The sequence below is a fragment of the Saccharopolyspora sp. NPDC050642 genome, assembly GCF_040654735.1.
Lineage (GTDB): Bacteria > Actinomycetota > Actinomycetes > Mycobacteriales > Pseudonocardiaceae > Saccharopolyspora > Saccharopolyspora elongata.
In genome coordinates, this window is record NZ_JBFAIN010000003.1 from 341828 (window position 1) to 433597 (window position 91770).

General features: G+C 65.4%; 57 protein-coding genes, 1 tRNA gene and 2 pseudogenes (1 of these 60 running past the window's edge). 28 read left to right on the top strand and 32 right to left on the bottom strand.

Annotation, left to right across the window (positions count from 1 at the left end; all coding sequences use genetic code 11):
* The 3 genes from AB0H93_RS08215 to AB0H93_RS08225 all read left to right on the top strand — a co-directional run.
* Window positions 1–1040: the 3' portion of an AMP-binding protein gene (locus AB0H93_RS08215; RefSeq protein WP_358569337.1), read on the top strand. The gene continues 484 nt to the left of window position 1, outside the view; the window shows 1040 of its 1524 coding nt (coding positions 485–1524); its start codon lies off the left edge, out of view; its stop codon occupies window positions 1038–1040.
* Between the two features lie 181 nt (window positions 1041–1221).
* Entirely contained in the window at window positions 1222–2787 is a 1566-nt protein-coding gene (lnt, locus tag AB0H93_RS08220) for an apolipoprotein N-acyltransferase (protein WP_358569340.1), read from the top strand.
* A gap of 53 nt (window positions 2788–2840) precedes the next feature.
* Window positions 2841–3626, top strand: a complete 786-nt coding sequence (locus AB0H93_RS08225) for a polyprenol monophosphomannose synthase (protein WP_358569343.1) — start codon at window positions 2841–2843, stop codon at window positions 3624–3626.
* A gap of 72 nt (window positions 3627–3698) precedes the next feature.
* On the opposite strand, the gene AB0H93_RS08230 is transcribed toward AB0H93_RS08225, so the two are convergent.
* From AB0H93_RS08230 to AB0H93_RS08240, 3 genes are all read right to left on the bottom strand, one after another.
* Window positions 3699–4037 (bottom strand): RNA polymerase-binding protein RbpA, encoded by a 339-nt coding sequence (locus tag AB0H93_RS08230; protein ID WP_358569346.1) that lies wholly within the window; start codon window positions 4035–4037, stop codon window positions 3699–3701.
* Window positions 4038–4533: 496 nt separating this feature from the next.
* Window positions 4534–5943, bottom strand: a complete 1410-nt coding sequence (locus tag AB0H93_RS08235; protein ID WP_358569349.1) for an MFS transporter — start codon at window positions 5941–5943, stop codon at window positions 4534–4536.
* A 102-nt stretch (window positions 5944–6045) separates the two neighbouring features.
* Window positions 6046–6834 (bottom strand): glycerophosphodiester phosphodiesterase, encoded by a 789-nt coding sequence (locus tag AB0H93_RS08240; RefSeq protein WP_358569352.1) that lies wholly within the window; start codon window positions 6832–6834, stop codon window positions 6046–6048.
* 68 nt (window positions 6835–6902) lie between these two features.
* Here AB0H93_RS08240 and AB0H93_RS08245 point away from each other — a divergent pair, with 68 nt between their 5' ends.
* Together AB0H93_RS08245 and AB0H93_RS08250 are read left to right on the top strand one after the other, a co-directional pair.
* Window positions 6903–7256 carry a hypothetical protein gene (locus tag AB0H93_RS08245; protein ID WP_358569355.1) on the top strand — a complete coding sequence of 118 codons (354 nt, stop codon included), beginning with the start codon at window positions 6903–6905 and terminating at the stop codon, window positions 7254–7256.
* Between the two features lie 75 nt (window positions 7257–7331).
* Entirely contained in the window at window positions 7332–7970 is a 639-nt protein-coding gene (locus AB0H93_RS08250; RefSeq protein WP_358569358.1) for a VOC family protein, read from the top strand.
* Between the two features lie 6 nt (window positions 7971–7976).
* Here the strand turns inward: AB0H93_RS08250 and AB0H93_RS08255 are convergent, their stop codons facing one another.
* Together AB0H93_RS08255 and AB0H93_RS08260 are read right to left on the bottom strand one after the other, a co-directional pair.
* Entirely contained in the window at window positions 7977–8942 is a 966-nt protein-coding gene (locus AB0H93_RS08255) for a tyrosine-type recombinase/integrase (protein WP_358569361.1), read from the bottom strand.
* A gap of 54 nt (window positions 8943–8996) precedes the next feature.
* Window positions 8997–10352, bottom strand: coding sequence for a M20/M25/M40 family metallo-hydrolase (locus AB0H93_RS08260; RefSeq protein WP_132490077.1), 1356 nt, complete (start codon window positions 10350–10352; stop codon window positions 8997–8999).
* Window positions 10353–10474: 122 nt separating this feature from the next.
* On the opposite strand from AB0H93_RS08260, the gene AB0H93_RS08265 reads away from it, so the two are divergent.
* Window positions 10475–10560 (top strand) — tRNA-Leu (locus AB0H93_RS08265).
* A gap of 32 nt (window positions 10561–10592) precedes the next feature.
* Here AB0H93_RS08265 and AB0H93_RS08270 read toward each other — a convergent pair.
* The gene (locus tag AB0H93_RS08270) at window positions 10593–12203 is read right to left on the bottom strand and encodes a recombinase family protein (protein ID WP_358569364.1); all 1611 of its coding nucleotides are present in this window, start codon (window positions 12201–12203) and stop codon (window positions 10593–10595) included.
* Between the two features lie 100 nt (window positions 12204–12303).
* Here AB0H93_RS08270 and AB0H93_RS08275 point away from each other — a divergent pair, with 100 nt between their 5' ends.
* The gene (locus AB0H93_RS08275) at window positions 12304–13257 is read left to right on the top strand and encodes a hypothetical protein (RefSeq protein ID WP_358569367.1); all 954 of its coding nucleotides are present in this window, start codon (window positions 12304–12306) and stop codon (window positions 13255–13257) included.
* An 809-nt stretch (window positions 13258–14066) separates the two neighbouring features.
* Here AB0H93_RS08275 and AB0H93_RS08280 read toward each other — a convergent pair.
* The 3 genes from AB0H93_RS08280 to AB0H93_RS08290 all read right to left on the bottom strand — a co-directional run bounded on the left by AB0H93_RS08280 (window position 14067) and on the right by AB0H93_RS08290 (window position 16725).
* Complete coding sequence (locus AB0H93_RS08280) at window positions 14067–14564, bottom strand: hypothetical protein (RefSeq protein ID WP_358569370.1); 498 nt, start codon at window positions 14562–14564, stop codon at window positions 14067–14069.
* A gap of 116 nt (window positions 14565–14680) precedes the next feature.
* Entirely contained in the window at window positions 14681–15103 is a 423-nt protein-coding gene (locus AB0H93_RS08285) for a hypothetical protein (protein WP_358569373.1), read from the bottom strand.
* Window positions 15104–16533: 1430 nt separating this feature from the next.
* The gene (locus AB0H93_RS08290) at window positions 16534–16725 is read right to left on the bottom strand and encodes a recombinase family protein (protein ID WP_358569376.1); all 192 of its coding nucleotides are present in this window, start codon (window positions 16723–16725) and stop codon (window positions 16534–16536) included.
* A gap of 279 nt (window positions 16726–17004) precedes the next feature.
* Between AB0H93_RS08290 and AB0H93_RS08295 the strand changes: the two genes are divergently transcribed.
* The 5 genes from AB0H93_RS08295 to AB0H93_RS08315 all read left to right on the top strand — a co-directional run bounded on the left by AB0H93_RS08295 (window position 17005) and on the right by AB0H93_RS08315 (window position 24128).
* Window positions 17005–17667 carry a hypothetical protein gene (locus AB0H93_RS08295; protein ID WP_358569379.1) on the top strand — a complete coding sequence of 221 codons (663 nt, stop codon included), beginning with the start codon at window positions 17005–17007 and terminating at the stop codon, window positions 17665–17667.
* Complete coding sequence (locus AB0H93_RS08300) at window positions 17664–19661, top strand: hypothetical protein (protein WP_358569382.1); 1998 nt, start codon at window positions 17664–17666, stop codon at window positions 19659–19661. Before AB0H93_RS08295 ends, AB0H93_RS08300 begins: the two co-directional genes overlap by 4 nt.
* A 64-nt stretch (window positions 19662–19725) precedes the next feature.
* Complete coding sequence (locus AB0H93_RS08305) at window positions 19726–21849, top strand: hypothetical protein (RefSeq protein WP_358569385.1); 2124 nt, start codon at window positions 19726–19728, stop codon at window positions 21847–21849.
* 99 nt (window positions 21850–21948) lie between these two features.
* Window positions 21949–22344, top strand: coding sequence for a hypothetical protein (locus AB0H93_RS08310; RefSeq protein ID WP_358569388.1), 396 nt, complete (start codon window positions 21949–21951; stop codon window positions 22342–22344).
* A gap of 116 nt (window positions 22345–22460) precedes the next feature.
* Window positions 22461–24128 (top strand): wax ester/triacylglycerol synthase domain-containing protein, encoded by a 1668-nt coding sequence (locus AB0H93_RS08315; protein WP_358569391.1) that lies wholly within the window; start codon window positions 22461–22463, stop codon window positions 24126–24128.
* Between the two features lie 34 nt (window positions 24129–24162).
* Here AB0H93_RS08315 and AB0H93_RS08320 read toward each other — a convergent pair whose 3' ends face one another.
* Entirely contained in the window at window positions 24163–24357 is a 195-nt protein-coding gene (locus tag AB0H93_RS08320; RefSeq protein ID WP_358569394.1) for a hypothetical protein, read from the bottom strand.
* Between the two features lie 204 nt (window positions 24358–24561).
* Here AB0H93_RS08320 and AB0H93_RS08325 point away from each other — a divergent pair, with 204 nt between their 5' ends.
* Window positions 24562–26580, top strand: a complete 2019-nt coding sequence (locus tag AB0H93_RS08325) for a Z1 domain-containing protein (RefSeq protein WP_358569397.1) — start codon at window positions 24562–24564, stop codon at window positions 26578–26580.
* 457 nt (window positions 26581–27037) lie between these two features.
* Here AB0H93_RS08325 and AB0H93_RS08330 read toward each other — a convergent pair whose 3' ends face one another.
* From AB0H93_RS08330 to AB0H93_RS08365, 8 genes are all read right to left on the bottom strand, one after another.
* On the bottom strand, window positions 27038–27805 hold the full coding sequence (locus tag AB0H93_RS08330) for a hypothetical protein (protein WP_358569400.1): 768 nt from the start codon (window positions 27803–27805) through the stop codon (window positions 27038–27040).
* Window positions 27802–29385: a hypothetical protein gene (locus AB0H93_RS08335; protein WP_358569403.1), complete on the bottom strand. Its 1584-nt coding sequence runs from the start codon at window positions 29383–29385 to the stop codon at window positions 27802–27804. Before AB0H93_RS08335 ends, AB0H93_RS08330 begins: the two co-directional genes overlap by 4 nt.
* On the bottom strand, window positions 29382–30428 hold the full coding sequence (locus AB0H93_RS08340; RefSeq protein WP_358569405.1) for a hypothetical protein: 1047 nt from the start codon (window positions 30426–30428) through the stop codon (window positions 29382–29384). The genes AB0H93_RS08335 and AB0H93_RS08340 overlap by 4 nt, the downstream gene beginning before the upstream one ends.
* On the bottom strand, window positions 30368–31915 hold the full coding sequence (locus tag AB0H93_RS08345; protein ID WP_358569408.1) for a hypothetical protein: 1548 nt from the start codon (window positions 31913–31915) through the stop codon (window positions 30368–30370). Before AB0H93_RS08345 ends, AB0H93_RS08340 begins: the two co-directional genes overlap by 61 nt.
* Window positions 31916–32307: 392 nt before the next feature.
* Window positions 32308–32778, bottom strand: coding sequence for a hypothetical protein (locus tag AB0H93_RS08350; RefSeq protein WP_358569411.1), 471 nt, complete (start codon window positions 32776–32778; stop codon window positions 32308–32310).
* A 401-nt stretch (window positions 32779–33179) separates the two neighbouring features.
* The gene (locus AB0H93_RS08355; protein WP_358569414.1) at window positions 33180–35828 is read right to left on the bottom strand and encodes a hypothetical protein; all 2649 of its coding nucleotides are present in this window, start codon (window positions 35826–35828) and stop codon (window positions 33180–33182) included.
* Window positions 35825–36403 carry a hypothetical protein gene (locus AB0H93_RS08360; RefSeq protein WP_358569417.1) on the bottom strand — a complete coding sequence of 193 codons (579 nt, stop codon included), beginning with the start codon at window positions 36401–36403 and terminating at the stop codon, window positions 35825–35827. Before AB0H93_RS08360 ends, AB0H93_RS08355 begins: the two co-directional genes overlap by 4 nt.
* A gap of 524 nt (window positions 36404–36927) precedes the next feature.
* Entirely contained in the window at window positions 36928–38211 is a 1284-nt protein-coding gene (locus AB0H93_RS08365; protein ID WP_358569419.1) for a recombinase family protein, read from the bottom strand.
* A gap of 1089 nt (window positions 38212–39300) precedes the next feature.
* On the opposite strand from AB0H93_RS08365, the gene AB0H93_RS08370 reads away from it, so the two are divergent.
* On the top strand, window positions 39301–40017 hold the full coding sequence (locus AB0H93_RS08370; protein ID WP_358569422.1) for a hypothetical protein: 717 nt from the start codon (window positions 39301–39303) through the stop codon (window positions 40015–40017).
* 279 nt (window positions 40018–40296) lie between these two features.
* Here the strand turns inward: AB0H93_RS08370 and AB0H93_RS08375 are convergent, their stop codons facing one another.
* From AB0H93_RS08375 to AB0H93_RS08390, 4 genes are all read right to left on the bottom strand, one after another.
* Window positions 40297–42210: a tetratricopeptide repeat protein gene (locus AB0H93_RS08375; protein WP_358569425.1), complete on the bottom strand. Its 1914-nt coding sequence runs from the start codon at window positions 42208–42210 to the stop codon at window positions 40297–40299.
* A 385-nt stretch (window positions 42211–42595) separates the two neighbouring features.
* Window positions 42596–44401: an IS481 family transposase gene (locus AB0H93_RS08380; RefSeq protein WP_358569518.1), complete on the bottom strand. Its 1806-nt coding sequence runs from the start codon at window positions 44399–44401 to the stop codon at window positions 42596–42598.
* Between the two features lie 352 nt (window positions 44402–44753).
* Window positions 44754–47258 carry a tetratricopeptide repeat protein gene (locus AB0H93_RS08385; protein WP_358569521.1) on the bottom strand — a complete coding sequence of 835 codons (2505 nt, stop codon included), beginning with the start codon at window positions 47256–47258 and terminating at the stop codon, window positions 44754–44756.
* Between the two features lie 585 nt (window positions 47259–47843).
* Window positions 47844–48335 (bottom strand): very short patch repair endonuclease, encoded by a 492-nt coding sequence (locus AB0H93_RS08390; RefSeq protein ID WP_358569428.1) that lies wholly within the window; start codon window positions 48333–48335, stop codon window positions 47844–47846.
* A gap of 551 nt (window positions 48336–48886) precedes the next feature.
* Here AB0H93_RS08390 and AB0H93_RS08395 point away from each other — a divergent pair.
* A pseudogene (locus AB0H93_RS08395) lies at window positions 48887–49660 on the top strand (hypothetical protein); the annotation flags it as partial.
* A gap of 40 nt (window positions 49661–49700) precedes the next feature.
* Window positions 49701–49919, top strand: coding sequence for a hypothetical protein (locus tag AB0H93_RS08400; protein WP_358569524.1), 219 nt, complete (start codon window positions 49701–49703; stop codon window positions 49917–49919).
* Window positions 49920–50036: 117 nt separating this feature from the next.
* On the opposite strand, the gene AB0H93_RS08405 is transcribed toward AB0H93_RS08400, so the two are convergent.
* Window positions 50037–50309 carry a hypothetical protein gene (locus AB0H93_RS08405; protein ID WP_358569431.1) on the bottom strand — a complete coding sequence of 91 codons (273 nt, stop codon included), beginning with the start codon at window positions 50307–50309 and terminating at the stop codon, window positions 50037–50039.
* Between the two features lie 651 nt (window positions 50310–50960).
* Here AB0H93_RS08405 and AB0H93_RS08410 point away from each other — a divergent pair.
* Together AB0H93_RS08410 and AB0H93_RS08415 are read left to right on the top strand one after the other, a co-directional pair.
* Window positions 50961–52000 (top strand): annotated as a pseudogene (locus AB0H93_RS08410) (DNA/RNA helicase domain-containing protein).
* A 136-nt stretch (window positions 52001–52136) separates the two neighbouring features.
* A complete protein-coding gene (locus tag AB0H93_RS08415) occupies window positions 52137–53057 on the top strand; it encodes a hypothetical protein (RefSeq protein WP_358569434.1) in 921 nt (306 codons plus the stop codon).
* A gap of 6 nt (window positions 53058–53063) precedes the next feature.
* Here the strand turns inward: AB0H93_RS08415 and AB0H93_RS08420 are convergent, their stop codons facing one another.
* The 7 genes from AB0H93_RS08420 to pglW form a co-directional block, all read right to left on the bottom strand.
* Window positions 53064–53384, bottom strand: a complete 321-nt coding sequence (locus AB0H93_RS08420; RefSeq protein ID WP_358569437.1) for a nucleotide pyrophosphohydrolase — start codon at window positions 53382–53384, stop codon at window positions 53064–53066.
* A 195-nt stretch (window positions 53385–53579) separates the two neighbouring features.
* Window positions 53580–55688 (bottom strand): DEAD/DEAH box helicase, encoded by a 2109-nt coding sequence (locus tag AB0H93_RS08425; protein ID WP_358569440.1) that lies wholly within the window; start codon window positions 55686–55688, stop codon window positions 53580–53582.
* Window positions 55685–57007 carry a BREX system ATP-binding protein BrxD gene (brxD, locus tag AB0H93_RS08430; protein WP_358569443.1) on the bottom strand — a complete coding sequence of 441 codons (1323 nt, stop codon included), beginning with the start codon at window positions 57005–57007 and terminating at the stop codon, window positions 55685–55687. Before brxD ends, AB0H93_RS08425 begins: the two co-directional genes overlap by 4 nt.
* On the bottom strand, window positions 57004–59691 hold the full coding sequence (gene pglZ, locus AB0H93_RS08435) for a BREX-2 system phosphatase PglZ (RefSeq protein WP_358569446.1): 2688 nt from the start codon (window positions 59689–59691) through the stop codon (window positions 57004–57006). Before pglZ ends, brxD begins: the two co-directional genes overlap by 4 nt.
* Window positions 59688–63467 carry a PglY protein gene (locus tag AB0H93_RS08440; RefSeq protein ID WP_358569449.1) on the bottom strand — a complete coding sequence of 1260 codons (3780 nt, stop codon included), beginning with the start codon at window positions 63465–63467 and terminating at the stop codon, window positions 59688–59690. Before AB0H93_RS08440 ends, pglZ begins: the two co-directional genes overlap by 4 nt.
* Entirely contained in the window at window positions 63464–67081 is a 3618-nt protein-coding gene (gene pglX / locus AB0H93_RS08445; RefSeq protein WP_358569452.1) for a BREX-2 system adenine-specific DNA-methyltransferase PglX, read from the bottom strand. Before pglX ends, AB0H93_RS08440 begins: the two co-directional genes overlap by 4 nt.
* Window positions 67082–67115: 34 nt before the next feature.
* Window positions 67116–71438 carry a BREX system serine/threonine kinase PglW gene (pglW, locus tag AB0H93_RS08450; protein WP_358569455.1) on the bottom strand — a complete coding sequence of 1441 codons (4323 nt, stop codon included), beginning with the start codon at window positions 71436–71438 and terminating at the stop codon, window positions 67116–67118.
* A gap of 1142 nt (window positions 71439–72580) precedes the next feature.
* Here pglW and AB0H93_RS08455 point away from each other — a divergent pair.
* The 8 genes from AB0H93_RS08455 (at window position 72581) to AB0H93_RS08490 (ending at window position 85920) form a co-directional block, all read left to right on the top strand.
* Window positions 72581–73636 carry an FHA domain-containing protein gene (locus AB0H93_RS08455; protein WP_358569458.1) on the top strand — a complete coding sequence of 352 codons (1056 nt, stop codon included), beginning with the start codon at window positions 72581–72583 and terminating at the stop codon, window positions 73634–73636.
* A gap of 8 nt (window positions 73637–73644) precedes the next feature.
* Window positions 73645–74325, top strand: coding sequence for a VWA domain-containing protein (locus tag AB0H93_RS08460; protein ID WP_358569461.1), 681 nt, complete (start codon window positions 73645–73647; stop codon window positions 74323–74325).
* Window positions 74315–75628: a hypothetical protein gene (locus AB0H93_RS08465; RefSeq protein ID WP_358569464.1), complete on the top strand. Its 1314-nt coding sequence runs from the start codon at window positions 74315–74317 to the stop codon at window positions 75626–75628. Before AB0H93_RS08460 ends, AB0H93_RS08465 begins: the two co-directional genes overlap by 11 nt.
* Complete coding sequence (locus tag AB0H93_RS08470) at window positions 75625–78825, top strand: AAA domain-containing protein (protein WP_358569467.1); 3201 nt, start codon at window positions 75625–75627, stop codon at window positions 78823–78825. The genes AB0H93_RS08465 and AB0H93_RS08470 overlap by 4 nt, the downstream gene beginning before the upstream one ends.
* A 79-nt stretch (window positions 78826–78904) precedes the next feature.
* Window positions 78905–80008, top strand: a complete 1104-nt coding sequence (locus tag AB0H93_RS08475; protein ID WP_358569470.1) for a hypothetical protein — start codon at window positions 78905–78907, stop codon at window positions 80006–80008.
* Window positions 80009–82264 carry an AAA family ATPase gene (locus AB0H93_RS08480; RefSeq protein WP_358569473.1) on the top strand — a complete coding sequence of 752 codons (2256 nt, stop codon included), beginning with the start codon at window positions 80009–80011 and terminating at the stop codon, window positions 82262–82264.
* The gene (locus AB0H93_RS08485) at window positions 82261–84324 is read left to right on the top strand and encodes a hypothetical protein (RefSeq protein WP_358569476.1); all 2064 of its coding nucleotides are present in this window, start codon (window positions 82261–82263) and stop codon (window positions 84322–84324) included. Before AB0H93_RS08480 ends, AB0H93_RS08485 begins: the two co-directional genes overlap by 4 nt.
* 1116 nt (window positions 84325–85440) lie before the next feature.
* Window positions 85441–85920, top strand: coding sequence for a hypothetical protein (locus tag AB0H93_RS08490; RefSeq protein WP_358569479.1), 480 nt, complete (start codon window positions 85441–85443; stop codon window positions 85918–85920).
* 522 nt (window positions 85921–86442) lie between these two features.
* Here the strand turns inward: AB0H93_RS08490 and AB0H93_RS08495 are convergent.
* Both AB0H93_RS08495 and AB0H93_RS08500 read right to left on the bottom strand, forming a co-directional pair.
* On the bottom strand, window positions 86443–87564 hold the full coding sequence (locus AB0H93_RS08495) for a carbon-nitrogen hydrolase family protein (RefSeq protein ID WP_358569482.1): 1122 nt from the start codon (window positions 87562–87564) through the stop codon (window positions 86443–86445).
* A gap of 279 nt (window positions 87565–87843) precedes the next feature.
* Window positions 87844–88101: a hypothetical protein gene (locus tag AB0H93_RS08500; RefSeq protein ID WP_358569485.1), complete on the bottom strand. Its 258-nt coding sequence runs from the start codon at window positions 88099–88101 to the stop codon at window positions 87844–87846.
* A 1455-nt stretch (window positions 88102–89556) separates the two neighbouring features.
* On the opposite strand from AB0H93_RS08500, the gene AB0H93_RS08505 reads away from it, so the two are divergent.
* Together AB0H93_RS08505 and AB0H93_RS08510 are read left to right on the top strand one after the other, a co-directional pair.
* The gene (locus tag AB0H93_RS08505) at window positions 89557–89895 is read left to right on the top strand and encodes an AbrB/MazE/SpoVT family DNA-binding domain-containing protein (RefSeq protein ID WP_358569488.1); all 339 of its coding nucleotides are present in this window, start codon (window positions 89557–89559) and stop codon (window positions 89893–89895) included.
* Window positions 89892–90968: a site-specific integrase gene (locus AB0H93_RS08510; RefSeq protein ID WP_358569491.1), complete on the top strand. Its 1077-nt coding sequence runs from the start codon at window positions 89892–89894 to the stop codon at window positions 90966–90968. Before AB0H93_RS08505 ends, AB0H93_RS08510 begins: the two co-directional genes overlap by 4 nt.
* The last annotated feature ends 802 nt before the right edge of the window (window positions 90969–91770 follow it).

The following is a 91770-nucleotide window of genomic DNA, read 5'->3' on the forward strand; positions in this document are numbered from 1 at the left end:
CCACCGGCGCCCCCAAGGGCTGCGCGCTCCCCCACCGCTACTGGAGCACGCTCGCGTCCGGCCTGGTCGACGGCTTCCCCGGCATCGACGACCGCGACACGATCCTCACCGCCCAGCCGTTCCACTACATCGATCCGCAGTGGAACGTCGCGCTCGGCCTCGCCGCCGGGGCGCGGCTGGTGGTGCTGGACCGGTTCCACCCCACCACGTTCTGGGCGAAGGTCCGCGAGCACGGCGTCACGTGGTTCTACTGCCTGGGCCTGATGCCGAAGCTGCTGCTCGACCAGGCTCCGTCGCCTGCCGACCGGGAACACCGGGTGCGCGCGATCAGCGCCTCGGCGATCCCGCCGAACCTGCACGCCGCGCTCGAACGGCGGTGGGGCGTCCCGTGGTTCGAGGCGTTCGGCATGACCGAAACCGGCAGCGACATCCGGATGACCCCGCGGGACCACGACGCCGCGGTGGGCACGGGCTGCCTCGGCCGGGCGGCGCCGGGCCGCGAGGTCATGATCGTCGATGGCGACGGCGTCCCGGTGCCGCGCGGCGAGGTCGGCGAGCTGACCATCCGCGGCATCGGCCTGATGCACGGCTACTTCCGCGATCCCGAGGCCACCGAACGCGCCTTCCGGGCGGGCTGGTTCCACACCGGCGATCTGGCCCGGATGGACGATGAGGGCCGCGTCTACTACGCGGGCCGCACCAAGGACATGATCCGCCGCAGCGGCGAGAACATCGCCGCCGCCGAGGTCGAGCGCGTGCTGCAGCTGCACCCGGCGGTCGAGGTGGCCGCGGTCCTGCCGGAGCCGGACGAGTTGCGCGGCGAGGAGGTGCACGCGGTGGTCGTCCTCCGCGGCCAGCCGTGCGATCCGCGCGAGCTGGCGGACTTCTGCGCCACCCAGCTCGCCTACTTCAAGGTCCCGCGCTACTGGACCTTCCGCGACCGGCTGCCGATGACGGCCTCGGAACGCGTCGCCAAGGCCGTCCTGCGCGCCGAGCTCCGCGACGAGGAGGCGGCCACCCACGACAGCCGCACCTGGTGATCTCCGCGGGTCGGCACTGCCCGCGGCCCCGTTGAGCGTTCTGTCCCCTTTGCCCACTGCGGCTCCGGGTCCACCGTCCGGCGTACATTTGTTTGGTGCGCGCCGGCCTGCCCGCGCACGAACCGACAGAACGTTTCCGTCCTGGCCTGGCCGGGACCGCGGCACCGAGAAGGTTGATCGGGTGGTTGTCCCAACGGCTCGTCCGCAGCGCGCTGAGCGGCCGGGCCGCAGCAAGGCCGCAGGTCGATCGGTCGGCGCGGTCTGGCTGCGCATGCTCGCGGTCGTCGCCGCCGGCTTCACGCTCTACGCGGGCTCTCCCCCGCGCGAGCTGTGGTGGCTGGCGCCGATCGCGTTCGCGGTGTTCGCGGCGGTGCTCCGCGGCCGCAAGGCCCGCGCCGGATTCGGCTACGGCCTGCTGTTCGGCTTCGCGTTCCTGCTGCCGCTGCTGGGCTGGCTGCAGGACTTCCTGGGCGCCGACTTCGGCCCGTGGCCGTGGCTGGGCGTGGCGGGCGTGCAGGCGCTGTTCGTCGCGCTCGGCGGCGCCGGGATGGCACGCGTCAGCCGCCTGCCGGGAGCACCGGTGTGGATGGCCGCGGTGTTCGTCGCCGCCGAGGCGCTGCGCTCGGCCGTGCCCTTCGGCGGCTTCCCGTGGGGCAAGCTGGCGTTCACCCAGGACACCGGCCTGTTCCTGCCGCTGGCCGCGCTCGGCGGCACCGCGGTGGTGTCCTTCGCCGTCGCGGTGGTCGGCGGCGGCCTGGCCGAGCTCGCCCGCCGCGTGCGCACCCCGCGCCGGTGGGCCGCGCCGCTGGCCGCCGTGCTCGTGCCGGTCGTGGCGGGCCTGGCCATGCTGCCCTTCATCGGCACCGACCCCAACGCCGGAACCGCCCGGGTCGCGATCGTGCAGGGCAACGCGCCCAACCTGGGGCTGGGCCTGCTGTACGAGGACGACGTCCTGCACGCCAACCACATCGCGGCCGCGCAGCAGCTCGCCGCCGACCAGGCGAAGGGCCCCCTCGACTTCGTCGTGCTGCCCGAGCAGGTCGGCAGCTGGGGGCCGAGCCAGACCGACCCGGACCTCTCCGGCGTCGCCGCGCAGTTCGGCGTCCCGCTCGTGGTCGGCGGCCTCGGCAAAGACCCCGACGGCTCACTGCGCAACCAGGTCGTCCGGTGGGATCCGGCGACGGGCGCGGGCGACCGCTACGTCAAGCAGCACCTGGTGCCCTTCGCCGAGACGATCCCGATGCGGCCGGTGGCGCGGCTGGTGAGCCCGTTCGTGGACCGCTTCCGCTCGGACATGGTGCCCGACGACAAGCCGGGCGTACTCGACGTCGGAGGCGTCCGGCTGGGCGTCGGGATCTGCTACGACGTCGCCTACGACGACGTGTTCACCGGCGCGGCCCGGGAAGGCGCGACGCTGCTCGCGGTGCCGACCAACAACGCCTGGTACGGCCACTCCGAGATGAGCTACCAGCAGCTGGCGATGTCCCGGCTGCGCGCGGTGGAGCACGGGCGGGCGGTCCTGGTGGCGGCGACCAGCGGCGTGAGCGCCGTGGTTCAGCCGGACGGCACCGTGACCCAGCAGACCGAGCTGTTCACCGCGCAGAATCTCATCGCCGAGGTGCCGCTGCGCTCGACGCAGACGCTCGCCACCCGGCTGGGCAGCGTTCCGATGTGGACACTGGTCGTGCTGGGCGTCGGCGCGGTGGCGCTGTCCTGGTGGCGGCCCCGGCGGACCGCGGACGCCTGACCCGACCGATACGAGTGCACGGCCGGCCGAGCGGGCCGGCTAGGAGGACATGGATGGCGAACCGGCAAGCCCCCGGAGCCGGTGACGACTCGGCCCTGGTGGTGATCCCCACCTACAACGAGCGGGACAACCTGGAGCCGATCGTGCGGCGGCTGTTCGCCGCGCTGCCCTCGGCGCACGTGCTGGTCGTCGACGACGGCAGCCCGGACGGCACCGGCGAGGTGGCCGACGGGCTCGCCGCCGACGACGAGCGGGTGCACGTGCTGCACCGGAGCGAGAAGGCCGGGCTCGGCGCGGCGTACGTGGCGGGCTTCGAGTGGGCGCTGGCGCGGGACTACGGCGCGATCATCGAGATGGACGCCGACGGCTCCCACTCACCCGAGGACCTGCCCCGGCTGATCGGCATGCTCGGCCCGGACGGCACCGGCGCGGACGTGGTGCTGGGCTCGCGCTACGTGCCCGGCGGGCGGACGGTGAACTGGCCCTGGTACCGGGCGCTGCTGTCCCGCGGCGCCAACGTGTACTCCAAGCTGGCGCTCGGCGTGTCGATCAACGACATCACCTCCGGCTACCGCGTGTACCGGCGGGAGGTCCTGGAGACGCTGCAGCTGCACAACGTCGCCTCGCAGGGTTACTGCTTCCAGGTGGACCTGGCGTGGCGCGCGGTGGAGGCCGGGTTCGTCGTCGTGGAGGTGCCGATCACGTTCGTGGAACGCGAGCTCGGCAGCTCGAAGATGGACGCCGAAGTGGTGCGCGAAGCCCTCGTCAGGGTGACGAAGTGGGGCCTGCGCCGCCGCGGCAACCAGGCCGCGAGCGTCCTGCGCTCGATCCGCCGCTGACGACCGCGGGATCCGAGCACGTCGAAGCGCCCGGGACGGGGTGTCCCAGGCGCTTCGTCGGATCCTGGTCGCTCAGTGACCGCGGCGTGCCCGCAGCAGGTCGAGGCGCTCGTTGAGCAGCTCCTCGAGCTCCGGGATGGTGCGCCGCTCCAGCAGCATGTCCCAGTGGGTGCGCGGCGGCTTGGCCTTCTTCTGCTCCGGCTCGCTGCCGTCGATGATCTTCGACTCGGTGCCGTGCAGGCGGCACTCCCAAGTCGGCGGCACCTCGGCGTCGTCGGAGAACGGCACCTCGAACTCGTGGCTCTTGGGGCAGGCGTAGCGCACCGTCCGGCGCGGTGCGAGGTCGTGGTTACGGTCGGTCTCGTAGCTCACCGCTCCGAGCCGGCTGCCACGCAGAACGCGGTCGGCCATGACGGTTCCTTTCACTTCGGCCCGGGACCTGGCCCGAGCGGTTGTGCTCACCGTGTGCAACGACGGGGGACCCGCCGTATGTTCCCGGTGTAGTGCTTCTGGTTGCCGTCGGTGACGTTGTTCACCCATCAACGACGGCTTTCTCCCTAGAGATGCAGTCGGTCGGCGTTCGTGACGCGTTATCCCACTCGCAATCTATAGGTGCGTTCGAACGGGTGATAGTGCCAGATGATGAGTCACTATGGCCAAGCTGGATCTCGGGAAAGTGACCATAGTGGGACGGAGATCACGACACGGACGGGGGACTAGACGCGAAAATTGGTAACTGAATGTAGCTATACTTGGTTCCCTGTTGTCACAACGCTGCGTACCGGCATATTCCGATCACACCGAAAATCCCGGCCACGCCTGTCACCAGCATGGAGCAACGCCGCCGCCTTGGCGAGGCGGACGCGCATCGTCACCCGTCGCGCACGCTGCGTGTTCACCGAACGAGTCAGAGAACCTTCGGCGCCGGGTTGCCGACCGCCTCGATCGCCCGCCGCACCGGCACCAGCGAGACCAGCACCAACCCGACCGCGAAGAACACCACCAGCGACACGATGGCCAGCCGGAACGACCCGGTCGCCTGCCCGACCCCGGCGAACACCAGCGGGCCCAGCCACGACGTGGAGCGCTCCCCCACCTCGTACAGCGAGAAGTACTCGGCCTCCCGGCCAGGCGGCACCATCTGGCTGAACAGCGACCGGGACAGCGCGTTGGTGCCGCCGAGCACCAGCCCGATGCCCACCGCCAGGCCGTAGAACTGCATCTGCTGGCCGGCCTGCACGAAGTACGCGGCGACCAGCACCACCAGCCAGGTGGCGAGGCTGATCAGGATCGTCTTCTTCGCGCCGATGCGCCGCGCCACCACCCCGTGCAGCACCCCGCCGACGAAGGCGATGAACTGCACGATCAGCAGCGTGATGATCAGCGAGTCCTGCGGGAGCTTGAGCTCCAGGTTGCCGTACTGCGCCGAGACCTGGGTGACCGTCGAGATGCCGTCGGTGTAGATCCAGTACGCCCCGAGGAACGCCAGCGTCAGCGGGAAGTGCTTCGCCTCCCGGAACGTGACCATCAACTGCTTGAAGCCCGCGGTGACCGCGGACGGGCCGCGCACGGCCCCCTCCGGGGCGCGGTGTTCACGCAGCGCCGCCAGCGGCAGCAGCGTGAACACGGCCCACCAGACGCCCGAGGACAGGAAGATCAGCCGGACCGCGGTCTCCGTGCTCATGCCGACCGCGTCGTGGCCGAGGTAGATCACCAGGTGCATGGCCAGCGCCGCACCGCTGCCCAGGTAGCCGACGGCCCAGCCGCGGGTGGAGACGTCGTCCCGCTCGTCGACGGAGGCGATCTCCGGCAGGAACGAGTAGTAGACCACCACCGAGGCGCCGAAGCAGATGTTGGCGATGATGAACAGCACCACGCCGAGCTGCCAGTTCTGCCCGCCGACCAGCGCCAGCAGCGCCGTCATCGCCGCGCCGCCGAACGCGAAGATCCCCAGCATCAGCCGCTTGCTCTGCGTCCGGTCCGCGATCGCGCCGGTGATCGGCAGCACGACCACCTGCACGACGGTGGCCACCGACAGCAGGTAGCCCCACAGCGACCCGGCCGGGAACACCAGCCCGAACGCCGAGATGTCGCACTGCACCAGCGCGTTGTTCTGCGGGCAGGCGTTCAGGCCGTTGCGCGCGACGTCCGCCTTCGCTGCCTCGGTCGCCACCGAGGTCAGGTAGAGCGAGAGGAAGACCGTGGTCACCGAGGTCGGGAACACCGAGTTGGCCCAGTCGTACCAGCACCAACCCCGCTGTTCCCGGCGCCGCCGCCGCGCGGCGTCCGGTGCCAGGTCGCTGTCCATCACGCTCATCCGTTCGGTCCTCCGGCCAAGATCACTCGATTGGGGGTAACCGGACCTTACTGGCTCAACGAACGCGGTGGAGGTCCGTGCGGCGACAATGCGTAGTTCTGCTCATCCGCCGACCTCCGGCTGCGGCTCGCCGAACCGCTCCCGCAACACCTCCTGCAACACGTCCGGCCGGTCGGTGACCAGCCCGTCCACGCCGAGATCCAGCAGCTCCCGCATCTCCACGGCGTCGTCGACGGTCCACACGTGGACCTCCATGCCCCAGCGATGAGCCTGGCGCACGAAGCGGGAGTCGATCAAACGCAGCCGGCCGAAGCCCGTCGGCACCTGCGTCACGCCACCGACCACCGCCGACCGCAGCGGCCAGCCGCCCCACCGCGAGCTCAACCACAGCAACCCGGCCGAACGACGCCCGGTCGAGGTGAGCAGCCGCGGCCCGACGGCCCGCCGCATCGCGGCCAGCCGGTGCTCGGCGAACGACGCCAGGCACACCCGGTCCCAGGCGTTGTGCCTGCGCAGCGTCCGCAACACCGGCCCCACCGCCGAGTCCGCCTTGACGTCGATGTTGAAGAACATCTCCGGCAGCTCCTCCAGCGCGGCATCCAGCCGGCACACCGGCTCCCGGCCACCGATGAGCGCCGAGCCGACGGCCGACCAGGGCAGCCGCTCGATGAGGCCGCGGCCGTCCGTGGTGCGGTCCAGCGTCGCGTCGTGGTTCACCACCACGACGCCGTCGGCGGTCGCGTGGACGTCGGTCTCGATGTAGCGGTAACCCTTGTCGGCGGCGCGGCGGAACGCGGCCAGCGAGTTCTCCAGATCGTGCAGTTCCCCGAGGTGCCACCCGCGGTGGGCGAACGCGCGGGGCCGGGGCCCGGACAGGAAAGGATGCGTCACGCCCGCAACTCTGCCCGATCGGCGTGCCTGCACCGCGCAGGCGGGGCCCTTGGCTAACGTGATCGATCGTGGAAACCTCCGACCTGCCGTCCCGCCGCCAACGCCAAGCCAGGCACTGCGCGTGGTGCGGACGACGCGTCCCGGAGTCGGGCAGGCAAGGACGTCCCCGCCTGTACTGCGCGCAGTCCTGCCGCCAACGCGCCTACGAGCGCCGCACCGCGGTGCAACGCGGCGGCCTCCCGGAAGACGCGGTGGTGCTCTCCGCCGCCGAGCTCGCGGATCTGCAGGACCGGCTGTTCCAGCTGCGCTGCGCGGCCGAAGACGTGGTCACGGCCATCGAGGACGCCGCCGACCACGCCGAGCTGCGCAAGCTCGCGACCCAGGTGGTGGCCGTGGCCGGGGAGCTCGAACGGCTGCGGTGAGACGAACGGAGCATTGTGCGGACCGGCCGGGGTGGCCAGGATGAGTTGGTCCCCAGCGGTGGCGAGGAATCGACGGTGCCCGCACGTCCCGTAGTCCGCGGCTTGCGCCGCGCCGACCTGATCAGCCAGGACCCGATAGCTTCGGCGGTCTTCTACCGGGCCCTGCTCGACTGGACCCCGGCGCCGACCGGCGCCGGCTTCGACTGCTGGGTGGGCAACCGCCGCTGCGCCGCGATGCGCTCCCCGCGCGGCCGCGAACTGCCCGGCTGGCGCCCCATGTTCGCCGGCACCACCCAGGACGGCTCGCTGACCGGCCCCGACGACGCGGTCGCGCTCATCGCCAAGGGGCGGGCCCAGCACGGGCCGTGGGCGCCGAGCCCGCGGCCTGGCGAGCCCTGCTGGATCGAGCTGTGCACGGCGGTCCCGGACCGCGCCGACGCGTTCTGGGCGGACATCCTGAGCTGGTCCGTGCACGCGGACCAGTACCTCGCCCACGGCCGGCCGCTGGCGTCCCGCACGATGCGGCGAACGGTCGGCTGGGGCTGGCTGTGCTACTTCGCGGTGGAGGACGTCGAGGCGATCAGCGCCCGGGTGGTGGAGCTGGGCGGCGAAACCGTCGACCGCGCCGATCACCCGCTGCTGGGCGCGACGGCGGTGGTGTCCGACCCGTCCGGAGCGACGATCGGCCTGGCCGCGGCCGACAAGTGGGGCTGACGGCGGCTAGCCGCCGGAGAGCTCGCCGAGCACCTGCAACGTCCGGTTGGCGCGCACGGACAACCGCTGCTCGCGCGCGGTCACGTCGATGTAGGTCTGGCTGGAGTTGATCGACGAGTGCCCGAGCAGCTTGGCGATCTCGGCGGCGCTCGCCCCGTCCTCGGCGAGCCGCGTCGCGAAGGTGTGCCGCAGCGCGTGCACCATCGCGCCCGGCTGCACCCGGTCGGAGACGCCCGCCGCCCGCAGGGACTGCCGCACCAGGTACTGCAGGCCGCCCCGGCGCAGCGCCTCGCCGTGGTGATCGACGAACAGCGGCTCGCCGCCAGGCAGCCGGTCGCCGAACCGCACCCGCCGCGACTCCAGGTAGCTCTGGATCAGCGAGTCCAGGGTGTCCTCGATGGGGATGGACCGGTTCTTGCCGCCCTTGCCGTGCACGTGCAGCCGGCGATCCCCCGCCCGGCCGGCCAGCGACCCGACGGTCAGCTCCAACAGCTCAGCCGAGCGCACCCCGGTGCACAGCAGCGTGGCGAGCACGGCGAGATCGCGCTCCGGCCACGGATTCCGCGCCCGCCGGGCCCCGGCGGCCACCGTGCGCAGCAGCCGCTCGGGGGTGTCCTCGCCCTGTAGCGGCTTCGGCGTGGAGGGAGCGTTGCGCGGCTTCGGCACCACCTGCATCGGATTGCCGGACACCGCGCCCTCGACCACCAGGAACCCGAAGAACCCGTTCCAGGTCGACCAGGCCCGGGTCACCGACGAGGCCGACCGCGACGCGGCGAACCGCGCGAACGCCGACCGCAGCACCGAGGCGGTGACCAGGTCCACGGCCAGCCGGTCGGCGCCGGTGCCGGTGAGCTCGACCAGCTCACCGGCCACCGACTCCAGGTCGCGGCGGTAGGCACGCAGCGAATTGGCCGCGAGCTTCCTGGCCTGCAGGTGCTCCAGGTAGATCTCGATCAACCGCGCCACGTCCACGCCGCACCTCCCCGGTGATCAACTCGGGTAGATGAAACCAGACGGCACCGACAATCAGCTGTTGCGGATGAACCGGTCGAGCACGCGGGTGCCGAACTTCAGCGAGTCCACCGGGACCCGCTCGTCGACGCCGTGGAACAGGGCCGCGAAGTCGAGGTCCGCAGGCAGCTTCAACGGCGCGAAGCCGAAGCAGTTCATGCCCAGCCGGCTGAACGACTTCGCGTCGGTGCCGCCGGACATCATGTAGGGCAGCGCCTTCGCCCCCGGGTCCTCGGCGAGCAGCGACGCGGTCATCACGTCGACGATGCGCCCCTCGAACTTGGTCTCCACCGGCGGCAACCCGACCCACTCGCGCTCCACGTCGGGCCCGAGGAGCTCGGCCAGCTCGCGGTCGAAGGCCTCCTCCCGACCGGGCAGGATCCGGCAGTCCACGGCGGCCTCGGCCACCGACGGGATCACGTTGTGCTTGTACCCGGCGGTGAGCATCGTCGGGTTCGCGGTGTCGCGCAGCGTGGCGCCGACGATCCGCGACAGGTTCCCGAGCTTGGCGACGGCGCCCTCGATGTCGTTCTCCGGGAAGTCCCAGCCGGTGATCTCGGTGACGCCGGCGAGGAACTCGCGAACAGAGTCGGTCAGCACCAGCGGAAACCGGTGGTTGCCGAGCTTCGCCACGGCCTCGGAAAGCTTGGTGACGGCGTTGTCGTCGTGCACCATCGAGCCGTGCCCGGCGCGGGCCCGCACCCGCAGCTTCAGCCAGCGGATGCCCTTCTCCGCGGACTGCACGAGGTAGGCGCGAACGCCGTCCTTGAGCGTGACCGAGAAGCCGCCGACCTCGCTGATCGCCTCGGTGCAGCCCTCGAAGAGCTCGGGCCGGTGGTCTACCAGCCACTGAGCCCCGTGGAAGCTCCCTGCCTCCTCGTCGGCCAGGAACGCGAATACGACGTCCCGCGGCGGGGTGATGCCGTCGCGCTTGAGCCGCCGCGCGACGGCGAGGCTCATGGCCAGCATGTCCTTCATGTCGACGGCGCCGCGCCCCCACACGTAGCCGTCCTGCACGGCCCCGGAGAACGGGTGGACGGACCACTCGGCGGGATCGGCGGGAACGACGTCCAAGTGCCCGTGCACGAGCAGCCCGCCCCGCGTGGAGTCGGCGCCGGGCAAGCGGGCGATGACGTTGCCGCGCCCGGGGTGGTCCCCGGACTCGACGTAGGTGACGTCGTAACCGACCTCGCTGAGCTTGGCCGCCACGAACTCGGCGGCGGCACGCTCGCCGACGAGAGTCTCGGGGTCGCCCGTGTTGGTGGTGTCGATGCGGATCAGGTCGCTCGCCAGGCCGACGACCTCGTCCTCGGCCCGCAGCAACCCAGCGTCGTGATCAGTGCCGGAGATACCCTCGTTGTGTGCGCTCACCAGGCATTTCTATCACCCGGCCACGGAAGAGGGGGGTGCCGTTGGAGCGTGTTTGACCATGGGCTAATCTATGTACACAACACAGCGGGGAGGCCCGAAAGAAAGAGGGCCGAGCCGAAGATGTCCGAGTGGCGGAATGGCAGACGCGCTAGCTTGAGGTGCTAGTGCCCTACTAATGGGCGTGGGGGTTCAAGTCCCCCCTCGGACACTCTCTTACCCCACAGGTTTTTGACTCGACAGCTAGCACTCCTCGTTGCTGGCGGCGGGGTTTTTCTTCTGGCGCTCGATGGTGGAGTCCGTCTCGGGCGCGGAGCGTATTTGGCCAGGTGAGGCCGTCAGATCTGGAGTTGGACAGCGCGGAATCGGCCTGAGATGCCAGCCCGCGTGGCTACACACGACCTCCAGCCCTGCTCGGCGAAGATGGTCACCCACCCCTATCCCGACATCATCCTCGGGTGGTTCCCCACCTCGCTGACTGAGCAGGCCCGGTAAGGCTTCGCGGAGGTGATCCTCCCGGACGTACACCTGACGGGGCGTCTGTCTCGACCGTGGTAGAGCGGCCTTGGAGCCATGACGGCAGCGATAACCGGCGCGGCCGTGCACCCAATGCGCGTCCATCCGACGGCCGCACTCCCCGCACTCCACCAGATCAGCCAGCTCGTACTTCCGAGCCTCACCACCCTTGGCCGGCGGCCGGACAGCACGGATCCGTTGAACGGCGAGGAACGTGGACTCATCGACCAACGCCGGATGAGACAGCTGCTTGGAAACTTCCCACTCCTCCACCGAACTCCGGCGCACCGTCCCCGAACCCCGGCCACCAGCGCGTCCCCCGGCGCCGTGGCCCTTCGTGGAGTGCCGGTTCCAGACCTGCCGGCCGGTGTACCGCGGATTCTCCAGAATCAGCGCAATAGTGCGGGCGATCCACCCCTTCCCCGAGCGAGGGGTGTTCCGGGCCTGATCCGCATCGGCCGGACAGGGCACACCACGCGCGTTGAGCTCCCGTGCCAACGACGCCACCGACCGACCACGCGCCCGCTCGGCGAACATCCACCGCACCCACGGCGCAGTCTCCGGATCCGGCTCCAACGCGTGAACACGCCGCCCCCACTGCGCATGCGTGGCATTGGGATGCGGACCCGCATCCACCAGGCGATATCCATACGGTGGGCGACCGCCGAGGAAACGTCCCTCGCGTCGTGTCTGGTATCCCATCGCGGCTTTCACCCGATGTCGAGCCCGCACCACCTCACGCTGCGCCTGCGCACCCAGCAACACCATCAACGCTTCGTGCACCGGGCTGTCCAGTTCCACCGGCCCACCGGCCTCGGGCAGCCACAGCTGCACCCCGAGTGCGTTCAGTCGTGCCACGACCTCCCGAAACTGATCACCGTGGAAAGCGCGCTCGTACTCGCCCACCACCACGGCATCGAACCCACGGTCCGGGTCCTCCGCCGCTGTCAACAGTGCCGAGGCTGCCGGGCGTTCCCACCACGACCACCGCCGCGACCGTCCCTCGTCGAAGAAATCGACCACGATCTCACCGACGCCCTCGACCAGCTCTTCCGACAGCGCCCGCTGCCACGCGCGCGAGGTCTCCGGGTCCTGGAAACCACTGGTCGACATCCGCCCGTAGAACGCGAACCGCACACCACCAGTCGGTCTTGCCGACGGTCGCGGCGAACCACGACGTGCCGCCACCGCGTCGACAAAGCCGGAACTGGTCAACCCACCCATCTCGGCCCTTCCTGCTTCGAAGCCGAGACACATGGTGGCCCATGGCAGCGAAGGACTTGATCTACACCCGAACAGAGCAGTCCGATACGCGCCCGGGCTGAACGTCGTCTCCATCGCTGTCGCCGCCCGCAACTGGCGCTGCTGCGGTCGGCCGAAGAACCCAAGCGGTTGGCCATGCCCTGAACCGCTCTGGCTGCGTGTCTGAACAGGCACCGTGGCTAAGATCGACCGTATGCCTGGGGATGAGAAGCCCGTACGGCGGGTGAAAGTCACAGCTGAAGCGATCTTCGACGTCACCGACGCGACTGCGGTCAAGCAAGCGGCGCTGGAGGACATCGCGCAGACCTCGTTCGCTGGCGACAAGGCAGAGGTCGCGGAGATCGTCGCTGAGGAGCAGGACGCTGTCCGGGGCGACCTCACCAAAGCGGTCTCCTGGCTCGCCGATCCAGGGCAGATGATCTCCTTCGATGTACCGGGGATCCAGTGCGACCTGACGACGTACCGCGTTGATGACCTCGACAATCCTGAGCCAGCCCGGTACCCGGATTTCGCATCGCTGTTTCACACGTGCGGCTGTCGGCTCGATTCGTGTGACAGTTGCGAGGGCTTCGAGCTGGCGCCCCGAACGGCTGCCGTCTTGTCGTCCATGAGCCAGATGCTCGCTGATCAGGCCTACGACGACGTGATCGAGCATGGCGACGAACCGGTGGACAACGAGTCCGCTTGGAATATCTTCGACGAGTATCCACGCATCACCTGGCGGCAGGACGCCGTCTGGCGGCGACAAGCGGCACGCGCATTCGACGATCTCGCCGCGGACCTCGCCACCGGCGACTGGCCACTCCCCCGCTGCCCCGCCGAAGAGATGGCACTCCACCTGAGCATCCGCTACGCCCAGTCGGCCGTCGAAGACGGTTGGGCCGGCTTCGACGGTCCGCTCAAGCACATCCCCGAACATCCAGACGACTTCGAGTGGACCGCCCTGTACGACGTCCTCTTCCAGGACCTCGACATTCTGTCCCTATTCGACGCGGAACTCGACGGCATCGAGGATCCCGAGAGCGAGACCAACCAAAGCTTCGGCATCGGCGACTACCGACCGCAGGCATGGTTCCAGACCTTCAACAACATGGAGCCACGCGACGGACGACGCCCGTTCCGGCGCTAACCCGAAGCCCCGCACCGGCAGCGGTCGTCAGAAACCTCCGCCAGCTGCCACAGCTGCCGCGCCCCATACCCCGGCGTTACCCGCCAAGGCACAGACCCGCACCAACGAGCCGACTACCGGTGGGGCGACCCGGTCTCCGACAACTTCATGACCGCCACCGAGACCAGACCCCAAACGTTCACTGCGACCGAATCTGCAGGTCTACGTCACCGCCTCCGCAGTCGGTTCCCGCACGTTCGACCTCAAGCTCTACACAGGGTCGAACCTGTGATCATGGCTGTGTCGTCGGTGGCCTGCTTGTCCAAGCATCGAAGGAAGCCGCCGTACTCGCCGCTAGCGATCATCACCGGTGAGATCGTCTCTTCCGCGCCCCTATCCCAGCTCTCGTTGACGGCCGCCTCTAGCTGCCCGTTTTCGTCCCCACAGCACTACAGCGAGGGCTGGCTATGTCCTGCACATCAACCTCAGCTCCGGCGTAGAGTCTGGCCGAATGGCCCATCTCACTGCAGCTTCCGAAGTCCTAGACCGACAACCTCCTTCTACTTCACAGCCTTTGGGGCCTAGGAGGCGCTTAGCTGACGTATAGGTCAATGGCCGCGGCGCGCGGTCCCGTACCCACCTCGGGCTTGAACGATGTCGACGAAAGTTGATCACGCCGGTATGGACTCTGGCGTTGATCGCGAGAACCCCGACAGCAGTGGTGTCCAGTCCATTGTCAACTCTTCCGAGTGAGTCCTGTCGTCCAGGAGGAAGAACTCGTGGTGGCCGACATGGCCCGTTCCTAACATCCAGTGCAGCCGACTGCTTGCTCACGAGCGCAGGAACCGCGCCATGCTGTCAGGGCCGTGGACGACCGCGGGGTCATGCCGCTCAGGCTCGGGCCAGAGTTCGAGAAGATGGTTCTCAACCGCGACGTCCAGAGGTTCTGTTACTTCCTGCGCGACCTGCCGGCCGCGCACCGATAGCCGGAGTCTGCCCCATCCCGGGGGCACATCGATGGCGTGGGGCGGATTGCCGCCGTAGAGGTTCTGGGTGTTGAGGATGCCGTCGGTGCAGTCCAGTGACCACTCAGCCGCCATGTCCCAGTCCTGGTCGACGCCACCGGGAGGAGCGTCGTGCTTGCGAACTCGGAGGTCTAGCGGCCCCCACTGGGTCCCGCACAAGACCGCAACCCAGTTGTCCTCTCCCACGAACAAGCCGTCGCGGGAACCGGGCCACATGTCATCAATTCCAGGTAGTGAACGAATGTGGTACTGACCATCGCGAACCGTGACGGCCAGTACCACATCGTCGTGCTTATCAGGCACTAACACGTTCTCCTCTACGACCAGGCAACCGAACCGTCCTTCAAGATAGCTTGGACATAGAAGGGGTCCTGGTCAAGAACCCGGTAGTAGTCGTAGTACGCGCTGGTGATCCCGCCTTAGCTGTTGTTGGCGCTGATCAGCACGTCACGGGTGGAACGGTCGTTGGGTGCTGCCCCGTCTCCGCCTTGGTACGTCGATGCCATCGGGTACTCATCGCAGGAGTAGCCAACTGGGGGCTGAGCATTCCCGCAAGCAACGTTTCGGTTGGCGTCGATGCGCTCCTCGCTGGTGAGTCTGGTCAATGGATTGCCGCCGACTGCCCCACTTCCCCAATGACTCGGAAGCGTCCGGATCGCGTCGAACACATGCTTTGCAACATCCTCCACGAGGGGATTATCGCGCACGTCGTACAAAACGTACGCCATTCCTTCTTGATCGACACATCCGGCACCGAACCTGTTATTGACATTGTCACATCGACCAAAAAGCGCGTTCTCCGCGTGATCAATAATGAGAACCGGGTTCGCCGGAGCGTTCACCTGGATCGCCGCACCGAGATGACCAGTAAGGTCTCGAACCCCGTTTACCGGCAACGTTGCGGAGTACTGAGTGTACCACTTTGAGATTTTGGATTGGTACGCAAGATTCAGAGATTCCCCTTCAGCATTCGAATCCCCCAATTGCGAGGTCGTGCATACCGCGTTGTTATTGTAGTAACCCGTCCACGCTATTCCACTTGCTGTCTCGAGCGTCCCCCAAGTGCGTGTAACTTCAATGTCAGTGTCGAGGTCCCAGCTGGATGTCGCTCCATTCCCCCGGAGAAACTCGACCGACGAAGAGACCCGAACGTCCATTTCACCACGGACAGTAACCTGCCCTGTAGACGACGTTTGAGTATGCCGAACCGTCCAAACCGCAGCCGAGCATGACGTGAAGCGATTCGGATTGTAAAACCCATAATTGCATGCTGGCGCCAGACCACTTGCTCCAACGCCAGCCGGGGCCGCATACTCATCGACAGATGCCAGCGATTCGGCAACACTAGGCGCCGATTTAGCTGGCAATCCGGCGTTGCTTTTGACGACGACAGTGCACTCATAGCAATCTTGCGCACCGCGAGCACCAGCTCGATCCCGGCACGCTTGCTGCTGCCAAACAGGGTCCATGCCTGCACTACTCAAAGCAAGCGACGAGGGACTCGGCACTTCTTCGACGGGGGCAGCTACCGCAGGCGCAGACGCAGCAATGGACGAAACAGCGAAAATGGCCACAGCAAGAACTGGCCATCTTTTCAGCGAAAACAAAAAGGATGCTTCCTTTCTGCGAGACCCGGAACACCACTAGAAGGGAGGCAGAACATCCAGGCAAGGAAAAAACTAGCCAGCCTTCGCAAAACGGCCTATTCGCCAAGCAAGTGAAAGAGACATCACAAATTTTTCTGTAACATTCTTGAGGTGGCCAGGGATACCGGGACTTCCCCACGGCTTGTCGATCAACCCAACTAGGCCAACCTGATGACCGGACCTACCGTCGCCCGCTCAACAACGCGAAGAAACACACCGACATCCGCAGCCAGAGCGCTCTCCGAGGGGTTCGTCGACTGGATCACCGCCTCGTACGTCTGCTGCCGTCAGTCAACGACGTCGTTGGCGGCATTTCTTCGGTGGTCCAGTCCAGCATCAGCCCGTTCATACGGAGGCAGTCGACCAGGTCCGTGTCGCCGTCGCCGGTTAGGTCGGCCCAGGCGGCCCCGCAGGGGGGTCGAGCAGGTGGCCTTCCCGACGTAGGTGTTCCTCGAACCCGGGGCTGGAGTACGGGCCCCGGTGCGTCCGTGACGCCAACGGTAACCAGGCCGGCGGTGTACCCAGTACGAATCGAATCGCTGGCCATATGCCCCGCACATGATCAGCTCCGCCAGCAGATACGTCCGGGTACCTTCGTTCTAGGACTTCCTCGCGGCCCGGATGCCCTAGACAGAACGAAACATTGCTTCGTCGACCAATTCGGGATGTGCAGGCTTGTTCGACACCGCCCACTTTTCAGCGTTCGTGCGACCTCCGGTACCGCCAGCGGGGCGGCCGCCGCGGTGATTGCCGACTGCGCTGCGCCGGTTCCGCACCTGACGTCCCATGTAGCGCGGATTCTCCAAGATCATGCCCATGCCAAGCCGTGCTGATCACGGTCTTCAGCTCCGTCATCGCGTGGGAATGTTGCACCGCGCTGGACCTGGTCAACGAGGTTGCGCTCTATGAAACGTTTCGACACGCTGAGTCGATCTCTTGAGCGGCGCATTAAGACGGGTCCTTGGATGTGTCGCGCGCGTAGTCCGGGTGCAGCGACCTACACGGACTGGCGCCCGCTGACACCGTCATCGACGTCGATGAGTACAGGGGGATGGGTGACGGACGGCGTACGGAAGGCTTCGCGATGGCAGAGCGCGGTGAGATTGCTGCTGCTCATCGCTGCAGCAAGTGATACTCCCTCCGATGAGGACGGGGATGTGGCGGGCGAGGCCGTGGGGGTCGTGCGGGGTCAGCTGCGGCTCCAGAAGCTGGACTTCTGGGTGCGGTACCCGGACTACCTGGCAAATGAGCTGATGAACGAGTATGAGAAGGCGCCCGACGAGCCTTACCTGCTGGTTCTGGCTGGCGACATCCTTGACTCGGAGGAACCCGACCTGCGGCGTCTTCCGATGCTTCGACATCGATTCGGCGCATTCGAACGCTTGGACGACGTTCTGGCGCCGCTGGTCGAGAAGGGACTCGTCCGCAAGTCGCAACTCGTCAACCACGAGAGGGTGACGGAGCACCGCTACTGGCTCACTGTCCGGGGCCGGGAAGTGGCCGACACGATGTTGGACGAGGCACCCGCCGTGAAGTGGTACCGCGAGCGCACCCAACTGGTGGTGCGGTTGTCAGACGGACTGGGTGGCGAACAGCTCAAGCGCCGCCAGTACCTGGTTCGCGACTACGCCGACACGCCCTGGAACTCCCACATCCCGCCGATCACGGAGAAGGCGCGGGCACGCTTGGCCCAACTCCGTGAGCGCCTCACCTGCACACCGAACACTGCGTCCCACCGCGCTGGAGATGACCTCTTATGAGCACCCCGACATCCGACACTCTAACTGTCAGCGCAGCGGATCTCATGGCAAAGGTCGGCGATGAGCTCAAGATCTCCCGCGATGCCGTGGAGACTGCCTTGGCCACGGTGAACATCGGCGTGCGCACCCCGGCCGTGTCGGACCGGCGCTTGCAGCTGGCGCGCCTGGTCGTTGTCGGGGAGAAAAAGTCCGGCGAGTCGTTCACCGTGGATCGACGGTTCGGCAGCGGGGTGTGGGCGATCGTGCACCCCGAGAACAGCGCAGGCAAGACCAGCTTGTTGGAGCTCCTCGTACTGCCCTTGCGGGGTGCCTCGCGTGACCTGCCCAAGGATGTCCGCTCGTGGGTGCGGCATCTACGCCTCGACGCGGTCGTAGCCGGCCGGCCTGTACGGATCTCGATCGACGCCAGCGGCGGCTGGGAACGTCGGGCTCGTGCCACCATCCGCACAGCGGACAGCGAGGACGAGTTGATCAACGCCCCCGACGAAGGGCTGCGTTCGCTGGCCGAGGCGGTTGGACTGGGAGAGATCGAGCAGGTAATCGGCCAGTTCATGCTCGACACACTGCGGATGAACCGCACTCAGCTGTGGTCGAGCAGTGGCGGCGCCGACGGTGATGGAGCCCCGTCTATCCACGGCTGGACCTCATACTTCGGTGCCTGTTACCTCAATCACGGTGGCGATCAGTTGTTGCTCGGCGACGTGAACGCGCCCGGTCTTCCAGGCAAGCTCATGGAGCTGTTCGTCGACCTGCCATACAGCTCGACATTGGCTGAGGTGACAGTGGCGGAGAAGCGGGAAGCGCGGACAGCGAAGCAGCACAAGCGGCGAGCTGAGGGCGACGCGGCGGCCCGTGCCTCGGAACGCGCGGTCTGGTGGGAGGAGTTGGACCAGGTCGAATCGGAGATCACGGAACTCCGTTCCAGCGACACGCCTAGAGTCTCGGGCCTATTGCACGATCTGGACCGCGCCGCTGACACCCTGCGCGAGGCCAGGGAGACCTTCGAGCGGACCGACACGGCGTTCCACGAGGCGCGCGACACACGGTTGCGCGCCGAGCAGGCCAAGCTCGACGCCACCGAGACGTGGCAGGCGCGCCGGGTTCTGGGCCGCCTAGATCCGACCTGCTGCCCGCGGTGCGAGGAACCGCTGACGCCGGAACGCCGTTCGCAAGAGCGGTCCAACGCCAACTGTGCCGTGTGCACACGTACGTTGCCACAGGTCGAACCAGAGCTTGCGGAAGCGATCCTGGCCGAGCTCGACCAGGTGATCTCCATCGCCACGGCTGCTGAGGCCGAGATCAGCAGCCGGCACCAGGAGCAGAGGACGGAGGTCAAGCTGCGTCGGGACGAGCACGAGGCAGCCCGCCGCGCCTTGGACGATGTGATGGCCGGCGAGCACCCGGTGGCCCGGTTGCAGACGCTGGAGATCAAAGCCGCTGAGCTCCGCGGCCGCCTGAGCGCGACAGCGCCGTCTGAGGACTCGCCGCCCAGTAATGGCACGTCCATCACCTCGGTGTTGGCCGCGACACGAAAGCAGCTGCTGAAGGTCGTGGACAAGGCTGCCAAGACGTTGCTGCCGGAGATGGACGCCGAGATCGTCGCGCTCTGCAAGCGGTTTGGCGTCCAGAACCTGGACTCGGTCAAGCTTGATCGCGCAGCCCATGTCAACGCGGTGAAGGACGGGGAGCCGCACGCGTACAAGGACCTCTCCCGGGGCGACCGGCTGCGCATGCGCATCGCGACGGTCATCGCTCTGCTGCGGATCGGGAAGGCGCGGGGAGTGACCTCCCACCCCGGCCTGCTGATCATCGACTCCATCGCGGCCGAAGAGCTCAACGAGGCCGCTGCACGCAGCTTGATCACCGAGCTGCAGAAGATCACGCAGGAGCTGCCGACCTTACAGGTCGTGTTCACGACCGCCCATCCCGAGTTCGTCGACGGGCTGCTTCCGGAGGACCACATCATCACAGCTGAGCGAACACACCTGTTCTGAGTGACGTCCTCTAGTTTTCTAGGGGAGTGAGGCCTTGGCGAACCGAGCGGGGACGGGAAGGGCTTTGAGGACGAACACCGAGCAGGCGTTGCAGGAATGGGCGGCGGTCGCGACCGAGGCGCAGCTGGAAGCGGGTCCCACCCTGGACGACCTGCGGGGCGTCGAGTCCGTGCTCGCTGACGCCGAGGTCGTGTGTCGCGGCCCCCAGCTGCCGTATGTGATGCAAGCTGTGGCGATCGGCCTATCCGACCTGGCCGAAGACCAGGCTTCCGGGCTGCTGCAGGCCATCAGCGCGGGCATGCGCGACCCCGACAGCGGATGGGTGCTCACCGACGCGATCGATGTCCTCTGTGAACACAACCTGTTGCTCGACCGCTTGGCCCGCGACGCTGCACGTGTCTTCTATAACCACGCCGATGCCGCGCTGCACAGCGAGAGCCGCACCGAGCTTGCCCACCCCTCCCTAACGGGCCTGCTGCGTCTGGCGCTGTCGAAACACGTTCCGCAGCACCGACTACTCAGCCTGCTGAGTGAGGTGACCGGGGACGAGCCGCCGGACGCGCTGGAGCGGTTGCCCGTCGTCATCGGCCTGGCACACGACCACTTCGGCGACTCTGACTTGCTGGACGTCCTTGCTCGGCTGGCCGACAACCGGTGCCTTGACCCCGCCACACGCGCGGACGCGGTCTTCGAACTCGGCCTGGCGCACGTCCACACCGCCCTCGCCCAGCACGATGGATCCGCAGCCATGCTGGATTTGGAGCGGGCGCTCATGCGGCTTAATGACGTCGCCGACCACCATGAGGCACGCTTCGACGCCCGTGCTTATGCCGCGTCCGTCGAGGCGATCCTCGCCTTCAGTGACCTGGCTGAACACGGCGCCGCTGCTGTCGACCGCCTTCGGACAGCCGTCGAACTCCTCGAGACCAGCGTCGCGACGCTCCGCGCTTGGAATTCCGGTCACCACGAGATGCCGTGGCTGGCCGCCCGCGGCCATGCCCTGACCGCTTGGGCGCGACTGGCCACGACCCTCCAAGCCGCCGCGCAGCACCTCATCCAGCCGAGCTGGTACGACGCAGCGGCCGCGCTGGAGGAACTGATGGACGTCTACCTCGCCAGCCGGGCCGTCAGGGTGTATCCGGCCCACGCCGACGAACTCGGCTCACTTGTCTACCCCACCATCGAAGCCAGCTTCGCCAAGCGCGCGGGCTTGCTCCACCACCTCGAGCAAGCACTCGCCCACGACCCCCGCTTCGCCGACCACCCCGACGCAACAGCCCTACGCGACGCCGTCCGCCAGCGCGTCGCCACCGCCACAACAGGAAAGCAGGAACCCCTGGGAAAAGCCGTGGCGAACCGCCCCGCCCTCGCGGCGCTGTTCGCTGACAACGGCCCAGCCCTGCGCGACGACCTCGACCCCGCCCTTCTCGACGCAGTCGAGGCCAACCTGCAACAACACCAACACGGATTTGCGCAAACGGGCAACCCCCGCTACGACCGGTTGGTCGTGACGCTGCTGGAACAGCTGTCACAAAGCCCAGAATGGGCGCCTCCGGTCTCCACCTACTTCACCGCACTCCTCGACCAGGTGCTGCGCTTCCTGCACGTGAGGTTCGACGCCCAAGCAGACCTGTACGGCGACATCACCAGATACCTAGGTCCTTGCCCACCTAACGACGACGGCAAGACTCGACTATGGCTCGAGAAGACCATCCAGGACGACCTCCACCAGCACCTCTCTATCGCACTCACCCCTGGCACCGTCCAACGCGAGGTCATCGACATCGCCAGCGGCCGCACCGACATCACCTACACCCCGCAACCAGGCAACCGCTTTGTCACGGAGATCAAGCGGCGATCTAGCAAAGCCACCAAGATCGCGGTGGAACGTGACTACCTGCCGCAAGCCACGAACTACACCGCTACCGGCCCACCCTTCGGCATCCTCATCGTCGGAGACCACGGCCCCCACACAGCTGGATACACCAGCCTCGACGACAGCGTCTGGATCACGTCCGTCACCCGCAGCCCCACCGAAACACCAAGACTCATGGTCATCGGCGTCCTCCCGATCGGGCGTCCAACGCCCAGCGACGTCACCACGCCGGAAAGCGACCGCAAGTATGACCGCGCACCAAGACGAAAGGCGCAAAAGAGGGGGTCCGGTAAAGGATCGCCAGTGCACTGACATGCGCCTCTCTGGCTGTCCACAGTATTCCAACCTGCCACAGGCGGAGACGGCGTCCGGCTGGCCAGTCTTGCCCTCAGTCTCGGTCTGATGGGGGTGATGAGTAACCTGATCGCGGGTCTGATGGTCAACCGGTTCGGTGGCCGGGCCGTAGTTGGCGGTGCTCTGGCACTGCTGGTTGTACTATTCGCCATCCTGCCAGCGCTGGCAACGTGCTATCGCACGGCCATCGCCGCCGTCGTCCTCTATGGAATGATCGGCTTCTCCGTCACCACACCGCAAACGCACCAGCTGGTCAACACCGAGCCGGCCAACGCTGCACTGGTGGTGGCGCTTGGCGGAGCGGTTCTGTATCTGTCGATTGCGTTATCCGGTGTGCTGGGCGGTGTCGCGATCGATATGTTGGGCCAGGTGAACTTCGTCTACGTGGCCGCTGCGGTCATGGTCGTGGTCGTGCTGCTATCGGAGCTTGCCTATCGCCTCGGCCGGGTCTGACGGCACGCGTCGGCGGGGCACCCTTGCCGGTTTTGCGAGGATCGGATCCGGCGAACCAGCTACGACCGACTGCACACCACGTCACCGAATCAATCGTCGAGAAAGTTGTGAGGCTAATGCCACGCATCGCGTTCCGACGCAAGATGAGCGCGGCGGACCTGAACTACCTGACCGTCGGTCGCAAGCACGACGTCAACATCTCGATGGTCTTCCTGCTGGTCCTCGACACCGAGCTGAACCCGCACGAAGTCCGCGAGCAGCTGCGGCGGTTGACCGCGACCGTCCCCCGGTTCCGCCAACGCATCGTGAGACAGAACCCGTGGACCACGAACTGGTCGGTCTCCGACGACGTACGCATCGACGACCACCTCACCGAAATCACAGTCGCCGACAGAGGACTCGATGCGGCGTTCGCCCAGCTGCCGTCACTGCTGGGCCGGCCCTTCGACGCGGGCAAACCTCCGTGGCAGGCACTGTACTTCCGCGGCATGCCCGACGGGCGTGCCTTGCTGGCGATCCGGTTGCACCACTGCATGGGAGACGGCCTGACCTACATGGCCGCCTTCCAGCAGGCCTTCGGCAGCCCGCAGACCGAGCTCACCGCGATCGAGGAACGCCACGCAGGCGCCAGCCACAACCTGCGGGTACTGGCCAATGAGGTGCGCACGACCGCAGCAGCCGCCGGCCGCGCAGTCCGCGCCGCGCTCACCCGGCACGGACGTACCGCGCAGAAAAACGAACTGCAGATCTGGGCCACCCCACCACCACCTGGGCGAATCGGCCACACCCGCAGCGGACAGCAGATTTCCATGTGGACAGTCCCAGCCGAGACCTGGGCGCGAGTCGCGCGCGAACACGGCGGGCGACGAAACGCTCTCTTCCTACTGATCACCTCCTACACCGAATCCGACTACCAGGGGTGGCCGGACGAACCAGCGGCGCTGATCATGCCGATCAACCTGCGGCCCAGCCCGGGCACAGACATCGAGCAGGACGGGTCGATCAACCTCGCCAGCGGCGTTGTCATCCTCGACCGCAACGACATCCGCAACGGCCGCCTGCCCCGCGTCGACCAGGCCGCACGCAACGCTCGGGACAACGCCATGCAGTCGTCCTCCCGGCCCGTCATCCCCGATCTGATGCAGCTGCTGCCCGCAACTGCTCGCCGCATGCTCAACCTGCGCTTGTTCGCCAGATCCGACCTGGTCGCCAGCAACCTCGGCAGCGGCGGGCGGCTCCACCTCGGCCGCGCCGGAGTTTCCATCTTCACCGTGGTCTCCCCCGCGGTCGGGTGCCCAGTCGCCTTCACCGCATTCACCTACGACGACGAGGTCGTCCTCGTCTCATCCATCGATCCCGGCCTCGTCACCAACCCCAGCAAACTCGAAGCCGCGACACCGCGATCGCACAGTTCGTCCCGGAGGCAGTCCGCCGCATCTAGACCGAACCGACTCCAGCTCCAGCCGTTACCTTTTTCATGGCTCTGCCCAAGAGCTTTGGCCGCCAGGCCTGGCATGACTTCCCCTAGTCGAACGGATCACCGAGGGGAGGTGGCGTCGCCAGGCCTGACGGCATCGGTGGACCGCCCCCGCGGCGCGCTGCTGGAAGATCCACCGCACCCACGGCGCCGTCGCCGAATCCGGCTCCAACCAGTGTTCGGCATCGAGCCGGTAGGCCTTCTCGAGCAGCGGGGTATCAACCTCGTCGTGCGGCGCTTCCGGAGTCGTGTCCGTGCTACTGGGGCTGTGACCGGGCGCGATTTTCACAAGCGTGCTTTGCGATGACGCAGCGCAAGTCCGACACCTGTTGTTCAGTGTGTCATCGGATCATCCAGTGAAAGAACTTGGTCGCGCCTGCGGCTGCACCTACGCCGACCAGTGTTGCTTCGTAGGACGAGTGTCCGGCCAGGGCTGTCAGGACACTTGCTCCGATGCCTGAAACGAGCGCACACAGGAAAATTAGGGCGCTGCGCATGGTCAGGAGCGAACTCGGCTTCTCGTCATCGTTAGCCACGATGGCTACTCCTTCAAGGACTCACGTCAATGGGGCGTCGCAGCTCGTGCGGTACGCCGACGAGCAGACTTGGGGCCGGCGTGCGTCCATGCCGGCATCGCTGATCAGCCTGCCACTCAGCGTGATGATGCATCGAACGCAACGCGTTGCAGAAGTCGATGCAACGCCTGCCGAGGACCTGTCTGACGCGATATGACTAGGCAGGTGCAGCACACCGCAGGCCAATTTGCGCCGCTAAGCCCAGACCTGCCCGACCAACGCCGCGCGCTCGCCGTCGCGCTGCGCGAGCAATTCGCCCTGCTCGGTGGTATCTCGGCGAGCGGATACGCCAGGAAGCAGGCGCTACAACCGAGCACAGTGACCCGTTACTTCAGCGGTGCAGTGCTGCCCTCCGAGGAATTCATCAACGACCTCATTGATGAGGTTCAGCTGTGTCTAGGGACTCCGCAGGCTGGTCAACCTGAACAGCTCTTGGAGCTGCTGTACGCCGCCCAGGACGCGCACAGCGGGACGTGGGGCCACGCCAAGCGCTTGCAGAAGCAGGCCACCGCGCTCCGAGAGCGTCTCAAGGTCTCCGAGCTCCAGTACCAGGAGTTACTCGAAGAGAACCACGTCCTCCGGAATCGCCGGCCCGCAGTGGTGGAAGCCTTGCAACACCAACTGAGCTCAGCGAAGGAGCGGATCATCGAGCTTGAGCGTGAACGTGACGCGCTCCTGGTGCGCCTCGATGGCTCAGCGGCCAGCGCGCAGCATCCGGTCACGGACCGAGCTAGCAACTCCTATTGGCACTTCTACCGGAGTGCCCTCGCACTGCGCGGCTGGTCACCTCGGGCCATCACTTACACCGAATCCGTGGCAAACGACGTTCTCGCCGAACTTGCCGCCCCCTGTACTGCAAAGCCTGAGCATCACCGCGGCTTGGTCTTGTATGAAGCCGGGGGCGGTCGAACGACTGCTGCGATCGGACTAATTGCCAAGGCGATCGACGCGGGCTACCGGCTCGTGATCGTACTAGCCGGAAACCGGAACGTGGTCCGCCGACAGGTCCAGCAACGACTGGACAACGAGCTTCCGTCGATACCTGAAGCGCCCGGCATCATAAGTCTCACTGGGCAGGATCTTGACTACGGCAGGCTCGGTCCCCTGCTACGTGATCTCACTTTCGAGAAGCAGCAGCCGGACCTTCCCCTGAACTCGCCAGAAAATCTGCCTGGTGCAGCGACGCGTTTGCTAGTCATCAAGAAGAACAGCGCAGTACTACGGAAGCTGACAGCGGACCTGCATGCCAATCGGACCCAGCGTGCCGAGATCCCCGCTCTCGTGGTCGACTTCGACACAGATACCACTCAGCCTGGTTCTACTGTCGATCAGCAGGTCAAGTCGTTGCTCGACGCTCTGCCCCGAGCCCAGTACGTCGCCTACACAAGCAGTTCCTACCTCGACCAAGCCACCGTCGACCGAGCGAATTTCATGGTGCGCGCGCCGAGGTTTCCAGGCTTTCTGGGACCGGACACCTTCTACGATGCCGACGATGTGCCTGATGGGTCGAGGGATATGGCTACATCCGGGGAGAAAGCTTTTGTCCGCCGGGTCGATTGCGACGACAGCGGCTTGCTCGCTGCGATGGATGCGTTTGTGCTGACAGGCGCGATGAAGATCCACCGTTCTCAGCAGGTAAGAGACTCGTTCTCACGGCACACACTCTTCGTGCATGCATCTCCCCGGATCGACGAGCAGGATGCGCTTCGCGCGCAACTCGCGTCCTGCTGGCAGGCAGCCGATTACACCGGGCCGCAGGGCCAGGACCGGCTTCGTAAGCTCTTCATGACCGACGTTCTGCCTGTCTCACGTGCTCGTGCGGCAGACATGGACCTGCCCTCATCCTTCGACGAACTCGCCCCTGCGCTCACCGCCGCATTGGACCAGGTCGGCGACGAACCGATCACCCGAGACCTTGGCACAGGGATGGAGCCCTTGTGGAAGATCGTCGTATCCAGCGCCAGCAAGGAGAGCGAGCTAGCAGGCGACGGACTGACCATCCTCCATCTCCACCACACCCCCGGACCGAACACCATGCTCCGGATATTCGACATCTGGTTCGGATTCCGCCCCAGCTACGCGGATCTCGTCCGGCTCTACATCCCACACCAGTCGCCATCCGGTACTGACCTGTATGCACAGCTCGTCAAATTCTGGCGCGACAATGAGTTTCACACCGAATAGGACGAATGAAGCAGAAACGACCACGCCGATCAGAGTCGCCAGATCGAGGCCACCACGGCCTGTCGCGTCCTGACACGCCGAGCAACACAGGTACAGGACTTCAGTGAAAAGGCACTTCCCCAGCATTGCTAGTTGACAAGTCGTGGCTGCCTTGCCTGCCATGTCGGCTACTCGGAGTAGGGGGTGAGGCGAGTGTCTCCGGCTACGACGAGAGCGTCGACGGTGCGCTGCCAGTCGCTGGACAGGCCTGCTTCGTCGGCGGCCGTTCTGATTTCTACGAGCCAGTTGGTCAGGCTGTAGCACCGATCGGCGACCGCCCCGGGGTCTGTGAGCACTGCGCGCGCAACCCACGGCACACCGATGCAGGCCTGCTCGGCAATGGGGAGCGATGACGCGACGAATCGGACGAGGGCATCAGCGCAGGTGGATTTCCCGCCCGCGACGTGAAGCCACCGTTCTACTGTGGCCTCCCAGGCGATCGGGTCCCACCAGACGATGGGTTTTCCGTTGACTCCGAGTGCAGGTATGTCATTTCCCCGGCAGGAGTGGGTAGCAGCGCGGCGAGGGTGTAGTCCCTTCCCTGGAACCTCGTGAACGGTGTGTGCCCCGCGTCGTGGGCGTCGATGACATTCGCGACGAGGTGCGGCCAGACGCGGCGGGCGGTGTCCGCGCGCTGTTCGTCTTCTTCAGCGGCTACGCTGAACGCCCGCAGCGTCTGATCGAGCAACGGAGAGCTGTCCACGTAGGCGTCGATGTGGCTGAAGATCGCGTCGTCGTCTTTGAGGGTGAGCAGAGCGCGAGCAGCGACAAGGGAGTGGGTGCCGCGATGGTCGATGTCGCGTTCGTGAGCGAGCAGCGCGCGCCGCTGTGCGCCGAGCAGCACGTCGAGCAGGGCGCGGGCGTCGTCGGACACACAAATGCCCGCGGCAGCAGCAGGTCCGAGGCCCCGGATCGCCGCGTCGAGCCGTGATACGTAGACGCTGTCGTCGGATACAGCTTGCAGAGTGTCGACGGCCGGGTCGTTGAGCGTTTCCATGGCGTGCTTTTGCAGCTCCATGTTCCAGGGGCCGAGGACGCAGTCCCGCATCATGTCGATCGTGATGCGCAGCGCGGCACGGTGCGGGCACGCGGCATCGTGTCTGCACGGCGTCGCCCACAGGTTGTCAAGCCCGCGTGCGAGGAACAGCCTCGTTTGCAACACGTTCGCGTGTGCGAGACCAGTCACGGCCGTTCTGCTCGCGCGTAGACGGCTGCTCCGTCTGCCCCGTCGAGGAGGCGGCGCACGTCGTCGGCTTTCGGGGTGAGCAACAACGGCAGGACGCGGGCCGCACTACGTTCCGCGCCTTGGGAGAAGTACGGCGCCTCAATGTCGTGGTCTCGTTGTGGCATGTCGCCTTCGCCAACTCGCAGCACGATGTTAGCGGCGATCTTGAGGCTGTCGTCGGGTAGCGGCAGCCCATGCACGAAGTGCTGAGTCAGCGCGTAGGCCGCAACCGCGGCGGACGCGTCCCAGCCCGACGCGTCCAGCTCCGGCTGGGCGTCGAGCAGCGTGACCGCGGAGCTGAGGTCGGCGACCAGATCCTCGGTTGTGATCGGTTCGGCCGTCCCGTTCTCCTGCTTCACGTGGTACCGGACGATCAGCCGCATCGATTCCTGACTCCGCAGAACCCCGCTCATCCCGGCCGACAGGACCGCCGTCACCTCGGCTGGCGGGTGGCTCTCGATCACAAACCCGTCGTCGGTCTCCTGCACCGAATAGGTTGACCTGTCGAAGCAGGTTGCCCACGCTCGTGCCGTGCTCAACTCCAGTTCCGCGGCGGCCGCCGGGACGCCGTCTCCGAGCTGCTCAAGGTGACCACGAACCTTCTCTACAAGCTGCTGTCCCACGAGTCGCAGCTCCTCAGCTCGCTCGGGGCCAGCAGCGAACACCAACGACGTCGCTACTTCGCGCAACGACCATCCCCGCCGGTCCGCGCCCACAATTCCTTCCGACGACGCCCGCAGCCCACCGTACTCATGCACGACACGCCCGAATTCGAAGTGCCACACGTCGGGTTCGGCGAGGAACCGATCGAGCAAAGTCCCGGCCTTGTCCAGGTGCCGGACAAGAACGCCGACGACGAACCCGACCATGGCGACGTTGTCGCAGCCGTCCAGCAGCATCGGGATCACGACGTCGAGCGGCACGCCCAACTCGACGATGTCGTCGCACACCCGCTCCAACGCCTGCAATGCGCTCATGCACGGATACGGCCCAACACCGGTTCGCCGGTACCAGTTCCACGTTCCGGCGTCCCCGACGTACACGTGCGGCGCACCCGTGATGCCCAGCTCGATGCGGTACTGGTCAAGGTCGGAGTCCTGCACCGGCCCGTCGTACCAGTCATTCCCCGTCAGGGTCCGGGCCCGCACGGTCGCGGCGTGGTTCAAGATCTGGTTCAGTATCGAGACGCCGTTACGGAAGTCAGTCTGGAACAGCGGCATGAACGGCCCCCGGTACCAAGCCGCCATCTGCGCTCCAAGACTAAATCCTTGATGCCCACGCACACCTTCGTCATAGCTGTGACTATGGATTCCGTCTTCTTCCTCGTCCAGGTAGTACGCCAACACCATGTCGGCGAGGAACTCCTGCCGGTACCCCGCCAGTGCCCGCCCACAGAAGATGCCTTCCAATGCCGGGGCCAGGCGCTCCGGTGCAGCGTCCGCGATACGTCGCAGAATCGCTTCGCCGTCCTCCCTCAGGTCCGGGCCGAGCAACGCGACCAGTTCTACCACCGTCTCGTCAGTGATCTCGGCAGAGATCACCGGTCGCTGGCGACGACGCCGGCTCCGCGGGTGCCCCCCATCTCACCGAAGATCGGAACGTTCTTACGGGCCTCCCACATCGCCGCCCGCTGTTCATCGGTAATCGCTGCGCGCGCTTTCTCCTCGGCGCGAAGTCGCTCGTCAGCGGCAGCGCAGAACTCCATCAGCCGGGCACGCAGCTGCTCCCGCAGTGCATACCCCGCTGGCGCATCGGACCCGACCAGTGACCGCAGCCATTCCAGCAACAGGGTGCGCTCACCCTTGCTGGACTGCCACGGCGTCTCGTCCTCCAGCAGCAGCTCCACCAGCGGCTCCACCGCCGGAACCCGCACGAACGTGTTCTCACCGCGCAGTCGCTGGTCCACCAACCGGATCAACCGCTGCACCCCGGCCTGGCCGGCCGCTTGGAGCTGCGGCCATGCCTCCCGCAAAACCGGCCGTGGGTCTCCGAGGGTCAGCAGCGCCTCTCCCGGCACATCCGTCCACCGCTCCCCGTGCCCGGCAGCGACCAGCTCGTCAAACTTGTCCTGCCACCGCACAAACCGACCCGTCGTCGGATTTGAGGCGCTGCCCGGGGCGACAAACAGCGCCTGACACGCCAATAGCGCCGCCCCCAACGCCCACCGCGGCACCCCGGTATCCACCAGACCCTTCACCGGGTCGCCGTTGGCGAGCAATAGCCGTGCCACGGCATACCGACGCACCTCGTCATGCGCGAACTCCGGCACTGGGCAGAACGGGTTGTCCTGCGACGTGCGCAGCAGCCGTCCTTCCTCAACCCCGCCAGTGCATCCGGGTCGATCGACGCAGCAACGTCGAGCTGATCGCCGCCCTGCAACTCCTGGCGGCAAGCAGCTGCATGGCCAGGTCACGCGCATCCGGATGCCCTGGTCCGTGGCACCGTTCCGTCGAACAAGGCCAGTCCAGACCTGCTGCATCGCGTCAAAGTCGCTGAACGGCACGCCCTGCACTCCGCCACGAATCAGCAGATCCACGACCACCGGACGCCGCAGCAGCTCCCGCGACCGCAGGTTCGCCGCCATCGGCTCAGCTCCCCGAACTCGCCCACCACGACATCGACCTGTGAATCCGTCAACGGCGGCACCGCCACCTCGACCGTGCCCTGGCCATCAATCCGGCCCACCATGGTGTCGGCCACCAGCTGGTTCGCGTCACTCGCCGTTACCGCCACCACCGTCACGTCCGCTACGACCGCTGCGTCCACAATGTACGTCAGCAGGTCCTGGGCTCCCTCAGCGACCGCATCCGCCCCGTCTACGACCAGCACCCGGGTCGGCGCGGACATCTCCGCCAACAGATCCCGCAGCGGCACCCCCAAACTGCCCTCGAACTCCAGCACCGTCCGCTGCAGATGGCGCAGATTCATACACACGATCTGCGACTCACCTTCGGCCCCATCAGCACCAGCGGCGTCCGCCCGATCATCGGCGGTCCCCGGCTCGTCAGCTGCCTTCGCTACCGTGTTCATCGTTGTCAGCAAACCGAGCGTTGCCGCTGACTTCCCAACGCCCGACTGGCCGTGCACAACAACCCCGTCCGCCGACCCGACCGCCGCCGTCAAGCTGGCCGTCACATCGTCTCGGTCCACCCGAACCCGACGTGCACCATCCGCCGACACGATCTCGTCACCGACCGCCGCCTGCGCCTGCTCACCCAGCAGCTCAAGCGCCCGCCACCCGGCCCGGTGACGGCGAACCGACGAATCCAGCAGGTCGTGGACAGCCCGCCGCAACATCGACGCGTTCACCAACGCGGCCGACGGGGCCCAGTCATCTGCCAGCACCAACAGCCGGTCCCTCAGCGATATCCCCCCGTTCAAGTCGCGGCGACGGGACGCAGGGATCAGCAAGTTCGCCAACGCCGACCAGTCCGGATCGTCCGCGCTCTCCACCCGCGGCATCAACACCACCAGCCGGGACAACAGTTCCCACGCATGCTGCTCAACGACAGCCGTCGACGGTTCCAACACCTCAAGATCAACCAGTGCCCGGCGAACCAGCCTCTCAACCTGCACCAGCCGGTCACGCACCTGCTTTTCGAACTTCTTCGGCGTCCGCACCAACCCGAAGAACCCCTCAGCATCCGACTGATCAGCTGCAAGCCGAGCCAGAACCGCCAACTGCTCCGCATGGTCCTGCGGACCCGCGACAGCCAACCCGAGCCGTAACTCCGGCCCGTCCGCCGGCATGTTGCACAACTGCTTCACAAACGACCGGAACAGCCCCTGCGACTTCTCATCGCTGTCCACCACGTTCGGCGTGCGCCGCGCCGCCACCGCCAGCACGAGCGATGGCTCGTCCTCGCCGTCTGCGGCCGCCCCGACCACCAGGTCGTCCACGGTGAACTCAGGGGCCTGCTGAAAGGCCACCGACACAACCACCCGGCTTGGCCCTAACCCGTCCGCCCCGTGCCCGAGCAGCAGGCGTGCCAAGTAGTCGCTTGCGACTTTCCGCTCGAACGTCACACCCCCGCCGCCGGTCGACACCGGACTCGCCCCAGCCTCTGCCACCGCCGCACTCCTCCCGCATCGCTGCTCTCACGCAGCCATGCACGAATTACAACGCTGTCCGTGTTCAATAGCCAGCACATCACCATCGAGCCGCCGATGAGCTGGGTTCGCATTTCCAAAGTCATCACGACGCCCCAGTGCGCAACAACGCAACCAAGATTAGAAGCGGCCCACGACACAGGCTACGGGTGGCCGATGCGCCCAGTTCAAGTGCCGGTCAACGGCATGTTCAAGCTCATTGACTCACTTGGCGACGTAAAGGAGTCCATCAACTCGGCGCCTGCGAGCGGCGCAGAAACGACTAGCCGCTGCCTTGACCAGCCATCTGGGTCAAGGCAGCGGCCATCCAAGTGACGTGAAAGACGTGCACCTTCTCGGTGCTGGCCGGGAGGTCAGTGGGGTTGAGTAGCACCGAAGGAATGTCCGTTGGCCTCAGCCGAGTCAGTTGCAGGCGAGCGGAGGTCATTCAGCTCGTCGGCTTGGCTGGGGTGGCCAGTGGTGCGCAGCATCACCGACAGCAGCCGTAGGAGTTCGTCGGTCTGGCCCGGGGTCAATGAGGCCAGTGCGGTCTGCAGTGTCCGGGCTACTTGGACCCATAACGTGTCCGGATGCCACTTGTTGACTTCGGTGACGACGTCCTCTGCCTGGTCTGCGTTGGGAAAAACACCTAGCCGTGAGGAAGCGTTGAGCATCAGGAACAGGCGCGCTGAGGCAGGGTTGTCGAAACACTCCTGCCGCAGGAAGCGCATGGTGGCGGCAGCCTGCCTGCGTGCGAGTTCGTCCAGCTGTGCTTCTCGCCGCTGTTGTTGCAGATCGAGGGCGGCCTGATGGGACTCGGGCGGCACGGACAAGGCTGCGGTCACTGCAACCACGATGTACCCATCGTTGTCACAAGGGAGACGCCGGGAAAGGCGATCGTTGAGGTCGTGCTGCGCGGCCTGTCGCCGAAGCACACTCCACTCTCCTGCCACGGATTTGACCTGGTATCGCACCCAGGCCGCGGCCTGCCAAATCGCCGCCGCTTCCGGATCCCCGACCCGGTCCGTGGAATCGTCCCCGCCATTGTCGTAGGTGTGACTACCCGGCGGAGCCGTGCTCCACCGGGAAGCACCGGTCAGTCCACGTGAACGACCTCCGTCAGCTGCATCCGCACGGACAGTTATGTGGATCCGTACTGCGAATTCGACGTCCGGTTCGTTGCTGTCCACACGGTCGGTCCAACTGTGCTGGAGCACGAGCGGCGCTGGGCGTCTGCGCCACCAACTCATGAGCTCGTCTCCTCGGAGTTCTCCGCAGTGGACCTCGAGCGCAGGATCTGCATGGTGTCAGCGACATCCGCGTCAAGCTCGGCGGTCAGCTCCTGATAGAGCGCTCCGCGTTCGGATGAGCCCTCCGCCCAGGTTCTGGCGATGCCACGGACAACGTCGCGCGTGCTGCGGTCAAGTGCCGAACTACCGCGTACGGCGCCACGCAGTACCTCAAGCACATCGCGACGCTGGCTAGCAAGGGTCACTGCAGTGTTCAGCCACACAGTCACCAGTTCAGTGCTCGCGGGTTGTTCAGACTCGGTCAGATAGGCACGCCAGCACTGGCTGAGCACCCTGTGGTTAGGGCCGTAGTCGGCGACTCGTGACAGCAACGTCAACTCGCCTCCGCACTGCCCGGCTGATGTCTCCGCGGTGTCCGGAGGTTGGGTGCCCTGACTCTCATCACCACGCCCCACATCACCTGTGCTGGGAGCGTCAGCTACGGCGAGTTGCGCGAAGGCGACACAGCCGGCCTTCCGATGCTCCTCGGAGTTGCACCACTGGGCGATCTCTGCCATCAGAGTGGTGCGTGCAGAGGATTCCTGCCAAAGCTGGGCAATGACCTGCTCAAGGACGGGCTGGGTCTGCTCGTCCAAGTGCCTGCCAGCATGTTTGAGTCGAACCAGGGTCTTGCTGGTGTACCTGTCGGCGAAAGGCCCCGCGCAGACCGCCAGTACCGCGTGGGCCAAACCGATATCAGCGGAACGCGCCCAGTTCAGCAGAAGCTTGTGCACATAGGCACGATGCTTGACCAGCGGTGCGATGTCCTCGCCCACCTCACCAGGATCGGCCTCCCGAGCGGAAGCGACGGCCGACACGACGTCAACCAGTTCGTCCCACAGGTACCGTTGTCCTTGCTTGCCTCGCCAGGCTTGGGCGAGCTTCTCCAAGGGGGCGTCCCGCTTTTGGCGTGCGGCCCATCGCAACGCGAAGCGCACGATACGCCGGGCGACGACTCGTCGCTGCTCGTCGGTAACCGACTCCATCGCCTCGCGGGTCCTGAAGTCCGGTGCGCTCGCCAACCATTCGATGAATTTGTTCCGGGACAGTGGCCGATCCAGCCAGAAGTACTCAAGGATCGCGTCAGCCCATCCTGGCCGGGGGAAGTTGATGCGGTCATCGGGCCTCAGCTCGCCACCGATCACGTCGAGCATCTGGATGACCCCAGGTGCCTCCTGTCCGTCGCTGTTGGAAGTGCCGCTGCTGCCGGCGAACAGGTTGTTGAGTCCAACCGCGCCGTAGTAGACGTGCGCAACAGGAAGACCATCCATCGCAGCAGCAGTCACCTGGAAGTCGCGTTCAAAGGCTGTGCGTCCTTGCTCGCGATGCCACGCCAGGAGCTGTCGCCGCCACTGTCCTCGCGAATCCAGAACCATCGAGATCCGGCGGGCAAGCAAGGTCCTGGCGTCAGGGGCACCGTCAGCTGATTCAGAAGGCAACCACTCTGGAGGAGTCTCCTCCGCTGCCAAAACCGCCTCAACCAGGTCCACGACTCCGTTCATACTGCTGCAGCTGAAGGCCTCAGCGATGTCGGTGTTGCCAAGCCACCCCTCGATGTCGATCCCAGGCATGCGTCCGACCAGATGCGCTCGTGCCACCTGAAGAGGTGCAACCTCCTCCAGCAGATCACGTGCGGAGACCCAATGCCGGGGCTGATGAGCACCGATGCGGCGCCACTGTTCGGGACGCGTCAGGACGAACAGTCGACTGTTCTGGTTGCCCAACAGTCGGTCCAGTTCGGGTAGGCAATCTCCGAAGCTGTCGGATACCCGATAGCCGTCCTCATCGATAGGTATCTCCAACAGCCATATTCGGCGCCGGTCTAGGGGCAGACGCTTGTCGGGGAAGTGCGGCGAGCCACCGAACTTCAACCATGCCACGTCAAAAGCACCCTCACGTGGTTCCCTCGGCCCGGACGGTTCGTCTCCTCCGGGCGCAAACGGGTCGGATGCCTTGCTTGTGGTTTCCCCTGGGGTGGTTTCACGGTGTGGCACCGTTCCTGCGGTGCCGGCATCGATGTCCGTCTGGCTGGGGCCTGAAGCTCCCAGGAACGGTCCGTAGGGGCTGGGCTGCACGGCAGGGGGCGCAGTCTCCACAATGGTCTCGTACCCAGCTCTCCGCGGGGCGAGGCCGGCGAGGTGGGCGGCGAGCACCTCGGCATGCGTTGTACGACCAGCGTTCTCATCGAGGTCGAAAACTACGATCCGCTGCTCCTGCTCCACCCTGGCCCGCAGAGTCTCGAAACCAGCAGGTTCGGCATACGTCTCCAGCAGCCGTTCCAGACGACCCCGCCGTATCGCGACGTCGTCGAGCGGTAACAGACCCCTGTTCTCGAAATACGAACCGATGACGGTGCCGCCGGACATGTCATCGATCTCGATCGACGTTTCTACCTGTGGTGCGTTCGACGAGTGGGGTGCCGTGTCGGTATGCCGATGCTCTGGTGCGTCGGGCACTCCTGCAGACGCCGCACCTCCACCATCAGAGCCGCCGATCGCACCGTTGTCGACCGTTTGCGAATCGAGGTCGCTGCGGTCGCCCTGGTCGTAACCGCCGGTGTGCCCCGTATGCCCCTTGGAGAACCAAGGACCGCCTGCAGCACTCACCGCTGGCCACCAGCCCGGTATCCAGTGACATTGCCACCGTCATGGACTGTTCCGAACCGCTGGCGGACATGAGTCGAAGTCCCCGAGGAAGGAGCGTCGATTTCGGCACCGGTCATGGTGCCATGCACATGGTCGGCCTCCTGATCAACCTCGATCAAGGAGCGCACGGCGGCCGGCAGGTCGACCGGGGCTCCCTCCAGTTGTTCCAACGCCGCATGCGTTCGTTCGAGGGCATCGACGAGCAGCTGATCCTGCGGGTCCAGAGGAACGCCCTTGGCGCGGTAGACCTCAAGCACCCGCATCGCACTGGTCAGCTCCCGTTCCGCCTCCTCAGCACGCGCATCACCAACGACGCCACGAGCAGGCGCGATGACGTCGGTAGGGATGCGTTCAACCGCGGATCCAGTGCCCTTTATGGCTTCATAATCACCAACGGAGGAGCTGGTTGGTGACGTGTCGCTAACCGCTCGGCGCTCGGCTCTGCGGTCGAGGGCAGCGTTCCCGCGGTCGAACAAGAACTTGATGGCGTACCCCAAGCCGACAGCACCAAGCGAAGACAACGACAGAGGATCCATGGAAAGATTACTCCCGGACTATTCACGGACCGATGGTCACATCATCGACCTGGACATCCGAGCACATCCCGTCCACCCATGGACCACCTTCCGAAACCAACCACTCGAACGTCGCAACGAAGCCCTTGCACGTCACCCGATCGGCAGGATTGATCTGGATCGCCCCCCCACATGCACCCCTTGCGGAATTATCCAAAATTAATTCAAAAAAAAATTCAACCAAAAGCAGAAAAGCAAGACAGGTATTTGCGAATTCAGCGCAGGATCCGATTCGGAACCATGTGCCTTCATCTGCTGCGATCTACAGTCCAGCACCTCGATCCCTGAATCCCATCGCAGCGCGTGTTGCGACAACCACGCGTGGCTTGGGCTCCGTACGCGGCGCCCCCGTGGCTTCCTTATATCGCGGGGCAATTTTGTGCACTGCGACGCTTCCTGGATGTCCTGGTACGCAGAACCTGGTCTCGCATCACTTGCGGCAGATGAAGAACGTCGAACCGGTGTCCTTCAAAGACGCTCATGGATTACTTCTGCACTGGGCTCTCGGCGTTGTTGACGCTGCCGCTGGTGACGTCTTCGAGGGTCCAGTCGGGGCCAGAATAGACGATCACCAGCCCGTTCGTGTGGAGGTGATCGGCCAGGGCCGTGTCGTTGCCGCGGGTCACACCTGCGAGACGGGTGCGGAGGGCTTCTAGGAGGTGGTCTTCCCGGACATAGGTGTTCTTCATACCCACTGCAGTTTGGGTGCGGGCGCTGGTATGGCCATGACGACAACGGTAGCCGGGCCGGTTGTGTACCCAGTGCGCGTCGAACCGTCGATCACACACGCCACACACGATCAGCCCCGCCAACCGATACACCCGCGTATCCCCCTCCTTGCTCTTGCGAGCAGCACGCATGCCCTGGATCGACCGGAACGTCGCCTCATCAACCAGGGCGGTGTGTGCGGGCGCGTTCGACACCACCCACTCCCGCTCCTCCATACGTCCCCCGGCACCGCCACCGCGACGAGCAGCACCCGGGTAACGCAGCGTGCCGTGCCGATTCCACACCTGCACCCCGGTGTAGCGCGGATTCTCCAAAATCCCCGCGACTGTTCGCGCAATCCACTCCGTCCCCGAACGATGCGGATTCCGCGCCCGATCAGCACCCGACGGACACGGCACTCCACGTTCGTTGAGTTCCCGGGCGATCCCCGCGACGCTGCGCCCCGCGGCACGCTGCTGGAAGATCCACCGCACCCACGGCGCCGTGACCGGATCCGGCTCCAACCGATGCAACCGACGACCCCACTTCGCGTGAACGCTATTCGGATGCGGGCCCGCATCCACCAGGCGATACCCATACGGCGGCCGCCCACCCAGAAAACGGCCCTGCCTACACACCTGGGCGCGCATCGCCGCCAGCACCCGGTGCCGGGTCCGTAGCACCTCCTGCCGCGACTGCGACCCGAGCAACAGCATCAACGCCTGATGCGCCGGATCACCAAGATCCACCGGACCGCCCGCCTCCGGTAACCACAGCTGCACACCGTGCTCTGCCAAGGCGGCCAGCACGGTCCGGAACTGGTCGCCGTAGAACGCCCGCTCGTACTCACCGATGACCACGGCATCAAAACCACGCTCCGGGCTCTGCGCCGCGGCCAGCAGCGCCGCCGCGTACCGCCGCTTCGACCAGGACCACCGACGCGAGCAACCCACATCGAAATACTCAGCCACGATCACCCCACGACCGGCGATCGTCTCCTCAGCCACCTCGAACTGCCAACTAAACGACGTCTCCAGGTCCTGGAACTCCTTCGTCGACATCCGACCGTAAAAAGCGAACCGCACCAACGCCCCACCGCGACCACTCCCCCGACGCCGCGGCCGACGGCGGCCGGACGTCCCAGCTGGGTCTGTTTCCTTTACCTCGGTCACTGCGCACCCCGCATCCAACACCGCCCGACAAAGCAGTGTTGGAACGCCGGCACACAACGCTTCTGACGCCGGCGCAGCTCAACATGACCCGAATAGCCTCCTGCCCACGCCGAAAGGACCAACGCACCCCGCCAGCCAACAACGCCTCCCCGCGCGGCAAGGCGCGTAGCCTGCAGAAGGCGCACCTGCTACGATTTTGGTGTGATTTCCCCAAACAAGGGAAATTTCACCACCGCGGGGGTTCAAGTCCCCCCTCGGACACGTCGAAATCCCCAGTGCAACACACTGAACTGGGGATTTTCTCGTACCGAGCGCGAGCCTCTCAGACCAGCAACGCTCTGACCTGCATGTTTGATCGTGGGGGTTCAAGTCCCCTCCAACACTCTCACTGTTCACCCCGCCCCACGGCTCGATGGAGACATCAACCTCGCGGACCGGGTGCTTGCGTATCACGGAACGCCTCGGCGACCGCCCTTGCCGTCGTCGTACTCATGCGGGTCGCAGACCCGGCACAGGAAGCGCTCGATCTACGGGGGATCGATTAGGTGCTCGGCCAGCCACTGCGTCCGCGGCGAGCCGTCGGATTCCGGGACGGGTGACCATCGCGGTGCCCGGGACGGTCACCAGGTCGCTGTGCTAGATCTCCTGGTTGGAGAAGCCAGTGAGCGGGTAGTGCGAGCGTAACCGCACCTGGTTGCGCAGCGGCGACCGCATGGTCCTCCGGATCGACTCGTAGTCCTGCAGCGTTGTCATCGTCCTCGGTGCCTTCCATGATGCGGTCGAACTGGTTCGACGGCAGTGACTGCTTGTCGTCCCCGGCTACTACGAGGCGCTCACCGCACTTTCTCACTAGTGTCCATGAGGACGTCCGCTTGACTCGAACGGCCGAACTTCACGCGAACTAGTTGAGGACCGTCCTTCGTGATCTCCATGCTGGGCTGCTGTCAGCTTATGTCTTGGCGGTGCGGAGGGGGACGTGTGGCAGGTCGTCGAATCGGTGGCGCTGGCGGAGGCTCGGATCCAGCTCCGCGCAAGGGAAATGCCGGAAGCCTCGTCGTTGCCGGCACGCTCGCCTTCGCACTCGCGTCGGGCAGCGGTGCGATCGGTGCAGGCTTGTCCGTCACGGCGGAGTCTGCAGCAGGTGAATCGGCCGTGAGTGAATCCGCGAATACGATGGTGCGGAACACCACGTCACGAAATCTCAAGGCGCACAAGACAGATGCCAAGCGGTCGGTTCGGCAGGGACGGGCAGACGACGCCTGGCAGCGGATGGGATTGCGCAGGTTGCGGCAGTCCCGCAAGATTCCAGCCGCCGATTGCGTTGCGCACTCGTTCGGGGAAGTCCGTGAGTTCCTGGTCCGCACTCCGTGCAAGTCGCTGGACAGGATCGTCTTCGTCGTCGGCGACGATCAGGGCAACGCGGCTGTCGTTTCTGTGGCGTGGGTCGAGTTCCGCAACCGCAGTACTGCCTGGAAGTTCCAGCGTCTGGAGGACCGCCACGGCACCGGCGACATCAGGCCGTTGGGCAGTTCTCTTCTCGGCATGCACGATATCGAGTTCACCGGCCACCACTACAACGCAGAGCCGAGGGGAACCACGCTCACGATCGCAGAAGCGGAAACGATCTCCGGCACCTACAGTGCCGACGACCTCGACACCATCACCGAAGTCGCCGCACTGCTCCCTCGCCCGTGACCGGGTGAAGGCGTGTTCTAGTGCCCGCGCCGGAAACTCTGAAGTTGTCGGGAGGTGTGTATGCATGGGCGCTGATATACCGGGCGAGGAACGGAGCGACTGGGGGTGGACAAAAATCTGATAACCGTCCGGGATCACGGGACGCCGCCGACTGCGCCCCGGGACCCCGAGATCGAACGGCTCTCGAAGGCCTTGAACCTTTCGCTGATCTCGTCGTGGTCAGGGTGCACGCGGGCAGGGCCGCCAGGACCTCGGAGACGATCAACGGTCGCGTTAGCCCTACTTCTGGCTCCCGGATTGCGGATTCCGATCACGAGGAGGCGTTGAGGTACCGCTGTGGCTGTCGAAATCTTCGAGGATGTCGTCTGCCCTCCCCCGAGCCGCCTGTGCTTCTGCAGGGCGACCGCTCGCGTCGAGGGCTTCACCCAGATCGTGGAGCGTTTTGGCTTCTTGCCATAGATTGCCGATTTCCCGATGAGATCGCACGGCGTCTTGAAGTGCTCGGATTGCCTCAGTGAGCTGTTCGAGTCGCAGGTAGGTTCGACCGAGGTCCGCCAGAATTGTTCCTTCACCCCAAGGGTCGTCGATCGTTCGGTAAATCTCCAGTGCCTCGCGTAGGTGTTCGACAGCTTGGCCTAGGTTGCCGATGTCACGGTGCACTCTTCCAAGGCCGCGGTAAGTCATGGCAGTTCCCCATCGATCTTTGAGGCGCGACCAGATCTGGATTGCCTGATCGAGGTGCTCCAGCGCGTCGTTGTATTTTTTGGTGCTCCAATCGACGTCACCCAGGCAGCTGAGGGCGAGGGCCTCACCATAGGGATCGTCGAGTCGTTGTGACATGTGCAGTGCCCCGGTGAAGTGCTGGCGGGCGTCTGCAAAGCTCCTGAAGCTCGTGTAGGCGACACCGAGACTGTTGCTGATCCAGGCGAGCCCACGGGCGTCGTTGTCCTTCTGAGATGCCGAGAGGGCGACTTGGTGGCTGTTGATCCAGTCGTTCCAGATCTTCCGCAGGTGGTAGTAGGGGCGGTTCGAAGCCGCGATCTTCCACGCGAGCCGATTTTCACCTTCTTGCGCTGCTTGTTGGACTGCGGCGAGGAGGTTCGCACGCTCGGTCTCATACCAGTTGAGCGCCTCCGCGTGGGTGGAGATCGGGGCTGTCGTGTATTGGGTTCGCTCGCCGCTGTCGATCTGGACGTGGCGACGGGCTGGGCCGAATAGCCGGGCTGCCTGGTCTGCGTGATGCAGATACCACGTGAGTAGTCGGCGAACTGCGTCCTGTCGCTCGTGACGCGGCTCTTCGGCATTGGCACGCTCATTGGCATATGCCCGGACAAGATCGTGGAACTGGTATCGCTTGCCGTACGGCTCCTCGAGGAGGTGGGCGTTGACCAGGTACTCAAGGCTCTTGCGAGCTTCGCTTTCGGTGACGCCGGTGAGGGCCGCTGCCGCGCTGATGCTGATGTCCATGCCGTCATGGAGCCCTAGTCGGCGGAACATTCGTTGGGCCGCAACGGGGAGCGCGTTGTAGGACCAGCTGAAAACAACACGCACCGTCGAAGCATCGTCTTCATCAACGGTGAAGGTCTCCATCCGATTGCTTTCGGAAGCGAGTTCCTCGGCCAGATCAGACAAGGAGCGCTGCGGGTGTGCTGCGGCCCGGTCAGCCGCGATCCTCAGCGCTAGGGGCAGACTGGCGCAATGGTCGATGAGAGCCTCCGCTCCGGCGAGATCATCCTCGACCTGAGAAGAGCCCAGAATTCGTCGCAGCAGGTCGAGCGCGGCATCGCGGTCGAGCACGTCGAGTTCGATGCGGTGTACGTCATCTCGCGTGACAAGACCGGACAGCTTGCTGCGACTGGTGATCACGACCGCGCACCGACCCGAGCCCGGCAGCAGAGGCCGCACCTGCGCGGCGGTGCGGGCGTTGTCCAGGACAATCACCATGCACCGGTCACTGAGTATCGAGCGGTACAGAGCTGCTCTACTGTCAAGATCGAGCGAGATCCGTTCGGCTGGCACGTCAAGGGCTCGCAGGAAGCTATCGAGCACGTGCTCTGGCCGTAGTGGTGATTCAGCGTCATAACCTCGCAAGTTGACGTACAGGTTTCCATCTGGAAACCGTTCACGGACCGAATCGGCCCAATGCACGGCAAGCGTGGTCTTACCGACGCCAGCCATCCCGGAGATGAGCACGACCGGCAACTTCGTGGCTTCGAAGTTGCCGACAAGCAGTCCGTCGAGCGCACCGGCTTCCGCGCGGCGACCACAGAAGTGTCTGGTCCGCGCGGGTATCTGGCTTGGAGCCGGCCACCGGCCAGATCGCGAGTGAAAATGGATGCCCCCACTGATGTGGCGGGCCTGCACGACATCACGGGCGGTGCCTGACAACGAGTTCCGAGCCTCCACCAGTATCGCCCCGATTCACGTTACGTCTTGCGCCAGTCACCCGGCACGGACGACTGGTGGTCGAGCCCTCATCGCGAGGACTCCCTGCCAAGGTAGGCACAAGGCCTGTCGGGCTTCAGGTGATCCTTGACGTTTTGGCTTCAATTGATCCTTGACGTCGGATCTTGGCAGGTTAGTGGTTTTGTGCGCGTTTGTGGGTGATTTCGAGGGTGGTGGTGCGGGGGACGGTGATCAGTAGGTTCGGGCCGTCGTGGACGTGGATGTGCTGGTCGTCGATGGTGGCGGTGACGAGTTTGCGGGCGTGGTTGCGGCCGATCTGGATGCGTTGGCGGGCGATCATGACACCGCCGCTGCTGGACACGATCCGTTCGACCGTGACCGGTCCGGTCGGTGGGGGTGTGGGTGGGGGTCCGCCGGGCCGGGCGCCGTGTAGGTAGGCCACCGCCCTGGTGGTCAACGGGGTGGGCATCGAGCGCAGCAGGGTCCGTTCGGTGGCGTCGAGCACCGTCATGGTGGTGGTCTCGAACCGCAGCACGACCCGTCGGCCGGCCAGTGGGAAGCCGACGCTGACCGCTTTGTTGGCCAGGCCGACGCAGCCGGCCGCGTTCACGGTCCGTTCGACCTCGATGACGGTGCCGGCCGGTTGCGCGGCGGTGGGAGCCTCGTCGTGGACCTGGCGGGCTTTGCCGCTGTGCACCAGGGCGTGCAGGTCGGAGGCGGCCAGTTTCGAGCCCACGGTCTTGATCAGGACACCGGCCAGCAGCACCCGCAGGTGGGTGGTGGAGATCCGCAGAGTGACCGGTGTCCCGGCCCGGTCGGGGCCGAGCCAGAGCTGCCTGCCCCGCACCGACATGTTGCCCGAGGCGGGCACGACGGTGTCCATCTCGATGGTGATCGGCGCGGCGGCCGGGGAAGGCCCCATTTCCTTCAAGCGCAACAGGTTCGCCGGCATGGTCGCGATCGTCGGGGCTGGCTCCGGTTCGACGAGTGGGTCAGGCGTCTGGCCGTTGATGACGTCGAGTTCGGCGGGCAGCACCAGCGGCAGGACCGCGGCTTGTTGTTCTGGTTCGCTGTCGGTGCTGGCGAACCGGTCGATCGGGCAGGCCATGTTCAGGGCTTGATGCGGGCGGTCGATGTTGTAGTCGGTGACCCAGGTGTCGATCACTGCTTGGGCGTGGGTGATCGAGTCGAACGGGTCGTGGTGGTCGAGTAGTTCTCGCCGCAGGCTGCCGTGGAATCGTTCGATCTTGCCGGTGGTGGTGGGTGAGCGGACCTGGGTCAGCCGGTGGGTGATGCCGTTGTCCCGGCAGATCCGGTCGAAGAGCACCTCTCCTGCGCGTGGCCCGCCGAACTTGCCGGTGAACTGTTTTCCGTTGTCGGTCAACACTTCCCCGGGAACGCCGTAGCGTTTCAGGGCGTGCGCGAACGCGGTCGACACCGCGCGGCCGGTGGCCCGGGCGACCACGTCACAACAGACGATGAACCGGGAGTGGTCGTCGATACCGGTCACCACCTTGGCTTCGGTGCCATCGGCCAGGAACACGCCGCCGACGATGTCCATCTGCCACAACTGCATCGGCACGGGCCGTTCCCAGCGCCGGTAATCGCCGCGTTTGCGTTTCCGGGTGGTGTGTTCCAGCAGACCCACCCGAATCAGCACCCGGTAGACCGTGGACCGCGACGGCATCGGGGTGACCTCACGGCGCTCCAGCTCGTGCACCAGCCGCCTCGGTCCCCAACCGGGATGAGTGCGCCGCAGCTCGCAGATCAACGCCTCGATCTGCCCGTCGACCTGACGCGGACAGCACCGGGGCCGGTGGGAACGGTCCGCCAGAGCGGCCAGCCCGCCCTCCCGATAACGCTTCACCCAGGTGTGCACCGACTGCCGCGAGACCCGATATCGGCTCGCGACCTCGGTGACCGGAATACCTGCCAGAACTTCCATCACGGCGTGATACCGCTGCTCAACCACACTCAGCTCCACCAGCATCAAGCCCAGGCCCTCCACCCCGAACGGCGACGTTCGGGTGATCAAACCTGTGACCAGCGGTGTCAAGCATCAGGTGAAGCCAGCGTGTCAAGCATCAGTCGAACCACGACAAGTAGGCACAAGGCCTTTGTGCTGAAACAGGCTATGTGGGTTCTCAAGCTGCTGGCTGGCTGTCAACGGCATCCTCCAGTTGGAGTTCGTGCTCAGCCTGAGATGGAACGCTTCCTGCGTGCACATCGTCCCGCGCGCTCGCGGCCCCTCCTACTTCTCGCGCCGCCGACGCTGGCGGGCGGCGCAGTGAGCGTTGCTTACCCGGTTGAGGCGTCGCGGGCTGCGCATATCAAGGGGTTCGCCGACTCTGGAAATCGTGCTGCTGCGAATCGGGCCTGACGTGCCTAGGCCAAGCGCTGGTAGGCGGCCTTCGTTTTAGGTACTCAGAACACCGGGGTTGTTGTCGGCATCGGGCAAGGTCTTGGCGCGTGGTTTCGGTCTTTGGGTGGGTCGGTCCTAATACCCGTACTTGTTCCATCAAAAGCTGCTCCAGAGTGGTAACCGCTCCAACGCTGTCTCCAGAGCGGGCCAGCCAGTGTGCGATGTCTTGGCGAGTACTCATCGTGTGGTCAGTCCCGAGAACTCGTTGCCGGTCCACCAGCAGTTCGCCCAGCATGTTGGCCGCCCCTGCCGGGTCTCCACTCTCACCCCGCCAATGCGCGATGTTGTAGCGGTTGGAAAGCGTGTGCGGATGGTCGGGGCCCTGCACACACAGGCGATCCACCAGCAGTTCCTCAAGTGCACTGATGGCCCCTGCCGGGTCTCCGCTCTCACCTCGCCAGTGGGCTAGGTTGTTGCGGGCGACCAACGTATCGGGATGCTCCGGACCGAGTACGCGCAAGTAGTGCTCCAGCAATTCCTTCTCGGCGATGAGCGCCCCTTTCGGGTCTCCGCCACGCCCCCGCCAATGAGCGATATTGCCGAGCGTCGCCAGCGTATCGCGGTTATCATGCCCCAACACCCGCATCTGATCGGTGAGCACTTCTTCCAGCCCACGCACCGCTCCCGCAGGATCCCCAGCCTCACCGCGCCAGAATGCGATATTGCTGCGGGTGGCCAGCGTGTCGCGGTGGTCGGGGCCCAACACACGCATGCGGTCGGCCAATAGCCGATTCAAGGCGGCGTCTCTGTCGTCGGAGCTCCGGGTGATGCTCTGCGAGTTGGCGAGGCTGCTGCGGGTGGCCAAGGTGTCCGGGTGATCGGCGCCCAGCACGCGCATGCGGTCCACGAGCAACTGCTCCAGCGCATGAACCAATCCAGCGGTGTTCCCAGCCATACCCTGCCACAGGATGAACCGGTGACGTGTGGTCAGCGTGTCAGGGTGATCTGGCCCCAACACCCTGGCTTGGTCAGACATGACCTGCTCGAGACCAGCGACGGCTGCGACTAGGTCTCCGGTCTCACCGCGCCAATGGGCCGCGTTGCCGCGAGCAGTGAGAGTGTCAGGGTGCTCCGGCCCCAGACGTTCCACAGCGGGGGTGTGCAGCTGCTCGAAGTAGTCGGCCGCTGCTGCAGGGAGTCCGGTGTCGCCGAGGCTTTTTCCGGCACGGAAGAACACCTGATGTACTTGCCGCTGCCACAGGTGCGTTTCGGCAACATGCCAGAGGGCGTCAGTATTGGCGCGAAGTACCTGTCCGAGGACACCGTCTCGTTCGATGATCGGCCAAGCCTGCTGCAAGGCATCGGCGGCAACGCGGGCCGCCCACGCTAGATGGCTTGCACGCATCTGGTCTCGGGTGGCGCGCTGGACGAGGGCGTGGACGCGGACGCTGCGATGGGCGCTGGCCGGATCGACGGTAACGAGGTTGAGCCGGTGTAGGCAGTGCACCGCGTCCCATGCGTCCTCGGCATCGACCTCAACGTTCGCCTTGGCGAGGTAGGACAGCGCTGCTGGGGTGGTCAGCACCGTCGCCGGGATGCCGTTGGGATCCAGCACCGCAAGGAACTCGAGCAAGGGGCGGGCAAGGCCCGCCGGCGCGAGCTGGTCGGCGACTTCGACCGATAGCGACCAGGTGGCGGCGACGGTGGCGCGGTGGTCATCTGGCAGGCCGCTTGGTTCTGGCACCAAGTCCGCGAGTTGCCTGCGTCGGTTCGAAAACCGGTGCCCGTATTCAGAGCAGGTGAGATTGCGATCGACTAGGTAGGCAGCCGCTTGCGCCAATGCGAGCGGAAGGTGGTCGAGGACACCGGCCAGCTCGCGGACACCCTCAGCCAGATGTGAATGGTCGGCAAGTTTCGCGTGCAGGTATGCGACGGCCTCCGCTGGGGTGAACAGGCCAACCTCCACCAACTGGCGACGGTGGCCAGAAAGCGCTGCGTCGCGGCGACGGGTCGTGACCAGAGTCCGCCCTGCCGGGGTTTGCGGTGGCCAAAGATCGCGCAGCTCGACAGGATCTGGTAGGTCGTCCAGAACGATTAGCCACCTGCGTGATGTTTCCGCCAACCACGCCAGGAATCGCCGTGCGTCCTGCTCCACAGCACGATCGACAGCATTCGCAGTTTCGGCGATTTCCGCCCGGGCAGCGGCGTAACCAGAGACGATCGCCTCGCGCGACTCAGCACTGATCCAAACAAGGAGATCGACTTTCTTGTGCGTCCAACATTGTTCGGCGTACGCAGCAGCAAGCTGGGTCTTGCCCACTCCGCCTAGCCCGGAAAGCACATGAGTCAGGATGGCTGTGCCGCCAGCGCCAACGGCATCGGCCAGCACAGCACTGAGGTCGCGTTCCTGATAGCAATCTGCCCGCAGGGGTACTACGCCGACCCGTCGTGGCCATGCCCCCGGCGAGGACATCTGGCTCGAGGCGGGACATCGATTCGTTGCCGAATAGTGAAGGTGAATACCTCCACTGACGTCGCGGGCCTGGACGACATCGCGGGCGGTCCCTGACAAGGAGTTCTGGGTCTCCAACTGCCCGCCTCCACGATCACGTCACGGCGCGCCAGCCATCCGTAGTGGGACCGACTGCGCCTCGTGCAAACTTCCTACTCCTATCGAGGTTGGCATAGAACCGTGTTCGGTGGAGCGGGTTCTGCGCAGCCTGAGCAAAGGGCCCAGGCCTTTTCGGCACACCCGAGATGAGCCGTCCCGACCAGAGCTACTGACTGAACTAGCAGGTCATCGACCTTTCCCGCCTGTCCGTCCGTCTGTCCCAGCAACAGCCACTCTGGGACAGACGGGACGACCCATCAAACTTCGGGACGCCGACGGAATCAGGCCACGTCAGGCAGCTGGAGACGGGTGGATAGTGTGCAAGTCCCCCTCAGACACGTGGAGGTTCAAGTCCCTAGGGACTTGAACCTTTTCTATTTGCGCTCCGGCCGGAGGCGGACGAGGCGGACAGCGGTCGTCCTTGGCGACCTCCTGCCCACATCGTTATCAGGAGCGCCTGTGACCTCGGCGTTCCCGCGCCAGTTGCGCGATCCGGTCAGCCGCGACATCGGGATCTTCGTGCTCCCACACCCGCACGACCAACCAGCCCGCCGCTGTCAACTCGGCATCCGCATCCCGATCACGCAGCACCACGCCCTCCAACTTGCGCCGCCACCAGTCCCGGTTGCTCCTCGGAAGATGAGCGTGCACCGGGCACGAGTGCCAGAAGCAACCGTCCACGAACACCGCGATGCGCACTCCGCGGAGGAAGATGTCAACCCGTCGGCGTCTGTTCGTCCCCCGCGGCGAGACATCGACGAGGAACCTCAAACCCCGCCGGTGAAGCGCCCGTCGCAGCTTCAACTCGGGCTGCGTACCCCGACGCCCGTCTTGCGCATCACCTTCGCCGTCGCAGGTGACGTAGCCGGCGGCGTAGGTCCCGGATCGACGTACTGGTAGGTGCTCATACCCCAGGCCGGAGGTCGGTGTCCGGAACAACTCCGACGATCTCGATCGGCATCGATCTCGATTAACAGATCTTCACAGCACGTAGCGCGGTATCGCATACCGACTCGCAGTCGCTTCACCAATCTGCGTCACCACCCCAACCAGCTCGCGCATACGTGGTCGAACCGCGGAGTGACCTGGGACTCGAGATTCAGACCACTGACCTGGTCGTCATCGAAAGCTCAGCACGTCAGATCTCGTAGCGGGCCCGATGCACGAGGGTTGGACCGAGGGAACTCTTGATGAGAGTGACCTGCTGGCGCCGTAGCTTGCGGCCTGCACTCCATGCACAGGACGTTGACTCCACTCGGGTTGCCTTCGAGATTCGCGCCACCCGCTCAGATCAATATTGATCGCAGTGCGCAAGATCGTCTGCGGACTCGGCTTGCCGAACACGGCGCTTCCAGAACCACCGCGTGGGCAATTACGACCGACGGCGGATAGGCGCCCGTGGCCAGCCGCTTTACTCTGCCAACCAGGACCAACCTGGTGCAGCCGCTGATTGGGGCGCTGTGATCACGGCTGGAGACTTCAGCTCGCTGGTGGCACTCCGCGCGAAACAGGGCGAGTTCACCGCTCTCTGCGAGTGGGACCGAGCGGAGCAGATCCAACTGGTGCAGCCGTTGCTGGTGCTGGAGCCCGCCTCGTCGCCGGGGAACCAGCTCGACAAGGTCGAAGAAGTCGCACGAAAGCTCCACGAACGTGGTCGGCACCTGATGATCGATGCATCGGATGTTGCCCACCTGCCCAGCTTCGGCGGCGGGGCAGCTGGCGCGTTCGGTGAACTAGCGGATCGGCTGGACGGCCCTGCTGATCTTTTCGACGACTACCCGGTGCCATTCGAGCCTGTGATTCGAAGCGATGCGAGCACCAACGAAATTTCCGCATGCAGGAATCTTTGCGACGAGCTGGGGCTTGGCTGTGCTATTCGCATACGGCCAGCCGAGGACACAGGGGAGAGCCTGAACGAACTCCTCGAACAGCTCCGCCTCGCCAACGCCGACCTCGACCTCATCCTCGATCTCCAGTACGTCCCGGAGATCACTCCCCAACTCGCGGAGCGGGCCGTCGACGCACTGCGGAGGATCGCCAAAGCCGGGCCGTTCCGCTCGATGACGCTGCTGAGCGGCTCCGTCCCGCGCACGCTCGATCGGACCTCCACCTGGGAACAACCTCGCGCCGAGGAGGTGCTGTGGCGGCTCCTGGACGAGGAGACCTCGGTCGACCTCCGGCTCGGCGACTACGGCGTTGTTCACCCGCGGCCGGGCGGCGGCTTCCGAAGCAAGCACGTCAATCTGAAGTACTCCTGCAGCGGCCGCTGGATGTACTCGCGGGAGCCCCTGGAAGAGGCGGTGGATGAGGTCGCGGCCGAGTCGGCGCGCCTCCACGCTCCGGGCGATTTGCCGCGAACTCGTGCACTCCGTCCACTTCGCAGGACCGGGGTTCTCCTGGGGCGACGAAGAGATCTCCGCCGCCTTCGTCGACCAGGCTTCGGCGTGGGGCGCGGCAAGCCGTCCGGTGGCTCTGGAGACTTCCCACCACTTCGCCTACCTCGCCGCTCGGACCGCGTCATGAACGTGCAACCGGCCCCAAGTCCGACAGGGATCTCGAATCACGCCACGCTGAGAATCAAGCTCGAGGCAGACTTTCACCCAGAAGCTGCGCACATGATCAGCGTTTCGGGTCGCACGATCACCGCAGAGCGTTAAGATCACCTTCGCAAATCGTCACGATCGGGTGATCTTGCTGGGGGATCGTTTGCGGCACATTCGCGGCAGCGCTGCCAACTTGCTCAAGCAAGCCGAGGAGGGCCGGCTGCTGAAGAAGCTCGCCGCCGCGGTCGGTGGGAAGTACGACCTGCAAGCCAACCACGGCGAAGTCGGCGCGTGGCGCAACAGCCTGCCGGTGCTCCTCGAACTGCTCTGCGTCGCTGGACTCAGCCACGTCGAGGTGCTCCTCGAACACCGGCTCCCCTACAGCCCGAAGCGGGTCGACGCACTGCTGTGCGGCCGCCACCCAGACTCGGGCGAGGTGTCCTACGTGTTGGTCGAGTTGAAGCAGTGGAGCAGCGCCGAGGCGGTGGGCAACGGGCTGGTCAAAGCGGCAGGGGTCAGGAACCTCCAGCTGCCGCCCGTCGCGCAGGTCCGCCGCTACTGCCAGCATCTGCTCGACTTCACGCCTTCCCTAGCTCGGAGGGCGGAACCGGTGAGGGCGATCGCCTATCTCCACAACGCCCTCTTCAGGGACATTAACGACCTGTACAACTACGAGTCGCACGGCTTGGTTCAGCTCTATGCAGCAGACCAACGCGAAGGCCTGATCGCGCATCTGCGGTCATTGCTAGATCCTGACCCGGATTCGCGCGCAGACGCCCAGCAGGCCGCCGATGATCTGCTGGCGGCGGAACGGGCGCCCGCAAGGACGTTGCTGAAGACTGCGGCGGACTCCTTCGAGCAGCGCGACGATTTCGTACTCCTCGACGAGCAGCAGGTTGCCTTCAACCTCGTGATGGACGCCGTCCTGCTGGCCGAGCGCGCCGGCGACCGCTGGACCTCGGAAGGCAAGACCGTGATCATCGTCCGCGGCGGTCCCGGCTCGGGGAAGAGCGCACTCGCGATGACCCTGCTCACAAAGCTCGCCCGGCACGGCAAGCGGATCCTCCACGCCACCGGCTCCAAAGCGTTCACCGAAACGCTGTGGGAACGAGTCGCCCGGGGTGATCAGCGCATCAGCAAGATGTTCGGCTACTTCAACACCATCTCCGGACGCAAGAACGAACTCGATGTCCTGGTGTGCGACGAATCCCACCGCATCCGCGGCGGACACCCGGAAAGACGTGCCCTACCGGAGTACGAACGGCGACAGATCAACTCTCTGATCGATGCGGCGAAGGTACCGGTCTTCCTGCTCGACGAGCACCAGGTCGTGCGCCCGGACGAACGGGGAACTCCGGGCAACATCAAGGCAGCCGCAGAAGAACGCGGGTACGAGGTCCAACTCGTCGATCTCGAGGGCCAGTTCCGATGCGGTGGCTCGAAGTTGTTCGACGAGTGGGTCGTGCGCCTGCTCGGACTATCCGACGAGAGACCGATCGGCTGGTCCGATCTGGTGGCGAGCACCCGCGACGAGTACGTGGTGCACGCCGCGCCGGACGCGAACTCCCTGGAGCAGTGGCTGCTCCAACGGTCCTCGATGTTCGGCGGATCAGCGAGGATCTCGGCCGGCTACTGCTGGGACTGGAACCCACCAGAACGCCTCGACGGGAAGTTGGTGCTAGCCGCTGACATCGACATCAACGGATGGCACCGCCCGTGGAACACGCCTCCCGGCGACTCTGTGCCCGATGCACCACCCGCCTCGCTGTGGGCGTCGGACCCTCGCGGCTTCGGCCAGGTCGGCTGCGTCTACACGGCCAGGGATTCGAATACGACTGGGCCGGAGTCATCTTCGGCGAAGACCTGGTGATCCGCGATGGCGCCTGGCGAGCACAGCAGGACAAGACCAAAGACCCGAAGCTGAAGCCCACCTCCGCCCTGTTCTTCGACCGATTGGTCCGCAACATCTACAAGGTCCTGTTGACCAGGGGGATGCAGGGAGTCTGCCTGCACTCCAAAGATCCCGAGACCAACGAGTTCCTGCAGCACTTCGCGCGCTAGCGCAGACCCGCAACGAGGGAGACCGCTTTTGACCAACGTGCTGATCCAACCTTGCGCGAGCCCTGTCGCACGGCGCAACTGGCGAAAGACCATCAGCGAGGCGATTCCTTTCAGCAAGGCCCCGTACGCAGCCGCGTTGACCACAGCCGAGCTCGACAGGCTGACCGAGTTGCATAGTCGTGGCGCGGTGATGTTCTGGGGACGTACCGGCTTCCACGACAAGACGATGTCTTCGGTCCGAACCGGCGACGTCGTGCTGTTCACCTGGAAGAACCACATCAGGGCAATCGGGACTGTGGGCGCGAGCTTCCGGAACCCGGAGTTCGGCGACCTGCTCTGGCGCGAGCCCGGTGACGAGGAACGCTTCCCCAACGTGTTCAGCCTGCTGGACGTAGCCGATGCGGAGCTCCACTACAGCGTGCTGTGGAACGTGCGGGGCATCAAACACGGGGACATCTTCCGCCAGGGGCGAGTGATCACAGACCTGCGGCTGGCCGATGACGTCCTCGAAGCCATCGGCGTTCAGACCGCCGAGGCCGAAGACTTCGAGACGAAGCTCAGGAAGGCCGTTGACGAAAGCCTGAAGAGCAATGTGACGCTCAAGCTCGAGCGGATGCTCAAGGAACGGACGGAGTACCAGGCGCCTGGCCGCGCGGTGCAGGTCAACCGCACGGAAGCCAGGCTCGTGCAGGAGTACGACAAGGCTCACCCGGACATCAACTTCGAGCGGGTCAGATCCTCGGCCGGGATCACCGACCTCCAGACCCCCGGCGGCAAAGGAACCGAGCTCATCGAGGCGAAGGGGGACAACACCCGCCGGAGGGTTCGCGAGGCCGTCGCCCAGCTCCTGCAGTACGCGCCGGAGAACGAGCACGAGGTGGATCGGCTGACCGCGTTGTTCCCCGCCCTACCCAACGAGGACGACATCCGGTATCTGCACCGCCTGGGCATCGACTGCGTCTACCGCACCGGACCACTGCTATTCGAACGACAGCCCGCGCCGGACACCCACCGCCAGTACATGCGCCGGGTCTGGAACGACCAGCTCGACGATTGATCCTGGTCAGGACGTCGGTGGGAAGCGGGTCTCGTTGCGCTCGATCTTCGCATTGGCGGCCTCGATCAGATCGATCCCGCACACGTCGGTCAGCCGGACCAGGTAGAGCAGCACGTCGGCTGCCTCGTCCGCGAGCCGCTCCTTGAGGGAGCCCTCTGCCAGAGCTGCCTCGGTCCCGTCGTCATCGAGCCACTGCAACTCCGCGATCAGCTCACCGGCCTCGCCGTTGAGCGCCATCGCGAGGTTCTTCGGCGTGTGGTACTGCTCCCAATCCCGAGCCGCAGCGAACGCGCGCAAACGGGAGCGGAGGTCCGCAACGCTGTCCATGCCCCCACACTATCCATCGACTACGCTTCCGATCCCACCCACACCTCGTCTTGAGCCTGCGCAGCATCAATCCCCCGCGTCTAGGACTGCGGCACCGTTGTGCAACGTAGCAGAAACGCGCGCAGAAATGATCGCCAGGAGCATGACCACAGCGGAGATCCAGGCCCGAGTGGTCATCTCACACTTCGACGAGCCCTACAGTGCTTTCACGAACCGAACCGGCCTACCCAGCAGCTCCCGCGCGCCGTCGAGGTCCGCCAAGCGGCCGGCGAGGGTCCCGGTGGCAAGGTCGTGCGGCAGCGCCTCGCTGAACTTCAGGCCCTTCAGCGCCCGTTCGTCCACCTCGGGCAGACAGAGCCTCTGCTCGGCGCCGACAACCCCAGCCCGCCACAGCTCGCGGCTCAGGTCGGCCCGCAGCCGCAGCGATACGTCATCGAAACGGGCGTTCTCGTCGGTGAGTCCCGTCAGCGTCGCGGCGAGGGTCGCGTTGGCGCGGAACCCTCCCCAGGTCCACCACCGCACGTCGTCGCCGTCCTGCGTGATTGCTGTGCCGTCCGCGGTCACCGCGCTGTTGCGCTCTTCGCGCACCTCCGCCAGCTCCCGCTGAGCGCGCTGCGTCAGCGCAACCGGCGGATCCGCTCCGAGCAGCACGTCTCGCGCAGCCTGTGCCAGGTCGAACCCCACTCCCGCAGCACCGGGCGTGAGCCACCTGGCTCGTCCGCCTCCCGATGCGGGTTCGACGTAGCAGCGACGGCGCTTCCAGTCGATCCAGGTGACCTTCCAGCTGCGCCCGCCGAGCAGCAGCCTCCGCGGTCCGTCAACTTTCTCGGTCAGCAGAGCGGGGTCGGTGTGCCCGATTTCCCGTCGTCCTTCCAAAACCGCGAACTGGGGTGGTGCCGTGAACACGGCGGTCATGTCCATGAAGTGGCGACGTCCGAAGTGGCGCTCGGCTTCGGGACCGATGAACAGCAACTGGCCGTCTCGTTCGAGGAAGCCTTCCTGGAGCAGGTAACCGAGAACCACCTCGGCGCTGCGGTCGAACGGGGCGAGCCCGTTCCAGGCTTGGGACCAGAGTGCGCCGCCGATGGTGTTCTCCTGCAGGCACAGCGCCAAGAGCTGCTGGGCGACTATGTGCCGAGGCTCGGGTGGTGCGGTGACGCCTTCTACATATCCACGCCCCCAGAGGACCAGCAACGCCGCGGACCACAGCAGTGCATCTTTGCGCAGCGCGAGGAACAAGCAGTTGCGGTTGCTGCCGGGGCGTCGCCCGCTCCGGCCCAGTCGTTGCAGGAACGATGCGACGGTGGTGGGTGCGTTGATCTGGATGACGCGATCGAGGTCGCCGACGTCGATGCCGAGTTCGAGGGTTGAAGTGGAGACGATGACGCAGTCGCGGGCGTCTGCGAAGGCCTGCTCCGCCTGGCGTCGGTCATCGAGTGATAGCGAGGCGTGCGAGAGGAAGGTCGTAACGCCCTTCGCTCGCAGGGTTGCGCCCAGTTCTTCGACGAGTTGCCGGGAGTCGCAGAACACCAGGCGCTTCTCACCGCGGTGAAGGGTGGAGATCACGGTCGCCGCGTTGTCGACGGAGCCGACGTAGTCCAGCTCGATGTCCCCAGCTGGTACACCCCGCGACGGCTCACCGAAACCAGGTGCGACGACCGTGCCACGTCGGCGCTCTCTTCCGGAGCCCTGCAGCCAATGGAGCAGGTCGTCGGGGTTGCCGACGGTCGCCGACAGCCCGATGCGCTGGATGGGCATCCCGGTGATGCGGGTGAGTCGTTCGAGCACGGCCAGCAGGTGCCATCCTCGATCGTCACCTGCGAAGGCGTGGACCTCGTCGACTACGATCGTGCGGACGTCGCCGAGCAGCCGGCCGTGGTCGACCTTCGTGCTGACCAGCATCGCTTCGAGCGATTCCGGGGTCGTCAGCAGGATGTCGGGTGGGTCGCGCAGGATGCGTTGCCGGGCCGGTCCGGTGATGTCGCCATGCCAAATACCGGCACGGCGACCGAGCCACGACGTGTACTGCTCGAGTCGCTGCTGGAGGTTGTTCAGCAGGGCTTTCAGCGGGCACACGTACAGCACCGAAAGTCCTTGCCACCTCTGCTCTTCCATAGTGCTGAGCAGCGGGAAGCAAGCGGCTTCGGTTTTGCCTCCGGCGGTGGGTGCGAGCAGCAGCGCGTCGTCGCCGTCGAGAACCGGGTCGATGGCTTGCTGCTGCAACGGGCGCAAGCTCCGCCAGCCCAAGGTGTTGACGATGTGGTGCGCCAGCGCGGGGTGCAACCGGGCCAGCGGCCGGCTCACGGCAGGTCCAGATCGACGTCGTCGGCGCTGGTGGCGGCGTTGCGTTCGACGTCGGTCAGCTCTCCGCTGGCCAGCGTCAGCTCGTAGTGCCGTCGCGGGTCGAACTCGTCGAACTCGTCGACCCGGTCCAGGATGTCTGCGACGAGTTTTCGCAGGAAGATCCGCGGTGCCACACCCACTCGCCCGCCGAGTTCACCGGTCAGCGCATGGGCGAGGGTGTCGACGTAAGCGTCGTCGACCAGCCTCTTCACCCGCTCGGGGTTGTGGGCGCTGCCGACGTACAGGTCGCGGACCTTGCGCCCCAAATCCGCCAGCAACTCCAGGTCGAAGCCGGGCAGCCGCAGCTGCACGGCGCGTGGGGAGTCGAAGCGGGCATCGGTGGTGAAATCGGTGGCCAGGCGTTGGGCGAGAGGAGGGAGCCGCTGCACGCCTTGCCGCCCGTCGAAGAACGCCGGTGTTCCGGTCAGGACGAGGAACAAGCCGGGGAATCGTCCTGCGTCGATCTCGTCCAGGAGCTGTCGCACCGCGTTCAGCCCTTTTTCCCGAACGTCACCGCGCACGCGCTGCAAGGTTTCGGTCTCGTCGAGCACGAGCAGCAGTCCGGGGTGACCGCAGTCGCGCAGCACGGTGAGCAGGCCTTGCAGGAACCCCAGTGCCGCGAAGTGGTCCAGGTCGCCGCGCACACCGGCTGCGCGCCGCGCGGAAGCGGCCACGGACTTCTCACCGCCGAGCCAGGCGATGAGCGCTTCGGCAGTGGCGGTGTCGCCAGCGCCGACGGCGCGGCGGTAACCGCGCAGAGCGGCAGCGAACGCAGGAGTGGTGCGTGCGACGTCCGCGAGGCGCTGCTCGAGGAGCGCCTCCACAGCCACAGCTAGTGCGCTGTCGTCTTCGGGATCGATGTCCCCACCGTCGAGGACTTGTTCCTCGAGCGTGTAGAACCAGGTGTCGACTACCGGGCGCAGTGCGCTGGGCTGGTGGGTGGCGGTGGCCAGTCGTTCGGTAAGTCGCCGGTAGACGGTTTCCAGCCTGTGCAGAGGTGTTTCGGTTTCGGAGATCTGGATCTCGGAGGTCGCCATGCCGCGCCGCTTGGCCCGCTCGGCCAGCCAGCGGGCGAAGAACGTCTTGCCGGAGCCGTATTCGCCTCGCACCGCGTGGAACGCCGCGCCGCCGTGGGCTGCCTTCTCCAGGTCTTCGCCCATGGCGTTGGAGAAGCGGTCGAGGCCGACCGCGAGCAGGTCGAGTCCTGCTTGCGGCACGGTGCCGCGCCGCAAGGCGTCGATCACATCGCGGCGGCGGGCTTCGCTGACAGTTGTGGTCACTTGGTTCCCACTCCGAACTGCAGTCGCAAGGTTTCCACGTCCAGCTTGACCCTGGTCCTCCCGTCCACTCTGGACACGATCGGATAGCCGTCGATGTTCAGCAACCGTTCGAGAGCAGTGACGAAGAACTCCGGCTGCCGGGCAGCGCGGCCGGCAGCGTCCGCCACGGCGCTGGTCGTGAGCAAGTGGTCGGGCTGCGCGGCGAGCGCGTCGATGACGGCGGCCACTGCGCGCCTGTCAGGCCCGCGGGGCGCGAAATTGCGTTGTTCCTTGTAGGCGGGACTGTTCACCACCTTGTTGCCGAGGGACTCCTCCACCGGCGGATCGACGGGGAACAACGCATCGACGTTCTCGGAGGCCTTGACCTTGCGAGACTTGACTGGCGGCTCGGGTACCGGGAGCGCTGCGGCACGTGGGCCACGGGATTCCCACCAACCGGGTTCGCTGCTTTCGCGCGGCAGCACGTGCCAATCGCTGGGCAACTGTTCCAGCGTGGGCAGGAGCACCAACACCGGCACGGTCATCTCGGCCAACGATGCACCACCGTGGTAGCCGGCTTTTCGCGGCGTGTAGCGGATGTTCTCGCGCCATGGCGCCACCAGCGTGCCGTCGCCGTAGACCACCCGCGGTCCGGACAGCGCGACTTCACCGGTGCTGGGTTCACCTGTGCGCCACCGCGCCGATTCCACCCCGCTGGCCGGGGTGGGGTTCTCCATGCCTCGGTCGAGCACGTGCCCGTGATCAGATACCAACACCACGGGACGCTGGTGGGAGCGAGCGGCGTCGAGCAGCGCGGGCAGATAAGTGATCTTGTCGACCGCCCATTCAGCGCGGTCGCCTTCCTGACCGTGGTCCAGCGCGTCGTCGATGGTGTTGAGCACTACGCCGACCACAGTCCCAGGCTCAGCCAGCGCGGTGTGGAGCTCATCGGAGAACAACTTCCCCGCCCCACCGCCGATATCGGCCTTGTGGAACAGCCGCGCGGCTCGGCGACGTTTGCGCCAGAACGCTTGGAATCCCTCTTTCTCAGTGCTCTGCTCACCAGCTGTCACGGTACCGGCGAGCAGACTGGCACGGCTGACGCGAGTCACTGAGGGGATTGCGGCCACGGCGGCGATCCGCTGCCCAGCCGTCCGGCTCACCTCGAGCCACGACTTGTCGATGAGTTCCTCTCCGAGGCCGGTCGCCACCGCGCCGCTCATTCCGTCGAGCACGATGACCAGCGGCGCGGTTTTCTTCGCGAGGGGGGCTGCGATCTCCGCCAGCACTTGTTCGACGAGCAGGCAGCCGCTGGACTCGATGGTCGAGGCGTGCGTGCTCCACACCGCCAGGCGCTGCGCGAACGCCTCGTCGAGACCATTCCTCCGAGCCTGGCTCGCTTCCCACAGCGACCGGTAGGCCTGTCCGACCACGGGGTCGCCTCCGGGATCGCCGTGCCAGAGCACGTTCAGCGCGCGGTCGGCCCAGGCGGTGTCAGCCAGCTGCAACTCGACGGCTGCAGCAACCGCTGTCGTCGCCCCAGCGGGCCGAGCCAGCCATCGGGCAAGTCGCACTGCCATCTCCGCTGCACGTACCCGCCCGGGCTGCAGCCGGGCCATCGCATGGTCCCGCACGCTCGCCAAGGCGCGCTCGGCGTCGCTGACCTTCGCCCGGTTCGATCCAGTGGGCAGGGCTGCTGCGAGTGCGTGAAGGCGAGAGATGAACGCAGACGGCAGAAAGCGGTTGTGACCGAGGGACTCGGTCAATCCGGCAGCGGAGGCGATCTCGTCGGCGCGCTGCACGACCTGTACCACGCGCTTGTGGGCCGTTTCCCAGTTGCGGCTGGTTGCGGCCTCGTGCACCCAACGCTCGAGGGTACCGGCGACGGCCTCGGTGAACGCGCGCAGTTCCCCACCATGTGCACCACCGAGCAACCCGCCCAGAGCGAGCCCCGCATCCAGTGATGCGTTCGGCCCGATAGCAGCAGACGCGACGACACCCAGCGGCATCGCATCAGCCGCTCGACCGTCGGCCACCAAGCGCGTGAGGACCTTGGCCGCGTCGCCGACGGTCTCCGTCAGCCACTGGGAAAGACCATCGCGTTCGGCTTGCGCCAATTGCTCGAACCGGACGGCGTCGCCCCCGCGCGACCACTCCAGCAACGTCCCCGCATCGAGCATTCCGTCACCGGCTGCGGGGCGGTTGAGCCTCGCCCCGATCAAAGCGCGGAGAGCGCGGTCGCGGGTGAGCACCGATCCGCTGCGCTGCCACCCCTCGGCCGGCTCGGCGTCTAGCAGAGCGTCGATGAGCCAGTCTTCGCGCCGCATGCGCTGATCGACGTCGACCGCGCCGAAGCGGTGCGCGACGATGCGTGCGCGGTCGACATTGCGGATTGAACGCAGAATCGCGTACGCGCGCAGGTCCCAGCCGAGCTGCTCCTCCGGCACGCTGGTGGTCAGCACCAGCAGATCGTCGTCCTCCGCGTGTGCCCGCAGATGCTGCTGCCAGGCTTCGACCATGCCCAGCACGGAGTGCTGGTCGACGACGTGAACTCGGCGGCGTTGCACTCCCCCTGCGACGAACGTGTCCACGCTGTCGTCGTACCGGGCGTAGACGAGCAGGAGACGCCGGCCGCTGGCGTGCGGCAGGAGGCCCTGGACGAGTGCGTCGATGACGCGGTGGTCGACCGCGGGCGGTGCGCTCATCGGGCGCTGGCCTCCCCGCTGCCACCAACGACACGCCAGATGATCTCGAACTCCGCGTCCGGGTGCCGACTGGCGTATTCGCGGATCTCCGCGTCCACCTCGGTCACCAGCTTGCTCAGCTTCTCCTCGACGACGCTGGCCTGCAAGCGCTTCGGGCTGCGGCCCGAGGCCTTCCCCGACACCGACGGGGTTCCGTTGTCGGTGAGGCTGACCGCTCCGGCGCTCGGCTGGGCCTGGGGAGCGGGTTCGTCACCGGCAGGCGTGTGCTGCAACAGCGCTGCGGCCTCGTTGATCAATTCCACCGAACGCCGCCGCAACCCGCTCAGCACCGGCAGGAGGTCACGAGTCCACTGATCGGCCCTGGCGGCGTCGGCGAGCTCGTCGATGAAGCGTTCGGCCTTGTTCCCGACCGCATCGCCACGACCGATGAACTTCCGCACTGACTCCAGCAACGTCCACTCGACCTGTTCGAAGGCGGCCTGCAGCGCTGGTGCCGATTTGATCGCAGAACCCAGTTCGTCGTCGGTGGTGCCGTACGCGACGGTGGCCAGCTCGCGCACGAGCGTCGTGGCATCGCGCGTGGCGGACACCCGTGCGAGCAGGTCTGCGGCGTCTCGTGTCGAGGTGGTCCTCTTCGCGGTCGGATCGGTGATGCCGAGTTCGGGACCATGCCGGTCCAGAGCCCTCCTAACACCGGTCACCGCGCCTTCGAACGTTCCGACCTTCTCGCGCACCTCGTTGGCGAGGTGGTTGACGTTGCGCGCGAACAGCGTGTCCGGCACGTTCGCGCCGAACACCGCCGCTGTCCGCTGCCGTGCGATCGCGAATTCCTCGGCGCTGGGCAGCTCCTGAGCGCGAAGCGCATGACCTGGCCCGATCTTCTCCAGCTCCGGCGTCTCCTGCAGCGGCGAGCCGTGCAGGACCCACGCCCGGTCGGCCAGCAGCGCGTAGGTCGCGATGATCAGGTTCATGACCGGCTTGTCCATGCCGGTGTAACCGAGCTCTTCGATCCAGCTCCGGATCTTGTCGACCGAGTAGTCGCCGGTTGCGCCGTGCTGGGCGGCGGCCTGCTCGATGCGGCGGCGCCACTCGTTGCCGACGTTGAACGGACCGTCGGACACCTCGCCCAGCTCCAGCGGGTGCACGACGCGCCGCACCAGCGGCAGGCTCTTGCTGTCGACGACGATGCGGCCGCCTGCGTCCACGGCACGGCTGACCCAGTCGAACACCGCCCGCAGCTCGCCGAGGGTGATCGCTTTCCGGTTCCGGTTGACATCGAAGTCCGGGTGCTTCGGGTACAGCGCCCCGAACATCCCGTCGGCCAGCGCGAGCACGTTGTAGTCGAATCCGGCACCCCCGTGGAGCCTCGGCTGGTATCCGGGCTGCAGCGACATCAGGTGGCCGTCCTCGCCGACCTGCTTCCCCACCGCTGAGTCGTCCACCTGCGAGATCCCGTAGAGCTGGCGCAGCGTGGCGACGAGCTGGGAGCGGAGATTGTCGGCGTTGGCCTGCAGCTGGTGCCGGATCTTGAGCCGGTTGTCCTCGGACATGGTTCCGGCGTAGTCCGACAGCCGGTCCCGCTCCAGCAAGTACTCGATCTTCAGCAACCGCCCGAGTTGAGCGGACTTCTGCGTCGAGAAGAAATGCGGCAACCACACCAGCGTCGGCGCGCTGTAGTCGTCGCGCCGGAGGCGGTTCACCCGCGCCGCGTCATCGACCGGTGATTTGTCGTGCTCGTCGAACGGGTAGTCCAGGATGAAGCGGATCTGGCCCGGCACGCTCGGTGCGAATTCGGCGTCGGCCAGCTCGTTGGCATCGCGGATGTTCGAGAACACGAACTCGGCGGTGCGGCGGGTGCCGCGCCACACGACCTCCCGTTCGCACACGCGGTTCTCGGTGTCGCGGATGCCGAGCTCTTCCCACAGGTGTTTCTTGGTCCAGATCCGCCGGGCACCCAGCGAGTCCTGCTCACCGACCTGCTCCAGCAGGGGCTCGACATCGAGGTCGGAGAGCACCAGCCGGAACACCGGATCGGCATCCCCTTCGGAGCGCAGCTCCCCGAACGGGGCCTGCAGCGCCCGCAGCTTGCTCACCACCACCGAACCCGGCGCAACGGTGCGCGAACGGATCGAACCGTGGTTCAACGCCGCCAGCCGAGGCCCAGTGAGCCGGCTCAACGCCGGCACGCTCGGTGCGAGCGCGGCCAGCAGCATGGTCTTGACGAAGCGGTCGACCGCGATGAAATCGCGCGTCCCCGGACCGTACTGGGCCTCGAGGTGGTTGCGGACCCGATCGTAGAACCGCCGCGCTGCTTTTGCTTCGCCTTTGAGCCGGTCGGTGAACGCGTCACCGCTGTTGTCGATGAGCACATCCCACAGGTCACCGAGCGGGATGAGCTCACCGACCTTCATCTCGTCGCGGCGCCGGTGCAGCAGTTCCTGCAACAGCTTCAAACCCGTGCGCTCGCGCTGCAAAGCCCCTGACAGGGCTACGAGAACGTTCAGCAACGCCGGGGAAAGCGGGTAGACCTCGCGGAAGTCCTCCCAAGTCGCGCCCGTGGCACCGGCGGCGTCCAGCAGTACCTCCCGGTCCGCGGGTTTGGTCGATTCGATGTTGGCGAACGCCGCATCGAGGATCTCCCGACCGCCCGGCAGCGGCCTGAGGACCCGCTCCTTGATGATCGCCGGCAGGTTGCGATCCTCCAGCGAAACAGTGTCGAACCGCTCGGCGAGATAGTGCACCTGCGCCTCGAGGTTCTTCACGTCCGCGCCGGCGACGTCCTCACCGACGAGCTGCGACAGGTCGCGCTGCCGGGAGATGAACGAGACGATCGGCAGCGCGCGATCCGAGTCGCCGGACTCGATGAGCTTGACCAGCTTGCTGACCTGGTTGTTGACGAACTTCTGGTCGGTCATGTGGGCCTGCAGCCACAGGATCAGCTCGTCCAGGAACAGGACCAGCCCGTCGTAGCCGAGGTCGCGGGCATGCCTGCTGATGACCGACAGCCCGTTCTCCAGCGGGATGAAGGCTGCCTCGTCACCGCTGGCGCCGCGACTGTAGGACGACATCGGACCGGACAGCAGTGCCGAGACCAGCGCGTCGCGGAGCCGGTCCCCCGGTGGTGCGGAGAACGCACGGTCGAGCTCGCCGCTGCTCCACCCGACGACGTCGTCGAGGCTGTCCAGGTCGTCCTCGCGGGTGCCGGGGGCATCCGGTGCGGTCGCGCCGAGCCACTCGGCGAACTTGCGATCGTCGCCCAGGAACTGCCGCTGCCGGCGCGCGTCGTCGAGCATCGCATCCGCGCGGTACACCGGCGGAACAGGCTCGTCGGGGTGCAGCTTGCGAACCGTCTTGGCGTAGTCACCGAGAATGGCGGAATCGATGTCGCTGGCGCCGACCAGGTGGTAGGGCACCATGAGGAACTTCTTGCCGCCCAACCACGAGTCGTGCTCGGCGATCACCGGCTGCAGTCCGGGCTTGGCGCGCGCGGCCGGGTCGTTGTTGAGCACCGCGTGCAGCACGGTCAGGAAGTGGCTCTTACCGGAACCGAACGAGCCGTGCAGGTAGGCGGCGTGGGAGCTGCCGTCCCGCAACGCGGACTGCACGATCGACAGCGCCTTGCGGAAGGCATCCCGAAGCTGGTCGGTGACCACGTACTCGGCGACGCGCTGCTCGGTCTTGTCGAAGCCACCGCTGAGCTCGATCTTGAAGTCACCGGCGTGCACCGACTCCGCGATGCTGATGACATCGCGCAGGTAGATCTCGTTCCCGCTCACTGCTCACCCTTCGCGCTGCCACGGCGGCCACGCCGAGCCGGTGCCGGCCGCCAAGCCTTCAGATCTTCCTCGGTCAGTTGGTGCTTGGTGCGCTGCTCGGTGAGGAACGCGTCGTACTCCTCGGCAGGGTTACCGCCCCACTCATCATCGTGCTCACCGTGCCACTGCTTCACCCACGGCATCACCTCGGCGAGCCCGGCGATCAACGGCGTCAGCGCCTCTTTCTCCCAGCCCTCGTCGGAGGTGCGGTCGTTGATGATGTTGACCAGTGCCTGGGCCTGGTCCTTGTGGTCCCAGCCGGCCCACCCGAGCAGCAGGCTCGAGTCCGCACCGGGCGCAGCGTTCAGGTAGGAAATGAACCGTTCCTTGGGCACGTCCAGCTTGCCGCGCTGGGACCAGTAGCTGGATTTGACGAAGTCGGCCGAGGTGTACTTCGGCGGCACCGGGATGTTCAGACGCTCGCCGGTGCGGTCTTCCTTCCGCTGCTGCTCCCAGACCTGTTCCCACTGGGCCCGCTTGCGCAGACCAGGATCCTTGTAGCGCAGGGCCGCGAGATATGGGACGTGCTGATCGGCCACGATCCGCTCCAGTACCTGCGCCAGCGTCAGGTCGGGCTTGCCGAGGTGGTCGGTGGCGTAGAGCTGGGCGACGGAATGCATGTCGGGGTCATTGCGGAATGCGTCCGCGAGCTGGTTGACCGTACGCACCCGCGGCTGCTCGAATCCGTCACGCACTCCGAACCACAGGTCGCGACGCTCGCATCTATCCAGCAGCCACGTCCGAAGCGCTTCGGCTTCCTTCTTCTCCCACGGCTCGGACGCCCAACGACGCTTGCACTCCGGACGCTCGATCAACGCAATATCGCGCCGCTTCGCGATGACGTCGATGCGCGCCTGCACGATCTCGCGGTACCAATCCGGCCAGTGAGACGGGACTTCAGTGATCGGAGTCGAACCGTGCCGCTCGAACCACGCCGTCTCGGCCTCGCCGACAGCAACCTTTCGAGCAAGCACGATCTCGAAAGCACGCTCACCGAGCTTGATCTCAGGTACATCCTCCCGGTCAGCTGCCGCGAGATGGTCGCGCTCACCGTCGTTGAACAGGCCGTAGGAGTGGTAAACGTTCCAGTCGAGCTCTTCCTGTAAAGCGATCATTCGGCCCCGGATGCGCTCGTGCTCGACGCGAGCCGTGTTGAGCCGCGCTTTCGTCGGGGGCGCTTCCGAAGCAATCCACGACGGTTCCTGCGCGGACAATTGCTGAGCCATCGAATCCAGGACCTGCCCCAAATTCAACGGTAGTTCAGCAGCTAGAGGAAAGTCCGCGATATTCGTCGCGTTGAACGCGAATCTCTCCATCCAGCCTTCAGGCTGGATTCCACGCCCCACTCCACTTCCACCCTTTGGGAAGCACGCCTGCTTGAGCCAGAAGCACGCCGTCGAGGAGTTGAGCACTCCGAGCAACGCCAGGTGCTGATCCTCACTCCCCCCCTCCGGCAACTTAATCACCGGCGCGGTCTGTTTGAAGACCTTGCCGCCCCGATCCAGTACAAAATGGTTATGCGTCGCAACTTCTGCAAACGCAATCGCCAGCGGGGTACGGAGCTTGCTTACGGTAAGGCGCCCAAACTCGAACCAGTTCATTCCGGACTCAATCTTCACCTTCCCCCCAAAGAGAAGATTGTTCGCGATGGTAGTCCGACACGGCCACATGCGCATCAAGAGAGCGGGGGTCGCCTGAATATCAATGGGCTTCATTTCTGAAGTATAGGGAAAAAGAGTCGCGTCGAACTCGCCACCTGACCAGTCTCGGACCAAATCTCCCGTGACCATGTCACGCAACTGCGCATCACAGATTCCAACCCGGTTGGCCGAGCGCCTCGATTGCAGGTACAAATCGTCTTCCAGCGTAAAGCTGGTGATACCAATCGATTCAGCCCGCTCGTTTAAACTCATAGAAGCCAATGAATTCAAGCACTCAAGGAGGTCGCCGGCACCGCCGCCACTCAGGCTCCACGGGTGAAGACGAAACGAAAGGCGATCAATGTCGCCTACGGAGACCCATTCTGACTCGCTTCCAGGCCTGTCAATTTGGCCAGCAATTGCCGACCATACAAGTCCTTTCGCGGGCACATCAGGCTGGCTAGGTTCGCCGCGCACTCCGAGTACCGCCCGGACCCGGTCACCATAACGACCCTGGTGATTCCGTCCAACCAAGATTACGGTCGGTGTGCCGTGTCCGGGAATGTACGCACCAGAGGTATCGATGACGTGCGTCAGGTGCACCTTCTGCGCGAAGTAGTCCTCGATAAGCTTCTTGCCGAACTCGCGCTTCATGAAGGAGTTCGCGGTGATCTGGCCGACGTACCCCGCGTCCCGATCACTACCGCTGCGGAAGACCGCGAGTTGGAACAACCTCTTGGCGAAAGGTACCGACAACGCGTACTTGCCAGAGCAGACATCCGGGTAGAGTGCGCGGTAGTTCGCGTTCTCCTGCTTGTCCTTCACCGTGATGTACGGCGGGTTCCCGACCACCACGTGATAGGATGCCCGCCCCAGAAGGTTGCACTTCTGCACGAACTCGTTGACGTCCTCGGTGGCGTACGTATGCGCTTCCTTGGCGGCGAACAGCCCATCGTCCGGTCGAGGCGCACCTCGCCCATGGATGAGTGAGTCCCCAACCGCGATGTTGATCGGGAAGTCCTTCGCCTGGTCCAATCGTCGCTCACCTGCAGCCCGCAGAGCGGCAGCCAACAGCCGGAACCTCGCGATGGAAACAGCGAACGGGTTCTTGTCGCAACCGTGGACGGACTCCAGCGCTCGGCGGATCAGCGCCCAGTCGTCCGTCCCGGGCTCGGCCTTGCGCCACTTCTCCAGGAGGCGGTGGAAGATGCCGAGCAGAAAGTGGCCGGAACCGCAGGCGGGGTCGATGGTGCGCAGGCCCTCGATGCCGAACTCCTCGACCGCCGGTTCCAAGGTCAGGTCGAGGATGAATTCCTCGACGAACTCCGGGGTCTGCAGCAGCGCGTATGTCTTACGCGCGTTCTCCGACAGGTCCTGGTACAGGTCGCCGAGGAAGCGGGTGTCCCATTCAGGATCCATGAAGTCGTAGCGGACCTCGCCGTCGCCGTTCAGGCGTCGCCAGAACTGCAGCAGCGCGGTGGAGGCTTCGAACGACGGCGTGATCTCCCACAGCGGGTTGTGCCTTCGGTCGAACAACCCAGCGGCCGTTGTGTGCGCCGCGGCGAGGTTGTCGAATGCGGCGATGATCCAGTCGCGGTCGTTGTCCTGCGGCCGCTGCTTGAAGTGCTCCTCGTGCCGCTCCTCAGCGATGGACAGCCGCTCCCCAGGACCGGCGATGAACGGTTCCGAAATCAGGCCGTTGTCCTCGCAGAACCGCACGAACACCGTGCCCAGGACCCAAGCCGTCGCGACCTGCGTGACCCGTTCGTCCCGCCACGACTCGAACGGCGCCGCAGTCCGCTCGGCCTGGAACGCCTCCTTGTACTCCGCGCGCAACCTCTCGGCAAACTCCGCCTCCTCGCTGCGGGCTCGCAGGTCGTCTTCCAAGTCCCCGACCTGCTTGCGCAGATCCTTCACCAGCTCCGGCAGGTTCACCCCAGGCGCCGCCATCGTCTATCCCACTTCCCCATCACGCTGCGCTGCCCGCGCCAGCGCGCAAGCCCTTCAAGAAACCCTCATCGAGCACCACGCGCTCGGACTCGCCCAGCACCTCGACGATCCGGTGCTCGAGCTTCGGCGTTTCCGACGCCGACTCCACAGGGCACAGCACCCACAACCCGTGCGGCGCGTCGTCCGGGCGCCGAGCCGCATTCTGCAACCCCGTCAGCAGTCCGCGGCCGCCTTCGTTGAAATACCGCCCGAGCAGGCTCGCATGGTGCAGGAACAGCACGCTGCTCTGCGCCTGAGCCTCCTCCAGCAAGCACTGCCGCACGCGATCCCACGCGGCCGACACGTACGACGCCAAGCCGCGGGTCACCTCGCCTGTCTCGCTGAACTTCCCATCCAGCCGGCGAACCTTGTCCCAGTCCTGTCCTCGCTCATCGACGAGCTTGCGGAACTCGGACAGGAACGTCGCGTCCACATTGACCGCGCGCACCGGATACACCGACGCCAGTGCCTCGGCCGCACCCGGAAAGTGAATCCCGCGCAGCGTCAGCGCGACGAAGCCACCCCGTTCCACGGCAGAGCTCAGCTTCGCGTGCGTCACCTCGCTCGGATCCAACCCAGCAGTCCGGGCATCCCGCCCGGCCGCAGTGGTGTACGAGCTGCTGGCCAACCGGGAGGGTTCCAGCGCCGGTGGGCGGAACCGCCGGTCGGCGGGGTCGTACTCGAGTTGGAAACCGGCCGCCTTGAGCGCTTCCTCGAGCTGGACGTGCGTCATCCGCTCGTCCAGCTCGAGCAGCGGGAAGCGCGCTTTGACCTTGGCCAGCAGATCCTGCTGGGTGATGCCGCCATCGCGGCGGACCCCGGCCGGCGCCTGCGAAATCCGCAGCGCGCGCACCAGGTCCAGCTTGTGCGGGTACAACTCCAACCGCGGTGAAGCGGCTGCGTTGTCCGACATCGCCGCCGCCAGCTCTACCAGTCTGGTGTCGGCTTGCAGGGCCAGGCCCTCCGGTGGTTCGACGGCTCGCAGTTCCCGGACCACCACTCCCCTGCCAGGAAGGGGCTCCTGCTGCACCAGGTCATCCGCCCGCGCTCCCAACTTGACGGCGAAGTCCGCCAATTCCGGGGCGCTGGGGTCCGTGGCGCCCACCAAAGACTCGAGCGCGATCACCACGTGACCGCCCCGTCGCAGCATCTGCAGTCGCGCCTCGTCGTCCTCGTCGTCGCTGTGCGATCCCGCCCACGTCTCAGTTTCGACAGCCGCGCGCACGACCGCCAGGGCCCGCGCCCGAGCGCGCGCAGGATCCTGCTCGACCGAACCGCGCTGCGCACGCAGCGCCGCAGCCAGCTCTTCAGCAGTCATGACTCGGCCGGCATCAGTGAGGAGGGCGACAAGCTCGTCCCGCACCGCCGTGAGATTGGGATCGTCCGCCCAGTCCTTGGTCTTCGCCCGCATGTGGTGGGACACCGTCGCCTGGGTCACACCGAGCTGCTTGGCCACCTCGCTTTGGGTCGGCCACGGCTTCGGGACGCCATCGTCGTCGGGCAGGCCGAGAGCCAGGCGCACAGCTTCGGCTCGTTTGGAGTTACGTCCCGGTGACGGCGGGACCAGCAGCGCCGCAAGATCGTCAATGGTGAGACGGCCTTCGAGCGGTGGGCGCTGATCGTCCTTCGCTGCTTTCAGCAGAGCTTGCAACCACTGCTTGTGCCGCCGGTTGAGCTCCTTGCGCACCGCGGCGCCGCTACCACGTGCCTTGGAGATCTGGTAGGGGGGCACGCCCAGCAGCTCGCGGACCGTCGTTGCGTTGAACGACGCCGCGACCGACACTGCACGCGGCGACAACCCCGCGGCGTCCAGCAAGGTGTCCAGCGTGGCGGCCTCGGCGTATGCGTCGCGGGTCCCCTCCAACGACGACTGGTCGATGTCGACCGTCTCCGCGGTGGTGATCGGCTGGGCCGCGTCGGCCTTCCGGAACACCTCCCGCCAGGCGTCCTCCATCTGCTGGAACGTGTCGAACCGCTTGTCGACATCGCGGTGGAACGCCCGCAGGAAGAACTCGTTCAACTGGTCTCGCAATGCGGGCTCGAACAGGTCCGCGGCAAGCACCGGCGTCTCGTCATCGGTGGTGCGGGGGTCGGTCATCCCGTCGCCCCACACGGGCCGCTGACCCGACGCCATCTCGTGCAGGGTCACCGCCGCCGCATATCGCTCCGCGTGGTCGTCGTAGACGGGGCGTCGGTCCGTTCCCAGCAACGGGTCCAGGTACCCGCGGGTCCCGGCCTTGACGTCCCGCTCCGAGATACCGGCCAGCGAGAAGTCGAACAACATCAACTGCGTGGAGCGATCGACGCGCCGGAACACGCCGAAGTTGTCCGGCTTGAGGTCGCGATGCCGAACTCCCTTGCCAACCAACGCGTCCAGCGCGGTGAACAGGTCCCGGCCGTAGCGCTCGAGGTTGTGGTACGTGAGCTTGCCCTCGGCGCGGATCGCCTCACCCAAGGTCTGACCGTTGAGGTCGAAACCGCCGGCGTACTCGAGCTCGAGCAGCGTGCGCCCGCCCAACTGGCGCGGAGGTTCCAGCAGCTTGACGACGACACCGCCGCCGACCTTGTTCAACGCGCGGGCCTCGGCGTGCAGTCGCTCGGCCTTCTCCTCGTCGAGCGCGACCTTGAACACGCGGTGTTCGGGCTTCCCGCCACCGTCGTCCTCGTCAGCGCGTGCGACCAACAAAGCACGTGCGGTGGCACCGGTGCCGAGCACCCGCACCACCGTCCAGCCGCCATCCAGCGTCTGGCCGGCGGACACCTCTAGCGGGTCCACGCTCGGCACAGCCGTGTCCGGCACCGACTGCGCTTCGGCCTGGTCCAGTCGTTTGAGGAACTCATCCGCCGATTGCAGCCGGTCGTTCGGGTCGTTCCTCGTCGCCTCGAAGACCAAAACGTCGAGCTCGTCGGAGACGCCGTCAGCTACGGCGGAGGGCCGGAGCCCCTTGTTCGCCCGGAGCCGCTCGATCAACCCTCGCCGCTGCGTCGCGGGTGGTTGGCCGGTGAGCAGGAAGTAGGTCAACGTTCCCAGGCCGAAGACGTCCAGGTCGACCGGGTCCGCGTACGGGGTGTCGAAGTCCGGCGCCAGGTACACCTCGGCCGAGTCGGCCAGGTGCTCGCCGGTCACCGAGCTGTTGCCGAGCGACGACACGCCCGATGTCGTGTCGAAGTCGCGAGCTGCGGCCTGCCAGTCGGTGATCCGCAGCACGGGCTGCGAGCCGTCGTCCTTCGCCGACACGTAGACCGACCGGGCCGACAGCGCACGGTGGTACAGCGACCGCTGGTGGGCGTACTGCACGGCCTCGGCCAGCTGGCGGACCAGATCCAACCGGGTCTCGGTGGTCAGCTGCTCGCAGAAGACGTCGAGGTATGAATCCAGTCGCAGGTCCGAGTGCCGGTGGCGGAACATGATCGCCGGGCCGCCCTGGTGGTGGGCGATCTGCACGGCCTGGGCGATGCCGCGGTGGTTGATGCCCTGCAGCACCTGGTACTCGCGACGAGCCGCTCGGTCCACCGACTGGCGCTGATCCGCGGTGGCCTGCTGCGCCGTCAAGTAGATCCGGACCCGGCCTTCCTCCTTGACCAGGTCCGAGCGCTCGGCGAGCCGGTCCTCCCAGGTCGGGCCTGCATCGAGCTTGTCCGGCTGCAACGTCCAGTCGTCGCCGAACCGCAAGTGGGACGTCGCGGCGCTGATCCCGATGTCCCTGAGCAGATCGGGCAGCAGCTGCGAGAACTCGGGGTCGACCCGCTTGTTGTCCCGCTGGGGTGGCTTCGACAGCAGGTCGCGCCAGATCCACGGCAGACCGTCGCAGTCCTCGTCACGGCCGTAGACCTTGGCGCACTGCACCTCGTCGAGCTCCGAGCGCAAGCCCTTCGCCGACAGGAAGATCGCCGGATCGATCCACGGCGTGTTCTGCTTGTAGCCGCGCTTCTTGAGCGCCCAGTCCAGACGGGTCTTGAGGTCCTTGCACTTCAGGTCGGTGAGGTGCAGCGGGTTGCGCAGGGTCCGCGGGTAGCGGGCGCCGTCTTCGTACACCTTCCACGTATCGCCCCTGTTGACCACCCGCCCCGGGTGCCCCTTGAGCTCCACCAGGTAGAGGCCACCAGGCACGGCGATCAGGAGGTCGCACTCGTTGATGCGTCCGGAGACCGCGGTGAAGGAGAACGTGGCCCACCCCCGGTACGGCTCGGCGTTGGGCATCAGCCGCTCGATGTGATCGAGGCCGTCCTGCTCCCAGGCGTACGGCGATGGGCGGCTCTGGAACCAGCGCTGCTTGGCCGGCGGTGGTTTCGGCTTCGGCACCGATGATCCGCCGCTGGGCAACGCGGCCACCCCCCATCTACTTGATCAACGTCGTCCGTTGACGCTAGCGGTTCGCACCAGCGCCGATCCTACTTCCAAGAGGTCGCAACCAAGCCGAGACTTCGCACGTGCCTGAGAGCCCCTATCCTCGCCAAACACGGGACGTAGGATCCCATGGGGCTCATGTGGCAGGCGAAGTCACCTGTTCGGCCTACCGTTGATCACGGTCAGCAAGTGCACCTGACAACTCACCATGCGACGACCTTCGTGCACAGATCGAGCAACGCATTGAGAGCAGCATTCGGGAATCCGCGAGTAGCAGAGTTCAAGCCGATCCGATTGGGCGCTCGAGCACGTCGGCCCGCTCGCCAGTTCACGCATCGCACTTGGCCGGGGACATCACCGTGCTCGGCTACACGAGGTAGATCGGCTACGCTTTGGGCGGGATCGACGCGATTCGCGATGCCACCGCAGCACCGTATCCGGACTGATCAGAAGCCGGAGCCGACGTAGCGTCGAGCGGGCCAGCGGTACGTCGAGCGAGCCAGCGGTACGAGGAGCGCCGCAAGGAACGTCCTGCCCAGGCCGCAGTCTCAAGCGTTGGCCGCCGAGCTGTTGTTGTAGGACGGCGAGTTGGGCGCAGGGCGAGGAACTCGACGTCCTTATCGCGGTCGGCCATCGGCAAGGGTCGCAGCGCGGTGAAGGCGTGGGCGACAGCGAGGCAGAGCTGTTGATCTGCATGGACGTATTTCCTCCTCGGCACGTACAGCCCTCCGCCACATCATCGAAGCCGCAGGCAACCCGACGGACCCGCAGATCGCTCGCCCCGAGCCATCGCATTCTGGTCCCTGACCTGGCTCGACCACCTGGCCGCCGACGCGGCTGTCCTCAACCTCTACATGACCCCGCATGCCAGCCACACGAACGCGAAGCGACCCAGCAAGCTATCAGCACCATTGCCCGACGAAGCGAAACACTTCGTACCGCAGCTAGTTGAAACAAACCCCGCTTCCGTTTCGACTCGCTGTGCGATAGTACTTGGCACGGCAGACAGTCACCGAGTTGTGCAGCATGCCTAGCCGACATCTCGGGCAGACACGTCAGCTTCGTCCCCCTAGTCGCGCAAGGAAGTCAAGGAGCCGATGGAGCCACCGACAGTCATCATCGATCTCTCGCCCGTGGTGCGCTCCGACGGCAAGAACGACTGGCGTCGTGTCGAGCTCGTGGTGAAGGGGTGGCGCGAGCAACGGGATGCCCGCGCCGTCTTCTATGGCGTGGCGGACAACAGTTTGTGGCGCAAGATGGATGACCGCGGGAAACGTGGACTCCAGGAATGGAAGTGTCGCGAGAGCGCGCACTCGGTGTCATGGGCCGACCCGGACATCCTCGAACTCGCCGAAAAGTACCCGGACGCCGCAGTCATCACCACCGACTTGTTCCGGGATCATCGCCGCAAGCACCCGTGGCTGCAGGGTAGCCAGCGGTTCTACGCCCCGACCTTCCATGCGGACACGGTGTGTTTCACTCAACTCGATTACTCGCCAATCCCCGATTATCAAGTCTCCCGGTATGAAGAGGAAGCGAATCTTAAGCCCAAAGGAATCACCAGCTCTGAAGCTCGTCAAGCGCTGAAGAGCGAGTGGTCGTGCACCAACAAGAGATGTGTTGTCTGGGGCTCAGCTGCGGTCATCGATGCCGACCCGGGGTATAGGGATGGGAAAGTCCGCTGTCCCGAGTGCGGCGAGGCAGCTGAACGTGCTGGCATACGTGAGCGCACCCGCGAAATCGTCGTTGTCCTTGATGAGCACATCACCGATCGCATCCCGGTCGCCGAAGGTGCCGCCCTCACGATCGGGCGCGGCCGAGGCTCCGACAGATACGACGTCCGCGACCTGCTCGACGAGAAGCATGTCAACCTGGTCAGCCGCGATCATGTCCGGCTCAGCAACGAGGCGGGAAGGCTGTCCGCCGAGGATCTCGGCTCCAAGAACGGAACCATGATCATTCGTTCGTCCGGCGACACGTCCAAGTTAATACCCGAAGTGCGGCAGACACTCCAGGTAGACGAGCAACTTAGCCTAGCGCGTGGAGCAATGCGGATCCGGCTCTCCGGACGCAAACGGGCGCGCGGCCGCTACGCTCCTGATCTCACCATCGCACCGTGGCTCGCTAAGAACGCCAATGGCTCAGGACACTAGGAGCAGCCATGTCACTGCTTGATTCGTTTTCGCCGATTTCGGCTCGCACGCTTCCCGTAATCCTTCTGCTAGATACCAGCGGAAGCATGCACGGCGATAAGATCGGCGTCCTGAACGACAGCGTCACGGAGATGATCGAGGAGCTCACGGAGGCGGACGCCGGCCACGGTTTCATCACCCTGAGCATCATCACCTTCGGCGGCACATCGGCGAACGTCCTTTTCGCACACAAACCCATCGAGGATGTCGAGTTCACCTCGTTATGCGCCAGCGGCCCGACACCACTCGGCGAGGCGTTGAAACTGGCACGAGAGTTAATTGAAGATCGCGATGCCCTACCGTCTCGGGCGTACCGACCGACGATCGCGCTCGTCTCGGACGGAATCCCAAAGGAGTCATCGGAGACCCCATGGGATCAGGAACTCGACGCCCTCCTGGATAGCGAAAGGGGCGCGAAGGCAACGCGTTTCGCCTTGGCGATCGGCGCCGAGGCGAATCGCGAACTACTCGCGAAGTTCAGCGGCGACAAGCCACACGAGGCGAGCGAGGCGTCGGAAATCCGGAATTTCCTGCAGTTCGTGACAACTACGATCTCGCAGGTGACGCTGAGCGAGTTCGAACCCGATGTTGCTCCGACCCGCGACCGGGATGAATCCATCATCAGATTGCAGAACGACGATGCATACTGAAGTCATCCGGGTCACCGACGACGCGGGAGTCGAGTTCCAACTCGGGCAGAAAATCGCAGCGGGAGCCCAAGGGTCTGTCCACCGGGTAGTCGGGTACCCAGACTTAGCAATCAAACTGCTGGCCCGGTCAGAGGATCTTGAGCGTATCGAACAGGTCAGGCGGCTCCCGCTTGACGGATTGGCGATCGCCCCACCCATCACCCTGATCCGAACTGGCGGAGACGGATACATGATGCGGCTCGCCGACGAGATGACACCACTGCGAGAGCCGTATCTTCCCCGAGAATTCGGCCATCGCGCGGACCCCAACTGGTACCTGAAAACCGGGGGACTACGACGGCGTCTGGCCATCGCAGCGAACCTGGCGTCGACCATGGCGAGCCTGCACGCCCGAGGTCTCGCCTATGTCGATCTGAACCCGAACAACGTCATGGTGTCGGAGGACGTGACCCGGCACGCGACCTGGCTCATTGACACGGACAACCTCACCTCGATGACTGAACCGAATTGGCGTATCAAAGGACTCTCGGGGTACATCGCACCTGAACGGACGCGGAACAGTCCGCCCACGACCCTTGCCGACGCGTACAGTCTCGGAGTCATCGTTTTCCGGATGCTGGTGCTGTGCCATCCGCTGATGGGATCGGCCACGTTCGAATTCGATGCGGAAACGGCTGACGAGCGGATCGACAGGGGTCAGTTCCCCTACGTCGACGATCCCGATGATGACACGAACAGGCTGCCAGCCAACAAATGGCCCAAGCCACTATTGTCCTTGACGCTTAGCGGGCGACTCCGGCAGTTATGCCAGCGCACGTTCGGTGCGGGTCGCCTCGCACCCACGTCGCGGCCGGGGACAAGTCGCTGGCGTGAAGTCCTGTTCACCGCGCTGGACAACGTGATCGAGTGCCGTGGATGCTGCTGGACCTACTACCGATTGAGCCCCCAGTGCCCTTACTGTGGCCTGACGACCGGTGCCACTCCTCTGCTTACCATCTATCCGGGCACTCTAGAGACCAGGTTGTCCGCACGGAATTCGCTAGCCTTGTCTGATACCGGGACGCAAATACTGCCGCGGCACGTATGGGGCCATTACGACGAGACCGAACCCGTTCTCACGGTGCGCCCGGTGACCGGTGGGTACGAGCTGACGCCTCACGGCGAGACGGAGATCGTCAACGCCGACGGCCGCCCTGTGACCAGGATCGCTACACCAACCGGCAACGACGTCTACCGCGTGCATCTCAGGACTCCCATGAGGCCAGATCGTACGATCGCTCTCAGGTCAGTGTCGGCCCGATGAAGATCAGGCAACTTCCTTTTGCGCAGGAGGAGCGCACAGTTTTGCTGCGGTCGGTCGGCTCGTTTCCGCTCGAGCGTGGCTGTTCTGTCCGTCTCGTGATTTCACCAGCCGGCGTCTTCGTGATCTCCGGCGACGTAGTCGGCAGTTGCGAGCAGCCCGATTTCAATGACGTCGACTGGCTGACCACGGTAGCGAACTCCGATGCCTATGTCGCCGAGATCGTGTCGACCGAACCCACCGTGGTCCTGCGGGTGCTGACCTATGACCGGTACGAGCGCTGGCCTGATGGGCGACGAATCGGTGTCGACGACCAACTGGTTGAGGATGCCCGCCGATACATGCAATCAAGCACCACGCCGGACGGCGTCATTCGGTGGCTGACGGAGCAGTTTCGGCTGGACGCAAACAAGTCCTTCTCAATCGTAGCGACCGGTGCGGGCGCCGCCGCGAACCAAAATGCCTTTCGCTTGGTCGGTGCCACGATCATGGCCGACGTTCGGTTGATCGACGACCGGCTCGTGCTCGAACGACTCACGAACCGTCAGCCTCAGCCTGACGACCGTCTGATGCTCGTCCAGGGCGAGGTCTCCTTCGTCGATGCCACCCGTCTCGGACAACTCACGACGGCCGAGCGGGAGGAAGTGAAGCGCCTCTCCAGTGCGGACAACGCTTACCTGGCGATCTGGGAGGAGTACAACGCGCTGGAGCGCGCAGCGGCTAAGAAGGCTGCCAGCGACATCGGCTGGGCAGACTACGACCGGTTCACGTTTCGGCCCGATGGTCGGTTGGAGTTCGACCTCGTTCAACACCGACGTTCGGATGCCTTCCGCGACCGGATCGGACGCGAGCGAGTAGGCATCGAGGCCGGTGACGGCGTCGCGTTCCAAGAGGCAGAACGTCGCGGCACCAGCATTTTCCTGATCGGCGAGGGATCCGTGTCGGAGAGAGGAACGATCCTCCTGACGCCGGCACGGCCATACGAACCGGGCACCCTGCCCCCACGCGGCCGACTGGCTGGCGCATACACACTCGACAAAGTCCGCATCGACCGGCGAAATGTTGCCCAAACAGCCATCACGACGGGAGCTACCTTCCCAGTCAGGCAACTGGCTCTGATTCTCGGCAACCAACGTCCCGGCCCAGTCGGCAGGGCACGGCACCACGAGCCGATGTCAGCCAGAGTGCGCGAGATCCTGGGCGGCACTCCGACCGATGCCCAACTTCAGGCCATCGACCTGGCCATCAACTCACGCGATCTGGTACTCATCCAGGGACCACCGGGGACGGGCAAGACACGAGTCATCACCGCCATCCAGGCTCGCCTGAGCGAAATTCACCGAGACACAGCCGCGCTCGACAAACGTGTCCTGCTCACGAGCTACCAACATGACGCCGTCGGCAACCTCGTGGGCGCGTCGAACGACGGAATCCTGCCCCCGGTCAAGCTGGGCCGCCGCGAACACCAGGAGGACGTGGCCTATCTCGCAGCATGGACGGACGACCTAGCGACGCGCCTGGATCGCCGATACAAGAACGTGCGTCCAAACGAGTTCGTCCGTGGTCAACGAGCACTGCAGGATCGTGCCACCGCATACCGGCAACAGCCGTTCGATGTCGCCAACACGATCACCCTGCTGACCTGGCTGACTGGTCAATCCGACCTCGTCGGAAGTCGTGTCGCGCGCGACGCGCGGCGACTGGCGAGTCGGCTGGAGCACGACCTCGCCGGCGGTTCGGGTCGCCACGATGGCGACGAACTGATGATGCTTGCCAGGCGCCTGCGTACTACCCCGGAAGCCTATGCCGATGACGGTCCCGACACCGCCAGAAGCGCGTACACCAACCAGAGATTTTTCGATCTGCTCAACGATGCCCAACGCGAAAAGCTGGAGCGAGCCGCCCTCAACAGGTCAGTCCCTGACATCACGGTGGTGGAGCTCGCGGATCTCCAGCGCGACATTCTCGACCGCATCCTGGACGGCCGCGCCCGCGCCAGCGTCATCGCAACCATGCCAGAAGTAGAAGCCCTGCTCCAGCGCGCCATCGACTCGGCCGCCCAAGAAGTACGCAGTTCGGCGAACCCGGTCGACCTGGCGATCGAGTACTTTCGAGCCGCAGTGGCATCGCAACCCGGCGCGATTCGCGAGTCGGTCAGCAAGCACACCCGTGCCCTCGCGGCTACCTGTCAGCAGTCGGCCTCCCGCCAGATGCGCAACGCTCAGACCGTCCCGTTCGGCACAGTGATCGTGGATGAGGCTGCGCGTGCGAATCCCCTCGACCTAATGATCCCGATGAGCCTTGCCGGCGAGCGGATCATCCTTGTCGGCGACCATCGCCAACTACCGCAACTGCTGGACGACGACCTCGTACCGCAACTCTCGAAGCGTCATGACACCAAGGTCGTCGATACCGTCCTGAGCAGATCATTGTTCGAGCGCCTATTCATCAGGCTCAGGGAACTAGGAGTACGTGACGGCACTCCTCGTGCCATCACGCTGGACCGCCAGTTCAGAACGCATCCGGTTCTGGGAGCCTTCGTCAGCGAACAGTTCTATGCCCCTTTCCAGGAACGCCTCACCAACGGCATCGATGATCCGAAGGCGTTCGCGCACCCCCTCACAGCCTTCGAAGGCGCCGTCTGTGCCTGGATTGACGTGCCTGCCGTGAAAGGCGGCGATCACAGGGTCGGCACGAGCATCGCCCGGCCAGCCGAGGCGCAGGTCGTCGTTGAGGAACTCAGTAAGGGTTTGCAGGATGCCTCGCCGGAGTTCACTTTCGGCGTCATCACGTTCTACTCCGGACAGGAGACCGCATTGTGGGAGGCAATGCTTGAGAAGGGTCTTGGCGTCCGTGAAGGACGCGAGTACGCACTGAACCGTTCTGTCCCGTGGTTGTACACCGACCGCGGGCTTCCCCGCGTGCGGATCGGATCCGTCGATGCCTTCCAGGGACGGGAGTTCGACGTGGTGTTTCTCTCGACCGTCCGATCGAACCAAAGACTGCGCGGACACCGGGACTTCGGTTTTCTCGTGCTCCCCAACCGCTTGTGTGTGGCGATGAGTCGACAGCGGCGGCTCCTGATAGCAGTTGGAGATGCCACGATGTTCACCTCTCCCGAGGGCCGTGAGGCGGTTCCTGCCCTGGGGGCCTTTCACGACTTGACGGGGGGTGCGCATGGCCTTCGGAAATCCAGCTGAACTACCTGCGTATGCGCTCGTGGAGTTGCCGCTCGAAGTCCGCCACCTCGTGTTGGTCCCCGCGTTTCGGTGGCGCGTCGTGGTCGAACAAACCGATCCGGTGCACCACGACGTGCTGCTGGAAGCAGTGCTTCGACTCAAACAGGCTGGCGAAACATCGCCCGGACGCATCAGTGACCTGCTGCAGCTGCCCGACGATCTAGTTCGTCATCTGCTCGCACAAGCCGGAACCGAGCGACTGCGCGTGTCCACCACTGGGAAGATCACGACAAATCGCACCGCAGTGGCATGGATCTATCGCGATGTCGCGACAGACGAGCTCTGGCCCGAACCCGGAGCGGAGTTGCGGCCGATTCCGCTTCGGTTCACCGCCCGCCACCGTGCGGTTTTCGAACATGGCACGGCGGGCCGCCCGGTGGAGGTCGATTGCCGGTTACTGTCCCCTGACCTACATGAACCGGCCGAACCGTCGCCCCTGGAACTCGCCCGGTTCAGCCGCGCGACGAACGACCCAAATCGCCGGACTGCCCTCGTGAGCAGCGGAGAGCCATGTCTGATCGCCGGTCAACTTGCGGTCACCTCGGCCGGAGTCGCGGTGATGACGACGCGGGGAACGCCACATGCGAGCCTCACCCGTTACCTCTCCAAGACCGCCGAGAAGCATGAGCCGGTAGCGCGCTGGCTCCGTTCCGTACCGAGTTCCATCGACAATCCTGGCCCCGTAGTTCCGTTGCGCGCTGCGGTTGACGATCTACTTGAAGTTCTGGCGGAGTACCAGTACGGCGAGGCCGGTCTGGTCGTTATGAGCAGGATCGAACTCGCGTTGCGCCGCTACTGTGACCAATGCTGGTACCTGGCAGGCACGGACCCTGCCAGTACTCCTGTCTGGTCAACGCGCGCAGCCGACGAGCTGGCCATACACCTCGGGCTTGATCAAGATGCGACCCAGCAGTTGGTTACCACCGTGCCAGACAGTCTGCCCGCCCTCGCCGGTCGACTCGCGGCCTTCAAACTTTCGTCATCAACGAGTACCACTGAAAGAGCTGCGCTCTCGACACTGGTGGAGTTGACGATTCGCTGGGCATCGCTATCGACCGACCCGGCACAACCCCGTCAGTTGGAGACGCTGGCAGACAAAGCAATCACGTTGTGCAATCAATTGATGGAACCCGGAGGTAACTAGGTGGCCGCGAGGAAATCCAGGAACCGCGGCCAGGGCCAGGCCCCGGGCGCAGCCGCGGACCCGGCTAAGCTCAACGAGGTTGAGGCGGGTCTTGCCGCCACCAATCCGGGCCCGGAGGACATTGCGGCGGAAGCAGCAGACATCGAGGTCGCCGATGAAAAGGCCCTCACCGCAACCAGAGTACTGAACCTCTGGCATCAAGTGAAGCAACGCGAGAAGACCTGGCTCAAGGCAAGGGAACGGGCCGAAAAGAAAGAAAAGGAGTTGCAAAATGAACTTGACGCACTAACCGAGCGCACCGACCATGTCGCCGAACGGGAGACACAGGTCGCCCGCGACGAAGCCGACCTGGAAATACAGCGATCCATCGCCAAATCCGGATTCGCCGATGACCTCAAGGAGATGACCCAGGCCGCCGCGCACCGCCGCGACGAGTTGCTGGCTGAGTCCGTGCGAATCGCCGAAGAAGCACAGGGACAGGCAACGAAAGTCCTGGCCGCCGCCCGGGACGAGTTGAACGCCGAACGCAAAGAACTGGCCGCTCTCGCCCAGACCCTCGCCGAGCGTGAAACCGAACTCCGCGGAAGACAAGCGCAGATCGACTCCGATCTCGAGCTCGCTGAGATGAAGAACAAACGACTGGCCGAGCGGTTGAAAAGACAGTCGGAAAGCCAGGTCGCCGCAGTCCAGGAAAAACTGACGGATCTCCAAGAGGACCTCGACCACGAACGACAACGCCGCAGTTCACGTGACGCCCGAATACGCGAGTTGGAGACAACGCTCGCGCTCTACGGCGATGACCCCGATGCACTCACCCACCAGAACGACGAGTTGGTCGCGCAGGTCAAAGCCCTCCGCGACGAGTTGTCCCGACGTCCGCCAGAGGCCGTGGTCACTGAACTCCGTGCCAAAGCCGAGCGGATGACACAGGCCGAGCAGCAGGCGACGCAGTGGCGGCAGCAGCACGACGCGATCGATCGACAACTGCGCTACCAGCTCACGAGCGTAGGGGAGTTAGAAATACTGCGCGACGAGCGCGACGCGCTGGCCGCCCAGAAGGAGACCCTCCGGCAAGCGATCAACCAACACCGCGCCGAATGGATGGAGTTGCAAGCCAAGGAAGCCACCAAGGAACCATTTCCTGCGTGCTCTGCCTACGACCGTCAGGTCGCGCTCACCCGGCCGATCAACACACGCGACGTCGATTCACTGGCCGATCTCGTCGCCGAGACACGCGATCGAATGGCCACCGGTGACACCGCCTTCTACTACGAGGAGAGCGACGTGCGGCTGTTCCTAGCCGGTATGGCGTCGAGTCGACTGCACCTCCTGCAAGGCATTTCCGGAACCGGGAAGACGAGCCTGCCGCGCGAGTTTTTCAAAGCACTCAGCGGCGCTGGCGCCACGCAGATCGTCGAAGTCCAAGCGGGCTGGCGCGACAAGGACGACCTTTTCGGCTACTACAACGCGTTCGAGAAGCGTTTCGCCGAGAGCGAGTTCACGAAAGCTCTCTATCGGGCTCTCCTGCCCGCGAACCAGGACCGGCCGATGGTCATCGTGCTGGACGAGATGAACCTCGCGCATCCCGAGCAGTACTTCGGGTCGATGCTCTCGCTCCTGGAAAACAGCGTAACCGGACGGGTGTACGTGGATCTGCTCACGAGCGCGCTGCCCGGTCTGCCGGATAGATTCGAGGGTTCCCGACTTCCGTTGCCGCCCAACGTGTGGTTCGTCGGCACCGCGAACCACGACGAGACCACGGTAGCGTTCGCGGACAAGACCTACGATCGTGCACACGTGCAGGAACTTCCTCAGCGGCACAAAGAATTCGCGACCTCGATGCGAGGCAACGACGCCCCCGTCTCCTTCGACGAACTTCAGCGCGCCTTCGATATGGCGGCAAGAGAACTCGCGGGGACCGTGAGTGAAGTCAAGACCTTCCTCACTGAGAAACTCCATGCCGAGTTCGCCAGCTTCGGTGTGGGCTGGGGAAACCGGCTGGAACGCCAATTGGAGCGTTTCGTGCCCGTTGTTCTCGACTCAGGCGGCAGCATCACCGAAGCTGTGGACCATCTCGTCGCGACGAAGCTCGTGCGCAAACTTGAGGACCGGTTCGGCGTCCGCCCTGATGAGCTCAACAGACTCGCGGACAAGATCGAAGGTGCTTGGCGCAAGCTGGAGGACAAACCGCCGACCAAGACGCTCGACCGGATCCGTGGTGAGGCGTCCAGGCTGTCGCATGGCTACGGTTCATGACCGGCTCAGTTGACCGGGTTTCTGGCAGTCCCGGCGAGGCGTTGCCCGGCTGGACCGGACGGTGGGCGATCGGCTCCGACCACTGTCTCGATCCCGACCCGGCTCCTGTCGGGCTTCGGTCCCGTGACGAACTTGAATCCGATGACATCAATGCACTCGGCGCTCTGGCAGAGGCACTCGACGACGCCCTCACTTCTGGCTCGTGGCGGACACTCGACAGCACGCCGCTGCTTTCTGGGCACAACGATGCCACTTTCGAACTTCAGCGTCGCGAACGTGACCTGGAGACACAACTTGCGTCCCTCGCACGCATCTGCGAGCGCTTCATTACTCGCCTTGGGGAAAGGGCGGAGTTGCTGCCGGTTGCTCGGGTTCGGCGGCCTGCACGGCGGGCGCTGGAACGGCTCGGCGCGCACACCGAAGACTGGGCGGGCCGAACGCTTGCCGGACCGGTCCCCCGACGGGCGATGGCGATCACTCGCGAGAACGATCCCGATATCTACGAAAACCGCATGGTCGCCGAACTCGTCCACCCGATCCTGAGCACTGCCCTCGCCCAGCGGATTCATCAACTGAGTCGAGTACGGGACGATCTCGCGGACCTCACCAGAGCCGAAGACGAGGGCACCTACTCCCGACGCAACCGGATCTACAGGTTCTGGGGCGAGGACGCGCAACATGCCGCAGTGTCATCCAATCAGGTCAGGCAGACGCTGCGCACCCTCGAAGCCCTGGCTGCCCGGATTCAGAACCTGCGCGGAAGCACACTCGTCCGGCTCATGCGCGGTCGCCGCACTGGTCAACGAACTCTCCGCAGAACCAACGTCATCGAGAACGACCGGAACTATCACGCCGCCGGCCTCCTCTGGACCGCGTTCGAAAAGGAACCGATAGTCGAGGAATCGCCCGAAGAACGCCGACGCCGCCTAAAGCACCGACACCAGTCCTTCGACAACTACGTGCTCGGTCTCGTAGTACGCGCGCTCAACGATCTCGGCTACCAGCCGGCCGACGACCAAATACCCAGCGGCGGTTCCCCTGTGACGCTGTCAGGCCCTTGGGGCCAAGTCGTCCTCGACCGGGACGACGCCAGCGTCCTCACTATTCGTAGCAACGGTACGAATACTAGATTCGTACCGTTGCTGGATTTCCTCAGCACTGACGACAAGCCAGAAACCATCTCTGAACGCTGGCAATCGGTACACAAGGCATCAACGGGTCTGACCGTCGTGGTGTATCTCGCCGCATCCGACGCTGCTCTTCGCGTTCAGGACGGGCAGGCCATGCCGTTGACGTCTGCTGGACTTGATACACCGAACGACAGCGAGTCAACGACCGCGGTACCTGTCTCCCCGCTCGAGACGACCAGCCTTGAACGCCTGGCCCGAGCCGTTGCCATCGCCGTCCAGACACCGGCACTCGCAGCCTACCCCGTCCCGATCACTTTGCCCACGGGCCGAATCCCGCGACGCCTGATCGACCATCTCACAAAGGCAGCCGTCACCCGACGAGGACTGAGCCCACTCTTCTACCGCCGTGATCCGGACCACCTCGACCTCCGCCGCCCGCTGACTCGCGACGAGTCCGTCAACCTCGACCATGTCCTCCAGCAATTGATCGAACGCACGGGTTCCGCTGGCTGGGAACGAGACCTCGTGCGCGAGATCGCCGGCCTCAGCGAGGCAATCACGACGGCTAGCAACGCCGTGCGACCGCTTCTAACGTGTCCGTCGTGTGAGCACAAGGCCGATACAACGCAAATCCCACGAGACGACGACACCCTCCTGGTGGTCTGCCAGTCCTGCAACACCAGCTGGGGACACCACAGATGCGGACAGTGCCAGAGCCGGATCCCATTCATCGAACCCGAACGCAAGGTCCGCAACCCCGACGTGAACGGACCTGGCTGGGTTGAGCGGATTCTGGGCCGAGACGCCCTCGCCTCTCCCTGCTGGGCACGCACGGCCCCGATCCGCTACATCTGCCCCACGTGCCGAGTCTGCCCGGTCACCGGTACGCCCGGCGGATCCAACTGCACACGTTGCAGCGATCTACGCTGAACCGACCTTGCGCCTGCCGAAAACTACATCCGGCGCAGGTCAAGAATCGGACCGGTACTCACGAATGATTCCGCCGAGATCGTCGGGTCGGCGTATGGCGAGGCCTTCGATCCGGTCGGGTTTTCTCAATCAAGACCTCGTGCATGCTGCTGACCGGGTACACCAAGACAGCAACGTCGGCGCCCGCGGGACCACAAGGTCAAATCGAGCCCGCGAAAGGCTCTGGACCCCACGCACCAGGGCGGTGACTACGCCCCGCGTAGCTAAGCGGGACAGGCAACCATGTCCCGAAACCGAGCACCCGGTACACATGCCGTGGCAGCTACTCAGGCCAAGCCGGGACACCCAACGGCAACCTGTCCCACCCCTGCACCAGTCGAACTTTCCGCAGCTCACAAAGCAAACCCACCTGTCCCATCAAGGCGTCCCAAGTGGACCCCTCGCGGGACAGGCGGGACGGCAAAACGCCCTCCCCTCAACCGATTTCGGGAAGCAGAAGGCGGGTGAATAGTGTGCAAGTCCCCCTCGGACACAAAAATGTGGCATCCCTGCTACATCTCACGTGCCAGTATTTGAAGGCACTCCATACGCTGTTTCAGCGTTCTCTCGGTCGCCCCACTGTACGTGGTGGGGGTGGTCGATGTGACCGACTCCGTGATCAGGCCGGTGGTTCCCTCCGCAACACCCGTGCAGCAGGACAGGGCGTCGGCGGTCGGGCGCCCCCGAGCTACCCGTCGAGCACTTCCCCTCCCCACCGTCCCGACACCGCACGAGCGTCGCGTGATCTACGGGTTGGCTGCGGTCGATGACCGGGGCCGCGTCGCCGATCAGGCAGTGCTACGCGCTTTGGGCTGGGCACCCCGGCACACGACTAGCGATTCGCGAAACCCGTCGCCTCCTGATCGTCCGGACCGACCCTCATGGAGTGTTCACGATCACCACGCAGGGGCATCTGCGGCTTCCGGCCCCGGTCCGGCACTGCAGCGGCCTGCTGCCCGGTGACCGGGTCCTGCTCACAGCCGAACCCGCCCGCAGCTTGCTCGTTGTGCACCCGCCCGCTGTGTTGGACGACATGATCACCCAATGCCACACCGAACGGCTGGATGGTGATCGCCCATGACGGCCCAACCTCAGTCCTCGGGCGCGCCGCAGGCCGATCTGGACGCTGCACGGCTGCTCCTGGACCGTCTCGGTGTGTCGGCCGAAGATCTTCTCGCTACACCCTCGGACCGGCCGCCGGTGCCCACCTTCGCCGACTACATCCCGATCGTCTCCGCCGCCGTTACCGACGGCACCCGATGGGTCTACGGCTCCTACTGGAACCGTATCGAAAACCATTGGGGCCACCGACGCTTGGACGAACCCGCCCCGTCGAAAGTCAAGCAGCTCGGCGGATACAGCAAGACCCACGTCATCACTCGCCGTAATGCACGCGGCGGACGCAGCGCCGGCGAACACCTCATCGCCGCCCTGCGCCGCCTCTACCGCTACGCCAAAAACGACAGGATCATCACCCTGCCAACAACCCAGCCACCAAAGTCGCCAAACCCTGCCGACTTCCCTCTACCCGATGCGCCCTCGCTGACACCCGACTAGCCGAGATCAACCAGGTCGCTGCCACCACCGGCAACGACCCCGCACTCGACACCCTCATCCTCCGCTTGCACACCGAGACCGCCTGCCGCCGCGGCGGCGCACTCACCCTTCGCCCCCAAGACCTCGACCCCACCAATGCCTGATCCTCCTGAGAAAACAGCACTCCGACCAACGCGGAGCACCGCGCGCCGGACAGCTGTTGCGCTACACCAACGGCAGACCAATCACCACCCGCCGCTAAAACGCTCGGGATCAGGGTGCTCCAGTGCCGCCCTGGCGATCCAGACGCAAAAGGCCTGGTGGGAGGCGGGCGAACTGCCATCTGGAGACCTCGTTCCTGCCGGGCCGCTCGCTTGCCAGTCCGGCCAGCTCCAACACGCAGCTGTCCGGCTTGCTGGAGCGGGCAAATCAGCTCCAGCACCACAGGTTGGGCTGCCGCCCGGTCGACCGGTGGGGCGCGGACCGGTCGGCGATGCTGGCGCCGGGGCAACCCGCGGGTCGCGCGTACCGGGGACAATCCGGTCAGGAAGTGAGCTCGCGCTGCGCGGAGGCGTCCCACTCCTGGGGGGCTGGTATCGCCGCTCCCTGCGGCAAGGCGCCGGGGATCTCCGGCGCGACCACGGCCGCGACATCGGCAGACGTCCTCGTCCGCCCTGGCTCGGCCTCCCGTTCGTCGTGCCAGAGCGGCTTGCGGTCGACCCCGAGCCGCAGGACCTCCGGCCGTGCGTAGTGGCCCTTCGAGTCGACCCAGGCCTTGACGACGCGGACGTCGGAGAAGTCGACTGTGGCGGTGACGAGCTTCTCCTCCTCCCCCGTGTGCGGCCCGCCGAGGAAGGAGTTGAAGGGGTGGATGACTGCCGACCCGCCACCTCCGGCCGTCACGAAGTTCTGTTCGCCAAGGTTGTCCCGCATCCAGTTCAGGCAAGTGTCGTCAACGGGATTGGCGGCGCACACAACGAAGACCTGCGCCGTGAGCGCGTGCGTCTTCATCATGGCCTCGATCTGGGCGTCCGCGACGGTCTCGAACCCCGCCATCGTGGACAACACCGGCCATGCCGCGGCGTGGATCTGCTGATCCTGCTCGATCAGCGCCTGCCGAGCCAGGTTCATCGTGTGCTCCCAGCAGGCCAGCCCTCCGACCCGGCCGGAACGGGAGTCGAACACCGACAGGGTCGCCCCCCCACCCTGTCCCCAGACGATGCGCTCGGCATACGTCGGCTGGAGCTTGCGGTGCACCCCCAGCAAGCTCCCGTCGGCGTCGATGTAGACCTGCGAGTTGAAGCAGGTTCGGGTGCCCTTGAGCCGCTCACTGATGCCCAAGACGACTTCGACGCCGGCGCGGGCGCAGGCCGCCTGGACCCGGGCGGCCTCGGGACCGGGTACCTCGATCGAGGCATCGGTGTACTCAGCGTTGGCGGCCACCTGCTGCAGCGGCGGATAGCACTCGATCCAGTAGGGATAGCCGGCACGAACGTCTCCGGGAAGACCAGTAGGTCGATGTCCTCGCGGCCGGCCTGCTCGACGAATCCGATCACCTTGTCGATGGTCACGTCGGTGTTCATGAACACGGGCGCGGCGTGCACCGCCGCAACCCGCCTTGCGGTGCTCTCTTGCTGGGTCATGACGAACCTCCTGATGGTGCATGGCCGAGCCGCTAGGGTATTAGCCGAGCAAGAATTATCAACACCTGAAGGCATTGAGAGCACGTATTATCCAGATACGTACCAACCACCATGGAGGCGTAGCCTTCCGCCTTTGGAGGTTCTTCGCTCGTAAGCGGGGGACGACCCGCTGCGCCTGGCGGTAGCCACAACCTCCGCGCGGGTGATCTACCGCGAGTTGTCGTGGGTGCGACCACACCAGCAGCACCGGAACAACGACGCGGACATAGGTGATGGCGGTATTGACTTTGCGCGGTGCGCGTCACGGCCCACCCTCGCGCAGAACGTGCGCGCAGCGCCGGACGTAACCGGCGATCAGGTCGAGCAGTTTGTCTATTGTGGACTTTAGCCAGGTGCCGAACACCGACGGGCGGTCGTCGAGCAAGATGCCCACCATCGACAGCACGTCCATGACGTCGATCAGCCCATTACCTCGTCGCCGGATCATCGTGTAGAAGTCCGACACCCGGACGAGGTCGCCTTCGTGGTGCTGGGCCAGCAGCGGAGCGATTTTCTGCACGGTGAAGTGGGGCCCTTGGCGTTGATGGTCAGCAGTTGGTCGAACGTTTCCTCGCTGATCGCTCGAACGGCGACCGTGCCGACCGGGTCGCCGAGGTCACCGCGGGGTGAGCGACGGCGAACGCCTGTACGAGGTGGGCCAATGACAGCCCGGCCTGCTCGGCGACAACGGCGTCGAACTTGCCCACGACGTGTACGTGGCTGGTACTAGTGCGCGAAGGAATGCTGCTCGCCTTCACGGACAGCCCGGAAACATCTCCTGCCACACCGGGGCTGCGGCGCCCTGCGACCACAGACAAGACGTGCGCGGCGGTCGTTGCAGCTTTGCTCGCTGGTGCCTGGGTGGCTGCGCAAGCCATGGCGGGATTTCTATCTTGGGCGGCTCCTGCGGTTATGTGGAGTGCCGCCGTGGTCGCCGCGATCATCCTGATCGTGGAGAGAACGCGAGGGCGGAACTGATCGCGGGTACACGATGAACGCGCCCCCGCGCCTGGCGATAGGTGCAGGGGCGCGTCGATTCAGGCGGAGCGATGCCGCTGCTCGGGTTCGGTGCCGAGCTCGGCGGGGTAGGTCGGCGGGCCTGGCAGGTTTGAGGGCAGGGAACCTCGCGAAGTGAGTACTTATGCGTATTGCTCCGTAATTGGTTCCCCCCTTTCAAACCGAATTCGGTAGCGATAGGAGGGTGTAGATGTCCGCGTTATTCCTGGCGACATGGCCCGCTCCGCAGGACTGACCACCAGCGTCCAGGGCACCGTCGGCTCCGCCTCGCCTTCGCAGCCATCGTTCACCTCGGCGCGACCGTGCTGCCCCAGGCGCTGTGCACCGTGCTCGCCTGACAAGGCATGGTGACCCCGCCGGACAGGGGAGTTCGAAGCGGTGGGCGAAGACGGACTCGCCCTACACCTTCCCGGATGCTCCCGGCTTCAGCGTCGAAGCGGACGAGTGCTCGGCGAACCGCTCGCCATCTGGGTTGCCTGAACTACGCACCGCGAGCTCGCGGACAGCTCGGGACACCCCGCCGCAGCCCAATCAACCGAATTGGCTGGTCATCGACCATTTCCGCGTGTCCCACCGAGCTGTCTCGGGAATCGGCTCGGTGGGACACGCGGACAGGTCTCACGAGTTCCACATCCTCGCTCGCGTCAGCTGACGTCGGCAAGAACGAGACGGGTGGTTAGTGTGCAAGTCGCCCCTCGGACACAAAAATGTGGCATACCTGCTACATCTGACGTGCCAGTGTTTGAAGGCACTCCAACACGCTGAATCAGCGTTCCCCTGGCCGCCCCACCGCGCGTGGTGGGGGGTGGTCGATGTGACCGGCTCCGTGATCAGGCCGGTGGTCCCCTCCGCAACACCTGCGCGACAGGACAGCACCTCGGCGACAGGACGCCCAGGGCCCGTCGGCATCCGCCGAGCGCTTCCCCTCCCCGTCGTCCCCGCACCACACGAGCGTGGCGTGGTGTACGGGCTGGCGGCAGTCGATGGCCGGGGACGGATCGCCGATCAGGCGGTGCTCCGCGCGCTGGGCTGGACACCCGGAACCCGACTGGCCATCCGCGAAAGCCGCCGCCTGCTGATCATCCACACCGACACCCATGGCGTGTTCAAGATCACCAAGCAGGGACATCTGCGGCTTCCCGCCCCGGTCCGGCACTGCAGCGGCCTACTGCCCGGCGACCGTGTCCTGCTCACCGCCGAACCCGCCCGCGGCGTCCTAGTCGTTCACCCGCCCGCCGTGTTGGACGACATGATCACCCACTGCCACTCCACGCGGCTGGACGGTGATCTCCCATGACCACCCACGAGCCGTCAAGCGCGAATCAAGCCGATCTGGACGCCGCACGCTTGCTCCTGGACCGCCTGGGACTCTCAGCCCAGGATCTTCTCGCCACACCCTCAGACCGTCCACCGGTGCCCACGTTCGCCGACTACATCCCGATCGTCTCCGCCGCCGTCACCGACGGCACCCGCCGCGTCTACAGCTCCTACTGGAACCGCATCCACGAACACTGGGGCCACCGACGACTCGACGAACCCACCCCGTCGGAGATCAAACAACTCGTCGAACACATCAAGACTCACGTCGTCGCCAGACGCAACGCCCGCGGCGGACGCAGCGCCGGCGAACACCTCATCGCCGCACTCCGCTGCCTCTACCGACACGCCGAAGACGACAAACTCATCACCCCAGCCGACAACCCCGCCAGCAAAGTCGCCAAACCCCGCCGACTCCCCTCCACCCGCCGAGCAGTCGACGACACCCACCTGGCCGAGATCAACCACATCGCGGCCACCACCGGAAACGACCCCGCACTCGACACCCTCATCCTGCGCCTGCACACCGAAACCGCCTGCCGCCGCGGCGGCGCACTCGGCCTACGCCCCCAAGACCTCGACCCCACCCAATGCCTGATCTTCCTCCGAGAAAAAGGCGAAACCGTCCGCTGGCAACCTGTATCCCCGACCCTGATGGCCCATCTCCAGCACCACGCCGAACAACGCGGGGCACCTCGCACTGGGCAGCTGCTGCGCTACACCAACGGCAGGCCGATCACCACCCGCCGCTACGACCACCTCTGGAACCGCATCGGCACCCACCTCCCCTGGGCCGCCACCCAACAGATCTCCACCCACTGGCTACGTCACACCACCCTCACCTGGGTCGAACGCAACTTCGGCTACGCCATCGCCCACGCCTACGCAGGCCACACCGACAACCCCAGCGGAGACACAGGCACAACCACCACCTACATCCGCGCCAGCACCCAAGAAATCGCCACCGCACTCGCCGCCCTCACCAGCGAACCTCACCCACTCGCCCAACCAGTCCAGCACCACGACAACCAAATAACATTCAATCAACACTGAAAATATTGATTACCTTGAACCAACTAGCACATCTCCCAGCACGATGATCCTTGCCAACAGGCCACGAGGCGCCCCATATTGCCCCGCGACCACTTGACCCCCAGAAATGTCCACAAAAGACACCGACCAGCGAAAACCCATAAGCTGCAGGAAAAACCGGTGCTGCTCGCTTCCGTTCAGCGCAGTACAACGCGGTCCATGCCAACACAATCCTCCCACTTTCCTCCCATCGCCAGCGTCGAAACTGATGACCTGAACACCGCCCGATGGAAATCAACTCCTCTGCCGGACCAACCCATACACCCGATAGTGCTGACACCGCACAGCTACCGACGAGCCCGTGTTGACCAGCAGAAATTGTGCGCACGGATGCCGGCATCAATGGCGTCGCCGACATGCGCGGCAGCGCTTGCGCCATCATGAAGCTGATCTTCGACAAGCGCGCAGACCTGGATCAGGTCCACCCCTCGGCCAAGGAGATCACGAGGGACAACGCCATGAAGACGGACCCGGTCCCCCTCCACCCCAGGAGCAAAACAAGCGCTCGGAGGTTGACCGTTCGGCGCGGGCAGGTACCCGTGAGTTCGGCACGCCACAGAAAGACATCACTCCTGTTCAGTTGCAGCGAGAGCTTGCGCGGAATGGCTTGCGTGGTGCGTCGGACGACGGCCCGAGCGGCTCTCCGCATGAGAATCTTTCGCAATCCTGTTCGGGTTGTCCGCCGGAAGTGGTGCGTTGTTCTTCAAGACAACACCGGACTTTCATCGCGCCTGGATAAACCTTGAGCGACGAACGTCGATCT

Coding starts and splice junctions, on each gene's coding strand:
- AB0H93_RS08235 (WP_358569349.1), bottom strand. CDS start 5,943: ATGAGCGTGATGGACAGCGACCTGGCACCGGACGCCGCGCGGCGGCGG.
- AB0H93_RS08365 (WP_358569419.1), bottom strand. CDS start 38,211: ATGTCGACGAAGGAGTTCCAGGACCTGGAGACGTCGTTTAGTTGGCAG.
- AB0H93_RS08310 (WP_358569388.1), top strand. CDS start 21,949: ATGAGTAACCTGATCGCGGGTCTGATGGTCAACCGGTTCGGTGGCCGG.
- AB0H93_RS08470 (WP_358569467.1), top strand. CDS start 75,625: ATGAAGATCAGGCAACTTCCTTTTGCGCAGGAGGAGCGCACAGTTTTG.
- AB0H93_RS08360 (WP_358569417.1), bottom strand. CDS start 36,403: ATGGATCCTCTGTCGTTGTCTTCGCTTGGTGCTGTCGGCTTGGGGTAC.
- AB0H93_RS08420 (WP_358569437.1), bottom strand. CDS start 53,384: ATGGACAGCGTTGCGGACCTCCGCTCCCGTTTGCGCGCGTTCGCTGCG.
- AB0H93_RS08315 (WP_358569391.1), top strand. CDS start 22,461: ATGCCACGCATCGCGTTCCGACGCAAGATGAGCGCGGCGGACCTGAAC.
- AB0H93_RS08510 (WP_358569491.1), top strand. CDS start 89,892: ATGACCACCCACGAGCCGTCAAGCGCGAATCAAGCCGATCTGGACGCC.
- AB0H93_RS08495 (WP_358569482.1), bottom strand. CDS start 87,564: ATGCACCATCAGGAGGTTCGTCATGACCCAGCAAGAGAGCACCGCAAG.
- AB0H93_RS08225 (WP_358569343.1), top strand. CDS start 2,841: ATGGCGAACCGGCAAGCCCCCGGAGCCGGTGACGACTCGGCCCTGGTG.
- AB0H93_RS08270 (WP_358569364.1), bottom strand. CDS start 12,203: ATGGAGACGACGTTCAGCCCGGGCGCGTATCGGACTGCTCTGTTCGGG.
- AB0H93_RS08290 (WP_358569376.1), bottom strand. CDS start 16,725: ATGGGCATGATCTTGGAGAATCCGCGCTACATGGGACGTCAGGTGCGG.
- AB0H93_RS08490 (WP_358569479.1), top strand. CDS start 85,441: ATGACGGCCCAACCTCAGTCCTCGGGCGCGCCGCAGGCCGATCTGGAC.
- AB0H93_RS08400 (WP_358569524.1), top strand. CDS start 49,701: ATGAGGTCGCGGCCGAGTCGGCGCGCCTCCACGCTCCGGGCGATTTGC.
- AB0H93_RS08455 (WP_358569458.1), top strand. CDS start 72,581: ATGGAGCCACCGACAGTCATCATCGATCTCTCGCCCGTGGTGCGCTCC.
- AB0H93_RS08485 (WP_358569476.1), top strand. CDS start 82,261: ATGACCGGCTCAGTTGACCGGGTTTCTGGCAGTCCCGGCGAGGCGTTG.
- AB0H93_RS08300 (WP_358569382.1), top strand. CDS start 17,664: ATGAGCACCCCGACATCCGACACTCTAACTGTCAGCGCAGCGGATCTC.
- AB0H93_RS08385 (WP_358569521.1), bottom strand. CDS start 47,258: ATGTCCTCGCCGGGGGCATGGCCACGACGGGTCGGCGTAGTACCCCTG.
- pglZ (WP_358569446.1), bottom strand. CDS start 59,691: ATGAGCGCACCGCCCGCGGTCGACCACCGCGTCATCGACGCACTCGTC.
- AB0H93_RS08230 (WP_358569346.1), bottom strand. CDS start 4,037: ATGGCCGACCGCGTTCTGCGTGGCAGCCGGCTCGGAGCGGTGAGCTAC.
- AB0H93_RS08465 (WP_358569464.1), top strand. CDS start 74,315: ATGCATACTGAAGTCATCCGGGTCACCGACGACGCGGGAGTCGAGTTC.
- AB0H93_RS08340 (WP_358569405.1), bottom strand. CDS start 30,428: ATGGCGGCGAACCTGCGGTCGCGGGAGCTGCTGCGGCGTCCGGTGGTC.
- AB0H93_RS08460 (WP_358569461.1), top strand. CDS start 73,645: ATGTCACTGCTTGATTCGTTTTCGCCGATTTCGGCTCGCACGCTTCCC.